Source organism: Pseudoalteromonas sp. AWH4_217, from assembly GCF_056161105.1.
In genome coordinates, this window is sequence record NZ_JBSWYM010000018.1 from 1 (window position 1) to 115343 (window position 115343).

Below are 115343 nucleotides of genomic sequence, written 5' to 3' on the forward strand. Positions count from 1 at the left end.
CTGCAGTTAGGGTAGTTTTACCGTGGTCAACGTGGCCGATAGTACCAACGTTAACGTGCGGTTTCGAACGTTCAAACTTTTCTTTTGCCATGACGGAACCTATAAGTTTTGTGTATCTAGATTACATATAAAAATAATCCACACGCCACAACGGCGGCAGACTAAAATTATTAAGTACAATTATAAATGTTTTTATGACAAATCAAAGGAAGTATTTAGGAAGATCCGAAGACTGGTGCTGATAGGCAGATTTGAACTGCCGACCTCACCCTTACCAAGGGTGCGCTCTACCAACTGAGCTATATCAGCACACCAGAAAACTGGAGCGGGCAGCGGGAATCGAACCCGCATCATCAGCTTGGAAGGCTGAGGTAATAGCCATTATACGATGCCCGCTTTAGGAACCTGTTCTTAACTACCTCTAACCGTCAAGAATAAAGTGGTGGAGGGGGCTGGATTCGAACCAGCGAAGGCAGTGCCGTCAGATTTACAGTCTGATCCCTTTGGCCGCTCGGGAACCCCTCCACGTCAAAAAATTCTTGTCTAAAGCGTTGCTGTTTAAAAACTGGTGCCGACTATCCGAGTCGAACGGATGACCTACTGATTACAAGTCAGTTGCTCTACCAACTGAGCTAAGTCGGCACTGCTTTAGTACGGGGCGAGATATTAGAGGAATGGCCGGGACTATGCAACACCCAAAGTAAAAAAAATCACAGATAATTGTTTAAATGGTCACATTTACAGCAAAAACTTGTATTGCAGGCAAATTATTATGCAAACTGCTGATATTTACGCCAGTACATCAGGCCCTGCAATACCAAAATATCATTATATGTACTTGGTCGGGCTAAGTGTTGTTGCATTAATTCGCCATATCCGCCAGCACAAATAATCACAGGCGTGTCGTCAGACTGGCCCAAATAGTATTCCAGCGCACCCAGGGTTGCGACCAGGGCACCATTTTTGACCGCGTTGGGTGTATTGGTACCCAGCTCAGGCAAAAACAAACTGGTGTCATCACTGAAAACTTTCTGAGTGTTACTGACCAGGCTGCTGATCATCATATCCAAACCGGGCAAGATCCAGCCGCCCAGATGTTGTCCGGCTTTATTAAGCACATCTATTTTGCTGGCGGTGCCACAATCGAGTATCACGCAGCTTTGTTGCGGATAAAGATGATAACAGGCCACCACCGTCAGCCAGCGATCGACTCCTAGGTTCTCAAATTGCGGATAAGCGCAAGTTAGCCCACCCAAAGTTGCACTGGTCTTAGCCTGATAATGTGGAATCGCCAGTTGCTGCGCACGTGCAATTAGCGGTGCGACCAGCTCCCCCTTACCCACCTGCGCAATCAGCACTTCTTCTATCTCTGACCAGGGAATGTCTGTCTCAGCCACTAAGGTGATAACTTCCCCTGCCAGCGTTGCCGTTTTCAGTGCCGTATTGCCCACATCTACCAGCAATTTCATGAGGCTTCCTTACGCACTGAGATTTCACCGCCATAATAGGTTTTTAGTTCACCATCCTGACGCAGCACTAGTCCACCTTGCAGATCTATGCCTTCACAAATACCCCGCCACTGTTTTTGACCTGTGGTTAGAGTCACGGCCTGCTCACGATGCACATTCAGTGCATTCCATTGCTCTGTCATCACGCTCAGCCCGTGGCGCTGATAGATCTCCAAGCGCTTTTGCAAACACAGAGTCAGCACAGCCACCAGCTGATTTTTATTCACTACACTGACGTGCTGGCTCAGATCCGTCCAGGCCTGGTCGATTTGTCCGGCGGCGCTGTCCGGCATCGCGACATTAAGACCAATGCCAATCACCAGATGGCAAGGGCCTTCAACCTGACCGTCCAGCTCAACCAAAATGCCCGCCAGCTTTTGCTCATTCAGATACACATCGTTTGGCCACTTCAACTGCACATCCAAATCAAACAAGGCTTTAAGCGCATCATGTACCGCCAGCCCGACGGCAATCGACAACCCCATGGCAGCCTGCATACCTTCATCCAGCTGCCAGTAACAGCTGTAATATAAGTTGGCACCAAATGGAGACTGCCACTGACGACCACGCCTGCCGCGCCCGGCCTGCTGCATTTCCGCAACCAGCACTTGCCCTTTTGGAATAGACTGGTGGGCCTGAATACGACGCATCAGCTCGCTGTTCGTCGAATCAATAATTGAATGCACTTCTATCTGACATGGCGTGTCACTGAGCTGCGCCCAGCTCTGACGGATCTCGGCTTCTGCTAATAGAGGTAAACTGTTATTAAGTCGATAGCCCTTACCCGTCACTTTAAAAATGTCGATGCCCATTTGCTGTAATGACTTAATGTGCTTAGACACCGCCGCCCGGCTGATCCCCAACTGTTCGCCCAGTGCCTGTCCGGAGACAAATTCGCCGCACTTCAGGGCATGTAAAATGGCCAGCTTATTGCCATCGGGTGCTTTAACCATAGTGCGCTTCCTGTATTGTAATTTCACCCTGCGGGCCTATCAGCCTGACCTCATGCTCCAGCACAATATCAAACTGGGTAAGTATAGTGTGCTGAATATGGCTGATCACCGCCTTAAGGTCCTCACCATTGCTGTGGCCTTCATTGACCAGCACCAGGGCCTGGCGCTCATAGACCCTGATCCCACCCTGCTGATAGCCTTTAAGCCCGGCGCGTTCAATGAGCCAGCCAGCGGCCAGCTTGCTATGCTGCGCATCGACCGGGTAACTGGGCAGGTCGGGATAACGACTGGCTAAGGCATCGGCTTGCGCTTTATCGACCACCGGATTTTTAAAAAAGCTCCCGGCGTTTGCCAGCACCTGAGGGTCGGGCAGTTTACTGCGTCGGGTTGCCATCACTTGTTCAGCGACCACCTGTGGGGTCACCGTTTCGTGGCAGAGTGTTTTTAGCGGGCCATAGCTCAGCACAGGCTGCCACTGCTTAGGTAGATGCAGTATCACTTCAGTGATAATAAATCGGTCTTTCAGCGCATGTTTAAACACAGAATCGCGATAGCCAAGCTCACAGGCTGCTTTATCTAAGGTTTGCATGGTTCGGCTGGCAATATCAAAGCCCTGTACCTGATACAACACATCGGCCAGCTCCACGCCATAAGCGCCGATATTCTGGATCGGGGCTGCACCCAGGGTGCCCGGGATCAAGACTAAGTTCTCCAGTCCGCCAATCCCTTGTGCCAGCAAATGCATCACCAGTGCATGCCAGGATTCGCCGGCTGCAGCGCGTACAACATAATGATTGGCTTGTGCTTCGATAGCCACGCCACGATTGGCCATTTGGATCACTGTGCCCGCATAATCGCTCAGGAACACACTGTTGCTGCCCTCACCTAAAATATAAAACGGCGTACTAAAGTCGTGGTCGTAAAGCTGCGCCGGATCGGTAATACGCAATAATGTGTGGCACGATGCCGGTAGCGAGAATGTGTGTAATGACTGCAAAGAATTCACACCCGAACCCTGTAACTAATGCAAAATTGCCGCTAGTGTAGCCTATCCTTGGCTCTGGCGCATCAAGGTGTCATTTTGGCACTTAAGTGGTATAACATCGGCTCTACTCACATCATGAGCAAGGATAATAATGAAACTTTCTGCCCTAACCTTTGGTCTTGCCTTAGCAGGCCTGTCACATACCGCGCTGAGTGCTCAGGCGGTGGACGAACACACCTATGCCAACCTCAACGACGTGATCAGTACACACCTTCACCTGGATCTGGATGTCGACTTTGCAGACAAACAGCTGGAAGGTTTTGTGGAACACACGCTGGCATGGCAAAACAAACAAGCCAGAACCCTGGTGCTGGACACCCGTGACCTTGAAATAGACAAGGTGATGTATCAGGGCAGTAACGGCAAATGGTACCCAGCTTCTTTCACCCTTGCTAAACGCGATGATGTGAAAGGCGCCAAACTGACTATCCGCTTTAAGCAACAAGCGAAAAAAGCGCGCATTTACTACAACAGCTTGCCACAGGCATCCGGTCTGCAATGGCTGACACCAGAGCAAACCGCCAGCAAGTCGCACCCATTTATGTACAGTCAGTCTCAGGCTATCCATGCCCGCAGCTGGATCCCCGTCCAGGACACTCCGGCGATGCGCGTTACTTATTCCGCTCGTGTTAATACACCCAAAGATGTGCGTGCAGTCATGAGTGCCGACAACAGTGGCGCGTTAATCAAAGATGGCGACTATTGGTTTGATATGCCGCAGGCCATCCCGCCTTATCTTATCGCCATCGGTGCCGGTAACCTCGAATATAAAGAGATGTCGCACCAAACCGCCATCTTTGCCGAACCACAGATATTAGATGCCTCTGTTGCTGAGTTTAATGACACCCAGGCGATGATAGATAAAACCAACGCCATGTACGGCGAATATGCCTGGGGACGCTATGATTTGCTAATGCTGCCGCCAAGCTTCCCGTTTGGTGGCATGGAAAACCCACGCTTATCCTTTATTACGCCTACCGTCGTTGCGGGTGACAAAAGTCTGGTTAACCTGATCGCCCACGAGCTGGCGCATTCCTGGTCGGGCAACCTGGTTACTAACGCCACCTGGGAAGACCTGTGGCTGAACGAAGGTTTTACCTCTTATGTCGAAAACCGCATTATGGAAGAAGTGTTCGGTCGTGAGCGCGCGGTCATGGAGCAAGCTTTGGATTCCGCCAGACTACGCACCGTTGTCAAGGAGTTGCCTGCACCAGATACCCGCCTGAACCTGCGCCTCAATGGTCGCGATCCGGACGATGCATTCAGCACAGTTCCTTACACTAAAGGTCAGCTGTTCCTGATCTACCTGGAAGAAAAGTTTGGTCGTAAAGTGTTTGATGCCTTTGTTAAAGGCTACTTTGATGCCTACGCGTTTAAATCGCTGACCACCGCCGAGTTTGTTCAGTATATCGAGAAGCACCTCATCAACAAACATCCTGGCATTGTCAGCATGGATAAGGTCAATGAGTGGATCCACCAACCGGGATTACCGGCCGATGCACCGAATCCGACCTCAGATGCATTTGACAAAGTAGATGCCGCGACAAAGGCCTGGTTAGCTGGAAACAGCACGCTTAGTGCCATTCCCACCACCAGCTGGACAGTGCACGAGTGGCTGCACTTTATTAATAACCTGCCGCGCGACCTGGCACAGGATAAAATGGCAGCGCTCGATCAGGCGTTTGGGCTGACCAACTCAACCAATGCCGAGCTGGCCTTTGCCTGGTTTATGCTGGCCGTTGGCAATGGCTATGACGCCATTTACCCGGCCCTCGACAAGCACCTCAGTGGCATTGGCCGCCGTAAGCTCATCGTGCGCTTGTACAAGTCACTGGTTGCCAATGGCAAACGCGACTGGGCCTATGAAGTGTATCAAAAAGCCCGCCCGGGCTATCACCCGTTAGCACAAGGCACCATAGATGCCATCTTTGCTAACTAATTGATACCGGTAATAGTACGGCCTCATTGAGGCTGTACTTTTTCTAAAAACGCCGCGCGCTGAGCCGGGCTAGCCTGTTGCCACCAGAACTCCAGCATCGCCGCTGCATCGGGCTTACCAGCCTGAGGCGCTGCGGGTAAAGCGTCAGACAAAGCAGGCTTACTAGCTTGAGGCGCCACAGGCGGTTCGACAGGTAAAGAGTCAGCGTAACCAGGCTTAGTCGCCGGGGTTTTAAGCCTTTCTGCCACCTGCGGGACAGAGCGGATCCGCAGTTGTTCAGTCAGCGTTTTGACTGGTGTGCGTGTCCCACCTGGCGCCTTCAGCCACAGCTGTGGCTGCTTTGCAAACTGCTTAGCGGCTTTAAGTGTATCGGCCCGTTCAAACTCCACGTGATAACTTCCCTGCTCACTCACCTCAATGGTGATCCAAAAAGGCTTAGACTCAATCACTTCATGGTCGTCATAGCCGATTTCATATAAGTCCGTATACTTGACCCGGATCTGATGCATCCCATTGGAAAGCGTCAGATCTCGCACTTTGTTAAAAAATGAATGCTCTATTTCCTGCTGCCCCACCTGTAACGGCAAAAGTTCTTCCGGAAAATGCAACTGCGCCGCCATAACACGCCCACATAACAGGCTGACGCACAGAAAGTAAAAAATGCGTATTTTCTTCATAATTCCTCTTTATTTTGTTGTTAATGTGGCTGACACTTAGCTGTGAACCTAAAATAGCCACAGAGTAATTAAGCGTCCTGTTCGGACTAAAACACTCATTCACCGGAGATTGGTATCCGCTTGTCGAGTGACTAAACTCTGAACAACACTTTTCGCTTGTATCTTACTCTTTGCACGCTATGCTGATCAGCTAAACTTTCGTATACAAGGAAAAATAATGAGCCAAGAAACAATTTTTACCAAGATAATTAATCGGGAAATTCCCGCCGATATCCTGTTTGAAGATGAGTTGGCCCTGGCGTTTAAGGACATCAATCCGCAAGCACCCTTTCATGTTCTGGTGATCCCTAAAACACCGATCGCCACCATGAATGACATTAATGAAGAAAATGCACACCTGGTTGGGCATTTGTATCTGGTAGCAGCTAAACTTGCTAAAGAACACGGTTTTGCAGACGACGGCTATCGTGCGGTTATGAACTGCAATAATGATGGCGGTCAAACGGTTTACCACATTCATTTACACGTACTTGCAGGAAAAGAAATGGGCTGGCCTCCATATCAAGATAAGAAAAAAGTAGTAGGCTAAATTATTCTTTGTTAATGAATGTAATTTACTAACATATTAGCAAACAAAAAAATAAGAACATAAATATCAAAGCCTTAAGGTTTTACCTGAGGCTTTAATTCGACAACAAGATCAGAAATGCCACAATATATAGCAGAACAATCTATTTATTGATGATATTTCTAATACAAAAGGTCTGAGTCCCGTGATAGCATTGCGTAATCAGACAGAATGAGAGTGTTTTCCACATGAGCAGTACTGCATTTTTATTGCTAGACAAAGAACCTATTAACACCATAGGCGTCAATGTATTACAACCATTGCTGAAAACTCAGGGGTTGGACGTAATCACCGGGACAGATATTTCAGAAGTACCAGAGAACACTCGTTTACTCTTCATTGAAACGGCTGTCAATGATGCCTGGGGCAAGTTAAAAGAGCAGCTTGTCAACCTCAAGGTCAGTTGCGACATTGTGTTGTTTAATCTTGATGAAAACCCTGAACTGGCTAATCGTGCCTTGCTCAGTGGTATCCGCGGCGTCTTCTATACCACGGATAATGCGGATGTACTGATGAAAGGGATCCGCCTGCTGATGGAAGATCAGCTCTGGTATCGTCGTGAGATTATGTGTAATGCACTGAACCGCATGCTGCAGTTTAACAAAGACGCACTACACAAGCTGACTGAAGGTGATATTGAGCCGGTTAAACTCACCAAGCGTGAAAAGGCCATCATTACCTTAATGAGTAAAGGGTCAAAGAACAAAGAAATTGCGGAAGATCTGAACATCAGCCCACACACAGTGAAAACTCACCTGTACAGTGCATTCAGAAAAACCAAATGCCGTAACAGGATTGAATTATTGTCCTGGGCGCAACAAAATATCCCGGACGAAATCCGCTAGTTTACGCCTCATTGTGAATGTGCCGATGTTAACTCGGCACATTTTACCTTTTAGCACCGCTTTACTGATCCTATTCTTCCTTTTATGCTAGCAAAGTTCATTTATTGCTAGAGCGCACCATGCTGGATCCTAAAACTCTATATGTTACCAGCGTCGTCATGACTGCCATGATGACCCTTCTTAACTACCTGACATGGCGTGCGAATAAAGACACTCCAGGCACACTGGTCTACATTTTCTATCCTATGGTGTTGTTTGCCGGTATCATCGGCTTTGCACTTCACAGCCACTTTCAGCAGTGGCAAACCATAGGCATCGCTAACGGTCTGCTCTTTGCCGCCTCGATACTTCATTGCTGGGCAATTAGTCAGTTTCTTGGAGTCCGTGATAAAGCCTTTCAATTTTATCTAATCGTCACCGGCGTTTTATTTTGTGCTCTGGTTTATTTCAGCGCCATAGCGCCGGGTCTCAGGCAACGTATTCTGATCTCCGATCTACAGCACATCGCCGAAGCACTGCTATTGCTGTACTACTTTGTCCGCTATGCCCACCCTTTATATCCTAACGGCAGCATTGTATATCTCATTGTGCTGAGCTTTATCCTTTGCGTTTTTACCGGTCGTACTGTGCTCATGGGGGAAATCCATCATGGCAACCTGCTCGACAGCCCCTGGTTTACCATTACCCTGTTTTTTAATGGCGTACTGGCACCCATCTTTTATGCCACCGGTATGGCTATTTTATGTAATGAACGGCGCGAACATAACCTTAACCGCCTGACCGAAAAAGCACAGCAAGACCTGGAAATCCGCGGTTTGTTTCTGTCCACGGTCAGCCATGAGATCCGCACCCCACTCAATGGCATACTCGGCAGTGCTCAGCTGGTACTCAATCGCATAGGGGATCAAGCCAGCAAGGCATACTGCGAAGCCATTATTAATTCAGCCGAGTCTCTCAACCTCCTCATAGATAAAGTACTTGATTACGCCAGCCTGGAGCAAAGCGACGAAGTACTGGCCGCCGAGGACATTGAGTTTAAAAGCTGGCTCAACAATCTGTGTCTGCTAATGACGCCTATGGCAGAGCAACGCGGGCTAACCTTTACCTTGGTATACGATATGCCTGAGCAGGTTTGCTACTACTGTGATCAGCAAAAACTTCGTCAGATCCTGTTAAATCTGGTAGGTAACGCCATCAAGTTTACCGATCAGGGTGAGGTAAAGGTCTGTGTTGAGATGATCAAAGAAGGCAATATGGCTCACAGGGTACGTTTCAGTGTGATCGATACCGGCCCCGGCATTGAAGAGGAAGACATCGAGAAGCTCACCGAGCCCTATGTGCAAAGCAGTGCTGGTAAAACAAAAGGAGGTACCGGGCTTGGACTGGCCATCACTGCGCGACTGCTGGATAAAATGGGCAGCCAACTGGAAATCCTCAGTGAGCTCGATAAAGGCAGTTCATTTAGCTTTGATTTAACGCTGACTGTCGGAGAGCTCAGCCTGGTCGAGAAGCGCCATCATAATGTCGACTATGCCACCGGCCTGGACATTTTGTTGGTCGAAGACTTGGATCTGAACCGTAAGATTGCCATTGAATTTATGGCCAGTGACGAACACAGGATAAAACTGGCCAACGATGGCGAGAGTGCCATCGAGCAGCTTACCGAACATGCATTTGATGTGGTATTACTGGATATGAATTTACCTGATTTAACCGGTCAGGAGGTACTCAAGCGACTTAAAAACATTGAACACAAGAATCGGCGCACCCCATTTTTGGCCTTTACCGCCAGCCTCAGTCCGGAAGAAATCAAAGAGTATCTGGCACTGGGGATCCGAGATGTAGTCGGTAAACCCATCAAACAAGATAAGCTGCGTCAGGCCATCAGTAATTCGCAAAAAGCGCAAAAACCAGATATCAGCGTCGAACTAAGCGATACCCTCTATGATGAAAGCGCGGTAGGCTCACTCAGCGGCTTCAGCGAAGATGAAGTCTCATCCATCTATAACGAATTTGTTTTGTCTGCCCGGACTAAATTACGCCACATTCAGCAATTGCTGGATGAAGATGATCAACAGTGTATTAAGCTCTTGCATCGCCAGGCCAGCACCGCGCTCCAGCTTGGTTTTAATCGCTATGGTTTAATGCTTAAAAAAATCGAGCGCAGGCTGCTGGATAAAAAGCGCTGTGATGAAGAGCTATCCGATGCCATGGTGTTATGGCAGCAAAGCCTGGAAGCCTACCTGCAGTATGTGCGTCATCACACGCTCAACTAGGCAGCTTCATGCAAACGCGCAAAGCATTACTTTTATCGCCAGAATGTCGACTTTATGGGAAAAGTTAGTCATTCTAGCTGACACAGGGTGCTGTGCTACCCAAATAACAAGAAATCTGAAGGAAATTTCATTATGACACTACTTAAATCACCGCTGGCCATTGCCATCGGTGCGGCCATGATCGGCCTCAGTACGCCCTCAGTGGCGGCAACCACAGATAAAGCTGAACAAGCCAGTACTAAAGAGTGGAACGTGCTGACTCCCCCGGGTGACAAGCAAACCATTACCATAGACACCAACGAGACAACCTGGAGTAACCTGGATGTCAGCCCGGATGGTAAATCCATTATTTTTGACATGTTAGGTGACATTTATGTGATGCCAATGAGCGGTGGTAAAGCCACAGCGATCACCAGTGACAGAGCCTGGAACTTCCAGCCTAAATTCTCTCCCGATGGCACAAAAATCGCCTTTATCTCGGACCGTGAAGGGGCAGAGAACCTGTGGGTGATGGACGTCAACGGCGACAACATGCGCAAAGTCTCTGATGAGTCTCATAACCTACTGCATAACCCCGCTTGGTCACCAGATGGTCAGTACATCGCGGTTAAGCAAGGTCAGGTAACGGGTCGTACGATTCCGGGTGGTTCAATCCGCATGTACCATATCTCAGGTGGTAAAGGTGTGGTGGTAAGAGATCGTTTACATGGTGCTAAGTCGCAGAAAAACATCGCTGAACCCGCTTTCTCAACCGATGGCAAGAAACTGTATTACTCAGTCGATGCCACACCTGGTGTCACCTGGGAATACAACAAAAATGCCCTGGGATCCGTGTTTGAGATCCGCTCATGGGATCTGGCCACTGGTGAAGAAGAAACCGTGATCCGTGGCTCCGGCGGCGCGATTCGCCCAACACCGAGCCCGGATGGTAAATCATTGGCGTTCGTTAAGCGTATTGAAAATGGCAAGGTCATGCAAAGCGCCTTGTATATTAAAGATCTGAAATCAGGTATCGAAACTGAGATCTTTGCCGGCCTGGACCGTGACCTGCAAGAAGCCAATGGTGCACAAGGTAACACCCCGGCATTTGCCTATACACCGGATGGCAAAGCCTTAGTTTTCTGGGCGGGCGGCGTATTCCATAAAGTCGACATTGCCAGTAAACAAGCCAAAGTGATCCCAACTCGTGTTGTTGCTGAGAAAGAAATCACACCTGCGCTTAAATTTGCTGTCGACGTGGCACCGGATACTTTCAAAGTCAAGCTGGCGCGCTGGTCACAGATTTCTCCGGATGGTAAAACGGCGCTGTTTCAGGCATTGGGTCATTTGTACACCAAAGACATCGCTTCAGGTAAAGTACGCCGTGTAACAAAGCAAAACGACCACTTTGAGTTCTACCCAAGCTTCTCACGTGATGGCAAATACATCGTATACACCAGCTGGGACGATCAGGACCTGGGTGCCGTACGCATAGTATCAGCCAGTGGCGGCACAGGCCGAGTGATCACCCAAGACCCAGGTCACTATATCAACCCGAGCTTTTCACCAGATGGTAAACATGTCTTGTATCGCAAAGTGACTGGGGGCTACCTGCTCAGCGGTGACTGGTCGATGGAACCGGGCATTTACCTGACCAGTGCCAAAGGTGGTGAAGCCAAGCGCATCATCAAACATGGTGACAACCCCCACTTCGGCGCAGAAAAAGACCGTATCTATTTCAGCGTCATGAGCGATGGTACACACCGTGAACTAAAATCTGTTGACCTCACTGGTGAAAAAGAGCGTTCACACTTCAAGGGCGACTACATTTTTGACTACCGTGTTTCTCCTGATGGTCACTATGTTGCCTTCATCGAAAACTTCAACACCTTTGTGGCGCCATTTACCAGCACAGGTAAAACCCTGTCAATTAACAAAGGGACTAAGTCGTTCCCGGTCCAGCAAGTCTCAAAATATTCTGGCGACTTCCTGAACTGGAAAGCAGACAGCAGTGCGTTAACCTGGGCTTTTGGTCCTACTTTGTATCAGCGTAAGCTCACAGATACCTTTGCGTTCTTAAAAGGCGCAGCAGCCGAGCCGGCAGAACTGACGGCGCAAGGCATTGATCTGAGCTTTGAGAAAAAGGCCGACAAGCCAGAAGGTATATTGGCCCTGGTTGGTGGTAAAGTTGTGACTATGCGTAACGCAGACGAGCAGCAAGAAATCATCGAAGATGGGGTGGTACTGATTGAAGAAAACCGCATTATTGCGGTGGGCACTCGAGCTGATATTGAGATCCCAAGTAAAGCCAAAGTAATGGATATCACTGGCAAAACTGTGATCCCAGGTCTGGTAGATGCACACGCCCACGGCAGCTACGGCAGCCATAACCTGCAACCGGAACAAAACTGGAATCAGCTATCCAACGTCAGTTTTGGTGTTACCACGATTCATGATCCATCCAATGACTCGAACGAAGTCTTCTCTATGGCTGAATTACAGCGTGCAGGTTTGACCGTCGCACCGCGTATTTACTCGGTAGGCCGTATTCTTTACGCAGGTAATGCTCCGGGATATAAAACCCCAATCAGTAATCTGGAAGACGCACAATTCCATGTTAAACGTCTTAAAGATGCGGGGGCTATCACAGTGAAGAGTTATAACCACCCACGTCGTGATACGCGTCAGCAAGTGCTCGAAGCTGCCAAGCAAATGGAAATCATGGTGGTACCGGAAGGCGGTTCTAAGTTCCAGCAGAACATGAATATGATCATCGATGGCCACACCGGTCTGGAGCATGCGCTGCCCATCCCGAACATCTATTCTGACGTTACGCAAATGTGGAGCCAGACCAAAGCCGGTTTCACCCCAACGTTTAACGTGGCCTACGGTGGTATCAAAGGGGAAGACTACTTCTACGACACCACAGATGTATGGAAGAACGAACGTCTGGCCAGTTTTGTTCCAGACTACATTCTGAACCCGCGTTCAGTGCGCCGTGAAAAGGCACCTGAACACCACTATAACCATATCAACGCTGCAAAATCCGCGAAACAACTGCGTGATAAGGGCGTAACGGTACACATTGGTGCGCACGGCCAGCGTGAAGGTCTGGGCGCTCACTGGGAGCTGTGGTCAATGGCGCAAGGTGGCTTTACGCCATGGGAAGCGCTGCGCAGTGGTACCATCGATGGTGCCAAATATCTGGCTATGGACCACGACATTGGTACCATTGAAAAAGGCAAGCTGGCAGACTTAGTGATCATTGACGGTGACGTACTGAACGACATCCGCGAATCAGAAAAAGTCGCTTATACCGTTTTGAATGGTCGTATCTATGATGCTGCGACGATGAACGAAACGGGTAACTATAATGTGCAGCGTCAGCCGCTGTTCTTCGAAAACGGCAGTAAAACGCCAATGCACCCGGCAACGGAAGCGTATATGGAAGAGAAAGCACATAAATATCACTGGAAACACTAAAACCAGATCATTTCATTGCTAAAGCAGCCGAAAGGCTGCTTTTTTTTCGCCTACCTCTCTATCTGCGCATTTATCTTCTGGCAGCAATGCCTTACACACCTCAACTTGTCCCGCTCTGTACGCTGGATATTGTCGAGAACTGTTCTAAACTGTGTCACTGAATAGGATACTCTGTCGTCAGGCTCATGCTATGATGGCGGCGCAGCGAGGCCGCGTTTACAGGCGCCACCAGCACGGCCTCACGGGTATATCAGCTAATACAAGGAGCAGGGAGCATGTCTGATCTCAGCCACTTCTTTAAGTCACTTAACCTGACACAAAAATTGATCTCGGCCTTTCTCTTGGTCGCCCTGATCCCAACCGCCATCATCATCACTATGGCCCTGATGCAAGCGTCCGATGCTATGACCCGACAGGTCTATGCCCAATTGGGGGCAGTCGGTGAAATTAAAGAAAGCGCCATTGAGCGTCATTTCAATGGCGTGCAGGATAAACTGGTATCGCTGGCTGTGAACCCCTATGTCAAGCAAGCGGCCAGGGACTTCATCCAGGCCTATGCCGAAGTCGATGATGCCGTTGCAACACCCGCCAGCCTGACGCGCTTTTATCGCGAGCAGTTTGCGCCACGCTTTAAATCACTCAATGAGCAAGCCGCACCGCCCGCAATATTACTAGACGACTTGTCCCCTCAGGGGGTCACTTTACAAACCCGTTACCTGGCCGAGAACCCGCATCCTCTGGGGGAAAAGCTTAACCTGCTCAGTAGTCCTGTTGACGACACATACGATCAAGTGCACAGGCAATACCATGAGTTTTTTACTAAAATTGCCGACGTTTACGAGTTTTACGATATTTTCATTGTCGATAATCTGAATGGCAATGTTATCTATTCGGTCTATAAAGAGAGCGACTTTGCCACCTCACTGCTCTACGGCCCTTACTCAAAGAGCAATATTGCCAAAGCGTTTCTCTCAGCCCGCGAGTTAAGCCAGGAAGGCGATATGGCGTTTGTTGATTATGAGCAGTATTTGCCTTCTTACAATGCCCCAGCCAGTTTTGTCGCGACCCCGTTGGTGATCGATGGTCAGGTATCAGCCACATTAATCTTCCAGCTCTCGATAGACGCCCTGAATACCATAATGACAGAACGTCAGGGGCTGGGAGAAAGCGGAGAAACCTATTTAGTTGGTCCGGAGGGCCTGATGCGCTCAGACTCTTATCTGGACCCGGTTCATCACTCAGTGACGGCCTCATTTCGTCATCCGGAAAAAGGCACTGTGAATACCGAAGCATTCAAACTGGCTATGCAGGGACAACAAGGGCAGAAAGTCGTACTCGACTATAACGGCAACCCCGTTTTGTCGGCCTATACCTCAGTAGAGGTGTTTAATGTGCGCTGGGCGCTGCTGGCTGAAATCGACGAAGCCGAAGCCTTTGCGCCAATCAATACCTTGCGCACCCAGTTACTTATGGTGCTGGCGGCCTGTATTATAATGATTATTCTGGCCGCGTTCTGGTTCGCTCGTACTCTGACTCGTCCGGTCCACGCGCTGGTAAATACCATTCGCAAAGTGGAGCAAGAGGGTGACTTTGCTTTACGCACTGAGATAAATACTTTGGATGAAATTGGCCGCTGCGGCGAGGCGTTTAACTCCCTTCTGGACGCGTTGCAGCTATCTATTTCAGAGACAAACCGAGTAATGAACCGCATGGCCGCAGGTAGATTTGACGACAGGATCAGTGTGCCGTGTAAAGGGGAGCTGGATACCCTGAAGCGTGCTACGAATGACTGCGCGCAAAGCCTGCAAGCGGCATTGAGTGATGTAGGGCAAGTGATCCATGCAATGTCAGAAGGCCAGTTTGACAAGCAGCTCCAGTCCGAAATGAGTGGCGACCTGGCAACCCTCAAACAGCATATCAACACCTCTATGCATTCTATCAATGCGACTATGACAGAAATTGTCAGCGTGATGTCGGAGATGGAGCAAGGTCACTTCCGGGGGCAAGTGCAGGTTGAGGCGCAAGGTAGCCTGCAACGGCTAAAAATAAGCGTAAATAACTCAGTAAGCAGTGTTGCCGGGGCCATTGACGGGCTCGCCGCTATGATGAGTGCACTACGTCAGGGCGACTTTAGCCAGCGTCTTGAGTTACCGCTACGTGGCCAGCTTGAGGAACTCAAAGACGACACTAACTCCAGCGTGGAGAATCTCGCCGCCATTATCGAAGACATCGGTCACACTATGGCTGCCGTCAGCGAGGGAGACTTCAAACAAACCGTATCAACGCCAGCTCAGGGGCAGCTCGGGGAGCTCAAGGAACACATTAATGTCTCGGTACGCAGTGTCGATGAGGCCATCAGTGAAATTTCATCGGTCATGATGGCAATCAGCCATGGTCGCTTCGACCGCACTATCAATTCTCCTATGTGCGGTCAGCTGGATACACTCAAAGGCGATATCAACCACTCGGTGAATAATCTCAGCCGCGTCATAGAAGAGCTGGCCAGCGTCATGTCGGCGATGAGCCAGGGAGATTTCACCGTCCAGATTGGATCCGACTTGCAGGGCCAGTTATTGCAGCTAAAAGAAGATGTCAACGCCTCCACAACCACTGTTTCTGACGCCATCAATGAAGTTACACGGGTATTGGGCGCGCTGGCTAAAGGACAGCTGAATGAACAGATCAATGGTCACTACGAGGGCGTATTTGAAACACTGCAACGCGATGTTAATGCCACCATCGCTAAGCTAACTGAAGTGATTGAAGGGATCCAATATGCGGCGGGTCAGGTGACCCAGAGTGCCGGCGAAATAGCAGCTAGCAACACAGAGATCAGCCAGCGTACCGAAGAGCAGGCGGCCAACCTGGAAGAAGCCAGCGCCAGTACCAGCCATATGCTCGAAGAACTGACTTTAGTCGCCAAACAATCGGGCACTGCAGTGGAGCTGGCAAGTAATGCGGAAACCATAGCCAAAGAAGGCGGCTCTCTGTCACAGGATACCGTGGCAGCCATCGGTGAAGTGAACCGGGCCAGCAAAGACATTAATGAAATTGTGTCAGTGATCGATGCGCTGGCTTTTCAAACCAACTTGCTGGCACTCAATGCCGCCGTAGAAGCAGCACGGGCAGGTGAAAATGGCCGGGGTTTTGCGGTGGTTGCAAACGAAGTGCGTGAGCTGGCGGGTCGCAGTGCCGCTTCTGCCAAGCAAATCAAAGAGATCATTGCGAATAGCAACGAGAAAGTGGAGCAAGGCACGCAGCTGGCTAATCATTCGGGTGAGAAGCTTGATCAAATAGTCGAAGCCGTCGCCGATGTGAGCCAAAACATAGTGAAAATCAATCTGTCGACCACCACACAGCAGCAATCGATCAAAGAAGTGGATATCGTTGTGCAACGCCTGACGGACTTAATTCAGGAGAACTCGGCTATCACGGAAGAGACGATGGCGGCAGCACGACAAATGTCAGAGCAGGCCAATGCGATGCGTGAGTTACTCGGTTACTTTGAAGTGAATGCGCGTCAACAGAGCGCCCTGGCGTCACCTGAACAGGAGCTGCTGATCCACAGCTATAACGCCTCTTAAATCTGCACGGAGGTCCATCAGTGTATGTACAGCGCGGTTTAGGTTTCCCCGCGCTGTATCTGGTTTCTTATTGCAGGGCAAATGAGTCCGCATCCAGGTGCGCAGGAAAGCCCAACTTGAAGGACTCCAGAGACGCCTTGTCCAGGCTGACCACCAGCACATCGGCTTTATCATCCGCGATACCCGCCAGTAGGGCGCCGGTGTAATCATATGCGGCTGTTCCGCCATTGTGTGCTGTGCCATAGCCATCCTCACCAACCCGGTTACAACCCAGCACATAACACTGGTTTTCAATCGCCCTGGCTTGCAATAACGTATCCCAGATGCGACGTCGGGCAGCAGGCCAGTTTGCCACATTGATCATCACATCATAGTCATTGCGATTACGCTGAAATACTGGAAAGCGCAGGTCATAACACACCTGAGGTAAGATCCTGAAGCCATTTACCTCGAATACCACACGCTCCTCTCCGGCAATGACATACTCCCCTTCTTTGCCCAGACAAAACAGGTGGCGTTTATCATAGTAACGCACTGTGCCATCCGGCCAGCACCAGTAAAAACGATTGGCTTTCTTGTTACCTTGCATCACCAGTACGCTGCCCGCCACAACTGCCTGCCAGCGCTGCGCCTGCTGTTGTAAAAAAGCCAGGGCCTTACCCTCCAGGGGAGGTTCTGCGCAGGGTTCGGCCAACGCAAAGCCTGTCGCGAAGGTTTCCGGCAAAATGATTAGATCACAGTTGTGTAATTGATCCTGTTGGGCTTGCAGCTGAGTATCCAGCTGAGCAAAGTTATTCTGAGGTGCCAGCCAGTCAATCGACTGCTGCACCAGTGCAACGGTTAAAGTTGACATAGGCGCTTCGCAGCCTCCTGTAAGGTGCTGTCTTCTTTGGCAAAGCACAAACGGATCACCTTATCTGTACTGCCGCCGGCATAGAATACACTGAGGGGGATCGCCGCAACGCCGACTTCCTCCGCAAGATATTCGCAAAAACGCACATCGTCCAGTGACGAAATGGCGCTGTAGTCCAGTAACAAGAAGTAGCTGCCTTCGCTTGGCAAAATGGTAAATCGGCCCGGCTGAAGTGCTTCAACCAGCAGATCACGCTTATGCTGATAGAAATCAGACAATGCATCGACATGCTCCGGCTCCTCTTTGAGCATATCAGCCAGCGCCAGCTGCGCCGGGGTAAAGCAAGAGAAGGTGACATACTGATGGATCTTACGAAACTCATCACTGAGCGCCTCAGGTGCAATACAATATCCCAGCTTCCAGCCGGTGCAATGAAAGGTCTTACCAAAACTGGCCACCACCATGGCTCTGGCTGCCAGATCAGGGTCCCGCAACGCACTCATATGCGGCTGAGCATCAAAGGTAATATGCTCATACACTTCATCGCTGATCAGAAACAGGTCGTGCTCATTCAACAATGCCTTTAACGCTGTCATATCTGCTGCTTTTAGCGTTTTTGCACTTGGGTTATGGGGTGTATTGACAATAATAGCACGTGTTTTTGCCGTCACAGCGGCTGCAACCTGTTGCCAGTCAACCCGATAATCCGGTGCCTGCAACGCGATATGTACACTGGTACCGCCGGCCAGCTCAATGGCTGGATGATAAGAATCATACGCGGGGTCGAACACTATCACTTCATCACCCGGGCGCACCAGCGTCTGAATGGCCACAAACAGTGCTTCCGTGGCGCCAGCTGTCACGGTAACCTGAGCCGCAGCCTGGACCTTAGCCCCGTATTTTCGCTCTACCAATGCGGCAATTTGCTGTTGTAAAGCAGGCATGCCGGGCGAAGGCGCATACTGATTCATACCCGCCTGAGCATACTGGGTCAGTCCGAGTTTGAGCCGCTCAGGCGCATCAAATTCAGGAAAGCCCTGAGACAGATTGAGTGCACCATGCTGATTGGCCAGCGCGGTCATTTTTGAAAAAATACTGGTACCTACATGAGGTAATTTACTTTCCACGGCCAAGTCCTCGTTTGCGTGTGGTGTAACGGCCCAAGCGATGCTATCATTGCTTCAAATAGAAGTATAGCCGTCTAAAATTATCCACGATATTACTCGTGAGAGGTAAGCGTATGCAATCAGCACAAGCAAAACATGCCCTGATAGAAGCCGGAGGCTGGCTCAGCGAACAGGGCTGGGTACCGGCAACCGGAGGCAATTTCTCCATTAGAACAGAGCAAGGCTTTGTTGTCACGGCCAGTGGTCATGACAAGGGCGCATTGCAACCTGAGCATTTTCTGGAGTTCGACACCAAGGGTACACAGACAGCCGGCACTGGTAACCCCTCGGCTGAAACCGAGCTACATCTTGCGCTTTATGCACTCAGCCCTCGCACCCACTGTATCTTACATACCCACTCTGTTGCCGCCACTGTCTTGTCACGCCTGACAGCACATCACAGCCTGGACATCACTGGGTATGAAATGCAAAAAGCCCTGCATGGCTATACCAGCCACCTGGAAACTCTGGCCATTCCGGTATTCGATAACGATCAGGATATTCCCGCCCTGGCTGGTCGGGTAGCTGAATATCATTCCCATACGCCTATCCAACACGGCGTGCTGATCCGCGGGCATGGGTTGTATGCCATGGGTGCCGATATCAACGAAACCCGTCGCCATATTGAAGCACTGGAATTTTTGTTTAACTGCGAACTGACGCGCCGACAACTGGAAAAAAACGGATGATCAAAGCAATTCTAACCGACATCGAAGGCACCATTACGCGCATCTCTTTCGTTAAAGAGATTTTGTTTCCCTATGCCGCGAACAACCTGACAGATTTCGTCACTCAGTATGCGCAACAACCCGAAGTCAGTGCGCAATTGGACGCCGTGCGCGCTGAACTGGGCGAGCCTCGCGCTTCGCTGGAGCAGGTTATTCAGGCGCTACTTAGCTGGATCGCCGAAGATAAAAAAATAACCCCGCTGAAGCAATTACAGGGCATGATCTGGCAGCATGGTTATCAGAATGGCGACTTTACTGGCCATATTTATCCGGATGCCTACCAGTTTTTGTGCACAGAGCATGACGCCGGCAAGGCACTTTATGTATATTCATCCGGCTCCGTTCAGGCTCAACAACTGCTGTTTGCGCATTCAGACTATGGCGATATGCGACCTATGTTCAGTGGCTATTTTGATACCCGGGTGGGTGCCAAACAACAGCCTGAAGCCTATCAAACCATTGTCAGTCAGTTATCTTTTGCGGCGCACGAAATTCTCTTTCTAAGTGATGTCGTGGCCGAACTGGATGCCGCCAAAGCAGCCGGATTGCAGACCTTACAGCTGTGGCGCGATGCACAGCCACGTGCACAACAGCACAAATATATTGAAGATTTCAGCCAATACCATGCACAGGAGTCGCTATGAGCCAGTTGACCGTTTTCCACGACCAGCACCCGAATAAAATAGAGTTCCAGAGTGAAGCACATCACCAGATAGCCGCCCAACTGAGTGAAGTAGGTGTACGTTTTGAACAATGGCAGGCCGCTTACGATGTCGCCCAGGCCACCTCTCATGACGATATTCTTTCGGCTTATCAAGCAGATATTGCGCGACTAACAGCACAAGATGGATATCAAACGGTAGATGTGATCTCCTTACCCAAAGGTCACCCCGACGCAGCCTCACTGCGCCAGAAGTTTCTCTTTGAGCATACGCATAGCGAAGATGAAGTCCGCTTCTTTGTGCAAGGACAGGGGCTATTCTGCCTGCATATTGGCGAGCGGGTGTACCAGGTGCTGTGTCAGCAGGGCGACCTGATCTCAGTCCCTGCCAATACACCTCACTGGTTTGATATGGGCAGCGATCCTGAGTTTACGGCGATCCGGCTATTCAACAATGAACAAGGCTGGGTAGCACAAAGTACCAGCAGCCCAATCGCAGAGCGCTTTCCGTTACTGGATTAAAACGCCCTTACGGCACGGGTCTTCTCATACCGTGCCTAATACGCCAGCTGCAACCTCTTGCGGATAATATACCCCGGTATCGAGTACCCAGGCCGTGACTAACGCGGCAGGCGTGACATCAAAGGCAGGATTGTACACTTTCGCCTGCTCCGGCGCCCACTGGCAACGACCAAAACTGCCACTCACTCCGGTGACTTCTGTCTCTGCACGCTGCTCAATAGGAATGTCCTGCCCGGATGCACAGCTGCTGTCCAACGTCGTCACTGGTGCAACAACATAGAAGGGGATCTGGTGATAATGCGCCAGTACAGCCAGGTTATAAGTCCCCACCTTATTTGCAAAATCGCCGTTAACCGCAATGCGATCTGCGCCGACGAAAATCTTATCGACTTTGCCCGCTGCCATCAGGCTGGCTGCCATATTGTCGCAGATCAGCGTGTATGGGATCTGCCACTGAGCCAGCTCATAGGCCGTCAGGCGTCCCCCTTGCAACAGAGGCCGGGTTTCATCAACCCAGATATGAATATTCGAATGTTGCCTGGCTGCATGATGGATAACTCCTAATGCCGTACCGACACCTGCGGTTGCCAATGCCCCGGTGTTGCAGTGAGTGAGAATATTATCTCCGGATTCAACCAACTCAGCTCCGAATGTAGCCATTCGGTCGCACAAGGCGCAGTCTTCCTCAAACAAACGCTCCGCCTCAGCAACCACGGCCTGCGCATACTCGGGTTGTTGCAGCGCCTCGCGTAGTCTGACCATACAATGCATCAGGTTTACTGCGGTTGGACGCGTCGCGGTCAATTCATCAATGGCGTCGCTCAATTGCGCTTTACTGCTGCCCAGCTCTGCCAGATAAGCCACCAGCAAGCTGGCCGCCAGGCCAATCAAAGGCGCCCCGCGTACTTTAAGTGCTAAGATCAGCGACTTCATCTGCTCCACATTTTCGCAGTGATGCCATAGTTGCTGATGTGGCAGCAGATACTGGTCCAGCACTTGAACCATGCCATTTTGATATTTAAGACTGCGTGCGATTAACTCTTTCAACCTTGCTTCCTCCGGCTTGCTCCTGAGTAATGCCAATCATCAACCAGACCTGCCCGTTCAGCGTGATCCCATAATGAAATGGCTGGCAACTATTCTACATCAAGATCTAAAGATGTATAGACTTCTAAACGTTTGCAGGTATAGAATGCTGATCTAATTTTATTCTATGTGGATGATCCGGATGAGTGCTTATCAGGCGTTTAACAATGAAATGGCCATTGAATACATCAATAACCTGGGGGGGATCTTCCCGCCAGACGCCCAGCTGAACTGCTATGAGTTTGGCGATGGCAACTTAAACCTGGTGTTCAGAGTCACGGATCAACACAACCACAGTGTTATCCTGAAACAGGCACTCCCGTATGCCCGCTGCGTTGGTGAAAGCTGGCCATTGACACTGGACAGGGCGCGTATTGAAGCCAACGCATTACTCCGCCATGGTAAGGTCTGCCCGACGCACACCGTTAAAGTGATACATCATGACAGTGTGCAGGCCGTCACCATACTCGAAGATTTAGGCCACCTGCGCATATTGCGTGGGGAGCTCAATGCCGGGCGTACCTTTGCAAATCTGGGGCGGGATGTTGCCCGGTACCTGGCCACAACCAGCTTTTATCACAGCGATTTCTACCTCAGCGCGACCAAAAAAAAATCCCTGGTACAGACTTTTACCAATCCGGAACTTTGCGCCATCACGGAAGAGTTATTTTTTGATGACCCTTATCAGGACTCTGAGCGCAACCACTATCCCGAAGCGCTGAGCCCTGAAGTCAGTAAACTTCGTCGCAATAAAACACTAAAACTGGCCATAGCGCAGCTCAAAACACGCTTTTTGTCTTCGCCCCAGGCACTGTTACATGGTGATGCCCACAGTGGCAGCCTGTTTGTTGATGACACAACAACCAAACTTATTGACCCGGAATTTGCCTTTTTCGGCCCCATTGGGTTCGATCTGGGGTCTTTCATCGGCAATTTGCTGTTGAACTTCTGCGCCCAGCATGGCCGCATCAGCGAGCCATCGAAACGCCGTGATATTCATACATATTTGCTGCGCACCATAGATAGTTGTCTCAACGAGTTTGAGCAGCAGTGGCTCAGTTTGTGTAAACAACAGGGTAAAGACAGCACTTTGCTGGTAGCAGGATATGCTGAACACTTTTTACATGAAGTCTTTCAGGATGCCATCGGTTACTGTGGTTGCGAAATGATCCGACGGACAATAGGTCTGGCCCATGTCAGCGATCTGGATGAAATTGAGGATGATCAGGCTCGTCTTCGCGCCCAGCGCCTGGCTCTGGAAGTGGGTGAACAGCTGATCCTGCACGCCCGTAGCTGTCACAGCAAAGAAGCTTGCTACCAGCTGATCATCAGTGTATTGCAGTAATTCAGAGCCGCAAGCAACGCAGATCAACCCTCATTTGCGGATTGTTCTGCGTGTGGTTTAGCGGGTTTGATCCGCTTGTTGCGCCGATGCAATATAATTATCGATCTGGGATTCCAGTACGCTTAATGGTACTGAACCATGACGCAGGATCTGATGGTGGAACTCACGAATATCGAAGGCATCACCTAATGCCGTCTCGGCTTTCGCACGTAGGCGCTTAATAGTCAGCTCTCCAACCTTGTAAGACAGGGCCTGCCCCGGCCAGGAAATATAGCGATCGGTCTCAGTTTTAACATTGTGCAGTGACAAGGCGGTATTATCGCGCATAAAGTTCATTGCCCGTTCGCGGCTCCAGCCGTACATATGCATGCCGGTATCCACAACCAAACGGGCCGCCCGCCACATTTCATAGGTCAGACGTCCAAAGTTACTGTACGGATCCTGATAGAACCCGGCTTCCAGGCCCAGGTACTCCGCGTACAATCCCCAACCTTCACCAAATGCCGAAATATAAGAATCGCGACGGTAGTCAGGTAAATAATCTAACTCCTGATTCAGTGAAATTTGCAAGTGATGCCCTGGCACAGCTTCATGCAAAGTCAGTGCTTCAAGTACATACAAGGGGCGTTTATCCAGAGCATAAGTATTCACCCAGTAGTAACCTGCATCTGTATCCTTATCCGCGCCCAGATAGCGACCTGTGGTGTACTTAGGTGCGATCGCATCTGGTACCGGGGCCACACCATACGGGCGGCGCGGCAGCGTATGGAAGAGTTTAGGTAGCTGAGCGTCCATTTGCTTCGCAATATACGCCGCTTCCTTCAGCAGCTCTTCGGCACTGTTGGCGTAGAATTGAGGGTCTGTTCTCAAAAACTGCACAAATTCGGCAAAGCTTCCTTCAAATTCGGTTTGCCTGATGATTTGCATCATTTCACCTTTGATCCTGGCAACCTCTTTGAGTCCCAGTTCGTGGATCTCTTTGGGTGTCATTTGCGTGGTAGTGAAATGTGCAGTGCGATTACGATAAAACTCGACACCATTTGGTGTACTGGAAATACCGATGTCATCCCGTGCACCCGGTCGATACTCTTCGACAAAAAACTTTAAATACTCGCGATACGCGGGAATAACCTGCTGTGCCAATACCGTTTTTGCCCGCGCCTGGATCGCGGCAAACTCCTGTTCAGGCAAGTTATGCTGATTGACAGCAAAAGGCCTGAAAAACTGCGATTGCGTTACATCATCGACAATAAACGCTTCAATAGACGATTCATATCCTGTCAGTACCGCTTTGGGCTGAGTCAGCCCCACTGCCAGCCCCTTGCGCATCCAGTCAATATTTTGCTGGAAATAACGCGGCACTTCAGCGAGCTTATTAAGATACACCTCATATCCCGCAGGCCTGCTCAAATCCACATCATTAAACAGCCAGGGCAGACTACTGTGAAATCCACTTTCAGACTTGAGCGGCATGTAGTGTGCGTTGAAACGGTAGCGATCGACCTGATCCTGGATTTGGGCGCGCAAAATCGTCAGATTAATACGGTTGTCTTCACTTAAATTTCCCGTGTTTAGTGCGTCTAATCGCTGAAGAAAGCGTTCACGCTCCGTATTTTGAGTCGCCAAAGCGGCCGCACTTAGATCGGGCAACTGAGTTTTAATCGTGTCTCGATTGTCGTTACGAAACGTCATAACTTGCTCAGCCAGACTGGTAAATTGCTGATCGGCACTGACCTGAGTCAGCTCACACCCCGTCAGTCCCAGTGCCAAAGTCACAGCGCACACAGTGCGAGATAGAGTGGTTTTCAGTGAAGCGTTCACGCGAGTGATCCTTTAACAATAATGTGAAATTTACGCAACACCTAAACATGCCAGTGAGAGGCTTGCAACTTAAAACGACCAGTCACTGATTGACGCCTGTCAGGGTTCAATCAAGCAGGCCCCAAGAGACCAAGGAAAAAGTGATTACTAATTCATCAGCCCTGAAGAAAAGCAATAAATTTGCCTCTGAACATTGAATTTTGCTTTGCAAAACCAGGAAGAGCGATTAATGTAGCCGCAGCGAAGCTGGCACCTCAGAGGTGCGATATCAGACGCTTCGGCAATTCGTACAACAGCAACTGATTATTGTGGTAAGTGAAATGATATTCCATGATTCCATGGCAATGGCACAAGAAAAAATGACTAAAGTTTGTCAGTTTCTGGAACAGAATCAGTTGCCCCCTACGCCATTGAATTACCATATAGGCTATGTCTATATCAGCCAGACCAATCGTGACCTGACCGAACGTCTGGATCGGGACATTCGTAACCGTGTTGCTATAGATAGCATTTACATTGAGCAGCTCTACTATGAGTACCTGCAAAAAGAACATCAGACTGAAGCCAACCTAATCCAGCAAGTCGGCGGTATGATCGATCAGCTCAATGACTCAGCGCAACAGTCACAGCAAAGTCTGATCGGCTTTGCCAAGCAAATCAATCACTGCCTTCATAATCTGGATGAACACAATGTCGTGAAAACCCGGGCTGCCCTGAAGGATTTTGGTGGGCATACCGAGCAACTACTGAAACAACACCAGCAGTTTAAAAATGCCTTGCGAAGAGCACGTGAAATTCATGAGAAGCAGCAACAGCAGTTACTGAAACTGCGTAAGCAGCGCATTTTAGACCCGCAAACTGGTCTTTATAAACGCCATTATCTGGGGCATAAAACGCAACTGTGGCTGACTCAGGATAAATCAATCTGTGCCATTTCAGTGCTGATCGAAAATCTGGATGCCTTCAGCCAGGACTTTGGTGAGCTGGTTGGCGAAACGGTGCTGCAACGTGTCGCTAAACGGATCCAGAAGTACGTGCTACAAAGTGGCCTGCCGGGCAGAACCGGTAAACAAGAGTTCACCATAGTACTGGCTGACTGTGAAGTCGACACTGCGGTGGTGGTGGCAGAAAAAATACGCCGCGGCGTGACCCGACTCAAGTTTGTCAGTGCCAAAGGTGATGTGTCGTTTCCGGATATCGATTTGGCCATTGGGATTGCACAACATCAACCGGAGCATGATTTCAACACCCTGTCACAACGTGCCGCCTTTGCCGCCAAGAAAGCCCAGTCTCTGGGTCAGAATTATTATATATCTGCGCCCAATTAGTAACGGCGAGCAGGCCACCAAAGTGCAATAGGACATCTACACCTGGGGTTATTGATTAATCTGGTTAAATTGCTGACACCGATTGCGCTCACTGAGTGCGATCAAGTACACTATTGACACCCAGATCCGGCACAAATAACGCACATGAAAGAAGCAAATCGCGACACCACACACTTTGGCTATAAAACAGTAGCAACGCAGGAAAAGGCCTCCATGGTGGCTGATGTTTTCCATTCCGTGGCTGCAAAGTATGATGTGATGAATGACTTGATGTCATTTGGGATCCATCGCTTATGGAAGCGCCAGACCATTGCGTGTTCAGGTGTCCGCCAGGGCCATAAAGTTCTGGACCTGGCCGGTGGTACCGGTGACCTGACCGCGAAGTTCAGTGAACTGGTTGGTGAATCAGGTCAGGTTATCCTGGGTGATATCAACGACTCAATGCTGCGCGTTGGACGAGACAAACTGCGTGACCTCGGTCGGGTCGGTAATATCGAATATGTGCAGATGAATGCCGAAGCCCTCCCCTTCCCGGACAATAGCCTGGATGTGATCACCATTGCTTTCGGACTACGTAATGTTACCGACAAAGACAAAGCACTACGCTCCATGTATCGCGTATTAAAGCCCGGAGGCCGACTACTTGTTCTTGAGTTTTCAAAAACAGACAACGAGGCACTGTCCAAGCTCTACGACTTTTATTCGTTCAACATTCTGCCAACCATGGGCAAACTGGTTGCCAACGACAGTGAGAGCTATCGCTACCTGGCTGAGTCCATTCGTATGCATCCGGATCAGGAAACACTCAAGTCAATGATGGAAGAAGCCGGTTTTGAACAGGCAAGCTATCAAAACCTCACAGGCGGTATCGTGGCGCTCCACCGAGGCTTTAAATTCTAACTCCGGGGAACAAAGGAAACTGTATGTGGATCACGCTGCTCACAGCCGTTGCCGAAAGCGCACTGGAAAAACTGCTGGACAAAGAGCCGTCTCTGGCCGTTCAGCTTTCCTCTGTAGAACATAAAACACTGGCCATTACCTTAACGGATCTGGGGTTGTGTTGTGCGCTACATTACGTAGGGGAACAGCAAGGTAAGCCGCGCTGTTTCGTCTACGGTCATTATCAGGATCAGGCTGACTGCCACATCACCACGACCTTATCGACCTTAGGTGAAATTTCCGATCCAAGCCAGCTAACGCGCCTGATCCGTGAAGAAAAGCTGGACCTGGATGGCGATCTGCAATTGGCACAAAGTTACAGTAAAGCTTTTTCTGGGTTACGTATAGACTGGGCTGAACACTTGTCCGCTCACCTTGGCGATGCGCCGGCACAACTGCTTGTAGAACGCTTTAATTTAGCCACCCAAACCGGGGCTGGCCACCTAACAACACTGCAACGAACCTTTGCTCAGTTATGTCAGGATGAGCTTAAAGTGGCCGTTCATCCACTTGAAGTTCGTCAGTTCAAATCCCATACGCGACAGTTGGCGCAACAGCTCGCAGCACTGGAACAACGTATTAACGCCTTAAGCGAATTATAAGGAGCTGGATTTGTCCATCGCTCGTCTGTATCAAATCGGTAAAACGTTTCTCAATTATGGCCTTGACGACTTGCTGCCAAGGCAAAAACAACCTTGGTATGCCCGGGCAATACGGCGCAGTCTGTTCTGGCTGCCAAACCAGCATCGCGACAAACCCCTCGGCGCGCGATTAAGACTGGCACTGCAAACTTTGGGGCCGGTGTGGATCAAGTTTGGCCAGATGCTATCCACACGCCGTGATTTGCTACCGCCGGATATTGCTGAAGAGCTCGCCCTGTTACAGGACAAAGTTGCTCCCTTCCCCGGCGATCAGGCACAGTCTTTAATAGAAAAAGCACTGGGGCTGGACACCATTAGCGACTGTTTTGTTGAGTTTGAGCAAACACCACTGGCATCTGCCTCCATTGCACAAGTTCATTGCGCCAAACTGGTGGTTGAGGACGAGCTCAGAGAAGTGGTGGTCAAAGTGATCCGGCCAAATATTGAAAAACAAATACTGGCAGACTTGTCGCTGATGGAACGTTTTGCCCGCTTACTGGCTAGCCTGATCAGCGCTGGACGCCGGTTGCGACCCGTGGAAGTGGTCAGAGAATATCGCAAAACCTTGCTGGATGAATTGGATCTGATGCGTGAAGCTGCCAACGCTATTCAGCTGCGCCGCAACTTTGAAGGATCTGACTCACTATATATTCCTGAGGTATACAGTGACTATTCCAGACGTAATGTGCTGGTGATGGAGCGCATTTACGGCATTCCAGTTTCAGATACTGAGTCGCTGCTGGCACAGGGCACCAATATGAAGGTACTCGCAGAGCGAGGCGTCGAAGTGTTCTTTACCCAGGTGTTCCGCGACAGTTTTTTCCATGCCGATATGCATCCGGGCAACATCTTTGTCTCTCGGGAAGACCCCCATAATCCGAAGTATATTGGCATTGACTGTGGCATCGTTGGCACTTTGAATCGCGAAGACAAACGTTATCTGGCAGAAAACTTCATTGCTTTTTTCAACCGCGACTATCGCCAGGTAGCACAATTGCATGTCGATTCTGGCTGGGTACCTGCGGATACGTGTGTTGAAGAATTCGAGTTTGCCATTCGCACAGTGTGTGAGCCAATCTTTAACAAGCCTCTGGCCGAAATCTCATTTGGTCATGTACTGGTCAATCTGTTCAATACAGCACGACGCTTTAATATGGAAGTACAACCACAGCTGGTACTGTTACAAAAAACCCTGTTGTACGTAGAAGGTTTGGGTCGCCAGCTATACCCACAATTGGATCTATGGAAAACCGCCAAGCCCTTTTTAGAAAAATGGGTGCAGGATCAGGTCGGTCCGCTGGCTGTTGCGAAAAAACTCTATACTAATTTGCCGTTCTGGGCAGAAAAAATGCCAGAACTGCCGGATCTCATTTATCAGAACCTGAAACGCAGCCAGCGCCAGAGCACGCCAATTGCACCCAGTCGCGGCAGCGATACGCGCGCACTGCTGCTTGGCATAGCCGCTGCTGCACTCACTATCGTAGCCGGTTTGTGTTTTATTGACGAACGCCAGCTCGCCAGCGGTGTCTGCTCAATACTGGCAATCGCAATATTTATCAAAGCTTGGCGTAAAACAGGGTGATATTTTACACACTCGGCGTATAATCTTTATTAATTCAATAACACAATAAACGGAGTAAACATGGGTTTTGGTGGTATCAGTATTTGGCAATTGCTTATCATTCTGGCCATTATTGTGCTTTTATTCGGCACTAAAAAACTACGTGGCATCGGCAGTGATTTAGGCAACGCAGTAAAGGGCTTTAAAAACGCAGTTGCAGAAGACGAAGAAGAAAAAAAGTCGGATAAAGCTGAAAATAAAGAGCAACTTACCGATCAAGCGGCACAAGCTAAAACAGCCAGCGAAAAAGAAAAAGACAAGGTGTGATCTGACATGGGGATGTGGGAACTCGTTGTAGTGATGATCGTTGGCCTGATAGTGCTTGGGCCTGAACGCTTACCTGTTGCAATCAGAACAGTGAGTCGCTGGATCAACACCGTCAAATCTGTCGCCAACTCTGTTAAAGCAGAGGTGAACGAAGAATTGCGCGTACACGAGTTGCATAGCAACCTTAAAAAAGCCGAAGAGCAAGGTCTGGATAACATCGCGCCGGGCCTGAAGCAATCGGTGGAGGAGCTACAACGCGCGGCAGAATCAGTGCGTCACAGCTATGGCAAGTCTCCAGATTCGTCAAAAAACGACAAAGATCCGTCCTCTCCAAACTAACTGTCTACGAGTTTTTGCATGTCAGATATGACAAACAGTGGCTTTATTGGCCACCTTATTGAGCTTCGAAATCGTCTGATCAAGGCGCTGCTCAGTGTCCTGATTATATTTGTGTCTTTGGTTTATTTCGCCAATGATATTTATGCCTTTGTGGCGGCTCCGCTGGTTGAAAGTTTACCCGCTAACAGCACCATGATTGCGACGGATGTTACAGCTCCTTTCTTTGCGCCATTTAAGCTGACGCTATTCGTGTCACTGTTTCTGGCGGTCCCCATGATACTGCATCAAATTTGGGGATTTCTGGCACCCGGTTTGTATCAGCATGAAAAGCGTATGTTGATGCCTATTTTACTGTCCAGTATCTTGTTATTTTACGCCGGCATCGCTTTTTGTTACTTCGTTGTGATGCCCATTATACTTGGCTTTTTTACGGCCGTCGGCCCGGATATGATGACCCTCTCTCCGGATATCAGCAGTTATCTTGGCTTCATTTTGAAACTGTTTTTTGCGTTTGGCGTCGCATTTGAAATCCCGGTAGCCATCATGTTGCTCTGCTGGAGTGGTGTCACAACCACCGATAGCCTGGCACAAAAGCGCCCCTACATCATTGTTGGTGTCTTTGTGATAGCGATGTTCTTAACGCCACCAGATGTGTTGTCGCAAACTCTGCTAGCCGTGCCCATGGCACTGCTTTTTGAAGTCGGTTTGCTGCTAGCAAGACTCTATAGTAAAAAACCAGCAACAGAGGAACAAAGCCATGAATAACCCCCAACTGATGCTGGCGATCACCTGCATACTATCCACTGTACTGAGTATATTTCCCGCACAGGCTAAAGGGCCATTACTGCATAAAGTGAAAGCATGTAGTCAGCTCGAAGCAGATACACAGCGTCTGGCCTGCTACGATAAACTTGCCGCGGATATTGCCGCCAGGCCACACCCTGCACCTCGCCATACTGAGACCAACAGTAAAGCCGCGTTTGGACTGGAACACAAAAAAGAAGGCGACCAAGAGATCAGTGCCACGCTTTCTGACGTCAGTAAGTCACCGAACGGGCAACGCCGCTTTACGCTGGACAATCAACAGCGTTGGCAACAAATTGGTACCCAGGCATTTTTTGCGAAAGAAGGCGATGCTGTGGTTATTCGCCGCGGGTCATTCAATTCTTTTATCATGCAGAAAGTGGGCTCAAACCGCACAATTAAAGTGAGAAGAGTCGACTAAATGCATACCTTAATAGACGCCGGTGTTAACTTAACCAGTACACAGTTTGATGCCGAGCGTGACACCATAATGACCCGGGCCGCCAACCAGGGTGTTGAGTCTATGTTGTTGATTGGCTGCGATTTACAAAGCAGTGAACACAGTCAAGCTCTGGCAATGCAATATGGTCAGTATGCCACTGCGGGGGTTCATCCTCATGACGCCAAAGACGTACCTGACGATTTTATTGTGCAATTACGCAATCTGCTCACGCAACAACGGGTCGTAGCCGTTGGCGAGTGTGGACTCGACTTTAACCGTGATTACTCCCCGCGTCCGGTTCAGCAACTGATCTGCGGGGTACAGCTGGAACTGGCTGAGACGCTGGATATGCCTGTCTATCTGCACGAACGCGACGCCTTTGACACATTCAGTGCAATGCTGGATGACTTTTCTTTGCGTGGAGTGCTGCATTGCTTTACCGGCGATAAACGTGCACTGCGTCATTACCTGGATTATGGCCTCATGATTGGTCTGACCGGCTGGTTATGTGACGAGCGCCGCGGTGAAACCTTACGGGAGCTGGTACGTTACATTCCCGAAGATCGGATCCTGCTGGAAACCGATGCGCCATTTTTGCTCCCCCGAACACTCAAGCCTAAGCCAAAATCGCGTCGCAATGAACCTGCGTATTTACCTGAAATCGCACATCATGTTGCCGCACTCAAAGACGTCTGTGTATCGGAACTGGCGCAACAAACCAGTAAGAATTTCAAAACGTTGTTTTTAGCTAACGGGATAGCTGGCTAATGCTGTGGCGCTTGGTATTACTCGTGATTCTGCTGTCAGGCGCCGCTCAGGCACTGGAGGTTTCAGCTGAGTTCAAGCAACACCAATCGCTTTCGTATCAATACACCTACAGCCAGGCAGAAAATATTCAGGCTTTACTGCTTAGTCAACCACAGTGGCTGGCAGGTCGAATCCAGCCCTTAAAGCCGCCAGCTAACACCCATGCCTGGATCCGAGTTGCTTTGCATAACCCAGGCTCCATAGAGGTGCCCCTGTTGCTGAGTATAGATAACAACTTACTGGACAAGATCACTGCGTATATCCGTCATGACGAGGCATCCTTTCTCACCCTTGCCTTGGGTGATGCGCTCCCGCTAATGCAACGCCCGATTAAACATGAAGCGCAGTTGATCCCCCTGGAACTGCCGGCCCACAGTCATAGTCAGGTGTACTTGCAGATCAGCCATCATGGCGCCCTGAACATGCCGCTGAGCCTTTGGCATCCTATTGAATATTTAAAGTATAAGAGCAAATTTAATCTGTTATACGGTATTCTGGCCGGATTTATCCTGGCTATGATTGCTATTAATTTCACCCTCTATAGCTTTACCCGCCGGCGATACTTTTTACATGGCACGGTAATTATCGGGCTGTTTTGGCTGCTTATTGTGCACCTTTATGGATTTAGCTATCGCTATCTGTACGGAGACAATGTCTGGTTGCAGCAATACGGGCAAAGCTTGCTGGTGATGCTTTCGACCCTGGCCCTGATCCCAATTCAACGCAGCAAAGCCTTGCCGAACCTGCTACAGGCAAAACACGACAGTAAACTGACCCGATTGCTGATCCTGGGTGTGATACTGACTTTACTCAGTCAACTACTGCCACTGCCTATGGCCACCTTTACCGCTTATGGTATGGCGCTTACTTTGGTGCTGGGCTACATCATTTGCACAGTACGAAGCCGGTATCGTCGCACAACCAAAATGACCGCGATACTAATTTACACCATTATGCTGGTCACGCTGAGTTATCAATTTGGCTTTGAGTTAGGAATCTTTGGCGGCGCACAGCTGGACCGCCCGGTGACCTATGTCTGCTACCTGGGACTGAGCCTCTATCTCAGTTTCGTTCTGACCCGCCAGTTCATATTAGAGCGCGAAAAGCACATAAAGACCCAACAACATAAACTGGCCCGCACTCAGGCTGAAGATGCCTTACTCAAAGAGAAGCTGAAACTACAAGAACAGGCACAGCAGGAGCTGGAAAACAGCATAGACGAGCGAACTTTTGAACTACAGGTCACACTTCGGGAACTCGAGGAAAAAAACCATGAGCTTGAAAAGCTCAACATGGAAGATCCGATGACCAAAGTGAAAAACCGCCGCTACTTTGATAAGCGCCTGATGATGGAAGTTCGTCGCTCACGCCGTGAGCAAACCACGCTGAGCCTGATCATCCTGGATATAGATTTCTTCAAGAAAGTGAACGACAACTATGGTCATTTGGCGGGGGACCACACCATTTGTGCCTTTGCGCGCCTGATTGAACAACACCTGAAAAGACCCCATGATGAAGTCTTTCGCTATGGTGGCGAAGAATTTGTGATCCTGCTGCCCAACACCTCACAGGACGGCGCCCTGGAACTGGCTGAGCAAATCCGACTGGCGACTGAAGCACATGAGCTAAAAGTGGCTGGCCACCATATTAAATTTACTACCAGTGCAGGGGTTTACAGTGCCATTGCACAGGACACCGGCAACCCCACTCTATTTACCGATTTGGCTGATAAAGGCTTATACATGGCCAAACAGCAAGGCCGCAATCGGATCTGTATTTACCAACCTAAGCAGGAGACTTAACGTGGCTCAGTCAGGACTGGATCTTTTTCCTTATACGCGCATGCGCCGTATGCGTAAAAACGACTTTTCTCGCCGTATGATGTGTGAAAACACACTAACGGTAAACGATCTGATCTATCCGGTATTCGTTCTGGAAGGCAAGAACCGCAAAGAAGCTATTCCTTCTATGCCAGGCATTGAGCGCCTGTCAATCGACCTACTGGTGGGAGAGGCAAAAGAACTGGTAGCATTAGGCGTACCAGCCATTGCGATTTTTCCGGTTACTCCGGCCGACAAAAAATCCTTGCACGCTGAAGAAGCCTATAACCCTGAGGGACTGGCTCAACGCACCGTACGCGCCCTGAAAAGTGAATGTCCCGAACTAGGTGTGATCACCGATGTGGCACTGGACCCGTTCACCACCCATGGCCAGGATGGCATCATCGATGATGAAGGCTATGTGATCAATGACATCACGACGGAGATACTGGTTAAGCAAGCGTTGTCTCATGCCGATGCAGGTGCGGATATTGTCGCCCCATCAGACATGATGGATGGACGCATTGGCGCCATTCGGGATGCACTGGAAGAAGCCGGACATATCCACACCCGTATTATGGCTTACTCCGCCAAATATGCCTCCAGCTATTACGGCCCGTTCCGTGATGCGGTCGGTTCAGCTGGGAACCTTAAAGGGGCAGATAAGAAAACCTATCAGATGGATCCAGCCAATTCAGATGAGGCACTGCGCGAAGTTGCACTCGATCTGCAAGAAGGTGCCGACATGGTCATGGTTAAACCGGGTATGCCCTACCTGGACGTCGTACGTCGCGTTAAAGATGAGTTTGGTGTACCCACTTTTGCCTACCAGGTCAGTGGCGAATATGCCATGCATAAAGCGGCCATAGATAATGGCTGGCTGGCAGAAAAACCGATCGTCATGGAATCATTACTCGCATTTAAGCGTGCTGGCGCTGATGGCATTTTAACCTACTTTGCGAAGCAAGCCGCTATCTGGTTGAATGACAAATAAATAATAGGTAATTATTAAAAAAGGAGCAATAAATTGCTCCTTTTTTGCATTTTTCTGATTAACATTGTGTCATTTTTGTGTAACATAGCCCCCGTAAGCTTATGTACCCATTTGGGTTTAAACTACACACGGGAAAAAACATGATAAAAACAAAATTCACTCCACTGGCACTTCTTGTGGCCGCAGCAACTGCCCCTGTGCAGGCTCAGGTCATCATGTCAGAGTACATTGAAGGTAGCTCAAACAACAAAGCAGTTGAGCTTTTCAATACTTCAGAAAACGCAATATCGCTCGATGGCTACACACTGAGTTATTATTCAAATGGTGGTACCGATCCATCTAATACGATTGAGCTAAGCGGTGAAATTGCTGCAGGCGGCACCTATGTTATTGCTAACAGCAGTGCAGTCGATACTGTGCTCAACGCTGCCCAGCTTACTATTGGCGGCAGCTGGTACAATGGCGACGATGCAATTGTACTGCGCAATGGCGACACCGTGTTAGACAGCTTTGGGCAGGTTGGCTTTGACCCTGGCAGCAAGTGGGAAAATAACGGCGTTGCAACCCAAGACAAAACACTGCGCCGCAATATCGAAGTAACAACAGGCCGAACAGCATTTGATGCCGAGTTTGATCCTAGCGCCGAGTGGGTACAGTTCGAAAAAGACGATTTCAGCGGCCTGGGTAGCCATAGTGGCGACACTGGCGGTGGTGACGGCGACGATGATAAGCCGGAGCCGTTGGTTTGTGGCGACGCAAGCACAAAAATTAATGAAATTCAGGGCAACACAGATGAAAGCCCGCTAAAAGATCAGGTTGTGACGATTGAAGCCGTTGTAACAGCTGATCTTCAGGAAGACAACCAGCTTAAAGGCTTCTTTGTCCAGTCACTGGCAGCGGATATGGACGAAGACAGCATGACCTCAGAAGGTCTGTTTGTATACTACAAAGATGTCGATGTTAAAGTAGGCGATCAGGTTCGCGTACAAGGTACCGTTCAGGAATTCTACAACGCAACGCAATTAGGCAATGTCACGCAACTTGAAGTATGCGGCAGCGCCGATGTTCAGGCACAGTTGCTGACCCTGCCTGTGAAAGAAGTAAGCGATCTGGAAGCGGTTGAAGGCATGCTGATTAGCCTGTCTCAGGATATGGTCGTAGCGGATACATACAACCTGGGCCGCTATGGTGAAGTTGGCCTGGCAACAGAGCGCCTTTACCAGGGCACACAGGTGGCAATGCCTGGCGATGCAGCCAACGCATTAGAAGCTGAAAACACCAAAAAATTCCTACTGATGGACGACGGCTCTACTGTTCAGAATCCAGAAGTGATCCCTTACCCAAGCACAGGTCTGGATGCCTATAAAACAATCCGCCTGGGTGACACAGTCACTAATCTGGAAGGGGTTATTGCCTATAGTTTTGGCAAGTATCGCTTAAACCCAACAAAAGCGCCGACTTTCAACAACACCAATGAGCGTACTGAGGCACCTGAGCTCAAGGGTGAAGGCGATCTGCGTATTGCCAGCTTCAACGTATTGAACTATTTCAATGGCGACGGTCAAGGTGGCGGCTTCCCAACTCCTCGTGGTGCAGACACAGCTGAAGAGCTGGTACGTCAGGAAGCGAAACTGGTCTCCGCAATTACCGCGCTGGACGCTGACGTGATAGGTCTGATGGAACTAGAAAACGACGGTTTCGGCGAGCATAGCGCAGTGGCAGACCTGGTGAAGGCCATTAATGCTGAATCTGAGTACACCTATGCCTATGTCGACTTTAACGCCTCTCAGATTGGTACAGACGACATTACAACTGGTATTATCTATCGTACTGACACGGTTGAAGAAGCGGGCACAGCCAGCTTTACCACTGCAGCGCCATTTGACTATAGCAACCGCCCACCAACAGCACAGAGCTTCCGTAAGTTAGACAACAACGAAGAGTTCACGGTTGCGGTTGCGCATCTGAAGTCTAAAGGATGTGGTAGTGCAGAAGGTGACAATGCAGACCAGGGCGACGGTCAGGGCTGTTGGAACGCTATCCGTACCGAAGGCGCCAATGCATTCGCAGATTGGCTTGCAACTAACCCAACCGGTAACGACGATGCTGATGTGATTCTGGTTGGCGACATGAATGCATACGCAATGGAAGATCCAATGCGTGCATTCGAAGACAAAGGCCTGAGCAATGTCATAACGCACCTCGATAGCAATACGCTCGGCTATTCTTACAACTACTCTGGTCGCCTGGGCAGCCTGGACCATGCCGTTGCTTCTCAGTCGTTACTGAGCAAAGTAACCGATGCAACAGATTGGCACATCAATGCCGATGAGCCGCGTATGCTGGATTACAACACGGAATACCGTACCGACGCACAAATCGCTGAGCTGTATGCCGACCACGCTTATCGCGCATCAGATCACGACCCTGTGATCATCGAAGTGAAAACCGTTGCGGGCGAACCGCCGGTCGATCCTCGCCCGGTCATTGCTGAAGGTCAGCACTTCACTGTTGATGAGAATACACAATTACAAACAATTATTGGCATGCTGGACTTCTCCGATGCAGATTCAGCAATCACGCCTGTAGAGCGCTTTATTGTCACTGGCACCAATGTCATCACCGTAAATGCATCAGGCCAGCTGCTTGTGGCGGGTGAGTTAGACTATGAGTACGATAATCGTATCGAATTCATGGTTCAGGCGCAGGACAGTGCAGGTAACCTGTCAGAGCCGGTTGAAGTGGTTGTCAATGTCAGAGACGTCAAACAAGGCGATGACAACGACGATGATGATTCAGGTAGTTTCGGCTGGCTGGCACTGTTTGCAGCGCCTCTGGCATTACTGCGTCGTCGCATTAAGTAACAAAGCTGCCTAAATAGACAGACTTAATCATCAGGTTAAGTCTGTACTTTAAAAATAGAAAAAATGCGCCAGAAGGCGCATTTTTTGTTTGCTCTCAGTTTTTACACCGGGTCACCTTGTGTGGTGATTTGGTATGTTCAAGCTTTTACTTGGTTGCTATTTTCCAATACCGGCACGGATAGCAGCTGAGCAGCTTTTTGCAGCTCAACATCATCAATAGACCAGTAGGGAAATGCTAATTTTCGGTTGTTACTTAGCACAACCCTTAAACAACGCAGCGGACCCAGCTTTTGTCGCTCGAGTGATACTATTTCATCTGCGTGCACATACTGTGTTTTCATCCATGTACGATAACAAATTCCTGCTTTATCGATATGTACAAAGCGCTTATTGGTGAGTGTCGTCAGTACAATCAATGCGACAATCAATAGCGCCAAAACCATCAAAGACGACGCAATCCCATTTAGGGCGACCAAAGTCATCATCCCATAACACAGTGAAATACCACACAAAGTGGCTAACACGGCAAACCAGCTGATATCCAAATCTATGGTTCTCATGAGTACCTCCCAATTTTACTCAATTACAGGCAGAATCAACAGAATCTGAGTTCTAATGATAAAGTTGCAAAGTTCCTAAATCAAGTCCGTTTGTATTATTTTTAGCAATAATTAGCGACTAATTTCCACGCAGGATGGGCAATATGATTTTATTTATATTCTTACCCGGATGGAATGCGAACTATTTAGATGAGTGATAAGGGAAGTTTTGGAGCCACTGGATTCAGCACGCCACATCTTGCTGTAACAGGCATTAAAAAAGGCCGCAAATGCGGCCTTTTTTCAGAAATCAGTCCACTAATTACTTAGCAGCTTTTTTCTCTTTCTCTGCTGCAATTACCGCGTCAGCAACGTTTGCCGGGCAAGGTGCATAGTGAGAGAATTCCATTGAGAACTGACCACGACCAGACGTGATAGTACGCAGGTGACCAATGTATCCGAACATTTCAGATAGTGGTACTTCACCTTTGATACGTACGCCAGTTGCGCCAGCTTCCTGGTCTTTGATCATACCACGACGACGGTTAAGGTCACCAATTACGTCACCTACGTTGTCTTCTGGAGTGAACACGTCAACCTTCATCACAGGCTCAAGAAGCTGAGGACCTGCTTTAGGGATTGACTGACGGAATGCGCCTTTCGCTGCGATTTCGAACGCGATTGCTGATGAGTCAACTGCGTGGAAACCACCGTCGAACAGCTCAACTTCAACGTCTAGTACTGGGAAGCCAGCCAGAACACCTTCGTCCATCATCATCTTGAAGCCTTTCTCAACTGCTGGCCAGAATTCCTTAGGAACGTTACCACCAACAACTGAAGATGAGAAAGTGTAGCCAGAGTTAGGCTCACCAGGCTTGATGCGGTAGTCGATCTTACCGAACTGACCAGAACCACCAGACTGTTTCTTGTGCGTGTAGCTATCTTCAACTTCTTGCGTGATAGTTTCACGGTAAGCAACCTGAGGCTGACCAACGATTAGTTCAACACCGTAAGTACGCTTAAGGATGTCAACTTTGATGTCAAGGTGAAGCTCACCCATACCTTTCAGGATGGTTTCGCCTGAATCTTCGTCAGTTTCAACCTGGAATGACGGATCTTCTGCAACCATCTTACCAATCGCGATACCCATCTTCTCGTTACCACCTTTATCTTTAGGTGCTACCGCGATAGAGATTACCGGATCAGGGAAGATCATCGCTTCAAGTGTACATTCGTGCTTAGGATCACACAGAGTGTGACCAGTTTGAACGTTCTTCATGCCCACAACCGCGATGATATCACCCGCTTGTGCTTCAGTCAGTTCGTTACGCTCGTCTGCCTGCATCTCAACCATACGGCCGATACGCTCTGTTTTACCAGTTGCAGAGTTAAGTACTGTGTCACCTTTTTTCATGCGACCAGAGTAGATACGGATAAAGGTCAGGGCGCCGAAACGGTCATCCATGATCTTAAACGCAAGCGCTTTAAGCGGCTCATCAGCAGAAACAGTTGCTACTTCACCAGTAGGCTCACCCGTTTCTTTGTCAGTCAGAGGCTGAGGGTCAACTTCTGTAGGCGCAGGCAGGTAATCTACAACCGCGTCTAGTACCAGCTGCATACCTTTGTTTTTGAACGCAGAACCACAGTAAGTTGGGAAGAACGCCAGCTCGCGAGTACCTTTACGGATACATGCTTTGATCTGCTCAAGAGAAGGCATTTCACCTTCCATGTACGCTTCCATCAGGTCGTCGTCTTGCTCAACCGCAGTTTCGATCAGCATTTCATGGTATTCTTCAACTTTGTCAACCATGTCTGCTGGAACGTCTTTGATTTCGTAGTTTTCTGGAAGACCAGTCTCGTCCCAAACGTACGCTTTCTTTTCAAGTACGTCTACAACACCACAGAACTCGTCTTCGATACCGATAGGCAGAGTCATAACCAGCGGGTTAGCGGCAAGTACTTTCTCAACCTGACCAACTACGCGGTAGAAGTCTGCACCCATACGGTCCAGTTTGTTTACGAAGATAACACGAGCAACTTCTGACTCGTTCGCATAACGCCAGTTAGTTTCTGACTGAGGCTCAACACCGCCAGATCCACAGAATACACCGATACCACCGTCTAGTACTTTCAGTGAACGATATACTTCAACTGTGAAGTCAACGTGTCCAGGAGTATCGATAACGTTTAAACGGTGGCCTTTCCACTCACAAGTTACCGCTGCTGATTGGATTGTAATACCACGCTCAGCTTCCTGCTCCATGAAGTCAGTAGTAGACTCACCGTCATGTACTTCACCCGTTTTGTGGATTTTACCAGTAAGCTTTAGAATACGCTCAGTGGTGGTAGTTTTACCCGCATCAACGTGCGCGAAAATACCAATGTTTCTGTATTTCGATAAATCTGCCATTGTTTTACTCTATTTAAAGTAGAAAAATTATTCGGCGGGAGTATATCACCTCTTTAGGCGAACATCATCCTTCAAGTCGTCTAAAATGCAATCAATTTGAGAAAAAAGTGGTTTATCGTGGAATGTATTTTGCTTATGGGGCTTCTGTATGCTCCAAAACACCGTCAGATAAAGGCTGCCTCTGTTTTAGTGGATAATAAAAGCCCCGCGAATGGCGTAAATAAGCGGCCATTTTCATGACTTAAATGACCTGCTTACTCTGCTTCTGCTTACCCAAATAAGGGGCTAAACGACTCAATACGGTTCAGGCAAAAACGCCTGCCTGCAAGTCATTTAAAACCAAATAAATAGCCCGAGAATAAGCCCCACACCTAATAATGGAACCAGCACCGTCAGTACCGCTAATGGCCAGTACGCATCCTGATGCTTCTCCCCGCAAATTGCCCGAACGGTCGTCACAACATAGCCATTGTGTGGCAAGGTATCGAGCGCCCCAGAGCTGATAGCCACCACCCGATGCAGCTGATTGGCATCGACGCCCAAATCCAGATAGTGCGGTGCAACTAAGGGCAACGCAATAGCCTGCCCGCCCGACGCCGATCCTGTCAGTGCCGCGATTACACTCACCGCAATGGCTGCGCCTAGCAATTCATTGCCGGGAATGCTGGTCATCAGAGCAACGGCTTCATTAAACGCCGGCGTGCCTTTGGCTACAGCACCAAAACCCACTACCGCAGCAGTATTGCCGATTGCCACCAAAGCGCCGGTAGTGCCCAGATTGACCGCCTGAGATAAATTGCGAAAGTGCTTAAAATTAATCGCTAAAATAGTAAGTACCCCACCCAGCAGAGCAACGATCAGCGCGTTTTGTTGCAGTGCACCATGCAAGGTAAAGGACAATATAAGTACGACCAGTAAAGGCAATAAACCCGTGATTGGATGCGGCAAGCGCCTCTGAACCTGCTCGGGATCATCCTGGCGGGCTACAAAACACTCACCATTCGCCACTGCGCGGCGGATCATCCAGCTCAGCAGCATATAACCTAATCCCGCCATAAAAATGGCTACCACCAGACTCTCCTGCCAGGCTGCATAGGGCGACGTACCGAGGTACTTAATGGGGATCCAGTTTTGAATTTCAGGTGAACCGGCTGAGGTCATCGTAAAGGTCACCGAACCAAATGCCAGCACCGCTGGGATAAAGCGCCGGGGCAGATTTGCATCTTTAAACAAACTCAAAGCCATGGGGTAAACAGAAAAAGCCACGATAAACACACTGACCCCCCCATAAGTCAGTAGCGCGCAAGCCAGTACCACGGCCAGTACCGCATACTTCATCCCGATTTTGCCTATCACGTAATGGGCAATGGCATCAGCCGCCCCGGTGTCTTCCATGAACTTGCCAAACAAAGAGCCCAGCAGGAACATCAAAAACCAGGCTTGCAAAAATCCGGCAAATCCGGCCATATAAAGAGACACAAAGGGTTGTCCCGAGGTGCCATTGAAAATGGCAATATCACTGGTCAGGGCCACTATCAATGCACACAAAGGCGCAGCGATAAACAAGTTGACCCCGCGCAGGGTAAGGCCTATCAGTAATGCCAAAGCACCAATTAAGCCAAACAAACTTAGCATAAATATCCTGTTTATTTTTTGTTATTTAAGGTTAGTTATACGGCAATTTGGCACTGGGATCGAGCACCCATCATGGAATATGTCTGACACATACTGTCGACGGTAAAACAATCAATAAGGAGTCTAACAATGTCTAAGCGCCACATCTTTCTTGGTTCGATACTGGCACTCATTACCAGTGTTTCCATTCAGGCATCTGAACGCGCAACCTGGCTGTGGAAAAAAGGGGGCGACCCGCTGGGTGCTTCCTCTATGATCACCGCACAATCTGAACAGCAGACCTTGATTGATTTACTGCAGCAACAGAATATTACTGTTGTCTATGGCTCCTACGGGCAATATACATCGACTCACCCTCAGGCCGTCGCACAGTGGAATCAAACACTTGCAACACAGGGAATTCAGTCACACTATCTGATGGCACAAAACACCTGGGTTTTTCCGAACAACCACAGCAAGATGCTGAGTAAGCTGCAGACCCGTTTTATCGACTATCAGCACCATGCTGCACCAGATGCCGAATTTACGGCGCTTCATCTGGATATTGAGCCCCATGCCCTCAGTGAATGGAAGCAAGGCACAGCCCTGTCACGTCAGGCTTTATTATGGCAACTCATTGATACATTTAAAGCAATCAGAGCGCAGCTGGATAATCAAGGGATGGCGCAGTTAAAGCTGTACGCCGATATTCCCACCTGGTATGACAGCTCAACCAATATCAACTGGCCAGATCGGGGAAGCGCTTTTTTTACGGAACTGGCCAATGTGCTGGATGGTATTTCAATTATGGCCTACGAGCGGGATAGCAGTGATTCAATCATGAATGCCACAGCTGATGAACGTGCACTGGCCTCGCCAGCATTTTCTGTGAGGCTTGGCGTGGATGTCAGTGAAACCTGGGAAAATCCGGCACATTTTCACCAGGTCATTAACCAGCTGGAAGCCGCGCAGCAGCGCGTCGATATTCACGATGCCACCGACTACTATTACTGGTTGCAGACTAACTAAAGCTGCGGTTTTTGCTCACCTTGATGATCGCATGTCAGTGTTACACGCACATACGATGCCCTGGTCTGTGCACGCTCTTTACAGTGGTAACCCGCTTTTTGGGTAAAGTGATGCAGTTCCTGCTCATCATCACGCTGATCCGCATCATTCCAATCTGCCTCATAGGTCACCGAGAATGAGGTGGGGCTGAGCGCGGAAAACTGAAAGTTGGTGTTCGTTAAACACGTGCTTGGAGATGTATCGTAATTACATGCACTCAAAGGCATACCGACACCAGATTCAGACATGTTCATGACGATGACTAAGTCAAATACATTTAAGTCGTGTGACGCTAGCTCTTCAGGCGTTACGTCTGTTTCAAGCACCAAAGTTGCAGCATTGTAATTAAACCGGCATCCTTTATCAGCATAGTCACAAGGCAACACGTGCGTCTTGGCTGATACCCCAAATGCACCTTTTGACATTGTCTGTTCAAAATCTCGCACTACCTGCCTCTGAAAGCGCTGACTTTTGCACGACGCATCAGCGCATTGCGCCCAAAAGCGCAAACGTATCTCTTGTTCTGTACGAGACACAGGTTCAGCATCCAAATAAATCGTGTAGCTCTGTGAGCCGAATGTAAGCAGCTCAGCTTCTATATCAAAGTGCTCTGTCGCAAACACCGGCAGACTAACTGCCGCAATTATGGCTCCCGGTAAGATAATGGTATTCAATTCATAAGTTCCTTTTAACTGTACTAACAAGAAGCAGAGTAACACCTCTCATCATGTTAAAAAAGTGTACATTATGAGTAAATTAATAAAACACATAGTAAGAACCAGCAAAAACACAAATGAGAATTATTTTCAAAAAGTAATTGACAGGCACACAAATCTAACTGATAATCAATCTCAACAAAGTGACGTGACGGTTCATTTTGTTACTCTAATTGTTTCTCGACCCTGAAACGCGTGTTGCGCACGATAACAGCACTGGTTGTTACTGAGTTACATTGACGCCCCTTGGTGTAACTCAACAACCGCCTTATATTTTACTTGCTACATTGCTCATATCGGTGACGGTAGATATGAACTCAAAAAGCCCTCCTCAGGGCTTTTTTCATTTCCGGATTAAAAACAGCTCACTCCAGAGTGCTTTTCTGCACACATCACCTAAAGCACAGCACTGAAAGATGGCATGACAACGAACTACGTTGCATTCACAGCCCAAACTAAATGAGAATTATTTTCAAAAAAGAATTGACAGGCACAAAGATCTAATTGATAATCAATCTCAACAAAGCGGGATTGACGGCTCACTTTGTTGCAGTACGTATTTTGTTTCTCGACCCTGAAACACGTGATGCACACGTTAACTGCGCAGGTTGCAGGTGAATAACATTAACGCCCCTTAATGTGGTTCACAGGCAACCAACTCACTATTTTACTTGCTACATTGCTCATATCGGTGACGGTAGATATGAACACAAAAAAAGCCCTGTACAGGGCTTTTTTTATGCCTGAAATTTACCAAATTAGCGATCTGCCAATAACGCAAATGAGAATTAATTTCAAATGAGTATTGACAACCGGAAAGATCTAACTGATAATCATTATCAACAAAGCGAGATTGACGGCTCATTTTGTTGTAGTACTTAATTTGTTTCTCGACTCAGAAGTACGTGTTGCTTACGCACAAAGCTCTGGTTGCAGGTGAAAAGCATTAACGCCCCTTGATGTGGCTCACAGGCAACCAACTCACTATTTTACTTGCTACATTGCTCATATCGGTGACGGTAGATATGAAATCAAAAAGCCCTGCCCCGGGCTTTTTTTATGCCTGATTTTTAATTCAACCCCACGAATTAACGACGATTTTTCCGTGCACGAGCACGACGCTGGCGCTTTTCTTCCTCTTTGGCCGCCTTTTTCGCTTCTGCCGCCTGACGCAGTTGCGCAACCATTTCTTCCTCTTCATCACGCATTTGCGGTGTTTCCATGGTGATGCGACCTATGATGGCATCACGTAGTTCGTTGATCAGGATCTCCGACATTTTGTGCGTATCCACCTGGTTGCCGCCACGAATACACCCCCGCTTTCGCCCGGCCATTTCAATAAAGGTCCAGTCGCACTCAGGCAACTCATCAATTTTATATCGAGCCTGTAAAAGCTGTGGATATGCCTGCAGCAGATATTCGGCGGTGTAACTGGCTACTTCTTCATAGTTGATTGCAGTATCACGAATGGCACCGGTTGCAGCCAGGCGATAGCCCGAGTTTTCGTTTTCAACTTTTGGCCATAACATACCCGGAGTATCGTACAACATAATGCCGTCTTCGAGCTTAATGCGCTGCTGGGCTTTCGTCACCGCGGGTTCATTGCCCGTTTTCGCGACGATACGCCCTGCCAGAATATTGATCAGTGTCGATTTGCCGACATTAGGAATGCCCATGATCATCGCCTTGAGCTGCTTATCCTGACCGACTTTATGCGGCGCCAGCTTTTTACATAACGCGTTAATACGCTGAACGTCATTGCCTTTGTCATGGCCAAATGCCAGGGTTTTCACCCCATCTTCACGTTCAAAATAGTCCATCCAGGCCTGTGTCAGTTCGGGATCGGCCAGATCGGCTTTGTTCAGGATTTTGATGACCGGCTTGTCGCCACGCAGCTGTGCGACCATAGGGTTTTCACTGCTATAAGGAATGCGGGCGTCCAGTACCTCAATAATCACATCCATCTGCGGCATGATCTCTTTGATCTCATTGCGCGCCTTGTTCATATGTCCGGGGAACCACTGGATACCTGTTCTGCTCATCGTTTTCTACCTTATTAAATCTGCTTGTGTCTGGTTCAATGGCTCGAAAAACACACTATTTAGTTTGCCCAGCCGCACGACACATGAATAACGCATAGTGTACTATAAACCGCGATATTGGGGATAGAATAAGCAGCCACACATCTCTGGCAGTAAGGAGTATGTATTTTGAAAGGTAACTGGGACAGTGCAGCGGTAAAAAGTGTTTTTTACACTGGCCTGCTGCTTTTGCTGGGTATGGCAACCCTGATGGTTGATGATTTACCCAGCCCAATGGAAATGGTGGGTTTGTTTACCAGTTTCGCTTTAGTATTCGCGTTTTACCTTACTTTTTCTTTGGTCGGCTGGCTTGTCATCGGTTTGCCGGTTCACTGGCTGTGCAGCCGCTATACCCAGGGTCACCTTATGTACTATGCGACTCTGCCAGGGGCTGTTTTACTTCTAACTCTTATCTACAACGGACCATGGCTATTGCCCGGCTGCGCGCTTGCTCAGGCCTGTCTGTTCCATTACCACCTGAATAGTCGCTAGCGGACATCCACATCACTTTCCCCGCACAAACTGGGCAATTACCGATATAATGGCATTTTTGCTTTATTGGACAGGCAATGGCACTCAAATCAACTATTTTAAAGGCCAATCTCTCGCTCAGCGATATGGACCGTCATGTATATCAGGACATCAGTGTTACCTTGGCACAACACCCATCGGAAAACGCCCAGCGTGTGATGGTGCGACTGCTGGCGTTTGCGCTGGAGTATCAGGACGGACTCAGTTTCAGTAAGGGCTTATGTGTCGAAGATGAGCCGGATATCTGGCTGAAAAATTACAGTGATGAAATTGAACTGTGGCTCAGTGTGGGTTTACCCGAAGAAAAGTGGCTTAAAAAAGCCAGCAATCGTTCTAAACAAGTGGTACTTTATACCTATGGTGAGAACAATCAGGGCCCATGGTGGCAAAAAAACCAGAACACACTGCGCCAGTACACGAACCTTAAGGTCATCAGCTTGCCTTACAGCGCCACCAGCGTAATGGCTGAGATGCTAACTCGCACAATGGCCTTGACAGTCACGGTACAGGACGGTGAAATCTGGTTCAGTGATGAACAACACAGTGTGCATCTGATCCCGGAAATATTGCAGGGATAATCTCACCCGGATGCACAAGAGGTAAGCACAATGGCAGTAACCAGAGTCGTCGTTTTACATGGATTGTATATGTCAGGATTTGTCATGCGCCCGCTGTGTGAGCGGCTGGAAAAGCTCGGCTTCGAGATCCTCAACCTCAGCTATAATACGCTGACGCCAGACAAACAGACTATCTTTGCGCAGATAGATGCCTTTGTGGCGGGCCATGATGCTGCGCTGGTTTGCCACTCAATGGGTGGACTGGTTGCCCGAGATTATCTCACCCACCAGTCTGAGGCCAGCCAGGCTATCAGCAAAGTCATCACGCTGGGCACCCCGCACAAGGGCAGCTATATCGCCAAGCATATGCATGACCATGGTTTTGATATGGTGCTCAGAAACAGTGTGGAATACTTGCTCAGTCAGCAGCATAACTGGCCATTCAAAGCCAAGTTATACAGCATCGCCGGAGATCTGCCAATTGGCCTGATGCCACTGCTGAAAAAAGGCAGTCGCTCAGATGGTACTGTGCTTTTGGATGAAACTAAACTACAAGGCATGGCCGAGCACAAAATCTTTCGTCTCAGCCATACCACCTTAATTTACTCTCGTACTGTGCTCAACTACATCGTTGAGATACTACAGCGATCTCAGTGATCGCCATTTGCTGCTATTTTGTAAGCCACCAATGCGATGATCCCGACAATCAGGGGGATCGGCGCAGCAATATAACCGAATGCGTCTGAATTCGCGTAACTTGCACCTGCCAGGTGGCCGACCAGACCAACCACAAACGTCAGTAGTGCAATAACAACCACAGCAATTTCGGATTTATGTTGAGAAGGGGTTTTACCTTGCATGATACGCTCCTTGGGTGTGGCACCTGTATACTGTGCTCTGACACGCCTAAAAAAACTTAGTGAATGGCACAGATGTGCGTTTCAGATAACCTCGGTTCAATCCACATCTTCTGCCTGTTGAAGCCATTATGCGCCCCTTAGCCGGGGAAATTTTGACCTGAATCAAGTTGCCACAGCGGTGAAAAAGCAACCTATTTTCTACTTGAGATAGATCAACTTAGTGGTTGTTGTTATGGCCTCAAGTATCAAAGTGGCAAACTTTAAGCATCATTAAGTGCAGATTAAGCAGCTGTTGTATAAGCTTTTGTCCAACAGTGTGGCGCAGTCAGTACGGTGTTGTCTTCAATAATGTTGATGCCTGCAATCGACTTTTCCCATTTGGCATCTGCCGTCTTTTTAGTCACACTAAGAATCACTCGGACGCAACCTGTTTGCGTCTTCTTTTTTAACCGCAATACAGGAGTAAACTATGAGCAACAGCATTGGATTAGACAGCCAGAAGAGTCAGGCGTTAGTAAGCAACCTCAATACCCTGTTAAGTAGTTATCAGATCCAATATATGAACGCCCGCAGTGTTCACTGGAACATTAAAGGCCGAAATTTCTTTGAGCTGCACGTCAAGTTTGAAGAGATATACAATCAACTTTTGCTTCAGGTAGATGAAATCGCGGAGCGTATTCTGACCATAGAAGGCACGCCGCTGCATGCTTTCAGTGATTATCTTGAGCACAGCCAGATCAACGAGGCCAAAGGGATCAGTGATGGCCAGGAAGCGGTGAAGTACCTGCTGGACGGGTTTACCACCCTGATAAAAATGCAGCGCGCCATTTTAGAACAAGCTGGCGATGCAAGTGATGAGGGTACGGCTGCAATGATGAGCGACTACATCAAAGAGCAAGAGAAACTGGTGTGGATGCTAAAAGCCTATTTAGCTTAACAGGCTCAAACAGTTTGCAAAATGGAGGGGCTGAGCCTCTCCATTTACTTTATCATTCAATTATCGATGCACTCAGCCAGGGGGCAGCATCACGATAATGAGGGTGCTGAATCAGATAAGCATCCGCATCAAGATAAAACAGCACTTTCACAGGTTGCTCCTGCCACAGCTGCGTCAGCAACTGACGAGACAAAGCATTCACACCAATAAAATCGATTTCCTGATAACCACGTTGCGCCACTTCTGAGAAATAGCTTTGCAGTGCCTCCATACTGTCCGACGTTGCCAGCTCACACTGAGCCAGGTTGATCACAACCCGCTGCAGCGACCCCGCAGGAAAGGATGACACTTCAGTCACTGCCTGTTGCTCGAACGCCCGAACCCCTTCTCGGTTAAAAGCGCCGATCAGATTTACAAAAATCACTGGCGGGGCAATATTAATTTGCCATTTTCCATGTGCTGCAAACATACCTGCTCTCCAAGTCTATTTTTCACATGATATGCCAGATGGCTGACACACAGACTGATCTGCATCAGTCTGCTTCATAACGCAGGATTAGCGAGTCAGCAAGCCAATGAAAAAGGCCATTTCCAGCGCCTTTTCATGCAAGCTTTTAAAGCGACCCGATGCGCCACCATGCCCGGCATCCATATCGGTTTTAAACAACAACAAATTGTTATCCGTTTTCAATTCGCGCAACTTGGCCACCCATTTCATTGGCTCCCAGTATTGCACTTGAGAATCATGCAGTCCTGTTGTTACCAGAATATTAGGATAGTCAGCGGCGCGCAGGTTGTCATAGGGTGAATACGCTAAGATAGTACGGTAGTCTGCCTCATCGTTCGGATTGCCCCACTCATCATATTCGTTGGTCGTCAGCGGGATGCTCTCGTCCAGCATAGTGGTTAGCACATCCAAAAAGGGCACATGACAACCAATACCACGATATAACTCTGGCGCCTGATTCACCACGGCCCCCATCAGCAGACCGCCGGCACTGCCGCCAGAGGCAAACACTTTGTCCGCAGCACCATATCCTTGCTCAACCAAAGCCCGGGTGACGTCTTCAAAGTCGTTAAAGCTATTTTGCTTATGCGCTTTTTTACCTTGCTCATACCAGTTACGGCCAAGCATTTCTGAACCACGAATATGCGCAATGGCATACACAAAACCGCGGTCCAGCAGGCTCAATGTGTTAGTCGAGAAATTCGGATCTATGGTGATGCCGTAAGCACCATACCCATATTGCAGCAGCGGGTTAGTGCCATCTTTACTGAACTTATCTTTGCGATAAACCAGTGACACCGGTACCTCGACCCCATCACGCACAGGGATATGTAATCGCTCAGAAGCATAATAGTCTGGGTTAAAGTCGCCCAGTACTTTTTGTTGTTTCTTCAGGGTCTTTTTACCCCCGACAAGCGCAAAGTCATAAACACTGCTAGGAGTTGTCAGGCTTGAGTAATAGATCCTGACAGTTTCGGCCTCTGGCTCGGGGTTATATCCCAGCCCGGCAAAAAAGCAGGCATCGTCAAACTTAAGCTGATAACTATTACCCGCGTAATCATGCACAACAAAACGGATCTGGCCAAGCTCTCGCTCTGTCACCACATAGTGACTGTGGAACAACTCCATGCCTTCAAGCAGCACGTGTTCACGATGCGCAATCAACTCTTCCCACAAGTCAGGGTTGGCCAGCGTCTCTTTGGTCGCACGTAACAGACGGAAATTTTTGGCTTCCCGGTTAGAGACCAGGTAGTAATGCTCCCCCAGTTTATCAAGACCATATTCATGACCTGTGGTTCGGGTCAGTAAGCGCTCAAACTGACCTTGCGGCTCATCGGCCGACAACGCCAGAATATCTGTGGTTTCGGTGGCGGCCAGATGAATATAGATTTCGCTTTCATCGCGACTCTTACCCAGACCCATATAAAACTGACGGTCCTGTTCTTCATAAACCAGCTGGTCATCGCTTTGCGGTGTGCCTAATACATGGCGATAAACCTGATAGCCCAGCAGGGTTTGCAGGTCTTTACGTACATAGAATACGGTCTTGTTGTCGTTGGCCCAGACTACTTCCCCTTCGGTTTCAGTCAGTACGTCACTCAGCATCTCACCGCTTTGTAAGTCTTTAAAGCGCACGGTATAAATGCGCCGGCCGTCCGTATCTTCACTGTAAGCCAGCACATTGTCATTTGGGCTAACGGCGATATCACCCAGTTCATAAAACTCGTAAGCCTTGGCGAGCGCATTGACATCCAGTAATAATTGCTTGTCAGTCATGGCTTCATCGCTGCCACGGTAATGACGTGAATATTCATCGTCGCCACTGACCTCACTCATATACCAAAAGCGCCCGTCTTTGACGGGCACCGTATTGTCGTCTTTTACAATGCGGCCTTTCATTTCTTCAAACAACTGGTCCTGCAATGCTTTGTGATCGCCCATCACTGCCTCACAGTAGGCATTTTCGGCATGCAAATGGTCCAATATCTGCTGGTCCTGACGATTATCGTCACGCATCCAGTAGTAGTTGTCTGTCCTTTGATCCTGGTGGTGGGTCATGGTGTGTGGCACTTTTTTAGCCACGGGCGGGGTCAGCGTTTTGGTCACTCACTTGTTCCTAATTTGTTAAAAACCATTGTGACCCTAACATAGCAAATAAACGCCTGAGATGTCATTTAATTCACTTCGAGCCGCAAGATTCTAGCTGTAAAAAAAGGCCAGCAAATGCTGGCCTCTGAACAGTCTGTCACAACGCGTGCAATTAGCTCGGGCGCTTATCCACGTTAAGGTTAAGCAATTGCTTTAGCCTGTTTAACATTAAAATGAAGACTTCTAAGATGAAAGCAAACACCTTAATCAGCAGGGCTCTTACATCAAGCAAAATGATATACAGGCAAGGAACCAGAATAAGTGTGATTAACGTTGCAAACAGCACTGCAAAGCCCAGTGATACCGCCATAGGTATAACAAACTTCGCTTGCAGGCTGGTTTCAAAGATAATCGGCACAACCCCCGCAAAGGTGGTGATTGAAGTCAGAGTAATAGCACGGAATCGTGCACAACCTGCTTCAACAACCGCATCTTTAAGTTTTACGCCTTCTTTGCGCACCTGATTCACATAATCCGTCATAACCAGCGAGTCATTGATAACAACACCCGCTGCCGCAATCAGACCGTAGGTCGACATCATGCTCATATCCAAACCAAAGAACCAGTGTCCCCAGATAGCGCCGACCAGGCTGAACGGGATTACAGACATTATGATTAACGGCTGACCATAGCTTTTAAGCGGGACTGCCAGCAAGATATATACAATGAACATACCGGCAATAAAGAACATCATCTGCTCATTAGCCTGTGCCTGATCTTCTTCAATATCACCACCCAGTTCGGTCTTCACCTCAGGGAACTGCTCCATCAGTTTAGGCAGCAGATTTTTATCGATGTTTTCAACGACCTGGTTTGGCTCAATGACCTGTTCGTCAATATTGCCGTAGATATAGACCGTACGATAGCCATTTTCACGACGGATATAGCTCACCCCCGGGCGTTCAACAAATTCAACCACATCACCCAGCATAACGTCTTTGCCCTCAGGTGTTGTGATGACCGTGTGCTTCAGTGACGAGAAGGCCTCCCGGTCCAGCCGTGGATAACGTACCATAACCTTGATTTCTTCGCCGTCACGGATCACCCGCTGGGCTTCGCCACCATAGAAGCTCATGCCCACCTGGTTTGCAATGTCCGACAGGCTCAGTCCTAAATCATATGCAACCTGCTTCAATGCCAGCTGTACCTCTTTACTTTCAGGGTCAATACTGGAACTCACATCAAACAGACCTTTTTCCTGCTGTAGCATTGCAATGAACTGACGGCCCGCAGCGTTGAGCATATCGATGTCTGGACCATACAGCAGATAACCGAACTCACCCTGTCCCTGACCTTCATCATTTACATCATCAATGACGAGCAAAGACTTTACACCCGCGATAGCAGGCATATTTTCGCGCCAGCGACGAGATAGTTCAAAGGCATCAAAGGGGCGGTCTTCCTCTTCAACCAGAACAGCCAGTACGTTACCCTCGGTACGCCCTTCGTTCCATACCATGATGTCCTTGATCATACCCTGACCAAACTCTCGCTCCACCTCTTGTTCAACATCCAGCATCATTTTTTCGATGGTGCTGAGCGCTTGTAGTGTTTGTGAGTCCGACGCATTGTCGTTTAGCGTCAGTTTCACCATAGGATAATCGTGTGGCACTTTAGGCATAGCAACAAAGCGAACCTGATTCGAGGTGATCAGCGACACACTCAATACCAGCATACCGATAAACCCACACAGCACGGTCCAGCGCCATTGCACACATTTTTCGACCAGGTTGCGGTAAGGTCCATTAACGAATGCGAAGAAGCGTTTGTTAAATTTGGCACGCCAGCTGCCTTCACGCAAAGGCTTGAATTTAGTATGACCAATATGCGCGGGTAAGATCCATTTAGACTCGATCAGGCTGAATGCCAGACACAACATGACAACGATGGCGATAGACTTAAAGAATGCCGCTTCGGGTCCACTTGAGAGCACCATAGGCGCAAATACCGCCATGGTGGTCAGTACGCCGAAGGTGGCCGGCGTGGCAACCCGCTTAGCCCCGATCACTACATTATTCACGCCCGGTCCTTTACGTTCTATCTCCGTATAGGCCGCTTCCCCTATGACGATGGCATCATCGACCACGATCCCCAGAACCATAATGAACGCAAACAGGGAGACGATATTCATACTGATCCCAAACACTGGCATCATCATGATTGCACCCAGGAAACACACAGGTAGACCGACCATCACCCAGAACGCCAGTTTAAAGCGCAAAAAGATGGTCAGCATAATCGCAACCAGGATAGCCCCCTGGAACATGTTCTTTTTCATCATGTCCAGACGCGCTTCAAGATAGTAGGTCATATCAACAAAGGCTTTCAGTTCAACCCCTTCTGGCAGGGTCTTGTTCTTTGCTTCAATATAAGAGTGGATGGTATTGGCAATTGGCACCATGTTTTGATCATTGGTTGCCCTGACCGACAGATACGCGGCATTGATCCCGTTGAGTCTGAAGTAAAACTCACCTTCAACAAAAGCGTCTTTGATTTCAGCCACATCCTGCAACAGCACTTTCGCGCCGTTCGCGCCGACCTTGACCGGAATGCGGCGGAACTCATTACCGTGGTACTTCTGATTCTCGACCCGCACTGAGATCAGGCCAGCATTGGTGCGGATCTGACCTGCCGATACGTTGGTTGAGTAACGGCTAATTGCAGCCGCCACTTCTTGCATCGACATGTTGTAACGACGCAATGCATCCGGGTCGACTTCAATGGCGATTTCGTACTCAGGGGTATTGCGGTCAACCAGAGAAATATTAGACAACTGCAACAGTTCATCTTCAACTTCTTTAGCCAGCGGCTTGAGCTGCGTTAACGGCAGATCAGCAACCAGTGCCATCTGCACAACATCTTGCGTAAACTCAATTTGCTGTACTCGGATCGGTTCCATCGACGCCGGGAAGGTGGCAATACCATCGACCCGCGAGCGCACTTTATCGGCCACATCGGCCAGCTCGGCGCTGGTGTCTATTTCCAGCTGAACGCTTCCTCCGTTACGGAACGAACGATAAACGGCCTTGTCTATCTCCGTCACGTCCTTAAGCGCTTCTTCGACTTTAATCAGGATACTCTCTTCGATTTCCTGTGGTGAAGCACCTGGGTAAGTTGCATTAACTGAGATCAGATTCAGTTCAATGCTCGGAAACATTTGCCGCTGGATCGTAAAGTAACTGATGATCCCCATGATGAGGATAAAAGCCATCATCAGATTGGCAGCGACCGAGTTATGTGCAAAATAGGCGATTAGCCCTGTTTGCCTGGGTGTGTGTTGTTCACTCATTGTCCGTCCCTGCCGTTATAGCTTTTCCAGGCTGGTGCCCTGTGTGTTTGACTGATCGGCCCCTGCCACTTTTACAGCCATACCGCGCTGTGGATATTCAGGTAAAGTCACGACCACTTTATCACTGTTATTAAGCCCTTCTGCAACCAGGAAATATTCCCCTTCTTCACGGACAACTTGTACTTGTCTGGGTTCCAGTTCAGCATTGTCATTTAACAACCACACGGTTTGGTTATTCACCAGCTCCTGAGGCAGTCGGTAAATCTGCTTGAGGGTTTTGCCCAGGAAGCTCACCTGAACATAAGTACCAAACTTCACTTTAGGCTGATCGCTGTTCAGACCATATGGGTCGTCAATGCGAACCACCAGGTTGCTCATTCGGGTCTGGGTGTCTACCGTCCCCAAATCCCGGTCAATGTATGCCTCGCGAGAAAAGCCACTCACCCCTTTGTTGAATATGGTCGCTTTTGTCCCGCTGACTGTTTCTGGCAAAAATACAGAGTCGAACCCGGCAATCGGGATCACCACTTCTGCTTGCTCAATGTTATTCAGCTGCGCCACAACGCTGCCTGTTGAAACAAACTGACCCAGACCTACGTCACGAGACACAATTAACCCATTGAATGGAGCGACAACGTCACAATTGTCCAGGTCACGCTGTGCACGCATCAGCGCCGCTTTGGCCGATTTAACCGCGGCCTTCGCGCTCATTACCTGGGGCTTACGTAAAAACAGATCGGTATGCTTTTTGTTGGGGAAGCGTTTGGCTTCATCTGCCGCTACCTCAGCCTGTGCCTGCTCTTCGATCAACGCAGCCTGTGCACTGGCCAACTGGGCTTCCGCTTGCAGTACCGCGGCTTCGTAGTTGTCTTTCTCAATGCTAAGCAACACATCGCCCTTCGCTACTACGCCACCTGCCACAAAGCTGGGGTGCCAGTAAACGACCTCTCCTGCTACCTGAACAGACAATTGCGTTGTTTCCAACGGCATGACTTCGCCATAGCTTTGGATCAGCACCTGATGATCCTGTGCCTGAACCGACTCAACCTGTACCACCGGGCGCGTATCTACGACCTGTTGTTCTTCTTCGCTTTTCGCCACCGCATTCACGGCTGCGAAACCTGCCCCCCCAAGGCCTAACGCAACAAAGGGAAAGATCCATTTTAGTGCTTGTGCTTTCATGACTTTACCTATTGATATTTTCCTACCCACTATCTTACCAACATACTGACGTTCAATAACGTGACATTTGTAAGAATCTGTTACTAATTCAGAGAAAACTTTTCAGTTGACTTTTAGTGTGGTGGTAGTCCAAGAATAAAACCATTAAAAACATAAAAGTAACTGCAATTACAAAGCTTGCAACCACTCCGGGCAATGCCATACCGAATAACCAGCACAACGAACAAAGTAACAAAAAAGACACAAAAGCAACTGGTATGACCTTGCAGACACGACCAATAAGCTGCTCTGTCATTAATGTGCCCGCCTTTGCACCCAGTTGCCACTTTATTTGCCATACCGGTTTATGCAGCAATGCCAGATAGCCCAGCAAGCCATACAGGCCTACCCCAACCAGCAAAATCATGAGTGCACTCAATGCACTGCCGGTGTAGGCACTTAACCTGGCAGATTTGCTCATAGCACGAGTCTGTCGGGTCATATCGACGACCTGGAACACGCTTTGTGTATTGTCTTGTACGCGTAACAACGCATTCAGATCAGATTTTGCCAGCTTTTGCCCGGGCACCATCCTGACCACCAGATTGGTGACAAAGAAATTATGTGGCAAATAAACAATGTCCGGGGTACCCAGCGTGGGAGAGTAAATATCCGCAACAATGGCCTGTAGCCTTACCGGGCGCTGATTGCGTGAATACAAGGTGGTGCCAACGTCTTCGAGCGTTAGTCCCAGCCTGGTTGCCAAACTCAGGGAGAGGATCACGGCCTCAGCAGGCGCGTCCAGGGTGAGCTGCTGTGCGCTGAACTCACTGCCCGCCAGTATATTTTGTCCGACAGTGGCAAAATAACCCTCACCACTCCACTGCCCAAAAGCAGTCAACTGCTGCGCAGAGTCGGGGCTAGTCCCTATGGGCTCAACCCAGGACATCTCCAGCGGATGATTCGCAGCAAGACTCACAGCTGCTATCTGAGGCTGAGTTAGCAGTGCCTCAATATTAGCCTCACTAAGCTGACGTCTGGCCCGAGCTTTTTGTTCACTACGCTCAAAGTCCAGCTGTTGTAACTGTAGGTGCACCAGGCCATGGTCATCAAACCCCTGGGCGGTATTCATTTGTGTTCCATAATGACTTAACAGCCAGATACTAAAGCACAAGACCACAGTCCCTACCGTCAGCTGGCCATTAACCAGCAACACGCTGAGCCAGCCAGGCAACTGCCTGACCTGACCTTTGCCTGAGCCGCTGAGCTGCTGCCTCAGGCCTCGCAAATCGACAAAGAGAAATACACTGCGGACAAACCCCCAGGCCAGGCCTAAAGCCACCAGCCACATAGCCAGATACGCTGACCATGACACATTCAACCAGGTAATGCTCCCTAATACGGCATGACCCCAGTATTGCACCAGTGCCAACAATACCGGCGCTAACGCTGTCGCCACCAGGGCAGACAGCGCAAATAAGACTATGGCATGCATCAGCACCTGACGAAATAAACGAGACTGGCGGGCACCTAGCGCCAAATGCAGCGCCAGTTGTGACTGACGGCTTTTAAAGTCTAATAGATATAGAGCGAACAAATTACACAGCGTCACTACAATGACACCGATCGCAGCGCCGAGCAGCCAGCGTCCTGTTTCCTGAAGCGCCCCTTTGAGCTTAATCGTGAGCGGACGAAGCGCCAGCGTCAGCTTTGTCTCCCCAAAACCATATTGCTTTGCCAGTTCATTGACCTGAGCGCTGAGTATCTGAGCCTGCGCCTGCAATGCTGCACTGGCCTGTGGCAAGGTCCGGCCAACCAGCATCACATTATTGCGGATAGCCATGTGTGCAAAGGGCGTCATATCCGTTGCGGTATGACTGAAAAAAGGTAAGAACACATCGCTTTGTTGCGCCGCCCGAAAGAGCTCAGGCTCCTGATTGGTTTCAGCGAGGATCCCCACCACCTGAAAACGCCGGTCATCGAATTGAAGAATCTGCCCCGTATCTTGTTGCGTTGACAAATACTCGCGGGCAAAGCGAGCACTGACAACAGCTTGAGTAACACTCTGAGGCTGCTGGCCTTGTATGGTCGAGGCTGAAAAGTAGTGTCCGCTTTGCAGCGGCATCGTAAATAATGAAAAGTAACCGGGCTCAACCAAAGCCGCTGAAACACGAGGCTGCTCTGCATGATTAAGGTACAACATATCGGTGTAAAATACCGGGGAAGACACCTCGAATAAATCCGGCGCCTGGTGCAAGGCCCAGGCTGCGGGCGCCGACAAAGACGCACTCAACGTGATTTCACCCTGCTCGTTAAACAGCGTCCCTTCTACCCAGGCTAGTCGCTCAGGCTCATCATAAGGTAAAGGGCCATGGGCCTGCCAGGCGACAACTCCGGCGACCAGCAAAGCCGTCATCGCACTGGACAGTAAGGTGACAAAGATCAGAGTCATTCGCCAGCGGTTATACAGTGCCTGCAGTGCATCCTGAAGATCTAACAACATCTCGCCGCGCTCCCTCAGGCAGTCGCAATATGTGCTGACTCGCGCGTATGGCTGCCACCCACGATTTCACCGTCCAGCAAACGGATCTGCCGGGGCGCCATGTCGGCATATCTGGGATCATGCGTCACCATGCAAATGGTGGTGCCCTGTTGATGTAACTGCGCAATCAGCTGCATCACCGCATCACCACTTTTTGAGTCCAGGTTGCCCGTGGGTTCATCGACCAACAAAATACTGGGGTTGGCCACCAATGCACGGGCAATGGCCACCCGCTGCTGCTGACCACCAGAGAGCTGATCGGGCTTGTGAGAAGCACGATGAGACAATCCGACTTTTTCCAGACAAGTGTGCACTGCGTGCTGCACCGCCTCACGCGACCTTTTCTCGCTGCTATAACGCAGTGGCAATGCAACATTATCGAATACCGACAACTCATCTATCAGATTAAAAGACTGAAAAATAAACCCGATATGACGGTTTCTTAACTCTGCGCCCTGATCTGCGGTCAAGGTACTCACTTCGGTGCCCTGGATCAGGTATTGCCCGTCACTGGCTTCATCCAGCAAGCCCATGATAGACAATAAAGTGGATTTACCACACCCCGAAGGGCCTGATATTGAAACGAACTCTCCTTCATCTATCGTCAGGCTCACCTGTCTTAGCGCATGGGTTTGCAATTCTTCGGTTTCAAACACTTTGCTGATGTGCTTCATTTCTATTATATGTGTCATATTTTCCCCGCTGACAAACCGGCACCCCATTGTGCCATATTTGACCCTTAAAACCTTAATCCAGTGCGACTTGCACACCCTGCTGCGCCAGATTACTCAGATCGGAAATTATCAGACGTTCATCTTTTCCGACCCCCTGTTCAATCACCACAAAACGACCAGCCGTTGCGCCAAAACGCACGGTTTTCAGCTCGGTCGAACCATCCTGCGATAATCTGTACATCTGAGCTGTTTGTTGTTCTCGCACATTTGCCGGACGGCGGATATACAGCGCCTGCTCGAGCTGCGCCACAGTAATGCTTGCATCTATGCTCAGCATCGGCCGGGCTGCTTTCGGCAGTACCTGGGGCAACACCACTTCCACCTTGACACTGTTATCAACCACCACAGGATCGATACGACCTACCGTACCATTCACCTGCTGGTCGCGGATCCGCACCGTCACAGCCTGACCTGGTGCGACTTTTTGTACCTGGGATTGCGGCACTTGCAGCTCAGCGAGTAAATGCGTCTGGCTGCCGATCAACGCGGTTTCGTCGCCTATACTCAATCGCTGACCCACAGCCAGGGGCATACGCTCCAAAATACCTGCAACGGGCGCCGTGATCGTCAGTGCAGCTAACCTAGCACGGCTGCGCGCCAGCTCCTGGCGTCGGATAACAATGCGCTGCGATGCCAACTGCTGCGCACTGGCATGAAGCTTTTTTAGCTGCTCCAGACGCTGTTGGGCGCTGCGCATTTGACGGGCGAGATTGGCAACTCGCGACTGAGTCTGGGCAAACGCCAGTTGTGAAATGATCCCTTTTTCAGCCAGTCCCTGCTCGGCCTGCTGCCTTAGCTGAGCAGTTGCCAGATCCCCGGTTAGTTTATCCAGTAATGTCTGTTCACTGAGAAATTCCCGCTGCTGATTGAGTGTCAGCTGTTGCAGCGCCATATCACTGTCCTGCAAAGCCTGTTGTGCCTGCGCCACCGCCAGTGACAGATCCGGGTTGTCGAGCGTTGCAATAACCTCTCCGACGGATACCGACGCCCCCGCTTTAAGGTGGATCCGTTTTACCACGGCATCACTGTCGGCAGTGATCAAGTGCTGCTCTGCACTGCGAAGCACACCAAAGCTGTCGACGCCAATCGCCAGCGGTCCATATTCCACTGTCGCTATCAGTACTTCGTGACGTCCCAGTCGGGTGATCTGATCGCTGGGGCCGACCAGCCACACACTCACTGCAAAAAAAACGCTCACCAGAGCCCACTTCCAGCGACGCCAGCGGCTGGTAGGTTTAGGCGGTTTAATTAGATCCATATTTCGCTCCGGATATCTTGATTCTATCCCCCTGGAGCCAATTTCATGCCAGAAATTTATCCATTAAATATCAGTATCTTAATATTTATAAGAGACATATTTTGGCAGAACCGGACGGATTTTCCGGAATTGAAACGCAAATCGGCCAGATGTGGCACAATGAACTGAAATAAGTTGGGCGGGGCGGGAAAGTAAATAGGGAAATCACGCTGACTCCCTAGGTCTCGGGCTTAGATGGCCTTGTCACGGGCCATAAATGATTAAAACCGCTACCTGACGCCTACCCTCAGGTAAGTGTCAGGTAGTGGTGGATTTACTGTAAGTCGTACACACTCTTGCTGCGGTTGTTCAGCCAGGCTTCAAAGGTCGTTTTATCTACCAGATCGGCAATTTGACCCTTAAAGGTGCTATAGCCACGCCGTTCATTGAAGTACCTTAATCTGAGTACTTCTTCATGGCGCGATGACATGCCACTGGCCGCTTTGCGTACTGCGGTATCAAAATAGCCCGATTTATGATCCGCACTCGACAGATAACCACTGATATCTCGGTCGCTCCACTCGTTGTACGCAAAATCTTTGCCGCTGCCGCCACCACCCGACGGAATTTCATCGCCGCGAACAAACAGAATATCACCACCGCCGCCACCATTGACGCTGATATCCGAAAAAGTAGAAATGGCCGCTAAAAAGTCTTTGCTACCGCCGCCATTGAGTTCACAATGGCCCCACTCACAGACAATGATATCCTGGCCGCTGCCACCCCAGGCTTTGGCCCGGTTGCCCCACGACCTGCCGCCGGAATCAACCAGCAGATCGGCCCCTGAGTTACCGTACAAACGATCTTTATTACCATCGTTACCAAAAATAATATCGTCGCCGTTGCCGCCGCTCAGGTTATCACCATCTTTGTTGCCAAACAGCACATCGTTGCCATTACCGCCTTCGATTCTGTCCGCACCATCGCCATTGGTCCCACTGAGGTTTACTCTGTGTACCACGCCGTCATGATCGGTCTCAATCTCTGAGCCACCGGCAATCCAGTCGTTGCCATCGCCTGCTTTAATGGTATCTTTACCATCACCGCCAAAGATCAGATCATTGCCGCGTCCGGTATAAATCTTGTCATTACCATTGAGGCCATAGACGGTCATATCGCTACCAACCCCCGTCGCCAGCAGTGTATCGTTACCATTTGACAACTCAACCTCAACTTCTTCTACGGCGTTACTGAATGCGCAGTGCTGATAGCCTGCAGTGTAAGCAAACACATACTCATCGTGCTCTTCCACAAATAAAGCAAGATTGCTGTCCATTGCACGTACTTTCCACACGCCATTAATCAGTTCACTGTCAAAGCTGCCAGTTTGCATATGGCAGTGCTGGTAGGCCGCAGTCAGGCTGGCTGGCATATCGCCAGTCGGCGTACACGAGTATTGCTCTATACCACTGATATTACTTTGAATACTGCCACTGGAGCCTTCGGTCAGGCAATCCATACCTGTGCCACCATCTACTTTCTCGAAGTCGCCATACGTATAAATGGTGTCATCGCCTTTGCCGGCATAGACATAATCCACTTTATTACCTGTTAAGATGGTGTCGTTACCATCGCCGCCATACACCAACTGATGCCAGTTCAGCGCTGTACCGTCGTATTCTTCACCGCTATCTGCCAGGTTAACCTGAAAACCATTGTGGTTGCTGACATCAAAGGTTTCACAGCTGCCGGCATAATATACGGTTACCAGAGCATCATCCCCTTCGGCCGTGAGCTTCTCACCGCTCACATTGGGTGACACCGCCAGGTAAGTCATATACGGATTAGCAGAGTTATCATCCGCGATGCCGATCTTGCTGCGGTCCAGGCCTTCACAGCTTGCTGGTGCATAGTTAGTACAGCTGATTGCTTCAACATTATTAAGGACGCTTTGGATCGCGCCTTCGCTGCCCTGCTCTGCACAGTCTGCCCCTGCACCACCGTCTATACGCTCAAAGTCGCCAAACGAGAAGATCTGATCGTTACCGCCATTGCCGTAAATGTAGTCTACTTTGTTACCGGTGCGGATCTCGTCGTTCCCTTCACCACCGAATACCTGTTGGTGGAAGTCCAAGTTCATGCCATTGTAGGACTCACCGCTGTCCGGCAAATTAACGTGTAGTCCGTTGTAGTCGCTACCATCTAGCACCTCACAGCGGCCATTGTACGACACCACAACCGACGATTGGCTGCCGGATACGCTCAGCGCGGTATCGGCTAGTTTGGGGCTCAAAGCCAGATACGTCATAAATTCATTTTCGACATGCTCACCAACCTCTATTTGAGTCCGGTCCAAACCATTACAGAAGCTGCCAGGGGCAGCCAGACGTAGCGCCTGAGCATTGTTTGGCATCAGAGTCAGCGACAGTGCCGCTGCCAGGAGTGCCTTTTGATAAACCACCATGTTAGTCTCCATGAGTTAGGCAAAGATTTGCGCAAAGAAATCTGGATCATGGAATTTATACGCCACAATTGTGCAATGACTATGGACTCAGACTGAGTAATAAGGATGAGTTTTACTGCCAACAAAGCAGGTAAGAGCACAGACCAGCATACCGTATTGGCTAGATGAAACTGCCTGAATAATAAAAACAAGCAAGCCAAAAGTGAAAAGCCAAATCCAAAAAATGTGACGTTTAATTCACACTCAGCCCCGACATACGGGGAGTTGAAAAAGCTTCATCGTAAAATAACGCACAACAAAAATCTGAATCTGTTTACATAATAATATCTATGCACTATGAATGCATTCATAAAGTTTCAATAATGTACCGGCTAATCTGGTAAGGCATTTATCCAGCAAAGCCTTTATAATTCATGATTTTTACCTATTAACATGCCACTTATACACACTTTCGTTGCGTCGCGATAAAAATTTTCGGGTACAAATCAACCCTTTAACACTTTACATTTTTTAAACAGCTGTTAAATTACACTGGGTAAAATAATAAGCAACAAAATGTAACTTCACTGTTTTAATATTCATATACGGATGTACAATGAATACACGTCAACGATTGAACTGGCTAAACAGCGCCCGACGGGACATTCAGGCGTCACTGCGTAGTCTGCGAATACAACAAAAAATGTCGCAAGCCGAGCTGGCCAAAAAAATGTCCGTTCCGGTAGACCAATCCACTATCTCAAACTGGGAAAGTGGTAAAACCATTATGGACCTGGAACAGCTGCTGGATATTCTGATGATCTTCGGCAAAGACTGGAAAAGCTTTTTTGGTTTTTTAGCCGATAACGCCGAAAAAAGAACAACAAAAAAACCGCAACAGAAAGAAACACATATGGAACCAAAAGCAGAAGACAAGGGAGAAGACTGATGCATTTTATTGAGATGATGCTTTCCTCTGTCGTTTTTATCGGCTTAATTCTCACTTGGAAAGATTATAACGCCAGATGGTTGTTTTCCTTAATGCTTCTCTTACAGCTCGTCGATATGACAGTTAATCCTATAACGATTAATTGGACTAGGCATTATTACCTATGGTGTTTGGTATTAAATGTTTGTTTCCTAGCGCTCTTTCTCACCAGAGGAGTTCAGGCAGAAGCGTTATACAAACTTACTAAAATCGAATTTTTTAAGAAGGCAAGAGAACGTTATGTACTCACTATTCCAGAGTGCTGTATTTGCTTGTTGTTATTTGTCGCGTCAATGCTCTGCCTTGCTACATGGGTTGAAATCCAACTCTATTTTTATAAAGTTCTGAGCTACCCATTTATTTATCATCATGTATGGTCGCCAACTCAGTATACCCTTCACATTCTAGAATCTCTTACACTGATAACATTTATAGTGCATGTTAGGCGCTCCAAAGGAGAATTAATTTATGAGAACAATTAACTATAGATTGTTAAAAAAAATCTTAGGGGGTAGCACAGCCGGTAATCCAAAGTTACCTGAACTACCTAGGGCAGCCCCCATAGATCCTACCTTGGGGAAACAAGCAAAAAAACCTCATGAAGGTTGAACAAGCAAGTTTATTAATTGATTCATAAACTAAACTGGGCTTTATGAGCCAAAGATAATAAGGCATTACTAGGTTTTAAACCCTGAGACTATAGCGTCAGTTTAAAAGCAGATAGAGTGCTGTAAATGAGGAATATAGGACGTAACTTGCTAAATAATAAGCGACGCAGTCGTTAGCAGAGGCAACGCACCAAAATTACCAAGTTGCTCCACTAGCCTCTGCTAAAGTTAATAGCACAACACAGGCGCATTGCGATTTAAATGAGTAGTAAATCAGGTGATGTCAGAAATACATTAAAATAACTAAGTGCACTTTTTAGTTGTTTTAAATTATGAATTGATTCATAGATAAGATATTTCACAGCTCAGTGTTGCCGCTAAGTAGATCCCGTATCAAGTACGGGATGACGGCTCAGTGTTGTCGTCGGGCTATGCTTGAATAACGGCTCGATGTAGACGCTGGGCTAAGCTCGTATCAAATGCGGGATATTCACTCAGCGCAGACATCGGGCTATGTTCGTATCAATGCGGATAACGGCTCGATGTTGTCGCCGGACTGTGCTCGTATCAAATGCGGGATATTAACTCAGCGCTGACATCGGGCTATGCTCGTATCAATGCGGATAACGACTCTATGTTGTCGCTGGGCTAAGCTCGTATCAAATGCGGGATATTATCTCGGTGCTGGCGTCGGGCTATGCTCGTATCAATGCGGATAACAGCTCGATGTTGTCGCCGGACTGTGCTCGTATCAAATGCGGGATATTATCTCGGTGCTGGCGTCGGGCTATGCTCGTATCAAATGCGGCATGTCGGTCTGGCATGCTTGCTATATAAACTTCCCTGCCGGACGGTGCGGGAGACTAGGTGGAACGAATTCAAAAGCACGCCCCGGCGTTATCGTAAACGTATCCAACGTCACTGACAGCCACATCACAACAATCAGCATTAATGCGCTTTTTCTCACTCATCTACCCAACAGCCAGGCTGGTGCCAGACGTGCAACCCTGGCAGATCTACTCTCTTACGTTATTACCTCAGCATTACACCCTAATTGGTCATCCACTGATGCACATGTAAATTAACCGTTAAACTTTATGCTTTGCACCTATGAGGCCCAGCTGACAGTGTGACTGAACGTTCAGAGCAGTAAAACTGCCAGCATAATGTAGAAATTGACGGAAAATCAGTCCCTTTTTTAGCTAAAAGAGGGATAAATACGAAAAATACAGCCACCTGGAATAAAAATTTTCGCCTTCAATTGTACGAGATAACAGTGTTTAGCACCGCAGTGGAGACTCACTTGATTAAATTTCTATTATCACTTTCTTTACAAAAATAATATTTATGATTACCTTTGTACCTGTGCGAAATTTATTCAATAACTTTTTATTCTAAAAAATCATTCAACAACAAGTGAAAAGGAACAGCAATGAAACTAACCTATCTTGTCTCTGCGCTAGGCTTACTCTCAACCGCAGCACTGGCACAAAACACCGCGCCACTCACAGAAGCACAAATGCTGCAATATACCAGTAAGGCTAACAAAACCATCATTGGTGCACGTGCCGACGCAAACCTGTCTCTCTCTCAGGAATTTGCGACAATGAGCAGCACGGGCAGTGCGGTGATCACCCGTACCATTACGCACCCGGATGCCAGCTACATCAAACTACACTTTAAAAATGTGAACCTGGCAAATGGTGGTAAGCTGGTTGTACGTTCAAAAGACGGCAGCGAGCGTTACGAGTATACCGAAGCGAATATGCGTGCCGCGACGGTCAATGCCAAACTGGGCGATGACGGCGTTAGCAGCTTCTCTGCAATGTCAATTTCTGCAGACACCGCAGTCGTTGAATACACACCGGGTACAGCGTCAAACTCCGCCCTGATGTCTGCACAAACCATTGCACCTGCTGTGATTGATTTTTATGACCACGGCATTGAAAACACGCCAATGCTGGAAACCATGAACGCATCAACAGATGTGGGCATTGAGTCAACTTGTGGTGTGAATGAGCGCCGCGACGTACAGTGCTGGGCAGGTTCAAACCCAACTGAGTTTGAGCGTTCACGCCCGGTTGCCCGCCTGCTGATGAATGGTAGCGGCCTGTGTACTGGCTGGCGTGTTGGCCCGGACAACCGCATGTTCACCAACGAACACTGTGTGGGTTCTGCCTCTGAGCTGGCCAACACTGAGGTGTGGTTTAACTACCAGCACACCAGCTGTAATGGCTCAAACCTTGAGACAGTGGTCAAAGTAACCGGTAAAGACTTCCTGTCTTCTGACTACACGCTGGACTACACCCTGTTCACCATCAACGAATTCAACAAAGCACAGCCATTTGGCTACTTTGGTCTGGACGTACGTGACGCAACACAAGGCGAGCGTATCTACATTCCTCAGCACGGTGCAGGTAACCCGAAAGAGCTGGCTATCGAATCAGATCAGAACAGCAATGGCCTGTGTCAGGCAGATGTTGTTACAGCAAATGGTCGCGGCACAGGGACCGACATGGGCTACTACTGTGACACCATAGGTGGTTCTTCAGGTTCACCGGTTCTGGCAGCTGCCAGCAACAAAGTCATTGCCTTGCACCACTTTGGTGGCTGTACTAACCAGGGCGTCAAGATCAGCAAGATCTGGCCTGAGGTATCAAGCCACTTCAATGGCATCCCGGATGGCGACAATAACAGCGATCCAATGCCTACTGCTGACTTCACGTCCAGCTGTACAGAACTGGCTTGTAGCTTTGACGGCAGCGCCTCAAGCTCACCAAATGGGTCAATTTCTCAGTACGAGTGGAGCTATGGTGACAACGGCACTGGTTTCGGTGCGACCGCCAGCCACACCTATGCGGCTGCGGGTAACTACAGTGTTTCACTGACTGTCACCGACAACTCGGGTGCAACTGCAACCGTGACTAAGCAAGTGCCTGTATACGGCCCGGGTGGTGAAGATCAGCTGCAAAAAGGCGTTGCCAGAACAGACCTCTCTGGTGCTCGTGGCGAAATGACTTACTTCTACTTCGACGTACCAGCGGGTGCAACCAACATCACCTTCGATATTTCAGGTGGCAGCGGTGATGCGGATCTGTATGTACGTAAAGGTGAGCAACCAACCACCTCGACCTATGACTGTCGCCCTTACCGTTGGGGTAACACTGAAAACTGTACCCGTAATGATGGTGCAGGCCGCTACTGGGTTGGCATTCGTGCCTACAACGCCTACTCAGGTCTGAGTCTGGTTGCGGATTACCAGTAATCCCAGTTACTATTTTTCTCCCTAAAAAGGCAGCGCAAGCTGCCTTTTTGTTTATCCGCGAGCAGCGCCTCAATGCCGCGCACCTCGTCAGTCAGCCCATGCAATATATCCGCTTACAACGCATACCACAGTCCCAGCCAGGCTCGCAGATCATCCTCTGCCAAATCACTCTCAACCCGGGCAACACCCAAATCAAAGCGCAGATCAGTGACACCAGCTGGTGCAAACCAGTTTGCCCATCCCAGTGCCTGCTGGCTCAAATCAATTTGCCACTTTAACCCATAACTGGTCGCGCTGCGCTGACCATCAAAACGGTGTTGTTTCATAAAAAATCTGGGCTGATTCAGCGCCCAGCTCGTCGCCAGCTCATAGCCGTAATAATGTCGGCCAGAGGCAAACTGGAACGGCAACTCAGGGCTAAGTACCAGATCGCTGCGTGTGCGCCCGCTCAGAATATTGTTATCGAATCCGCCCAAGCGCAGTAACTGTGACTCACGGTACTGAGACTGTACGCCAGCAAACCAGGGCCAGTTCCATACCTTACCAAACCCTTGCCAGTCATAGCCATGGCCCTTGGCATCGCCACTGAGTATGCCGGCTTTGACGCGATAACCAAGCGCAAAATCCTGTCGGTAGCTGTGCCACCCTTGTTCCAGTCCACTCCATTGCGTGGTTATGGCATCCCGGCCCTGATCATCGTAATGGATAAGGGCCACAAACGGCGACACCGACCAGGTATCGGAGCGCCATTCATAGGCCAAACGGCCACTCACCGCGCTACCTGTTAGTTTTGCCTGCTCTGCCTGCTCTGCCTGCGCATACTGTCGGCGACTGTCAAAGCGATAGTCGCTCAGATGGGCATCAAAGCGCCAGTCACCAGCACGAAAACGTAACGCAGCATAGCTGCCATCCAGCACGTTGTCGCCGCTTTGAGCCAGCCCCAATTGCCAGGATAAGTGCTGGAGCAGATCGCTGCCTTTGACCCCGACACTTAGCAACTCGCTGACCGCACTGCTGGCCTGCAGCGATAATGCCGCGGAGGCATCTTGCGCCAGCCATTGGTACTCGCTCTGCGTAATGTCCGCGCCCTCGGCCATATAAATTTGTGCATCAGGTAGCACAAAGGTATCGGTTTTACCCAGTGGCACAGCCGCATTACTGCTGAGTTTAGCCACGCGCTGCTCACTGATCTGGTCATCCAGTTCATGCAACCGGGTACCTGAAGGTGTGCTGTGCAAGTACAGCAGCGGTGCATTTTCACGCGGTAGTAGCTGCTCGAATACGGCCTGGCCGTGTGCAACCTGATATAAAGCATTGCGCTGCAAGTCGTAACGATACACGCCCACCTCACCGTGCAGACCGGCGATAAAATAAAGCCCCTGGCCTTGATGCTGCCAGGTAGGCGCAGTCAGATACTGATAACCCTCAGGCATAGGAACTGTGCGCACTTCAGCGCTTTGCATATCTTGTATATACAACTGCCAATTACCATTTAGCGTGGTTTTAAGGTACGCCAGCTGACGTTTATCGGGCGCCAGCTGCGGATAGTCATAGACAGTACCCAGGTCGCGGGCAAACAGCGGCGTTACCGTATTGCTGCTGATCTCCACCCGTACCAGTTCAGAAAACCCACTGCGCACTTGCTCTGCATACAGGGTGTCAGCATCCAGCAGTGTAAAACGCCTTATCCCAAGTGACTGGGTTAACCGGGTAACCGCGCCACTTGGCATATGCCAGCGATACAGATCGTTAACCCGGTTATCCCGGGTTTCATCGACCCGGGCGCGTGCCACAAAGTATAAGGTGTCTTTATCGGCCCATTGCGGATACAGAGTGCCGGAAAAATCGCTGGCTGCCAGCTGTGCTACCTGCTCACGGTTAAATACCTCTGGCGGTTTATCGGCAATGTCTGCCGGATCAGCCGCCAGTATCGCCTGCTGAGCTTTCTCAAAGGCCTTTTTTGCTTCTTCATTGTCTTCTGTTTTATAGACTCTGAGCCAGGTCTCTCCCTCCCGATCGCGTTCAGTCATGGCAATTTGCTGTCCATCTGGCGACAGCACCGCATTACTCGCCGCAAAGTCAGGCTCAAACCACAACGGGCTGTTTAACAGGGCCAGGTCGCGCTCCTGCGTCATCGCCTGGTATGTGAACTCAGCAATAAAGCGCCGATACAGCTGACCTGCACTTTGTCCGAAAGCCCCTTTAAACGCCGATTCAAAATTGCGTTTTTGAACCCCGTGTACGCGGGTCCAGACGGCATCCAGCGTTTCTTTGCCGTGGTTGTCTTCAAGCCAGGCCAGAAACCGTACACCCAACAAATAAGCCATGGCACCGGAACGATAGCTGCCGTCGCCATTGCTCAGTGCGCCATACGACAGCAATGCGCCCTGACGGGCAAAAGCGCGCAGCAGTGCTTCGCTGTAGTTGTCATAGAGCCGCCCCCGGCCGGTCAGTCGTGACTCCAGCAACGTGGCATACCCTTCGGCGACCCAGCGCGGCAACACCGCACTGGACAGATCATAGATATCAAACCAGTCACGCAGATGCTGACGCCACCGGCTGCGACTGGGCTGGGATAGGTGCACCAGGTGAATGTATTCATGGAGGATAAGCAACTGCTGCCAGCCCGGGCTGTTTGCAATCACAGAATCGGATTGGGGCGGTGTGGTAAATAACGCCATCAAAGGCGTGTCTGTACTCGGCAGTGCAAAACCATTGGCACCATTGATGGGATCAAACACCACAACATCGGCTATGCTGTCCAGTGCCCGGCCCTGTTGCTGCAAAACCAGCGTTCTGACCAGCTCTAACTCGACAGCGGCTGAGCGCGCCCAATCCTGTTGTGCAGGCGTATAGTGCACCCTGAAATGTTCAGTATGCAGGGTCTGCCAGTCCCCGGCACGTACCAGTGTGGTATAAAAAAGCAGTAAAAACGCGCCGCACAGTAACGCAGCGGGTGAGTTCATCAATCGCACAGCCATTCTCATCCTCGATGAAGTGATCCGAATCAGGACCTAGTATGGCAAATAATGTGCTTGAAAATCAGCGGGTATTTATCTTTTGAAACACTTTTAAACAACAAGGTTCAGGTATCGTGAGTGGGATCCAGAGCACTCACCAAATGCAAAATGCCTCCGGCCACAATGAACACCGCCAGTGCTGAAGCCAGGCTCAGACCTGCATGAACTTTTGCCAGTGCCAGTATACCTGCGCTACCCCAGGCCAGCACTATCCTGAGCCGGGCCGTCATCAGGCTTGCCAGTTTGAGTTGGCTGACGCACGCAGCCGCAATGATAAATACGATTAAGGGGATTAACACCAACATAGTCCACTCCCGGGTCACTGTTTGCCAGAAAAGATATACGGCCCCAGTGCCATTAGAGATCACGGTAATGAAGATTATACGCAAATGATAATTATTATCAACTAGGGAGAGTTACCTTAATCACCGCACCCATTCGCTCCCCAGACTCAGCATTGCTCACTTCAAGCTGGCCATCGTGACTCTCGATCACATGCTGACTCAGTGTCAGCCCAATCCCCTGTCCGTCTGGCTTGGTAGAATAAAAGGGCGTTAGCACATTATCGAGGTTGGCAAACCCGCCACCTTCGTCGGCAACTTCAATCACCACCGCGGGACTAAGGTAGTAGCTACGCAGCTCTACTCGCTGACCAGGTGGATCCGCCGCCTGATTGGCCTCAATGGCATTCTTAATCAGGTTGATCAATACCTGCTCAAGCAACTCGGGATCGCAATGGCATTGATGCGCCTGACAGTGCAATTCAATGTGTTGTGCCGGATGCTGTGATGCAAACAATTCCCGGACAGAGTCAAACAGCGCTAGCAATTGTGTGGGTTGGATCTGAGGCTCAATGGCCTTGCTGAGCTGACCATAACGTGCCACAAAATGCTGCAAATGCTGACAGCGCTGCTCTATCACCCCCAAAGCCTGACGTTCCCTGCTACTGGCCGCACGCTCGCCAAGACTCTGAGCAAGGGAGCTAACCGGTGTGAGCGAATTACGTATTTCATGGCTGATCACCCGGATCAGTTGTTGCCAGGCAGCCAGTTCTTTTTGCCGCAATGCTTTAGTGATATCCAGCGCGACCAGCAAACTGTGTCGCTGACCCTGTTCAAAAAAATAGCTGCTGTGGAGCTGCCAGCGTGCTGACTGTGCATTGCTGATAAACCGCCAGCCATGCTGTGTCTCTTCCAGCCCAAGTGAGGTTGCCAAGGCACCTTTGTAATGCTGCCAAGGTTGTCTATACAAGATTTCAAACGCCTGATTTGCATAACTTAAACGTGTATCTTCGGTAAAGACCAGAATCGGTGTATTGAGTTTATCTATCAGCTGATAGATTACAAAAATTTGCGAATTGTAGCGCGATTTCTGACGATGAAGCTGCTCGCCCAGCGCTATCAGTTGCTGCTCAAAAGCGGCCACCTGACCCGAGGAAAAATGTGGCCGGATCTGCTGACTAAAATCAGCCTGCAACATGGCTTCAAGCTGCCAGTGAGCACGGGAAAAAATGCTATTTAGCTGGGCCAGTCGCTGCTTTTGCAATCGCCACAGTACCCAGCTGACGGCGCCACAGATCAGCCCTATCTGCCACCAGGGCAGAGCGAGTTGCCACAATACCCCCACCAGCAAAGCAATCACCAGACCAGCCAGCAGAGTAAAGTGGCAGCGTACCGTCCACTCAAAGTTAGTCTTCACTTCGCAGCCCGTACTTATCCAGCCGACGATATAATGAAGATTTAGTCAGCCCCAGCGCTTTAGCTGCCTCACTGACCTGGCCCTGATGTAAAGCCAACGTCTGTTCAATCAGGTTTTTCTCCACTTCAGCGAGCGTCGTTCCCGCAGGCTGTGGTTTAGTGCCCGGTTGCTGCTGCGGAGCAGGGGCTGCCAGGCGTAATTGACAATCGGAAGCTGTGATCTGTGCTCCTTCGCTCAGTAATAGTGCTCGCTCCATCACATGACTGAGCTCACGAATATTGCCGGGCCAGCGGTATGCCAGTAAGGCAGCTTGTGCTTCACTATCCAAAGACTTAGCGGCCAGCTTGTAACGTGCAGCATGACGCACCAGCAAGTGATTTGCCAGCGGCACAATGTCATCCAGTCGTGCACGCAGTGGAGGCAATTCAAACGTAAAAGTATTGATGCGATAAAACAAATCACTGCGGAAACGACCTGCCGTCACATCCTGCTCTAAATCACTGTTGGTGGCACAGATAAGGCGGATATCAGCATGCTCAGTTCGGCTACTGCCAACTCGCTCATACTCACCGCTTTCCAGCACCCGCAGCAGTTTTGCTTGCTGCGTCAAAGGTATGGTTGCCACTTCGTCGAGAAACAAGGTGCCACCGCCGGCCAGCTCAAAGCGCCCACTGCGCTGAGATTTGGCATCGGTAAACGCGCCTTTGGTATGGCCAAACATTTCACTTTCAAACAAACTTTCAGGAATGGCACCCATATTGACGCTGACAAGGGGGCCTGTGCGCCTTGACGACTGTCTGTGCAATGCTTCAACCAAATGGCTTTTACCACAGCCACTTTCCCCACACAGCAGTACGCTGGCATCTGTGCTGGCAATGCGCGACAGCTTGCTCAGCAAGGTTTTCATGGCCGAGGAACGCCAGGTATAGCAAGGGATTTCAGTTTCTGTGCTCTGTACATCCCCCTGCTTTGACTGCAACAGGTTGAGCTTACTTTGCTTGCGAATAGCATCCAGTAGTTGCGCATTTTGCCAGGGCTTTTCGATGAAGTCTGCCGCTCCGAGACGCATCGCCTCAACGGCCAGCGACACACTCCCCCAGCCGGTCAGGCAGATCACCGCAGGGGAACTGGACTGAGACTGCAACCAGTGCAGAAAAGTCAGCCCCTCGCTACCTGAGGTTGTATCCCGGGTAAAATTCATATCCAGTAAGATCAGGTCAATAGATTTACAACTCAAAAATTGTTTTGCGACCTCAGGGTGTTCCGCTTCATACACTTCAAAGCCATGATCTTCTAGCAAAAAAGCGGCGCTTAACCGCACCTCTGGATTATCATCTACAACGAGTACTGCCATTTTGTTCCCTGTTCGTTTATCACTGCACTCAGAATACGGGAATTTGACGAAGACGAAAAGCGCGAGCGCGACGGTCATTCAAGCTAAGCAGCGGAGTTCACGTCACGTAAAAGATACAGAAGCACCAGCTCATCGAGCTCCGCATAGCGTTCGGTATGAGATGAGGTATGAGTTGGCACGCATCTATGTGGAGGGCATCCGTGCCCTCACTGCAATAAGCTGCGAAGCGTTGCTTCGGTCTTGCTAAATCCAACGGATTTTGGTGGTAAGGGTGTGGGATTCGCCTGGTGCCAGTGTGACGGCGTCGTCCATCACATTGGCAGCTTCCAGGCACAGCATCACGTGATACTCATCATCGCGGAAATTGCTCAGACGTTTGGATTTTTCTATCCAGGGGTTCCACAGGACGCATGAAGCAGAGTGTTCACGGCCAACCTCAATTTTGCCATCTGGTGTATCAATGATTTGCACTTCAGGCGCCCGGGTATACACCATGTCCGTTTCACGGGCGAAAGAGACGACCTCATCCTGCGTAAATGGCCCTTCGCCAAACTCAATATATTGCGCGCCTTGCAGACCATCCACTCGGGTCTGTTCAATTTCTGGCGTTGGAAAGTACGTATGCAGCGCCTGGGTGAGCGAGAAAGTTTCTTTGCCGGTATTCACATTGGTCAGCCTGACTTCTAGCTGATCACTCAATATAAACTCCACAGTCAGACCTGACTCATGTGGCCAGAAGGTGCGGTCAATGCTGGTCATCGGCAAAGACAATACAATCCGGATTGCGGTCTCATCTTCCTCAACACGCTCCGCGCGCCAGACCAGTTTGCGCGCAAATCCGTGGGCTGGCCAATCCGCTTCGGCATGAACACCAAACCAGGGCCAGCAAATTGGAATGCCACCACGGATAGACTGGCCTTCGAGATAGGTTTCGTCCTGAGATACCCACAGCAGGTTCTTCTTGCCTGTGGGAATGAATTCGGTGATCTGAGCACCCTGAAGATAAATTTTAGCCTGACACTGTGGGCCGTTAACGTCAAAATACTCCAGGCCGGACTCGGTACGTGCCAATTTTACTGAGGCAGAAAGTTCCATATAACACCTATTTTTAAACTAAACTGGCACTACCTTACCTAAAATGCACTGACGGTGTAAGAGCCACCCACCGAATATGAGTGATCTTCATCAAGAGTGCGTTAATCACACTCTGAACTGACCCACTAATTTTGTCAGCTGCTCAGACAATCGCTGCATCTTATCGCCATTTTCGCTGGTGTTGTTTGCCACATCACTAACAGTGTCTGCCGCATGCTTTATTTCTATGACATTGCGGTTAATATCCTCTGCGACATGCTGCTGTTCTTCTGCGGCGGTTGCTATTTGCGTATTCAAGTCACTGATGGTCTGAATAGACTGAGTGATTTCGCTAAACTGACTTTGCGCAGATCCCGTAAGTTCTACCGTTTTGTCGGTACGGGTTAAGCTACTGCGCATATCCTGAGATACGCCTTCCGTCATTTTTCTCAACTTATCGAGCTGCGATGCTATCTCTTCGGTCGATTCCGAGGTGCGCTGCGACAGTGCCCTTACTTCGTCTGCCACCACCGCAAACCCCCGCCCATGTTCGCCTGCTCGGGCCGCTTCAATGGCCGCGTTCAGTGCCAGCAAATTGGTTTGCTCGGCGATCCCTCTGATCACACTGAGGATCGACATAATATTTTCACTTTCACTGTCGAGTTGATTGATATCTGAGGTCGCCCGCTTAATCACATCCGACAAGGCAGCCACACTGTCAACCGCCTCGGTCATAACAGACTGACCCAGCTCAGACGCCTGCTGGGTCTGAGTGGCTAAGTCGGCGGCATTGGCACAGCTGGACGCCACCTCATTCGCCGTGGCGGCCATTTCATTGATAGCCGTTGCGGCCATTTCAAGCGCCTGCTGCTGTTGTGCCGTCGAGCTGGTCAGCTCCTCAGACTCCGTGGCGGTTGCACAGGCCGTTTGATTTAGTTGCTGAGCGCAGGCATTAATGTCCATCACCAGTTGGGCAATGAGGTCTAAAAAGCTGTTAAAACTGTCCGCCAGTTTGCCCGTTTCGTCTTTGCTGTCGACCTCCAGCCGCTGGGTCAGGTCGCCTCCCCCCTGAGAGATGACTGTCAGCCCATCGCTCACCTCAACAATCGGCCCAGACAGTACATTGGCAATGTAATTCGCCAACACAACAAACAGCGCAACCAGTACCACGCTCAGGATCACCAGCGTCCAGGTCATGGCATTCGCCGCCGCCATCACCTCTCCCTGCTCCACAAAAGCAATGAATTTCCAGCCCAGTTTCTTCGACGTGTAGATACTGGCAAAGTAGTCCGTGTCATCAATCCGGATTTCATATAAGCCGGACTGATTACTGGCTACAGTACGATACAGGCCGCTGTCGACCTGGTTCACATCCTTAAACCGATAATCACTGTGCTTGGCATCGACCAAAATTTTACCTGTGTCTTCCACCAGCATCAGATAGCCGGTTTCACCGAGCTTAACCTCACGGATTATCTTGGTCAGGCCCTGTAAAGACACATCCATGCCTGTTACACCTATCTCTCGGCCATTCGACCTGACCGAGCGTACCGTGGAGACAATGGCCATATCATCCGGGGCCCAGTAATAAGCATCGGTCATCACAGTTTTGCCATTGGCTGCTTGTCCACTGCGATACCAGGGTCGGGGCCGTGGGTCATAATTGGCACTGACCTCACCCTGAGGCCATTGAATATAACCCCCTTCGGTATTGCCAAAGTAGATATAGGCAATTCCCGGGTGGGTATCACCAAAGCGTTCAAACAAATCGTATACTGCCTGCTCAGTCTCACTGCCTGAGCGTGAATTCAGCTGTGTGGCGGTGCCTTTATCGGTGTAAATCTTGACTTCGCTCTGGGCGCGGGTCAGTTTGGGGTTAGTGGCCAGAAACTCAACATTCTTGGCTATTTCATCGAAAAACATGCCAATCCCGTTGTCGACCTGTAACGCCTCCCGACCACTCATCTCGACAAATTTATCCAGTGCCAGCTGCCGGGTCTGGGACACTATCAGAACGGCAATGATCAAAATAGGCGAGACGATAGCAACGATAAAAGCCAGCCTGAGCTTTTGCGAAATAGTCATAGAGTGGATTCCTCACTGGACTGATTGACTGCGCCAACACGCTAAGACATCGGCTGCCTAGCGTTAGTATTCAAATTGCACGATACTGCTCAAAAATATAGTTGATAGTTGCGCAACTATCCAAAGGATCAAGAGAAATTACTGTTGTTCATGGCTGATTACTTGGAACCTGAGAATGGATGGTCTAGGCTATTTAGAGATAATTTATTCTTACTAACTCAAACAAACGGGTGTTCTCCCATGCTAAAACTCTCTCGACTCATGACGGCTCTGTGCGGCGCTATGATGTTGTCTTCTGGCCCCGCAATTGCCAGTGAAGATGAACTGGCACAGCTGAAGAAGCAGCTTGAACTGCTCCAGCAGAAGGTTCATAAAATGGAACGTGAACAGGCACGTGAAAAAGCACAAGCCAAGGCCGATAAAAAGGCCAAACAAGCGGCGCCTGCCAAACCCAGCATTAAGGTCGGCGGGGCGGTACGGACCAACCTCAGCCATACTTCCTACGATGACGACAACAAAAATCGCGGCGGCGACTTTGACTTTGACATTTTCCGTCTGAATTTCTCCGGCAACGTTGGCGGTTTTGGCCTCAATGCCGAAATCCGCTTTTTTGACTACATGACCGCCGTGAAATACGCGTATTTACACTACGACTTTGCCAAAGACTGGCAGGCACAGCTGGGCATGACCAAAGTGCCATTTGGCAACTGGCCATACAATTCACACAATTACTTTTTTAACACGACTTATTACATCGGGTTAGAAGACGATCACGACATGGGCGTGTTGTTTAAACGCAAAGTCGCGGATAACTGGCAGCTAGACCTGGGCTTTTTCAAAAACGATGAACTCGGTGGCGTAGACGGCTATGTGGAAGATCGCAGCGACCGCTATTCCTACGATATCGTCGGCTTTCGTAAGGCCTCAGATGGGGTATACGATGATCCGGCTCAGCCCCTCGGTGAATATAACACCTTTGCCGGTCGCTATGCTTACCACTTTAAACACAAAGGCGGCACCACTGAGGTTGGGGTATCTGGCTTGAGTGGCGGTCTGCACGATGGCGTTGATAAAGCGGGTGATTACATGGCCTGGGCCATCCATCTGAATGGCAACTATGGTCCGTGGAACCTGCAACTACAGCATGGCGAATATGAATATGACGTCGATACCCCGGCAACACGAATGGCCGTTGGTGCTTATGCATTTTTCGACTCCATTGCAGCGGAAGCAACCATGAGCAACGCCAATATTGCCTACAGTTTACCCGTAGAATTTGGCCCAATCACGGGCTTACAATTCTACAATGACTACGGCATTATCTACGACAAATCGGATGATACCGAAGACACCTGGATGAATGTGACCGGCGTCTCGCTATCCGCGGGTGCTTTCTTTACGTACATCGATTATGTGCTCGCAAAAAACCAGCCTTTTGTGGGTGGCTCCATTGCGGGGAATAGTGATGAGACGGAGCGCCGCTTCAATATCAACATCGGCTACTATTTTTAACACTGAGTCACGGGAGCGGCCAGTGCGCCGCTTACCGTCTATGAACAGCCCGGTTCAAGCCCCCTTTAAACAGTAATTAAAACACCGAATGAAAGTAAGTACGCACTTACAAATGATGTTAGTTATCTTCCGCAAAGAAATATTACAGATCACACAAAAATATTACGCCTGCTATTCGTCCGTCGGTTTTTGGCTATAATGAAAAAGTTAGCCAATGCAAAAACGATGACATTGGATATTTCCGGGAAGGATAGCGATGAAAAAACACGCTCAAAAACTATTTAACCGCTGCTTCTGGCTGCACGTTGCAGGAATACTGTGTGTTGCACTGGGGTTTATCGGAATGGCACTTCCGGTCATGCCGACGACGATCTTTTTTATCCTGGCACTGGCTTGTTTTACCCGCTCTAATCCCAAACTCGCAAACTGGTTGCTGTCTCACCCGAAATTTGGCCCGTCATTGCACGCCTGGCAAACACACCAAGTTGTGCCAGTTAAAGGGAAATGGGGCGCTGGCTTGGGTATGCTACTTGGCTTTGTGATCCTTTGTATGACATCTGCCCCCTGGTATGTGCTGATAGGTGTCGCCCTCACCGAGCTACTGGTTATGGCCTATTTACTCAGTAAACCCTCACACCTGCCTGCCAGCTAAGCACCTTCTCAGCAGGAGGAACGTCTCGCATCAGGTTTTCTGCGGCGCAGTAGCCTGATTATGGGTGGTATACACTATCAACATCACCGCCCCCAGCATAATCGCAACATCTGCAATATTAAATACACCCGTCCTAATCTCACCAATACCCAGATTTAGAAAGTCGATCACCGCACCATTATTGAGGATCCGGTCAATCAGGTTACTTACCCCACCTGAGAGCACCAGGGACAAACCCGTGACCTGATGGCGATTGAGATCCTCACTTTTCAGTGTGTACAGCAATATTGCAATCAACAACAGCGCAATGACACCGATAAACAGCACACTCCTCAGCGGCGCAGGCAGCTCGCTGCCCAGGCTTAAGAAGGCGCCCGCGTTTTCCCGGTAGCCAATACGCACAAGATCATGCCAGTAACTGGTCATCTGCCAGCCGTGAAGATAGTTACCAGCAAACCACTTTGAGAGCTGATCCAGGCACATACCCACCACACAGATCATCAGGACCCAGTGTATACGTTGTTTTGTTGTCATAACTTGTCGTCGTTTCAGTTGGCCGTATATCACTATAAAACTGTCATTGTGACACCTGCATGACACTTTACTGAAAATGACATTGTTTAGCACAAACACGACAAAAGAGCACATTTGCGCAGCAGTGCGACCCTGGCATACCAATTCGGGTTTTCTAAACTAGACTTAAGCATGGTCGGTCATAAAGAGGGGGTGAGTTTTGCGCAAGTTGATGCCTGTAATCTTACTTTATTGCCTGATGGTCACCCTGCCTCTGATGGCAAAACCCATGCTGCTTGGTAGCCACAGCGTCTGGCCGCCTTACGTACAGAATGACGATAGTGGCCTCAGCTATGATATTGTCGCTGCAGCATTTGCGCGCAGTGGCGAAACATTTGCATTGCAGACCGCACCATTTAGCAGAGCCATGCGCCTGGCACACAATGGCAATATCGATATGATCCCCGCACTGTGGTTTACTCAGGCACGTGCAGAGCACTTTTTGTTTAGCCAGCCCTATCTGCACAATGAACTCATTTTCATCTCTCAGGCAACTCAGTCGGTCTCTTTTTCTGGACTCGCATCACTGGCTGGAAAAAACGTCTGTATGATCCGTGGGTTCGCTTATCAAAACCTGCTGAGCGGGCACCCCACAGTCAACGTAATCACCCAACTGCATTTAAGTGAATGCCTGCGACAGCTGGCACGAGGCCGGGTCGATGGCATGATCGCAGACAGGTTTGCAGCTGCGTACACTATCACCCATCATTTTCAGGCACAGACATTTACCCTGCATCCACAGGTCGTGGCCTCCTGGCCTCTGCACATCGGTATCATCAAAACCCATCCTCGCGCTCAGCAGCTTATTCAGCTATTTAATCAAGGGCTGGCTGAGATTATCGAGGACGGCACCTACAACCACTTACTCTCACACTATCCTATGATTAGCTCTGACCTGAGCACAATTCAGTCTCAGTAATCATTTGTACCCGTAACTTAGAGTGAAATATTGAAAGTGCTGACTATAATTTAATCACACTCTCTTGGTCCGTTAACTTAAAACTGATAGAGATTAGTCTGTTAGGCTGTTATCAGTGATATCACAGCGCCTTGAACTGCGCTCGTACCCATGCTGTATGAGCGCCCTGTAAAGGTGTCTGGGTATGAAATAATGCTTACAAACAAAGTTGACTGGCAGTACCAGAGAATAATCGAACTTTGGGTGATCTGTTATGCAGCTATTACTTCAACGCGCGTTTATTCCGGTCGTTTTGCTCCTGGGCCTACACACCAGTACCGCCCTGGCATCAACGTCGCTTACACAACTCAAATCAGCACTGGATCAGGGCCAGTTTGAACAAGCTTATGCATTGGCACAGTCGCAGTTCGAAGATGCGGCAGGCGACCCCGAATTTGACTTTTTATATGCCAGAGCCGCATTGGAGACCAACCGCTTTAATGAAGCCGTTTTTGCGCTTGAACGCGTCCTCGCTGCAAAGCCAAACCACCAGCCCAGTTTGTTCTTATTGGGCCTGACCTATAACAAGCAAAAGAACTACCCTCAGGCCGCCAGCACCCTCAATAATCTGCTAGCCACACCGCTCAGTGATGAGTTTCGTCAACGAGTAGAGCGCGCGCTTGACGCGATTGAAGAAAACCTGGCCAGTTTGAAACAACAACTTAAGCACAGGGTATCACTGGCGCTGGGCCATGACAGCAATGTAAACAGTGGCACCACAGACGATCGCATTGTTATTGGCGGCTTGCCTCTGTTTATCGACGAGACCAGTCGCGAAACATCCGATGGCTTTGCCCGTACCAGTTACCGCTTTGATGGTCGCTGGCAGCAAACTCAGCATCAGGCTTGGCGGGCAAATATTCAGTTGTCGAACCAGGTTCACCAGGACAGTGATGAGTTCGACAGAACGCAGCTCAGCGCCAACATCAGTTATATTCGGGATATAGACGCATTCCAGCTCCACCTGGGGACCCAGCTTGGCGTTATGTCTCTGGATTCAGGCACCTATCAACAAGATGCCGGCGTGTTTGGCGCGCTCCGTTACACCATCAGCTCGCACTGGTCCGCTACATTTAATATCAGTGCATTTAACCTCAATAACGTGCGTGACAGCGCACTGGACAGCCGGCTATATACATCCGGATTGGCACTCAGCAGAACCAGCCGCAACTGGCTAGTCCGCTTTACTGCAGGTTACACCTGGCAGCCTGCACAGGAGGCGTCGGGGGAGCACTATGCGCGCGATTACAGCCACTTTGGAGCTGCGCTGATTTATCGGCTGAACGACGCCCACCGACTCAGCGCCAGAGTACAATATCGAGATATAGCACACCGCGCTGCCCACCCCTTTTTCTTGCAGATACGTGACGAAACACTCCACATCGCCCAGTTAGGCTGGCTCTATCAGATATCACCCGCCTGGGGCGTGGAAGCAAAACTGGCTTATTACGACAAAGACAGCTCGCTGCAGCTGTACAGCTATGATCGCACTGAGTGGTCCTTAGGAGTACATTATGATTTCTAAATCCCGTACTGTTTGGCAGCTTTTCGGGCCACTCAGACAATCCGCACTTTCAGCTGTGTTACTGCCCTGTTTATTCGCAGGCCAGTCGAGCCTGGCCGCGCCGGCAGGCAAAACCCTGATGTCACGGGGACAAGTGGTTGCGACGGCTAGTGATAGTGAGGCCCAGCGCGCGTTAAAACGGCGCAGCCCAGTCTTTGATGTTGATGTAGTGAACACAGGTCAACAAAGTAATGCGCAGCTGCGCATGCAAGATGGTGCACTTATCGCGTTGAAAGAAAATACTCAACTCATTATCAGTGAATACTCAGGCTCTTCTGAACAGGATGGTTCAGTTGTTATGGAGTTGGTTACAGGTGGTTTGCGTACCATTACCGGTAAAATCAAAGGCAATAAAGACAATTACCAGCTAAAAACACCTGTGGGCAGTATCGGGATCCGTGGCACCCACTACGAGGTGGAATGGCAAGGTGATACGCTGTTATTAGCGGTCTGGGATGGCACCATTGAAGTCAGTGTCAATGACCAGCCACTGTTACTCGGCCAGGAAGGTAACTATTCGTTTGCCAGTGTTAGCCAAAGCGGCGAAGTGACAACTTTACTTGCCCCACCACAACAACTGTCGCGACTTACCCCCCAAAACCAGGCTTCCGGCAGCGATTCAGAGCCAGATACACAGGCTGATCAAGGCGACACATCATCCGAGTCCGGCGAAATAACCTCCGAATCGACATCTCTGGCCATCGCGCAAGCCCCCGTTGCAACAGCTCCCGCTTCTCAGGCAGCCTTTGAAACAGCTTTGCCAGATGTTGGCCGTGATATCTCAGACAACGACTTTATTAGCGAGGAGAGTCTCGACACCTTTGGAGTGGAGCCAATTGAAGACCTGATCGCAGAGCGCACTGGTACCGCGCTTTACACCGTCCTTGAGCGCGCAGAATTTAGCGCTTCTGCAGGGGCCGTGAGTGATATTCAGATGCAGATCAGTGTCGATTTTGATAACGGTACAGTCCCTCAGGGGGTGCTGTCATTCAACGACCCACAAGGTGAATGGTTTGCAGCCTTTAACGGCTTGATAGACGCCAATGGCATGACCCTGGGCGTGAATTTTGCCTCTCATGGACAGAACCTGGCAGAGGGGACCATAGAAACACTGTTTAGCGATGAGCTGAGCAAGTTACGTGGCAGCTTTAATTTGAATGAAATTGACGAGCCAGATGTAACCGCCTCGGGCTTGTTTACTTTGAGCCAACCTTAAGGGGGATGCGGGATGAAGCGCTCGCAATTACACCAACTGGGCTTACTGACGCTGATCTGTGGCGCGCTGATAACGGGTTGCTCAGGCGATGGTGACAACGCAACAACACCGAACAATGACAACATAGGTGTACCACCCACGCAGGACCAAAACACGGATCTGCCTGACACGCCGTCAGGACAAGCAACTCTGATCCCCTTTGACTATCAGCCCAAACTCGCCAGCCGCAACCTGGCCGCCCGACAGGTGGTGAATACAGAATTTGTAAACGGGACAGGTACCGTGCTGTTCCCCGATACACAGCGTACTTATCGGGGAAACATCACCGTGTCACTGGGATCCATTACCGATCCGGATGGGGTTAGCCGGGTCTTGCTGGGCTTTGAGAATGCCGAGCTGGCACAGGTGCTGTGCGATGGGAATTGCAGCGACCCCTTTGCCTTTACCGAAACCGGTATTAATCCAATGAATTTCGGACAGCAACCCGGAAGTGTGCAACTGCAAGTCTGGGTCGAAGACAACGGGGGCAATCTGAGTACAGTTGCCACCCAACAAATCACCTGGCTCCCACGCAGTGTCGTATTTAATAGTACACAGCGCAGCGACGGTACCGCTTCTCTCGATTGGCAGCCTCTGTCAAACTTTTTACGGTATAACGCCTACCTTGCCGAGTCGCCTATAGATGATGTACGAACCGTCACCACCTTACCAGGGGGTCAGCGGGCGATCGCCTTAACGGACTCAACTCATGTGTTTAACGGGCTCGACCCACAAAAGCACTATTACACCCGGATCTCAGCCATTGATGGCAGCGGTGAGAGTGCCTTCAGTGAGTCTCGCATGCTGGCGGCCTCGAACCTGGTCACACCGACAGCCATCTCGGACAGCTTTAGTGGTATCCAGTTTGAATCTGTCTCTGGTAATCTGCTGACCAATGACGACGCCAATGGCCTACCCCCGTTGACTTTGGTTACTACGCCAGTCAGAACACCACAAAATGGGACCCTGACGCTCTTTGCGGATGGTCGCTTTACCTATGTCCCCAGAGACACCTTCTTTGGCTCAGACAGTTTTCGCTATCGGATAGTCAACAGCCAGGGCGCGACCGCCGAAGCCGAGGTTTCCCTGCTAATTGAGCAAGTCAATCAGGATCCCATTGCCTTTGATAACCGCTATGCGCTTGAACAAAATAGCGAATTAACCATCAGTGGGGCCGGGCTTCTGGTCAATGATATTGATCTTGATGGCGATCCATTGACCGTCGACACAACCCCGGTAACCGACGTGCAGCACGGCATACTGACTCTCAGTTCAGACGGCAGCTTTAACTATCAGCCCGATACCGACTTTATTGGAACCGATAGCTTCGAATACCGGGTTGAAGATGGTAAGGGCGGCTCAAATACCGCCACCATCACCCTGAGCATTGAAGTTGAAGTCAGCAACTTTCCTCCTGTCGCCGTCAATGACAGTTACCAGACCAATGAAGATGAGCAGTTGTTTGTTGACATCCCGGGGGTACTGAGCAACGACAGTGACGCCGATGAAGACCCGCTTGCGCTTTCAATCATTGAGCAACCTAGCATGGGCACGTTAGAGCTCAGTGATACAGGCAGTTTCCGCTACACCCCTCAACAGAACAGTTATGGGCAGGATTATTTTGTTTATCAGGTGGACGACGGGGCAGCCAGTGTACAAGCCTTTGTTGTAATAGACGTTATAGAAGTGAATGATGCACCTCTGGCCAATGATGACAGTATAGAGGCCGCGCAGGGACAAGCTGTTAGCATCTTGGTGGCCGCCAATGATCAGGACATTGATGGCAGTTTGAATCCGACCAGTCTGGCCCTGGTCGAGGGGCCCAGCCATGGCACCGTAAACCTGAGTAATGACAATACGCACTTTATTTACCAAAGTGATGCGGATTATCGTGGCAGCGACAGCTTCACCTATCAAATAAAAGATGACAGGGGCGCCCTGTCCAATATCGCAAATGTGTTTATTGAAGTTACCGGAGACAATATCCCGCCGGTCGCGACCAATGACAGCGCAACAACACAGCAGAATGTGCCAGTCACCATTGATGTCCTGGCCAATGACAGTGACGTCGACGGTAGTCTGAATTACAACAGCTTAACCGTAGTGACGGCACCAACCAATGGCAGTGTCACGCTCGATCTCGTCGGTCTGGGTGGCTTTATCTATACGCCGCAAAGCAGCTTCTTTGGCGTCGATACTTTTTCCTATCAGGTGCAAGATACAGAAGGTGGTATTTCCAATACAGCGACAGTCAGCATCACCGTTGAACGGCTCAATCAGGCTCCCGTGGCTGACAACGACACGGCCACGCTGGAAATTGGTCAGTCCGTTGCCATTGCGGTCCTTGAGAACGATAGCGATAGCGACGGAACATTACAAACTGACAGCATAGAGATAGTAGAGCCCGCTGTGATGGGCTCCACAGAAGTAAACAGTGATGGTTCGATCAGCTATTTCCATACCGGCACTTCTGAAGGAGAAGACACTTTTACTTATCGCGTCAAAGACAACGACGGCGCCTTCTCCAATACCGCGACTGTGACAGTCACAATTACCGCTCCCGACACCACGCCGGTGGCCATTGATGACAGTGCTGAAACCGACAAAAATGTGGCCGTGAACATCGCCATTTTAAACAACGATCAGGCGAAAGGCCGAAGCCTGATCATCAGCAGTATCACTTTTGCAACGCCACCAAGTCATGGCAGCGTCTCGATTGACAGTGTGAGCGGTTCAGTCCAGTACACCCCGCAGTTTAATTTCGTTGGCGGCGATAGCTTTAGTTACACCGTGAACAACGACTTGGCCGAAACGTCGAATGTCGCGACGGTCACACTGACCGTAAACGACAAAAACTACGCGCCGACTGTGGAGCCTGGCTCAGCAGAAATCGACACAAATGTCAGCAATGGGACTGAGATAGTGCAGATCAGCGCTTCAGACCCCGATGGCGACACGCTGGCCTATGCGCTGTCCGGCACAAACTCAACCCTGTTTTCCGTTGACAGTAACGGCAAAGTGACCGTAGCAAATGCCGATCAGATTGCCAGCAATGGCGCGCAAACCTATACCCTGACCATCACGGTCTGTGATTCTGGCACCCCACCCTTGTGTGCTGAAAATGAGCTTAGTATTGTTGTTACACAAGCAACTCCGAGCTATGTGGCCAGTAAACGCAGTAACTTTGGTAACGACGGCAGCTTAATGGTGGCACTCAATGCCAGCCTGGAATTTCACAGCCCGGGGCAAACCGTCCTGCAAAGCGATGGCAAGCTGATAAGTGTAGGGGCCGTTGGCCATTTTAATGACGCCGCTGGTCGCAACATCCACCGGGCCTATGTGAGCAGGCAACTCAGTGATGGTCGCCCGGATAATGGGTTTGCCGAGGCAGGGAACTTCCAAAGTGGCTTTGGTATAGAGATTGAAAGCATTCCACAGGATGTCTGGGCTAAGGTCGCTGCTGTTGATACACAAGGGCGCATTTATGTAGCCGGGTACGTTAATTTCACCAGTTCACAGCAATTGCTGGTTTTCCGCCTGCTGGGCGATGGCTCTTTGGACACCAGCTATGCCAATGGCAATGGGTATATGACCTTGCCCTTGGGCAGCAACGTCTTTGTGACGCCCGTCGCCATGGCATTGGAAGACAATGAGACGGTGATCGTACTGAGCAATATCAGGGCCACAAGCAGCGCAACCACGGGCACTGTCACCCTGTCCAGGATCACAGCGCAGGGAGAAGTCTCCATTACTCAGGCGCTCGCAGACACCCCCACTAAAAATGCTCGGGGCATGGTCACTTTGCCTTCCGGTGACTACCTTGTGTACGGAGAGATCACTTCCAGCGAAACCGGTGAAGATATCATGTTGATGCGCCTCACACGAAGCTCGCTGGCTCCGGATAGTGGCTTCCAGAATAATGGCCTCTTGCAAATCAATATTACTCCGGTGCCGGATGGTGCCAACGGTAACCAATTCAATGACACAACGCGTCATGTGCAGATCAAAGACAGCAACACTCTCTTGGTTACTGGACTGACAACATTGGATGAGTCTGGGGAAGAGCGCTCGGCATACTTGCTGCAAATGACGATGGATGGTGTATTAGACACCGCATTTGCAGGCACAGGTAAGCGCACTTATATGCTCAGTGAACTGCCGACTGATTCAGCCAATGATATATCCGACTACTCTGCGACGGGTATCGGCATCGTCGCAGATAGTGATACCTACTATCTGGCTTTACAGCGTAGCTTTTTTGGCAGTGAGCAGGTCGTACAGATAATAAAAGTAGGTCTCAATGGCGATGTAGACACCAACTGGTTGCCGGGCAACAATGGCTTCAGTATTTATCATGGCTCGGGGCTCAAGGTATTCGGCTTGCTTGAAACGCAAGGCGGGCTGCTGCTCAGTGGTCAGAAGTTTAATTATCTTGGCAATAACTATCTGTCTGAGCATTGGCTGGGCGAAGTAACCACAACCGCTGAGTTTAACCAGAACTTTGGTTCATTTGGCCAACGCACAGTCAGTGTCGGCCGTCGAGATGAAACATTTACCGCTGGGCACACTTCCAGCTTTAGCGCATCGGCGGGGCATGTGCTGCTCAGTGGCCAGGCTAACAACTGGCAAAGCACTCCGCAGGCGGTGCCGTATGTACTGAAACTGGATGGCGTTGGCCAGCGGACCAGTGCTTTTGCTAACCTGGGTTTAGTCTCCACAGTCCCTGTAACAACGATGGGGACTATGTCCAGTGCCACTGTAGGGGCCATTACTGAAGACAGTACCGGTGCTGTTTTGCTGAGCGCCTCGGGCACGGTATCCGTGTCTGCAGGTGATGAGCAAGCCATGGCAACGATTAGCAAACTGAGTAATTTGGGAACTCTGGATACCAGCTTTGCCAACAGTGGCGTATTCAGTCTGACCGCCAGTGAGTACAAAGCAGAGGCCTCAGCTCTGGATTTAACACAGCTTACGGTGCTGCCCTCAGGGGATATTCTCGCTCTGGGGCAAGCGACAGCCAGCTGCTATACCCACAGTATGGCCTTCATCGTGTCCAGCTCAGGTACTTTGTCGAGTTTCTTCGAATACACGATTCCAGGTGAACCCAGTTGTAGCCCTAATGCACATAGAGTATCTATGATCCATACTGTAGGTACTAGTCTGGTTGGCATTGGTCAAAGTCAACCAGGCCCGGTTGCCCCTCAGTTACTACTGGCCAAAGCCAGTGCAACCGGCGTCCCGGATACCAGCTTTGGAACAGGTGGTTTGGCATTACTGGACATTGGGCTGAGTGCAGGCGACGACATCACCATTAAAGGGTCTATGGTTGATGCCAGTCAGGGCTTTATTGTCTTTGGCTACGCTGGCACCAATAACTTTGTCGTTCGGGTGACCAGTTCTGGTGCACTGGATACCAGCTTTGCAGACGGCGGTGTTTTGAAGTTTGCACAGCTCGAAGGCGAAGCCGTGCTGGTAAATCAGGCCTGGATTGAAAGCAATGGTAAGTTACTGCTATTTGCACAGGCAAGCAGCTCGAAATCCTTGTATGTCGGCCAGCTGTTGCTCAGCGAATCTCCCGGAAGCTGGGATAGTAGCTTTAATGACACCGGTGCACAGCTTTTCAGTAGTGCAGTGACAGGCAATTTGGTCACCGTACTAGAACAAAGCAGCAGTACTGAATTTGTCTTTGTGTTGCAGCAGTCAGCGCCAGCCAGAGTGAGTTTACAAGCCGGCCAGGTCGTTCAACAGTGATGGTAATCCGTATCCATCACCAAAGGGTTAGGTATGAAAATAAAGTTTTACGGTGTGCGGGGGTCAACCCCCACACCCGGTCCAACCACCGTGCACTATGGCGGCAATACGGTATGTGTAACCCTTGAGAGTGACGAAGGAAAGCGCTTGATTCTGGATGCGGGGACTGGACTTAGAATACTAGGCCAGGAACTGATGCATACCCGTCAGCCCTTCTATATATTACTGAGTCACAATCATTGGGATCATATTCAGGGCTTTCCCTTTTTCATTCCCGCCTACATCGCCAAACGCCAGATAACCATAGTGCCGGGCGTAACAGAAGAACACGCCCCTGATGCCATCCTAAAACAAATGCTGGGCAGCTATTTTCCTGTGCCACATACGACCTTAGCTGCAGATATTCGAGTGGAGCCGCAAACCCAGGATCAGTGGCAGTACGAAGACTTTGACATTCAACGCTGCGCCATGAACCACCCGGGTGGTGGCAGCGCTTATCGCATAAGTGCAGATGGTATAGACATTGTCTATGCCACAGACAATGAGCTTAACCCACCAGGTTTGCCTGTTACCTCGTTTCAGCAATGGGTGGACTTTGTCAAAGGGGCAGATTATCTGATCCATGATGGCCAGTTTATTCCGGATGATTATCCATTAAAACATGGCTGGGGACATTCACTTATTAAAGACGCTTTGCTGCTGGCAGATCAAGGAGCTGTGAAGCATCTGGTGCTGATAAGCCATGATCCGGATCGCAGCGATGCAGAACTTGACCAGATAGCCGCTGATATCAAAAGCCAAAACTGGTCATTTGCGACTATTTTGGCCAGAGAAGGGCTGACACTCCCATGAACCTCCCGCAACTATGGCGCAAATACTATCAACAGTGGGTGTGCGGTTGCTTCTTGGTTGTTCTGTTTATGGCTTTACAGCTGTTAACCCTGTCCCCCGCCTCTCCCTACGGCGATGCATTTAAACGACTCGAAGGCTTGGGCTATGACCTGCGCCTTAAATCAACACTTTCATTGCAATCACGCTCTTTTCTGCCCATTGTGATTGTCGATATCGATGAGCCCAGTCTGAAGCAAGTAGGCCGCTTTCCCTGGAGTCGCCATGTTATGGCACGTTTACAGTCTCAACTGGCAGATGCCGGCGTGGCGGTTATCGCCTACGATATCTTGTTTTCAGAGCCAGAACTCAACCCCGCACAGCAAGTGCTCAGTCACCTCACTGACACTTTACCGGCCGTGTCTCAGACACTACAAACGCTGGCACCCACCATAGATGCCGATAGCGCATTCTCTGCCCGCTTGCAGGATACAGATACCGTGCTGGGTCTGTTATTTGAGCATCAGCCGGATATCCGGGTCGGGACCTTGCCGGAAACGATTTTTTTCAGCACAGTGCCAGCCTCTTCATTACCAGTTCCGGCCTTTGCCGGACACGTTGCCAACGTGCCTGAACTGCAGCAGCAAAGCCCGGGAAGCGGCTTTATCAACAGTGCCCCGGACAGCGACGGCTTTATTCGCAATTCCATGTTACTGGCTAAACACCAGGGTCAGCTTTATCCGGCGCTGGCGCTGGAAGCGGCCCGACTCTACACCATGGCCGAACAAGTAGAAGTGGTCACCAAACCGTTTGGTGAGGGGCACAGTGTAGAGGGGATCCGCCTCGGAACCCAGCTGATCCCAACGGATGATTACGGCCGGGTTAATGTTCCCTACAGGGGCCCCGCTTTTAGCTTTCCCTATGTTTCTGCTGGCGACGTATTGAGCGGCAATATCGATACTCAGCTGTTTGATCAGGCGATTGTTTTTGTTGGTACATCGGCGGTTGGTCATGCCGACTTGCGAACCACGCCTGTCGGCGTCCAGTACCCGGGTGTGGAAGTGCACGCCAATGTACTCGAGGGACTGGTATTCCCCGAATTGCTACCCAGCCGACCAAACTGGATGGATGGGGCGGTTATAATGCTATTGCTGATCTCAGGGTTACTCTGTGTGATTATTTTGCCTCGGCTTGAAGTCCTGGGGATCGCGGTATTTACACTGTGTCTGAGTGGGTTATTTATCACATTCAGTGTCTATTTGTGGGTCAAATTACGGCTGGATTTGCCACAGGTTGCGGTGCTATCCATGTTGATCAGCCAGGCTATGATCCTGGGCAGCCTTGGCTTTGTTCGCGAGCATAAAGAGCGACTGCAAATAAAGTCGATTTTCGACCAATATGTACCGCCGGCCCATATCCAGGCAATGCTGGACAACCCGGATAGTGTATCCATGGAGGGTGAAAAACGTGATATTACAGTGTTGTTTGCAGATATTCGCTCTTTTACCACTATCTCTGAGTCATTGGATGCAGGACGACTCAAGTCCTACCTCAACCAATATTTCTCACCCATTACACGCATTATTTTTGAACACCAGGGCACCATAGACAAATACGTTGGGGACATGGTGATGGCGTTCTGGAACGCTCCCTTACCCGTTGAGCAACATCCGGAGCTGGCAGTACGGTGTGCCATGGCCATGCAGGATCAGGTGGATGCACTGCAAGAACCAATGCGCCAACAATCATTACCGCCTTTTAAAATTGGTATTGGGCTCAATACCGGAGACATGAACGTGGGCGACATGGGCTCAGAGTATCGCCGCGCTTATACCGTGCTGGGTGATGCCGTGAATCTGGGCTCACGTCTTGAAGGCCTGACAAAATACTATGGGGTCGGGATATTGATTAATGAAACCACACAGGCACAGTGCCCCGGGCTCGTTTGTCGCCCTATCGACAAGGTGAAAGTAAAAGGTAAAAACCAGGCCGTCACTGTGTATGAGCCCATATGTAGCAGTGATGCACTGACCCCGGCGCTGCGCAATGAATTAGAGTCACATCAACAAGCCTGGACGCTTTATTTATCACAACAATGGCAGCAGGCACTGGCAGCTTTTACTAAACTTAAAGAGCTGTCACCAGAGCGAAAAATCTATGCGCTAATGTACGAGCGCATCCTGACATTGCAGGCGCAACCGCCCGGTGAAGAGTGGGATGGCAGCTACACCCATACATCGAAATAGCAGGTAAGTTATGGAACAGCATATTCGAAACATTGCAAATAAGTTTGAGCAGGCAGGCTCACAGGTGGCGTTACAACACTTGCTTAAGCTGGCCATTGAACTGGCGTCAGAACACGACACCAACAGGCTACTTGAAAACATCCTGCTATCCGCCATGGAATTAAACGCCACAGACGGTGGCACGATATACTCAGTGTCTGAAGATATGCAGCTGCACTTTGCCACGCTCATCAATGGGCCCTTGGATCTTCATATGGGCGGCACATCAAATCAACCTATCCCGTTTGCACCAATCCCCATTTATCTCGAGAATGGTCAATGCAATGAAAGTGCTTTGGTAGCACTGGCAGCAGCAAAACGAGAGGTGATCCGGATTGATGATGTCTATCAATGCAGTGAGTACGACTTATCCGCGGCGCGAGCCATGGATGCAAAAACGGGTTACCACACACAGTCGGTGCTCACGATCCCATTACTCAATCACGAAAATGAACTCAATGGTGTGCTGCAGCTGATCAACCCGCATAGCAAAGGAGAAATTGTGCCTTTCTCAGCCCAGCAGACAGATATGATCTGCTCGATCGGTGCACTCGCAGCCGTTGCATTAACTAACCGGCAGCTGATTGATGGCATGGAAATGCTGTTTCAGGCCTTTACCCGCTTGATTGCAAAAGCCATTGATGAAAAGTCTCCCTATACCGGCGGGCATTGTCGACGAGTTCCGGAACTTACCATGATGATTGCAGAAGCTGTTCATGACGCAAAGTCGGGCCCAATGGCTGATTTTTCGATGACTGAAGCCGATCGAGCTGAGCTGTCATTGGCTGGGTGGCTGCATGACTGTGGCAAAATCGCCATCCCAGAATATGTTATGGATAAAGCCACAAAGCTAGAATCCGTTAATGATCGTATTGCACTCATTGATGCCAGGATAGAAATCGCAAAGCGTGATCTCGAACTGGATTACACCAAGCGTATTTTACGCTTTGAACGAGATGGTGATAAGGCACAGGTGTGTCACCTGAGCGCGGAACTGGACGAAAAACTGGCGCAATTGGAGCAAGATCGTCAATTTTTGCGCCACGCCAATATCGGCGGAGAGTTTATGCGCGAAGAGGATCAACAGCGTGTGAAACAAATTTCTGAGCAAACCACAGTCAGGATTGGCACCGACATACACCCCTTACTCAGCGAAAATGAGGTGTATAACCTCAGTATTGCACGCGGCACTTTGACTACAGAAGAAAGACAGATCATTAATCGTCATATGGACATCACGCTGGAAATGTTAGAAGCACTGCCCTTTCCTAAGCACTTGCGTCGTGTTCCGGAATTTGCCGGGGGTCATCATGAAAAAATGGATGGCACAGGCTACCCAAGGGGACTGACCCGTGAGCAAATGTCCGTTCCAGCTCGTATCATGGCGATTGCAGATATTTTTGAAGCGCTGACGGCAGCAGATCGCCCCTACAAAGATGCTAAAAAACTCAGTGAATGCTTGTTTATCATGGGGAAAATGAAGCTCGGAGATCATATAGACCCCGATTTATTCGATGTGTTTGTCAACTCTAAGGTGTATTTAAAGTACGCACAGCAATTCTTAAAGCCAGAACAAATCGATGAAGTGGTGCACGAAAAGATCCCTGGATATGAGAAAAAATAGGGCCGAAAAATAACTGCCAATAATGGTGTGCATTGACAATGTAGCTGTGACGACTTGTTATCTCTGCGGCCCTATATCTAGGGGTAACATATTTGTTGTTATTATTATTTAGTACGGAATACGATCATCCTGTTACAGCACGGGTATCCTGTGAATGGCATTGATGAATCTAACCAGCGATGCAGCAGCAGTAGGACCACTGCATCGCTGGAACTCAGTCCTTGATAATCATCGACCTTTCCTTGTGAACGTCTGGGACACATAACTGCGGGTGGCAGGTGCTCACCCTATGCTTCCAACACTATTCCTGTTGCTCTCCTTGTGTTGGTCCAGACCTGTTTATTATTATTGTTATTATGCCACCTGCTTGTTGCAAAATAAGCAACTAACGTACCCGAATCAACAACGAAATAATTCCGCAGTACATTCTGAGCTAACACCAGACATTCCTTTCTCGCTCCTTCGGGGCCTGGTACCTACTCCTTCCTTTCCTTGCAAGCAGTATTGTCCGTCAATCACTTACCTCCCTTGGTTGTGCTGGCAAACTGCGCCAGATTACAGACTAAGTTACAACCATTCATCAATCCTTGTCCGGTTGTTGTTAACTCGGTTAAAACTATAAAAATTTATCTCAAGTTTCGAAACAACTGTTACATCTCTTTTTTATAACCAATTAAATAAGCTTTTTATTCAATAGGTTAAGAAGTGAATCTTTTTAATCTTTTTTACCGTTACCATCGGAGTAGATCGGCACCTCACACACAGGGGTATAGCATGTCTTGACGGGACCCACGCCGTTATTAGACAAGGCAACAGGAGAGGCGAACGTAATGGCTAAAGTAAACACTATAAGGCTAAAATTTATGACTTTTTTCACACTGATGGTCCTTCTATTATTTTATTAGTAGGGCTTGAAAGATGAAAAATAGACAAGCGTGTCACCCACCCCGGTCCTTTTTCAGGTATTATCTTAGTGGTTTGTTGAGGTTGTAGCAATAGAAGTGTTGTTAATCTGAACAGATAAGCCAAGCGCCTTGTTGCCCTTAGGATCGGCAGATATTGTTGGAAATAGGGTAAACAGGCGGTGCTCAGACTGGCTGTATTCAGCAGTTCGCCAGTTAAGCTTATGAAGGTAGGTTTTTCTGGAGTCGAAGGTTGTCCACACGACATTGTCACCACGAACATACCAGCGACAGATATATCTGAAATCAATCTTGTGCTGCAATGGCTTGCCCGGACTTGTCAAATCTGAGAAGTAATAGAGCTCCTCTTTAACCGGGAGTGCAGCAATAAAGCCAGACCCGGCAGGGCGTATCGAGCGATAACCGGGCAACAATAGGCGGCTGATCTTCGACTGAATGTTATAACTCTGAGTTTCCCATTCACCAACAACATTGACGCCGTAATAGATATCTTTGCCATCGGCACTGAATGCAGCATCACTGCTCGTTTCCATTGAAGACGTAATATAGTCAATGCGCTGCTGGTCAAATGAATAATATGCCAATTGGGGACCTTCCTTAAACAGGATGCCGCCACCTTGGTATGACACATCAAACAACCAGAGCTCTTCCGACGTCGTGTGATAAGGCGTCATTTCCTGTGTTTCCAGTGTCAGACGCCCCAGCGTATAGACACCATCATGTAGCGTAACGGCCCATTTGTGTTGTTCAGACCGCTCATCATATGCCATTGCTATCACCTGAGGGGCGGCGTCTATGATCTGCTCAATTTTTGGTTCAGAAGCCAGCCCGTGCTCAATATAGAGTCGGTTGGCGCGACTTTGTTCTTTTTGCGCTACAACAATATCAATACCATTGTGAGTATCGAAGCTACGCAGCAACATATCGCTGTCATCGATCAACAAAAATTGACTACCTGTGCCTATATCCACCTGATGTAATCCGCCGGTACCTATACCCAGCACCAGTAAGGTAGTCATGTCCTTCCACTCAACACTCCTAAGCCTGTGCTTTTCGCTATATACCAGGGTTTCTTCCTTAGTTTCCAGATCAAATACCATAATATGGTGCCGACCCTTACCCTCTCTCACCAACGCCAGTTTCTTTTTGTCCGGAGATATACTCACATCATGCAAAACCTCACTGGCATCACTAGAGGCCAGTATTCGCGTATGCTCAAGAGTACGTAGATCCAGCGCATAGAGCGCCACCTCAGTATCCCCTTTAAGCATCATAGGCAACAATACTTCAGATGAGTGCCTCCCTACAGAAGGCCCGGTTACGGAGGTAATGCCATCGATCAGCGTAATTTTCCCATATTCTGGCTCGGCCAGCGTCATAGGCAATAACTCAACTGACATCTGTCCGTCCACTATCTCGGAGTAGATCAGAACCTTATCATTTTGAGCAAACAGAACAGAAATTGCATTGGTGGCGTTATGGGTTAACTGTCGTATTTTGCTCGTATGCCTGTCTAAAAGGTACACTTGCCGGTCTTCCTCAGCCGAAGAGCGGCCGGTAAAAGCCACATAGCGGCCATCCCTCGAGACGGAAACCTCAAGCTTTTCACCACTGAACGCTGTAAGCTGATTTAACTCCGATACCTCAATCACCTGGCTGGCTTTGATATACTCTACTACCGTGTCATACTTGACCCAACCAATCACCATAGCCATGAATATAACAAGCAAAATCAATACATTAAATCGTTTACTGTATTGATTGGGATCAGCTTCTGGCCGAGTAGGTTTCACCTTTTCGGGCGTTAAGTTGGGGTTAGGAGAATAACTTGAAGTGACAGCAGGTTGTTCGTTTGGGGGGGGAGCAAGGTCCTGCTCATCCGCAGTCGCTGCCTTTGTCTCATACGTATCTGTGGGAGCCACCTCACAGATCAGTTTGTAACCGCGCTTGGAAACCGACTTTACATAACGCGCGTTGGCAATATCCGTATCACCCAGTATCAGCCTGAGCTTTTTAACAGCACTGCGAACTGCAGTGTCAGATACCACACGATCAGACCACACTTCCTGATGGAGTTCTTCAATACTGACATACCTGTCTCTATTTTCGTACAGATATAACAGCAAAGTCATCACCTTGGGCTCAATGGCAACCTCGTCGGCATCGCAATACAAAACCTGATCGTCCAAGTCCAGAACGAACGAGCCAAGTTTAGTCAGTTTAATATCCGTTAACGAAGACATGTCACCCAATTAAAATGGTCAAATTTCATGAAATTGATAGACGACGAGACAACTAATCGGTGCAAGGACAACGTAACAGTTGCCAGTAAGCCAGCATCAGTGCAGCATTATTCAATAATAAGAGTATATTACAGTTTCAAATCGTCACAATTGACAAGATTAGCAGGGAAGAGAAACCAAGTTCAACTAAAACCTGCCAAACACATTTCAGTGAACGTTAAAACTTGTTGAAAGTGTGTCTAATTATTTCAAAATATACAATTCTATAGGAAAAAACCAACTTACACGCATAAATAATTCAACGTTCAACATTCTTTTCCCCTGTTTGTATTAACCTCTAATCAGTCAATTTCCCAACCCCAAGCTTCTCAGGAAAGTCAGTTAAAAGGCAATACGGTGAGGTAAACCCAACTGCGCAATAAATATCACTATATACTCTGTGCGAAACACAGTGTGATGATCAACCACAAATATTCGCATAAATATATATTGCATCACTGCGGGCAAAGCTCAGTGCAACCTTGCCAGATGAGATAAACGCAGCAGAGGTGGGAGCCTGTCCATTCTGTACATCAATCTGAGATAGAAACTGCCATTGATCACCCTTTACCCGGGAAAAGGTATAAACCTGACTGGAGGACTCCGACAAAGCCAGCATACATTGCCCTGTGGGATCAAAATCCAGACGAGAAATGGCAGCCAGTGACAGGCCTTCAGGCCCTCTTAGTTCAACAGAGTGTTTATAATGACCCTGTGGATCAGGGCTATAAACCAATACCCCGTGTTTTTGTGCCACCAGCAACTCCTCGCTCTGTGGCACAAACGCCACGAACATAGGCGCTGTCAGCGCCACTTGATGGGCTAACGGCAATGTTTGTTGCAACACCAGCGACTGTGTATCAGAGCCATCAAAGATAGCCACCTGATTAGCCTGCATACCCGCAACCGCCACTTTGCGACCACTGCCGGAAAGCGCGACAGAAACGGCTCCGCCCAGTGCGCCCACCTGCTCAGCCCGAACGGTGTGACTGATCCGTAACAGCCCCTGTGAACTCAGCCGCACTAAAGCCTGCGACACATTAGCAGCAACGTAACTGATCCCATCGGTACCACCTGCAATCGCATATGGACCCAACAGAGCCAGCCGGTCTTCAGCGGCTGTGATTGGCTCGCCCTGTCTGAATACCCGTTTCGCATCTATCCGATCGGATAAATAAGAAAGCAAAACCAGTTTATCATCATGCTGCAGGCGGAACTGCGCGACGGCACCGCTGTAGAAGCTGACCACCTGAATGTCCCGATTCATACCGGTAAACGTCATATCCGACGCCCCCACCAACATTCCCTCAGCCTCGCTGCCTGAGATTATGTCCAGCATAGTCAGTGATCCGTCATCAGCCACACGATACGCAGCCAGAGCATCATCATCCGCACTGACCGCATATAGCACTTTTCGGGACTCATCGAATAGCAGGCGTCGTACATTATCCAGCCCGTCGATGCCATTTTGGTTGTCTACATAGCGATGTACCAAAGCAGTACCGGGCGAGCGCTCTTTGACTGCGGCGCACCCGGCTAACGCACAGCTCAAACCAGCGAACATAAAGAAGTGGTGCAGCCAGAGCCTTACTGCGACAGAGTTAAATATCATCGTCCCTCCTGCGGACAATTGGTTATTCCGTTACTTTGCGATAGCACCATTGAAGACCTGCCCACATACATGATTGCGAATCGAATCACCCGGCATTAAACCCCGACAATCAGCATTTTTCCCTGAGCCATACCCTCGCGCTCACAGCTCAAGTCCAGGCGACTATCGAGTGGGTACTGATACAAACGCTCCAGCTTGGGGTGACGCTGGTACAAAAATGTGCAACTTCGGACAAACAGGCTCATTTTGCTCTGTTTATCCAAAAATGCATAGGCCGTTTTAGACAATGCCTCTTTACAGGCCGTCATGATTTCCGGATTTACCTGATTTAAATGAATGGCATTGTGTGCCTCTGCTTCGGGGATCACTTGCAAACTACTGGCTAATACACAGGCTGCGTACACATCCAGCACCCCAATTACCCTGGGTTTCTGGCTGCCACGCTCTGCATACACCACCATCACACAGGGGACTTTGCTTTCATCCAACTGTTGCGCCTTGATGGGTTTTAAAATCAAAGAGTCGCTGATATTTTTCTGCATCAGGCGCTCCAGCATATCGGTTTTTGGTAATGCCAGCTCTTCTCGAAGTGGCACTGCCTCATCCTCAGCAATCACTTCATTGGCCTCTAGTTCCAGCACCAGTGGCATAATCGCACTACGCAGCGCGTCGTCACTAAAGGGTTTGGACAGAAAAAACGCACAGCCCAAAGAGTTCGCGTATTCTATCTGTGCTGTGTCATCAACGGTAGAAATCATCGCTACCGGCAGCTCTGGGTGACTAACGCGCAGAGTTTCAAGCAACTCGATGCCTGTTTTGTCCGGCATATGCCAGTCAGTCAGGATGATCTGCGGTTGCCAGCTATCAATCTGTTCCAGTGCATCATCCACACGACTGGCACAGCGCAAAAACAGCTTTCGGTATTCAAACTGTTGTAGAGCACGCCGGATGATTTCACAGGTCGCATGGCTATCGTCAACGATCAGAACTTTCACTCTTTACCCTAACGCAATTATTCTTGTTAAGTATAGGCAGAATTTTCAACGAAAACTAAACTTATCTTATTGATAAACAAAAGCGGCGTATCACAGCTTATGGTTCCTCTCGAAGTTTACCAATACGTAGCGCTGAATGTCGGGCTGCTGATCCTGGCAGCCTGGTTCTATATTTTATTATTGATTTTAAGAGAGTTTCGTCAGTTTGCCGGGACTTTTTTAAACCACAAACAAGCCGCACCAGACAACGACGAACTGCTTGCACAGTGCCGCGAATCGGTGACCCGGGCCAGTCAGTTTACACAGCAGCACAGTAAAACCATTGCGGAACTTTTGCAGGTACAAATGACACTCGAAAATCAGCTCTCCCAGATCCGAGCATCAACTGCGGATCACATCACCAAAGAAGAACAGGGCTCAATCAATGAACTGAATAAAAAGCTCATCCGCTCTCATAAGTTAATTAAGCGGCTGAAAGGCGAGCTGGATAGCAGCGGTAAAAAACTGCGCCATGTCAGCTCAAAACTGGAGCACCAATTCCAGTCTGCCGACACACTGCGCCAGGCAAATACGCAGTTACAGGAAGAGCTGGAACAGCTAAAACAAAACAAAGCCGGCTCCTCCGCTAACGTTATGAGCGACCAGCAAACCCAAACTTTGCTTAATCAGTACAAACGGCAAATCGAGGAACAAAATCAACTGATAGATCAACTCTCTGTAGAACATGAGGGTGACGGCAGCAGCGCAGAAGTCGTGGCCCTCAAAGCGGAGCTGGAACAGACCCGACAAAAACTAGCCCACCTGAGCAAAGAGAAAAACTTTGTTGAGAGCCGCTACCTTGAAGCCATCAAGCAAAATAAGCCGTAATAAACCCGGCGCATACCGGGTCGGGTTATCTATACTGGATAGGCATATACCGGTATTACCTCAGCGCACTCAATCTGGGGGAGCACAAGTGATTAGATTACCTGGCCTGCAGCGCGTAGCGGCTTTATTTTTAGTGTTATGTACTTATCTGATGCCTGCTCATAGCTATGCAGCGGTTGCAGTAACTGAGATAAACGCACATCAGAGGCAACAACCACCGACTGGCGGCGCGTTTTTCGATCTCGGCGAATTGATTTTTCAGACCATAGGCGACAACGAGCAAATTCCTCAGGGGGTAGTCACCGCACTGGCGCAGGACCGGGACGGGTTTATCTGGATCGGCACCCAGTTTGGGCTACTGCGCTTTGATGGTTATCGCTTTGTGTCATTTCTGCATAACCCGAAGGATGATACCAGCCTGTCCGGCAGCTTTATCAGGTCACTATGGGTGGCAGCGGATGGCCGTATCTGGATAGGCACTTTTGCTGACGGAATATCCGTCTACAACCCTGCAACAGCGCGCTTTAAACGTTTTGAACATAACCCCTCTGATAACAACAGCCTATACAATAATACAGTACGTGCGTTAACCGGGGATAACCTGGGTAACATTTACGCCGCAACGGATAGCGGCCTGAATCACATCGAGACCACAACAGGTCGGGTCTCACGGCTCAAAATTACCGGCTGCGACCAGCCACTTGTACAACCACGCCTGCGCTCACTGTTACTCAGGGGTGCAAACACACTGTGGGTGGGCAGTAAAACGGGCCTCTGCCGCGTCACCTTACCAAACGGACACGCCTCCGGGGAGGCCGATTGGCAACAACCACTGAGTGGTGAAACCCTGGCAGCATTTAATCAGCAAAATGTGTTTCGCCTGTTTCAGGACGCCAATCACGCTATCTGGGTTGGTACCACAGATCATGGGGCTGCTTTTTTCATGCCGGGTTCTGATCAGGTGACCCGTATCCACCATCGCCCTGGCGATCCAACCAGCCTCAGCCATCACTGGGTGAATGGCATTATACAGCCAGATCCCGATCATATCTGGCTCAGCACCTCCGGAGGCGGGATCACTGTGGTAAATGCCAACAGCGGTGCGGTGATCCGACATATTCGCCATGATCCGCTTAACCCCTATAGTATCAACCTCGACTCTATGGGTGCCCTGCTTGTTGATGCCTCCGGGTTGATCTGGGCGGGCACCTGGGGCAACGGGCTGAATCGCCACAACCCGCACAACGGTGCGTTCAGAACGTTTGTCCGGCGATTGTCCTACCCCCACTCGCTCAGTCATGAAGATGTTCGCAGCATCACGGAGCTGGACAATGGCCAGATCTGGGTTGGTAATGCGCAAACAGGGATCGACATCATAGATCCCAGCATAGGTGTGATAGCCGGTCACCGGCCTGATCCTGGCGATCCAGGCAAGCTCGCCGACGGCTATGTCCGGGTGATCCGGCAAACCTTTGATGGCAGCATCTGGACCGGCTCGGCCAATACCGGATTGCACCACTTCAATCCTCAGAGTCAGCAGTTCACACGTTACAGCAAAGCCGATGGTCTGCCCGGTTATCAGGTTGTGATGTTACAGGAAACCGCCAATGGACAGCTATGGGTTGGCACCGATGAAGGGTTAGCGCTGATGGACATTCAAACCCGTCAGCTACAGCCACTGAACGCCTTTAAAAATCATACCCTGCTATCAGGCAAGCCCGTCCTGACCATGGCCTATATGACACCGGACCTTCTGTGGGTCGGCACCCGCATTGGTTTATTTGTGCTTGATCTGACGGGGAAAACCGTGACCGAGATCAGTACTCAGGCACTGACCACTGACACACTGTCAGACAATTACATCAAAAGCTTACTGATTGATAACCAGGGCCGCCTGCTGGTCGCCACCCCGCATGGGCTCGACAGGCTGGTTCATTTCGATGGCCATCACGCACAGTTCGAGTCACTTGATCAACTGGCGGGCAGACCCACTGGTACCGCGGGGAACCTGATGGAAGATGCGCAGGGACGGATCTGGAATGGCTATGGCTGGCTGGACCCGTCAGCGCAAAGCTTTGAAGATCTCGGCGTTGCTGATGACTGGGACACGGGGACCATGTGGACGGGTTCCTATACTAAACTACGTGATGGCACCCTGGTGTTTGGTGGCACAAAAGGGATCCTGTTGCTGCGCCCTGAACGCTGGACGCATTGGACCTATCACCCGCCACTGGTGATAAGCGAACTAGCTGTCAATAATCAGCCCGTCACAGTACCCAAACAACTGGTGCTGCCTCCGAGCACCCGCAGCTTTTCGGTCGAATTTGCCGCACTGGACTTTACTGCCCCACACAGCAATCGTTACGCCTATCAGCTGGCCGGTTATGACGAGCAGTGGATCCCGGTCGATGCCAGTAAACGCCATATTACCTACACCCGATTGCCGCCCGGTCATTATCAACTCAAGATCAAAGGCAGCAATCGCAAGGGACAATGGAGCCAGCACCAGTTAAACCTGGCAGTGATCCAGTTACCGGCCTGGTATGAGACCTGGTGGTTTCGCCTGGGGCTAGTACTGCTGGTCACCACTTTGTTATATCTGGCGTATTTATGGCGAATTAAAGAACTCAAACAGCAACAAGTCGCGCTCGACAACCTCGTGCAATCGCGCACCGCCAATATCTCGATGCTGGGCACCATAGGCAAAGACATCACCTCCACGTTAGATCTGTCATCGGTCCTGGAGCGTGTCTACAAGCACGTCAATGAGTTAATGGGCGCAGATGTCTTTGTGGTTGGGATATTGGATACCGAAAAGCAGCGTATCTCCTGTCGACTGGCGATTGAAAAAGGGCAAAAACTCCCGGAGTTTGAGTATGCTTTGTCCGACACTCAGCGCCCTGCCGTCTGGTGTGTCACCCACCAAAAAGAGCTCAGGGTCAATCAAATCAGCGAGCTGACGCACTATGTCGGCCACATTGCACCGCCGGTCAGCGGTGCCGAAAGTGAGTCGCTGGTCTATCTGCCATTGATTATTGATACCCGGATAATAGGCTGCTTAACAGTGCAAAGTTTTCAGCCGCATGCCTTCAGCGACAACGACGTACAGATGTTACGCACCATAGCCAACTACACAGCCATCGCACTGGCCAACGCCGACTCCGTTGCCCAGCTGGAAAGCACCTTTAAGCAACTACAAACCGCCCATGAAGATCTCAAAGTAACTCAACAACAGTTAGTCCAGCAGGAGAAAATGGCGGGACTCGGCCGGCTGGTCTCTGGCGTTGCTCATGAGATTAACACGCCGCTGGGCATTGGCATTACCGCAGGTTCTTATGCCAGCAAGGCGCTCTCGGAATGCGAGCAAAAGCTGGCCACCGGTAAACTGACCAAAGACAACCTTGAGCAGTTTATGGCTTTGCTGAAAGAAAGTCTGCAACTGCTTGAGTCCAACTTGAATCGTGCGGCTCAGTTAGTAAAGAACTTCAAACAGGTGGCAGTCGACCAGTCCATTGAAGAACTAAGTACCATTAACCTGCCAGACTACCTGAACGACGTACTCACCAGTTTGCACCCTAAGTGGAAGCATACTCAGGTCTCAGTGCAAACCGACTTTCCCGGTGAAGCCAGGATGTCGACCTACCCGGGCGCGATTGCTCAGATCCTGACAAATCTGGTGGATAATGCCATTAAACATGGCTTTGATGAGGGCAGCCAACCCGGTACGGTCACGATTTCGCTCAGTACCAGTGACGAACATATCACCTGGAGTGTGTCTGATGATGGCGCAGGCATGAGTGAAGACACCCTCAGCAAAGTCTTCGAGCCTTTTTATACCACCCGGCGCAGCAACGGTGGCACTGGACTTGGGATGCACATAGTCTTTAATATAATCACTCAAAAGCTCAAAGGCACCATAGAGTGCCACAGTGAGGCAGGTCAAGGATGTCGCTACACCATAGTGCTCCCACACACCCTTGAAAGAGCCGAATGACACCGTTTAAACCAGCTTGACCACAAAAACGGCACGTTAAAAAGTAACAACCTACTTATCCGGATAAAAGGACTCAACAATGAATACCAAATTGATATTAGCACTTTCGCTGTTACTGCCACTTGCACCATCGGCAATGGCAGCAAAGGGAGTAGGCATGATTGAACGTATCTACCCCACCGAGACAAGAGTTAACTTTCGACTGAAAGGAGATGAATGCAAGAGAGACGCAAACAATGGTAACACCTACTGGTACTACGAACTGTCTGATGGTGCCGCTGACATTAATACTGCCATGCTGCTGTCAGCTGCTGCAACCGGGACAATAATCAAGATTGGCTATTCTTCCTGCGAGCCAGACAAAAGTCAGAAGATCCATTATTTGTATCAAGACTATTAACCTTACCGGGCCTGGCATCATTACAGCTTGTTTGGCCCTCCTTTAAGCAGTTCAGACTCCGAACAAACGCCCCAAAAAACTACTTGTAAGTATCTATTTAAATTAAATTTTTCTTACAAAACACAAAACCACTCACACTTCAAAAAACACAATAATAAAAATATTGCAACATTAAGAATATTTTATTTCATTTCTGGGTAATTATTGTTTCACTTTGGTTCTATTCAGGGTACATTCTCCCGCAAAAAAACAGCAAAGATCATCAACCTCAGCGAAATAAAGCCGTTCAGTCATGATCGTGGTCCGCTTAGGTTGTTACATTCATAAACAAGTTAGGTAGACACCATGAGCACGGAGCGAACGATGAGTACACAGCCAGCCAGATCACTCAGGCTGGCCGCATTTTTTGATATTCTACCCCTGTCTATTGCCGTGATCCCCTGGGGCATTTTATGTGGCTCACTGGCAATACAAGTGGGGCTGAGTCCTTTACAATCCCAATTAATGTCACTGCTGGTGTTTGCCGGTGCGGCACAACTTTCCTCTCTGACCATAGTCGGTGCCAGCGGTGGGGTCGCCACTATTTTGGGCAGTACAGCAGTGATCAGTTCGCGCCACCTGCTGTATTCCGCCACCTTTCGTAACAGCGCCATTGCGCTACCACTGCATCATAAGATGCTTATGGCCTTTTTACTCACCGATGAAATGTTTGCGGTCACGGAAAACAAACGCAAAGAGCTGGGGCGCTTTCCACTGGATTACGCGCTGATTTCAGGGGCCACTTTCTATGTTATCTGGAATTTGTCTACGCTGGCGGGCATTGTGGCCGGCACCAGTATTCCCAACCTCGAAAGTCTGGGACTGGAATTTGCCATTGCCGCAACCTTTATCGCCATGATAGTTCCCAACATCAAATCATCCACGGTGTTAGTCGCAGTCCTGGTATCGACGTTTTGCGCGGTGCTATTTCACAAACTCGAAGTACCCAATGACCTGCTGCTCTCAGCACTGATCGGTATGGTTGTGGGATATAGCCTGGACAAAGAAGCACTGTAGGAGCGCAACAATGAGTTATGACCTGATCCTGTTAATGGCTTTAATCACCTTTTTCATGCGTTACGCCTTTTTTATGGAAAAGCTGCCCATCAAGCTCGACCTGCGAGTGCAACGCTTTTTGAGTTTTACAGCGCCCTGCATTTTAACCGCTATGGCAGCACCCATTGTATTTGGCGAGGTAGCCTTGTCGAGCGAGGACATCACCAACCCCTTTTTACTGGCCGGTATTATCGCTGTCGTGTTAAGCCTGCTGGTAAAAAATACCTTATTCGTTGTACTGGCCAGTATGGGGGTGTTCTTTTCTCTAAAAACCATGCTCTGACAACAACTTATTGAAGCAACTTTAAAACACAGCATTAAGCTAAAGGAGATAGTATGTTTTTTAAAAGAAGCAAAAAGTTCAGCATAAAAGTGAACAACTCACAGGTGCAAGGAAAGGAAAGTAAGACCATCCTGGATACCACCTTGCGCTCCAATGAAATCAATTTCAAATACAGCTGCGGCTCGGGCGAATGTGGCCAGTGTCGCTATCACCTGGTATCAGGTGAAGTTGAAAGCAATCCCAATGCCGGTGGCTATCTGGCATGCCAAAGCTACCCAAAATCAGACATTGAAATTATTCAGTAGAGTGAACTAAGACAATGAAACTAAATAAAGAGCAGAGTGCGTTAATCAGAGAATCATACAACCGTACTCTTATCCCAAAAGCGGTCGCCACCTGGCTTACCGGCAAACCATGTGCCGGGCAGAAACCACTATTTAAACTACACTGGACACTGTACGTTGCGTTTGTGCTGGCTGTTTTCTTTCTTTCCTATATCGGTGGCTTTTACAATCAGGTTGCCGATCAGAGCATTGGCATCATGGTGCTTGGCTGGTCTGGTGTTATCTACCCGCAGAATGGCGGCGGTTATTCTCCACCAGAGCATTCACGAGAGACTCAGTGGTAACGGCCTGTTTGATAAGTTATTAGGCGACTTTGTGACGCTGCTCATGCTGACTCAGGATTATGAAACCTATAAGGTCGACCACAGTAAGATCCATCATGGTCCGCAGACCTTTGCGACAAAGTATGACCCTATCGTGCAGTTTTTCTCAGTATTTGGTATAGATTTAGGTGCGAAAAAGCAGAACCTGTATCTGAATTTCTTTATCAGTATTTTCTCGCCAATTTTCCACCTGTCGTTATTTATTACTCGCCTGGGCTACAATATCAGCGCTGAGCGCAGCATCCGAAGCCTGCTGTCTATCGCCTACATTGCCGCCTTGCTGGCCGTACCTTATTATCTGACCGGTGGCTTTAGCGCCCTGTTCTTCGCCTTTATCGTGCCTGTGGTGTTCTTATATCAGATCAGTGCTTTCATAGAGATTTGCAGCGAGCACGCCTGGTTTGAAAATAACATTAAGAGCACTGAAGACCTGCTGGAAGACCCTTACTTCTACAGCGATATTTCGTGGGGACGCTTTTGTGGTTCAAAATATCCGGAAAAAGGCTTCATCAGCAAACTGAAATGGTATTTTGCGCAGCTGTTTTACCATCTGCCTGTGCGCCTGTTCATTCTGGTGGGTGACTTACCTCAGCACGATTACCATCACCGCAAGCCACTGTGTTTTGACTGGGTAAATGCGCGATATAATCGCGAAAAAGCGCTGTATAACCTCGCTGAGGGTGAGCCTGAATAAATAGATATCTGGGGGATCCATAACGCCATTGAGCACGTGTTCGGAGTTGTGTCAGAAAAAGACCCTAATTACATTTCCGACTTCAATAGCTATTCAAAAGAAGCTCGGGGATCTTAACCTCTGGCTATCCGGAACCAGTGCAGCGGCTCTCTTCACCACGGCACTGGTTCCGTTTTAAACCATCTCACATTGCGGCAATATCATCCCGGGCTTTACGGGTATCGCGATGACAACTGCGGATATGTGCTCCAACTATCGTCAGTTTCTTTTCCAACCCGGGTACTGTCAGCCAGTCGGCAAAAGTGCGCTTGAGCAGGGCATGGTCTTGTTCTGAGCACCCCGTGATAAAGTTATACGGGAACCACTGTAGCTGGTCATCGGGGATCCGCGCCTGGATCTGTGCCTTGTGCTGTTGCATATACCGGGCAGCAACTGGCCTCAGTGCACTCTGAAATGCCGGAAACTGAAAGCGATAATCGATCACAAAACTACGTGTGGCCTCACTGAGCAAAAAGTCATAAAACAGTGATACTTGCTGTGCATTGGCTACATATCCCAGCGAATCCAGCAGATCTTCCTGAACCAGTCGACTATCCGTTTTGAACAGCTTTAATAAGGCCTGATATTCGTCGTTGGTGCTATTTCTGGCCAGTACCCGCAGCACACTGGCGCGATGCCGGAGCTGAGCAAGCGGTTTGCTGGCGACATATTCACGGGCAAATCGGATCGCCTCGGGTGCGGCAAGATACATCCCATAGAGTTCAAGCCAGCTGCCACCTGTCCTTAGCGTGATCAGCTTCTGCCACGGACGCTGTACAGGCAAACGCTGCGCCAGAAAACCCGCAAACTGAGGCTGCAAATGCGCGGGGATCTGTGCCACAAACGCATCTTTGAGTATATCCAGCGCTTTACCGGCCTCCAGACTGTCGGCCGGCTGAGTGCGCAACAGCTCGGTCAGCCCCTGAATATATCGGGTATAGCCCAGCTGACCCATTTTGGTCAGCGCTTCCTGGTTGTCCATATCAGCGAGTCTGTCAGCCATTGTGCGCCGCTCTATGGGAAAACGGGGGTTGGCGGAGCGGTCGATATAACGAAAGTATCCCACGCCTGCCGGGTCGATCAGCACGGCATCTTGGACGCCCACCTGTGGCAATAGCTGCGACGCTTCAAACAAGATAAGTCGCTGGGTCCTGACTTTATGGCCATCCCAGATCTTAAGCTGCAAGGGGATCGCCCAGCGTCTGTCTGCATCGTCATGAAAGCTTTGCTGTGACAGTACTAACTTGTCATTTTGTTTGCTTAGCGTGATCAGCGGATAGCCCGGCTGAGTCAGAAAAGAGTTGACTATCTCATCCACTCGCAGCGCTTTGGGAAACAACCCGGTAAAATCGGCCGTCGTCGCATGACCGCCCTGATGCGCATCGATATACTGGCGCATCACCTGTTTAAGCATGGCGTCACCTACATGCGCTTCCAGCATGTGCAGCAGCGCCCGGCCTTTGGTGTAATACAGCCCACCGATGCCTTCATTATCTGCCCGGTCCCTGATAATTCGTTTCAGAGCCGGGGCACTGTGATTATCACCGTCAAATGCGCTGATCTGAGGTGTATAGGTACAGGTATCGTTGTCCGGGTAATAATGCGTCACCACTTTCGCAGCAAAGAACTCACTAAACGATTCATTCAACCAGTAATCGTCGTACCATTGCATCGTGACATTATGGCCAAACCAGGTATGTGCCACTTCATGGGCAATCAACTTACGAAAACGACATAACGCCTCTGAGCTGGCATCTGTGCCGGGCAGCTGATTGGTATTCAGCGCGATCAGGCTGACATTTTCCATCCCTGCCAGCGTGCCTACTGGCGCGATAAAAAAATCGAGCCTGTCATAGGGAAACGGTGCATCCAGGTGCTCAGACAGGTAATTGATTGATTGGCGGATCAGGGTACCCAGCTCAGCCGGCACGCTCTGACGTACATTTTTTGGCATATACGCCGTGGCCGGCACGCCCGCCCCTCCAAGCTCAGTGGCATTAAACTCGCCAACCGCCAGTGCCAGCACATCGGTGTTGATCTTCGGCGTTGGCGCAAACCGGATCAGCTGCCTGCTGCCCTGTTGCTGCATTTCAATCGGGCGCGTATTGTGCAATGCCTGCAACCCGGCCGGGATATCTACAGTCAGGGTGAACTCAGTTTTGATACCCGGATCATCTACAGCCGGAAACACTCTGCGTGCTTCCATCTCCTGAAACTGGGTAAACAAAGTGGGTGGACCATCGCCCCCACCGACTTCATATAATCCCTGTACACTGTCCTGCTCCCCAACCAAGCCAGTGAAGCGTATGGTCAGCTCAGCGCTTTCTTCGAGCTTAAACGGTAAATCATGGCGCACAATATCAAACTCATCCGCGGCGATCACAGGCAGTAAAACCTGCTTGTCCTGATACGTCAGCTCAACCTGCTCAAGCGTTAGCCCAAGGGAATGATAAGCAATATAATCAATAGGTTGAGAAATTTTATACGTTAATTTTGTTTCTCCGCTAAAGGTGCGCTCGCCCGGTGTAATGGTGAGTGTTATCTGCTGTTGAGGGACTGAAAGTGCCTTTGCGATACGATAGTCCGCAGCCAGTACAGAATGCGCAAACAGCACCATCAATAGCACAAGAGATGCCACGCCTGATTTATAAGTCATTGTTATTATTTGATCCTTCCATTGTGATGTATTGATACTACGCCAAACCATATCGTCATAAAAGCACCTGAGCATGAGCATGTACCCGAATTGTTCATCATTTTTACGTATTTGTGTCATTTACATTAACAATGGGTTGCAAATGAAAACACCAAGGGGTAATTTGATCCTTATTGGGGTACAAAATAAACAACAAGCAGGAAACCATTGCAACGGATGCAGCAAAAATAACAAGTAGCAACAACAAGAATCAGTAGGAAGTAACATGACCAAGACATTCAGACTCACCTCGTTAGCCCTTGCCTTATCGGCCCTGTCGTCAACCGCCGTCACCGCACAGGAAACCAAGCAGTACATTCTTAAACAAAGTGATTTAGCCATTTTTGCACCGCAAACAAGCCGCTTTGCCCGCGCAGCTATTGCGCATGACTTTGCCGCTGAGCCTGCAGCAGAAGTACTGTCAAACGATGACAATGGCACAGTAGTCACCATGGAGCTGACTGCTGAGCAGGTTGCGAAACTGAAAGCATCTGGCCAGTATGCCTACATTGAAGAAGATTATGAGTATGTACCTTTCTCTTCCACCAGCGGCTCGGAAGTATCACCATATGGCCTTGCTGAAGTTCAGGCACCGCTCCTGCAAGACACCAACGCAGATCTGTTTAAGGTCTGTGTGATTGACTCTGGCTATGATCTGGGTCACCCGGACCTGCCGCAAAACGCCACCGGCTTTACCGATCTGCCAGGCGGTCTGACCTGGTATCAGGATGGCTCCGGCCATGGTACGCACGTTGCTGGTACCATAGTGGCACTGAAAAATGGCCAGGGTGTGGTTGGTGTGTTGCCCAATGACAAAATTGGCGTACACAACGTGCGCGTATTCGACAATGACGGCAAGCAAGGTTTAACTTCACGTATTGCTCGTGCCGTCGATAACTGTGTTGAAAATGGCGCTAAAGTCATCAATATGAGCTTAGGTGGTGGCAGCCCCAGCCAATATTTTCAGGAGCGTTTGCAGGCAGCCTACGACAAAGGCGTATTACTGGTTGCAGCAGCCGGTAACGGCGGCGACGCGACCCTCAGCTACCCTGCCAGCTATGATACCGTGGTATCGGTGGCCAACATTGATGAAAACCGCGTTAAAAACAGCTCATCTCAGTACAATGCACAGGTCGAGATTGCCGCACCTGGCACCAACATTTTATCAACAGTACCGCGTGGCACCGGGGTTGCAGCAGGCGTCACCGCGAATGGGGTGTTTGTTAAAGGTGGCGGTATGACCAACTCGGTAGAAGGTAAGGTCAGTGCCGAACTCGTCGACTGTGGCCAGGGTCTGAGCGCCTGTGCGGCCACGCAAAGTGTGTGTTTAATTGAACGTGGTGGTGCATCCTTCAAAGACAAGGCGGCAAACTGCCAGGCCGGTGGTGGTGTGGCAGCCATAGTCTATAACAATGCCCCGGGTTCCTTTGGCGGTACGCTGGGTGACGGGGTACACGGTGTGACTATTCCGGTGATTTCTCTGTCTCAGGAAGACGGCACAGCCCTTCTGGCATCTGTGGGCAGCACGGTCGAAGTGCAGCTAGAAGCCATACTGGATTACGATGAAAAGTCGGGTACGTCTATGGCCAGCCCGCACGTAGCCGGTGTTGCCGCGCTGGTCTGGAGCCAGCACCCCAGCTGTAGCAATGTCGATATCCGGAATGCCCTGAATGCCACCGCCATCGACTTAGGCTCAGCAGGTCGCGACCATGAATACGGCCATGGCTTAGTGCAGGCCAAAGCTGCATCTGATTATATTGCAGTCAATGGCTGTAGTGGCGCGCAGGACAATCAGCTTCCTGTTGCCAGCTTTACCGCCAGCTGTACCGACCTTGCATGTGGATTTAACGCCAGTGCCAGCCGCGATCCGGATGGACAGGTTGTTGCTTATGACTGGAATATTGACGGCTTCGCAACCACAGGTGTAAACGTGAACCACGCTTTTGCTAACGCCGGCAGCTACCAGGTATCACTGACGGTAACAGACGATGCAGGTGCTACACACACAGTGACTCAGTCGGTTTCCGTTACGGATGGCAATAATAATAGCGGCTGTACGGGCCTGGAAACCTGGTCTGCCAGCAAGATTTACCGCTCAGGTAATGAAGTTGCCTACAATGGTCGTAAATACCACAGCAACTGGTGGCACCGTGGCAAAAACCCGGCACAAAACTCCAATGTGGGTAATGCCTGGAAAGTCTGGACAGATCTGGGGGCCTGTAACTAAGCACCCCATGATTTACTATTGAGAGCAAGCAGTCAGGCGGTACTTAGGTATCGCCTTTTTTATGAGCCAAATCTTGTTGCCGCTGGCCCCATTCGCACAGCATATCCAGAATTGGCCTAAGCTCATCTGACAACCCTGTACTGGTGTATTCCACCCTGGGCGGCACCTCGGCATACACCTCACGAGAGACCAATCCGTCGGCCTCCAGCTCTCTCAACTGTTGGGTCAGCATCTTTTGTGTGATCTTTGGAATGCGCTTTTTCAGCTCACCAAAACGCAGTGTATTATCGCGCAGGTGAAACAGAATGATCACCTTCCACTTGCCGCCGATCACATTCATGACCGACGTCATCGGACAGCCACCTAAATTAATTTCATTTTCTTCTGTACGTAACGCGTTGTTTTCCGCCATTGGTTACACCGGCCCTGCTATACTCTTGATTAGTGCTTATTATGCTGACTATATCCGAACATTATAGTTTACTAAAGATACTATGGGTATTATTTATACTATTAATCCTGTTGCTGAGTACACCCAAGCAGACTAGAGAAGGTCAATACAGCATGAGTAATGATATCTGGGATAGAAGCAAGACAGACAAAGCGAACGCAGCCTTGTTTGGTAATTTCGTTTGGATGACCATCAACAGCTCGGATCTTAAAGGCATTCTCCAGTTTATGTGCGAAAACATTGAAGTAGAGGACGTACACAAAACGGATGCTAAATTTGATACATTTGCGGTGTACAACGCACATCGCCTTATACTCGCCAAACTAGACCAACATATTTATCTGGGTGGTTTTGGGTTACCAAGCTTTCACGAGTCCGCCCGCCCGGATAATTTGCCTTATTACGTTGCGCACTGCGAAAAACAGGCCGTAAAAAATAATATGAACCTTCTGGGCGCGCTGGCAAATGCACTTAGTTCACAGTTTGGCGAGACACACTACTATGCAATGACCAACCAGAATCAGTTTTACTTTTGGCTAAAGTCGATAAGAGGAAAACTGGACAGGTTATATGCTTTTGAGCTCAACAACAGTGACGAATATCTTTCTCCAGGTCAGACACTTGAGAACACCGTTGTTTCTTTCGGCTCACCGACAGAAATTGAGCTGGCACTGTCAAAAGAATATTTCATTGAAGGGCTCAGCGAGCCCTGCGCAGAAACACAACTCCCCGAGATAAATTTATATGATGTACTGCGGAGGATCCCTGAAAACTGGGACGTGCACCCTTACAAAATACTTCCTCAGTTTCAGGATGCTTACCTGATTGAGTTATCTGTTCCCGCATTTTCCGGATATAGAAAGTTCATTGGCATTGACTCACTCTGCTCATAAGATCTGTATACCTGAGCAGACCTGGTGCAGAAGGCGTTATACAGTTACTAAAAAAGAGTGTTTGATAAACTTCATCGGACAGCCACCTAAATTAATGTCATTTTCTTCTGTACGTAACGCGTTGTTTTTTGACATTGGTTACCTTGGCCATACTAGCTTACAAATTGGTGCTTACTTGATATGAGTATATCTGAACTCTATAGTTTCAAAAAGATACCAAGGGCCATTTTGATACTTTTATTAGTTTTAAAGGCACATATTATGCTGGCTGGCCCTGAGAAACGTAACACGACTGGATCAGGAAACCCCCATGAACACACCAAAATATGCTTTATTCGGCACACTGGCGATGCTTTCAACCTTCACAACTCAGGCTGGTGAATTTATTTACAAGCCCGCCTCTGCCACTGAGATAGCAGTACACCATCAGAAAGTGGCAGGCAGCCACCGCGAGCGTTTTGTGAAACCTTATGAAGTGCAACGCCTGAGTCAGAACGTCTACTGGATATCGGTTGCCAACTACAACGTCACCGCAGTGGTTGGTCAGCGCAGTGTATTGCTGATCGACGCCCCGCATGGCACAGGCAAACAACTGCTGGCAGCCATCAAGTCTTTCACCAACAAACCGCTGTATGGCATCGTCTATTCTCATGCCCATGCTGATCACGTGGGCGACTCACGGCTTATCCAAAAAGCACTGGCCGATACTCCCATTGAGATTTACGCCACCGCAGAGGTGCGCGATGCACTGCACTCGCACAACGTCACGGCGCCCGCGCCGATCACTCAGGT

At 49.5% G+C, this 115343-nt stretch carries 85 protein-coding genes and 4 tRNA genes (1 of these 89 running past the window's edge); 49 read left to right on the top strand and 40 right to left on the bottom strand.

Annotation, left to right across the window (positions count from 1 at the left end; all coding sequences use genetic code 11):
- From ACXAH1_RS19500 to murB, 8 genes are all read right to left on the bottom strand, one after another.
- On the bottom strand, positions 1 to 91 hold a 91-nt coding region (locus tag ACXAH1_RS19500; protein ID WP_021438671.1), incomplete at its 3' end, for a GTP-binding protein.
- A gap of 142 nt (positions 92 to 233) precedes the next feature.
- Positions 234 to 309: transfer RNA gene (locus ACXAH1_RS19505), tRNA-Thr, on the bottom strand.
- Positions 310 to 321: 12 nt separating this feature from the next.
- A tRNA-Gly gene (locus ACXAH1_RS19510) sits at positions 322 to 396 on the bottom strand.
- Between the two features lie 44 nt (positions 397 to 440).
- A tRNA-Tyr gene (locus ACXAH1_RS19515) sits at positions 441 to 525 on the bottom strand.
- Between the two features lie 41 nt (positions 526 to 566).
- Positions 567 to 642, bottom strand: a tRNA-Thr gene (locus tag ACXAH1_RS19520).
- Positions 643 to 770: 128 nt separating this feature from the next.
- A complete protein-coding gene (locus tag ACXAH1_RS19525) occupies positions 771 to 1469 on the bottom strand; it encodes a type III pantothenate kinase (protein ID WP_475198894.1) in 699 nt (232 codons plus the stop codon).
- Positions 1466 to 2461 (bottom strand): bifunctional biotin--[acetyl-CoA-carboxylase] ligase/biotin operon repressor BirA, encoded by a 996-nt coding sequence (birA, locus tag ACXAH1_RS19530; RefSeq protein ID WP_475198895.1) that lies wholly within the window; start codon positions 2459 to 2461, stop codon positions 1466 to 1468. The genes ACXAH1_RS19525 and birA overlap by 4 nt, the downstream gene beginning before the upstream one ends.
- The gene (gene murB, locus ACXAH1_RS19535) at positions 2454 to 3467 is read right to left on the bottom strand and encodes a UDP-N-acetylmuramate dehydrogenase (protein ID WP_475198897.1); all 1014 of its coding nucleotides are present in this window, start codon (positions 3465 to 3467) and stop codon (positions 2454 to 2456) included. The genes birA and murB overlap by 8 nt, the downstream gene beginning before the upstream one ends.
- Positions 3468 to 3597: 130 nt before the next feature.
- On the opposite strand from murB, the gene ACXAH1_RS19540 reads away from it, so the two are divergent.
- Complete coding sequence (locus ACXAH1_RS19540; protein WP_475198899.1) at positions 3598 to 5445, top strand: M1 family metallopeptidase; 1848 nt, start codon at positions 3598 to 3600, stop codon at positions 5443 to 5445.
- 23 nt (positions 5446 to 5468) lie between these two features.
- Here ACXAH1_RS19540 and ACXAH1_RS19545 read toward each other — a convergent pair whose 3' ends face one another.
- Complete coding sequence (locus ACXAH1_RS19545; protein ID WP_475198900.1) at positions 5469 to 6122, bottom strand: DUF2057 domain-containing protein; 654 nt, start codon at positions 6120 to 6122, stop codon at positions 5469 to 5471.
- Positions 6123 to 6339: 217 nt separating this feature from the next.
- Here ACXAH1_RS19545 and ACXAH1_RS19550 point away from each other — a divergent pair, with 217 nt between their 5' ends.
- The 5 genes from ACXAH1_RS19550 (at position 6340) to ACXAH1_RS19570 (ending at position 16917) form a co-directional block, all read left to right on the top strand.
- Positions 6340 to 6711: a histidine triad nucleotide-binding protein gene (locus tag ACXAH1_RS19550; protein ID WP_253049089.1), complete on the top strand. Its 372-nt coding sequence runs from the start codon at positions 6340 to 6342 to the stop codon at positions 6709 to 6711.
- A gap of 227 nt (positions 6712 to 6938) precedes the next feature.
- Positions 6939 to 7595: a helix-turn-helix transcriptional regulator gene (locus ACXAH1_RS19555; RefSeq protein WP_054016069.1), complete on the top strand. Its 657-nt coding sequence runs from the start codon at positions 6939 to 6941 to the stop codon at positions 7593 to 7595.
- 119 nt (positions 7596 to 7714) lie between these two features.
- Entirely contained in the window at positions 7715 to 9871 is a 2157-nt protein-coding gene (locus ACXAH1_RS19560) for an ATP-binding protein (protein WP_475198903.1), read from the top strand.
- Positions 9872 to 10003: 132 nt separating this feature from the next.
- The gene (locus ACXAH1_RS19565; RefSeq protein WP_475198904.1) at positions 10004 to 13333 is read left to right on the top strand and encodes an amidohydrolase family protein; all 3330 of its coding nucleotides are present in this window, start codon (positions 10004 to 10006) and stop codon (positions 13331 to 13333) included.
- Positions 13334 to 13608: 275 nt separating this feature from the next.
- Entirely contained in the window at positions 13609 to 16917 is a 3309-nt protein-coding gene (locus ACXAH1_RS19570; protein WP_475198905.1) for a methyl-accepting chemotaxis protein, read from the top strand.
- Between the two features lie 67 nt (positions 16918 to 16984).
- Here the strand turns inward: ACXAH1_RS19570 and ACXAH1_RS19575 are convergent, their stop codons facing one another.
- Together ACXAH1_RS19575 and ACXAH1_RS19580 are read right to left on the bottom strand one after the other, a co-directional pair.
- Positions 16985 to 17770: an amidohydrolase gene (locus ACXAH1_RS19575; protein ID WP_475198906.1), complete on the bottom strand. Its 786-nt coding sequence runs from the start codon at positions 17768 to 17770 to the stop codon at positions 16985 to 16987.
- Complete coding sequence (locus ACXAH1_RS19580; RefSeq protein ID WP_475198908.1) at positions 17758 to 18897, bottom strand: methionine aminotransferase; 1140 nt, start codon at positions 18895 to 18897, stop codon at positions 17758 to 17760. Before ACXAH1_RS19580 ends, ACXAH1_RS19575 begins: the two co-directional genes overlap by 13 nt.
- A 113-nt stretch (positions 18898 to 19010) precedes the next feature.
- Here ACXAH1_RS19580 and ACXAH1_RS19585 point away from each other — a divergent pair, with 113 nt between their 5' ends.
- The 3 genes from ACXAH1_RS19585 to ACXAH1_RS19595 are packed head-to-tail and all read left to right on the top strand — an operon-like array spanning position 19011 to position 20847.
- Positions 19011 to 19625, top strand: coding sequence for a methylthioribulose 1-phosphate dehydratase (locus tag ACXAH1_RS19585; RefSeq protein WP_475198909.1), 615 nt, complete (start codon positions 19011 to 19013; stop codon positions 19623 to 19625).
- Positions 19622 to 20308 carry an acireductone synthase gene (gene mtnC, locus ACXAH1_RS19590; protein ID WP_475198911.1) on the top strand — a complete coding sequence of 229 codons (687 nt, stop codon included), beginning with the start codon at positions 19622 to 19624 and terminating at the stop codon, positions 20306 to 20308. The genes ACXAH1_RS19585 and mtnC overlap by 4 nt, the downstream gene beginning before the upstream one ends.
- Positions 20305 to 20847 (top strand): 1,2-dihydroxy-3-keto-5-methylthiopentene dioxygenase, encoded by a 543-nt coding sequence (locus tag ACXAH1_RS19595; protein WP_475198912.1) that lies wholly within the window; start codon positions 20305 to 20307, stop codon positions 20845 to 20847. The genes mtnC and ACXAH1_RS19595 overlap by 4 nt, the downstream gene beginning before the upstream one ends.
- 24 nt (positions 20848 to 20871) lie before the next feature.
- On the opposite strand, the gene mtnA is transcribed toward ACXAH1_RS19595, so the two are convergent.
- Entirely contained in the window at positions 20872 to 21894 is a 1023-nt protein-coding gene (gene mtnA / locus ACXAH1_RS19600; protein WP_475198914.1) for an S-methyl-5-thioribose-1-phosphate isomerase, read from the bottom strand.
- Between the two features lie 181 nt (positions 21895 to 22075).
- Between mtnA and mtnK the strand changes: the two genes are divergently transcribed.
- Entirely contained in the window at positions 22076 to 23278 is a 1203-nt protein-coding gene (gene mtnK, locus ACXAH1_RS19605; protein WP_475198915.1) for an S-methyl-5-thioribose kinase, read from the top strand.
- Between the two features lie 57 nt (positions 23279 to 23335).
- Here the strand turns inward: mtnK and ACXAH1_RS19610 are convergent, their stop codons facing one another.
- Positions 23336 to 25099, bottom strand: a complete 1764-nt coding sequence (locus tag ACXAH1_RS19610; RefSeq protein ID WP_475198916.1) for a DUF885 domain-containing protein — start codon at positions 25097 to 25099, stop codon at positions 23336 to 23338.
- Positions 25100 to 25419: 320 nt separating this feature from the next.
- Between ACXAH1_RS19610 and ACXAH1_RS19615 the strand changes: the two genes are divergently transcribed.
- The 12 genes from ACXAH1_RS19615 to ACXAH1_RS19670 all read left to right on the top strand — a co-directional run bounded on the left by ACXAH1_RS19615 (position 25420) and on the right by ACXAH1_RS19670 (position 37965).
- Positions 25420 to 26427, top strand: a complete 1008-nt coding sequence (locus tag ACXAH1_RS19615; RefSeq protein ID WP_475198919.1) for a GGDEF domain-containing protein — start codon at positions 25420 to 25422, stop codon at positions 26425 to 26427.
- 144 nt (positions 26428 to 26571) lie between these two features.
- Positions 26572 to 27327, top strand: a complete 756-nt coding sequence (gene ubiE, locus ACXAH1_RS19620; RefSeq protein ID WP_046005834.1) for a bifunctional demethylmenaquinone methyltransferase/2-methoxy-6-polyprenyl-1,4-benzoquinol methylase UbiE — start codon at positions 26572 to 26574, stop codon at positions 27325 to 27327.
- A 23-nt stretch (positions 27328 to 27350) separates the two neighbouring features.
- The gene (locus ACXAH1_RS19625) at positions 27351 to 27968 is read left to right on the top strand and encodes a ubiquinone biosynthesis accessory factor UbiJ (RefSeq protein WP_475198921.1); all 618 of its coding nucleotides are present in this window, start codon (positions 27351 to 27353) and stop codon (positions 27966 to 27968) included.
- A 10-nt stretch (positions 27969 to 27978) separates the two neighbouring features.
- Positions 27979 to 29589 (top strand): ubiquinone biosynthesis regulatory protein kinase UbiB, encoded by a 1611-nt coding sequence (ubiB, locus tag ACXAH1_RS19630; protein ID WP_475198922.1) that lies wholly within the window; start codon positions 27979 to 27981, stop codon positions 29587 to 29589.
- A gap of 60 nt (positions 29590 to 29649) precedes the next feature.
- Positions 29650 to 29895: a Sec-independent protein translocase subunit TatA gene (tatA, locus tag ACXAH1_RS19635; RefSeq protein ID WP_054016084.1), complete on the top strand. Its 246-nt coding sequence runs from the start codon at positions 29650 to 29652 to the stop codon at positions 29893 to 29895.
- Positions 29896 to 29901: 6 nt separating this feature from the next.
- Positions 29902 to 30234, top strand: coding sequence for a Sec-independent protein translocase protein TatB (tatB, locus tag ACXAH1_RS19640; protein ID WP_253049127.1), 333 nt, complete (start codon positions 29902 to 29904; stop codon positions 30232 to 30234).
- An 18-nt stretch (positions 30235 to 30252) separates the two neighbouring features.
- Positions 30253 to 30999, top strand: a complete 747-nt coding sequence (tatC, locus tag ACXAH1_RS19645; protein WP_054016086.1) for a twin-arginine translocase subunit TatC — start codon at positions 30253 to 30255, stop codon at positions 30997 to 30999.
- Positions 30992 to 31459 (top strand): hypothetical protein, encoded by a 468-nt coding sequence (locus tag ACXAH1_RS19650; protein WP_475198926.1) that lies wholly within the window; start codon positions 30992 to 30994, stop codon positions 31457 to 31459. The genes tatC and ACXAH1_RS19650 overlap by 8 nt, the downstream gene beginning before the upstream one ends.
- A complete protein-coding gene (locus tag ACXAH1_RS19655; protein ID WP_475198928.1) occupies positions 31460 to 32248 on the top strand; it encodes a TatD family hydrolase in 789 nt (262 codons plus the stop codon). It abuts the gene before it with no gap.
- A complete protein-coding gene (locus tag ACXAH1_RS19660) occupies positions 32248 to 34089 on the top strand; it encodes a diguanylate cyclase (RefSeq protein WP_475198929.1) in 1842 nt (613 codons plus the stop codon). The genes ACXAH1_RS19655 and ACXAH1_RS19660 overlap by 1 nt, the downstream gene beginning before the upstream one ends.
- Before the next feature lies 1 nt (position 34090).
- Positions 34091 to 35101 carry a porphobilinogen synthase gene (gene hemB, locus ACXAH1_RS19665; protein ID WP_475198931.1) on the top strand — a complete coding sequence of 337 codons (1011 nt, stop codon included), beginning with the start codon at positions 34091 to 34093 and terminating at the stop codon, positions 35099 to 35101.
- A 140-nt stretch (positions 35102 to 35241) separates the two neighbouring features.
- A complete protein-coding gene (locus tag ACXAH1_RS19670) occupies positions 35242 to 37965 on the top strand; it encodes an ExeM/NucH family extracellular endonuclease (RefSeq protein ID WP_475198932.1) in 2724 nt (907 codons plus the stop codon).
- 137 nt (positions 37966 to 38102) lie between these two features.
- Here ACXAH1_RS19670 and ACXAH1_RS19675 read toward each other — a convergent pair whose 3' ends face one another.
- The 3 genes from ACXAH1_RS19675 to ACXAH1_RS19685 form a co-directional block, all read right to left on the bottom strand.
- A complete protein-coding gene (locus ACXAH1_RS19675) occupies positions 38103 to 38525 on the bottom strand; it encodes a hypothetical protein (RefSeq protein WP_475198933.1) in 423 nt (140 codons plus the stop codon).
- Between the two features lie 301 nt (positions 38526 to 38826).
- On the bottom strand, positions 38827 to 40914 hold the full coding sequence (gene fusA / locus ACXAH1_RS19680) for an elongation factor G (protein WP_138552300.1): 2088 nt from the start codon (positions 40912 to 40914) through the stop codon (positions 38827 to 38829).
- Positions 40915 to 41247: 333 nt separating this feature from the next.
- On the bottom strand, positions 41248 to 42549 hold the full coding sequence (locus ACXAH1_RS19685; protein WP_475198935.1) for a GntP family permease: 1302 nt from the start codon (positions 42547 to 42549) through the stop codon (positions 41248 to 41250).
- Positions 42550 to 42678: 129 nt separating this feature from the next.
- Between ACXAH1_RS19685 and ACXAH1_RS19690 the strand changes: the two genes are divergently transcribed.
- Complete coding sequence (locus tag ACXAH1_RS19690; protein WP_475198936.1) at positions 42679 to 43557, top strand: hypothetical protein; 879 nt, start codon at positions 42679 to 42681, stop codon at positions 43555 to 43557.
- Here the strand turns inward: ACXAH1_RS19690 and ACXAH1_RS19695 are convergent.
- A complete protein-coding gene (locus tag ACXAH1_RS19695) occupies positions 43554 to 44270 on the bottom strand; it encodes a hypothetical protein (RefSeq protein WP_475198938.1) in 717 nt (238 codons plus the stop codon). The genes ACXAH1_RS19690 and ACXAH1_RS19695 overlap by 4 nt on opposite strands.
- Positions 44271 to 45400: 1130 nt before the next feature.
- The gene (ylqF, locus tag ACXAH1_RS19700) at positions 45401 to 46354 is read right to left on the bottom strand and encodes a ribosome biogenesis GTPase YlqF (protein ID WP_138546011.1); all 954 of its coding nucleotides are present in this window, start codon (positions 46352 to 46354) and stop codon (positions 45401 to 45403) included.
- Positions 46355 to 46522: 168 nt separating this feature from the next.
- Between ylqF and ACXAH1_RS19705 the strand changes: the two genes are divergently transcribed.
- From ACXAH1_RS19705 to ACXAH1_RS19715, 3 genes are all read left to right on the top strand, one after another.
- Entirely contained in the window at positions 46523 to 46885 is a 363-nt protein-coding gene (locus ACXAH1_RS19705) for a hypothetical protein (RefSeq protein WP_475198939.1), read from the top strand.
- 77 nt (positions 46886 to 46962) lie between these two features.
- Positions 46963 to 47502 carry a YaeQ family protein gene (locus ACXAH1_RS19710; protein WP_475198941.1) on the top strand — a complete coding sequence of 180 codons (540 nt, stop codon included), beginning with the start codon at positions 46963 to 46965 and terminating at the stop codon, positions 47500 to 47502.
- A gap of 30 nt (positions 47503 to 47532) precedes the next feature.
- Complete coding sequence (locus ACXAH1_RS19715) at positions 47533 to 48138, top strand: PGAP1-like alpha/beta domain-containing protein (RefSeq protein WP_054016099.1); 606 nt, start codon at positions 47533 to 47535, stop codon at positions 48136 to 48138.
- Here the strand turns inward: ACXAH1_RS19715 and ACXAH1_RS19720 are convergent.
- Both ACXAH1_RS19720 and ACXAH1_RS19725 read right to left on the bottom strand, forming a co-directional pair.
- Positions 48132 to 48341 (bottom strand): hypothetical protein, encoded by a 210-nt coding sequence (locus tag ACXAH1_RS19720; protein WP_010384994.1) that lies wholly within the window; start codon positions 48339 to 48341, stop codon positions 48132 to 48134. The two genes, ACXAH1_RS19715 and ACXAH1_RS19720, sit on opposite strands and share 7 nt — an antisense overlap.
- Before the next feature lie 281 nt (positions 48342 to 48622).
- Entirely contained in the window at positions 48623 to 48745 is a 123-nt protein-coding gene (locus ACXAH1_RS19725; protein ID WP_475198944.1) for a hypothetical protein, read from the bottom strand.
- Positions 48746 to 48810: 65 nt separating this feature from the next.
- Between ACXAH1_RS19725 and ACXAH1_RS19730 the strand changes: the two genes are divergently transcribed.
- On the top strand, positions 48811 to 49278 hold the full coding sequence (locus tag ACXAH1_RS19730; protein WP_253049161.1) for a Dps family protein: 468 nt from the start codon (positions 48811 to 48813) through the stop codon (positions 49276 to 49278).
- 52 nt (positions 49279 to 49330) lie between these two features.
- Here the strand turns inward: ACXAH1_RS19730 and ACXAH1_RS19735 are convergent, their stop codons facing one another.
- From ACXAH1_RS19735 to ACXAH1_RS19770, 8 genes are all read right to left on the bottom strand, one after another.
- On the bottom strand, positions 49331 to 49747 hold the full coding sequence (locus ACXAH1_RS19735) for a hypothetical protein (protein WP_475198947.1): 417 nt from the start codon (positions 49745 to 49747) through the stop codon (positions 49331 to 49333).
- Positions 49748 to 49834: 87 nt separating this feature from the next.
- Positions 49835 to 51892 carry a S9 family peptidase gene (locus tag ACXAH1_RS19740; RefSeq protein WP_475198948.1) on the bottom strand — a complete coding sequence of 686 codons (2058 nt, stop codon included), beginning with the start codon at positions 51890 to 51892 and terminating at the stop codon, positions 49835 to 49837.
- Between the two features lie 154 nt (positions 51893 to 52046).
- Positions 52047 to 55223 (bottom strand): efflux RND transporter permease subunit, encoded by a 3177-nt coding sequence (locus ACXAH1_RS19745; protein ID WP_475198949.1) that lies wholly within the window; start codon positions 55221 to 55223, stop codon positions 52047 to 52049.
- 15 nt (positions 55224 to 55238) lie between these two features.
- Complete coding sequence (locus ACXAH1_RS19750; protein ID WP_253049170.1) at positions 55239 to 56405, bottom strand: efflux RND transporter periplasmic adaptor subunit; 1167 nt, start codon at positions 56403 to 56405, stop codon at positions 55239 to 55241.
- A gap of 88 nt (positions 56406 to 56493) precedes the next feature.
- Positions 56494 to 58887, bottom strand: coding sequence for an ABC transporter permease (locus tag ACXAH1_RS19755; protein WP_475198952.1), 2394 nt, complete (start codon positions 58885 to 58887; stop codon positions 56494 to 56496).
- A 14-nt stretch (positions 58888 to 58901) separates the two neighbouring features.
- Positions 58902 to 59618: an ABC transporter ATP-binding protein gene (locus ACXAH1_RS19760; protein ID WP_253049177.1), complete on the bottom strand. Its 717-nt coding sequence runs from the start codon at positions 59616 to 59618 to the stop codon at positions 58902 to 58904.
- Positions 59619 to 59673: 55 nt separating this feature from the next.
- Complete coding sequence (locus tag ACXAH1_RS19765; protein WP_475198955.1) at positions 59674 to 60918, bottom strand: efflux RND transporter periplasmic adaptor subunit; 1245 nt, start codon at positions 60916 to 60918, stop codon at positions 59674 to 59676.
- Positions 60919 to 61231: 313 nt separating this feature from the next.
- A complete protein-coding gene (locus tag ACXAH1_RS19770; protein ID WP_475198957.1) occupies positions 61232 to 63361 on the bottom strand; it encodes a calcium-binding protein in 2130 nt (709 codons plus the stop codon).
- A 595-nt stretch (positions 63362 to 63956) separates the two neighbouring features.
- On the opposite strand from ACXAH1_RS19770, the gene ACXAH1_RS19775 reads away from it, so the two are divergent.
- Both ACXAH1_RS19775 and ACXAH1_RS19780 read left to right on the top strand, forming a co-directional pair.
- A complete protein-coding gene (locus tag ACXAH1_RS19775) occupies positions 63957 to 64289 on the top strand; it encodes a helix-turn-helix transcriptional regulator (RefSeq protein WP_475198958.1) in 333 nt (110 codons plus the stop codon).
- Positions 64290 to 66368: 2079 nt separating this feature from the next.
- Positions 66369 to 68201: a PKD domain-containing protein gene (locus tag ACXAH1_RS19780; protein ID WP_475198960.1), complete on the top strand. Its 1833-nt coding sequence runs from the start codon at positions 66369 to 66371 to the stop codon at positions 68199 to 68201.
- 113 nt (positions 68202 to 68314) lie between these two features.
- Here ACXAH1_RS19780 and ACXAH1_RS19785 read toward each other — a convergent pair whose 3' ends face one another.
- The 6 genes from ACXAH1_RS19785 to ACXAH1_RS19810 all read right to left on the bottom strand — a co-directional run bounded on the left by ACXAH1_RS19785 (position 68315) and on the right by ACXAH1_RS19810 (position 77432).
- Positions 68315 to 71182 carry a TolB family protein gene (locus tag ACXAH1_RS19785; protein ID WP_475198961.1) on the bottom strand — a complete coding sequence of 956 codons (2868 nt, stop codon included), beginning with the start codon at positions 71180 to 71182 and terminating at the stop codon, positions 68315 to 68317.
- Positions 71183 to 71286: 104 nt separating this feature from the next.
- The gene (locus tag ACXAH1_RS19790) at positions 71287 to 71526 is read right to left on the bottom strand and encodes a hypothetical protein (protein WP_475198963.1); all 240 of its coding nucleotides are present in this window, start codon (positions 71524 to 71526) and stop codon (positions 71287 to 71289) included.
- 97 nt (positions 71527 to 71623) lie between these two features.
- Complete coding sequence (locus ACXAH1_RS19795) at positions 71624 to 72919, bottom strand: sensor histidine kinase (RefSeq protein ID WP_475198964.1); 1296 nt, start codon at positions 72917 to 72919, stop codon at positions 71624 to 71626.
- Positions 72909 to 74273, bottom strand: a complete 1365-nt coding sequence (locus tag ACXAH1_RS19800) for a sigma-54-dependent transcriptional regulator (RefSeq protein ID WP_475198966.1) — start codon at positions 74271 to 74273, stop codon at positions 72909 to 72911. The genes ACXAH1_RS19795 and ACXAH1_RS19800 overlap by 11 nt, the downstream gene beginning before the upstream one ends.
- Positions 74274 to 74516: 243 nt before the next feature.
- Entirely contained in the window at positions 74517 to 75368 is an 852-nt protein-coding gene (locus ACXAH1_RS19805; protein ID WP_475198968.1) for a D-hexose-6-phosphate mutarotase, read from the bottom strand.
- 105 nt (positions 75369 to 75473) lie between these two features.
- A complete protein-coding gene (locus ACXAH1_RS19810) occupies positions 75474 to 77432 on the bottom strand; it encodes a methyl-accepting chemotaxis protein (RefSeq protein WP_475198970.1) in 1959 nt (652 codons plus the stop codon).
- 240 nt (positions 77433 to 77672) lie between these two features.
- Between ACXAH1_RS19810 and ACXAH1_RS19815 the strand changes: the two genes are divergently transcribed.
- Positions 77673 to 78944 (top strand): carbohydrate porin, encoded by a 1272-nt coding sequence (locus ACXAH1_RS19815; protein WP_475198971.1) that lies wholly within the window; start codon positions 77673 to 77675, stop codon positions 78942 to 78944.
- 256 nt (positions 78945 to 79200) lie between these two features.
- Positions 79201 to 79596, top strand: a complete 396-nt coding sequence (locus tag ACXAH1_RS19820) for a YbaN family protein (RefSeq protein ID WP_475198972.1) — start codon at positions 79201 to 79203, stop codon at positions 79594 to 79596.
- A gap of 30 nt (positions 79597 to 79626) precedes the next feature.
- Here the strand turns inward: ACXAH1_RS19820 and lspA are convergent, their stop codons facing one another.
- On the bottom strand, positions 79627 to 80130 hold the full coding sequence (gene lspA / locus ACXAH1_RS19825) for a signal peptidase II (protein WP_475198975.1): 504 nt from the start codon (positions 80128 to 80130) through the stop codon (positions 79627 to 79629).
- A 199-nt stretch (positions 80131 to 80329) separates the two neighbouring features.
- On the opposite strand from lspA, the gene ACXAH1_RS19830 reads away from it, so the two are divergent.
- The 7 genes from ACXAH1_RS19830 to ACXAH1_RS19860 all read left to right on the top strand — a co-directional run bounded on the left by ACXAH1_RS19830 (position 80330) and on the right by ACXAH1_RS19860 (position 94434).
- Positions 80330 to 81088, top strand: coding sequence for a substrate-binding periplasmic protein (locus tag ACXAH1_RS19830; protein WP_475198976.1), 759 nt, complete (start codon positions 80330 to 80332; stop codon positions 81086 to 81088).
- Between the two features lie 253 nt (positions 81089 to 81341).
- Positions 81342 to 82652 (top strand): tetratricopeptide repeat protein, encoded by a 1311-nt coding sequence (locus tag ACXAH1_RS19835; RefSeq protein WP_475198977.1) that lies wholly within the window; start codon positions 81342 to 81344, stop codon positions 82650 to 82652.
- On the top strand, positions 82642 to 83907 hold the full coding sequence (locus ACXAH1_RS19840) for a FecR family protein (RefSeq protein WP_475198979.1): 1266 nt from the start codon (positions 82642 to 82644) through the stop codon (positions 83905 to 83907). The genes ACXAH1_RS19835 and ACXAH1_RS19840 overlap by 11 nt, the downstream gene beginning before the upstream one ends.
- A gap of 12 nt (positions 83908 to 83919) precedes the next feature.
- Positions 83920 to 89697 (top strand): Ig-like domain-containing protein, encoded by a 5778-nt coding sequence (locus ACXAH1_RS19845; RefSeq protein WP_475198980.1) that lies wholly within the window; start codon positions 83920 to 83922, stop codon positions 89695 to 89697.
- 33 nt (positions 89698 to 89730) lie between these two features.
- On the top strand, positions 89731 to 90549 hold the full coding sequence (locus ACXAH1_RS19850; protein WP_253049219.1) for an MBL fold metallo-hydrolase: 819 nt from the start codon (positions 89731 to 89733) through the stop codon (positions 90547 to 90549).
- The gene (locus tag ACXAH1_RS19855) at positions 90546 to 92771 is read left to right on the top strand and encodes a CHASE2 domain-containing protein (RefSeq protein ID WP_475198981.1); all 2226 of its coding nucleotides are present in this window, start codon (positions 90546 to 90548) and stop codon (positions 92769 to 92771) included. Before ACXAH1_RS19850 ends, ACXAH1_RS19855 begins: the two co-directional genes overlap by 4 nt.
- Positions 92772 to 92781: 10 nt before the next feature.
- A complete protein-coding gene (locus ACXAH1_RS19860; RefSeq protein ID WP_475198982.1) occupies positions 92782 to 94434 on the top strand; it encodes an HD domain-containing phosphohydrolase in 1653 nt (550 codons plus the stop codon).
- A gap of 970 nt (positions 94435 to 95404) precedes the next feature.
- Here the strand turns inward: ACXAH1_RS19860 and ACXAH1_RS19865 are convergent.
- From ACXAH1_RS19865 to ACXAH1_RS19875, 3 genes are all read right to left on the bottom strand, one after another.
- Positions 95405 to 97600, bottom strand: coding sequence for a winged helix-turn-helix domain-containing protein (locus tag ACXAH1_RS19865; RefSeq protein ID WP_475198983.1), 2196 nt, complete (start codon positions 97598 to 97600; stop codon positions 95405 to 95407).
- 460 nt (positions 97601 to 98060) lie between these two features.
- Positions 98061 to 99251, bottom strand: coding sequence for a hypothetical protein (locus tag ACXAH1_RS19870; protein ID WP_475198985.1), 1191 nt, complete (start codon positions 99249 to 99251; stop codon positions 98061 to 98063).
- A gap of 95 nt (positions 99252 to 99346) precedes the next feature.
- Positions 99347 to 100246, bottom strand: a complete 900-nt coding sequence (locus tag ACXAH1_RS19875) for a response regulator (protein WP_475198986.1) — start codon at positions 100244 to 100246, stop codon at positions 99347 to 99349.
- 99 nt (positions 100247 to 100345) lie between these two features.
- Between ACXAH1_RS19875 and ACXAH1_RS19880 the strand changes: the two genes are divergently transcribed.
- From ACXAH1_RS19880 to ACXAH1_RS19915, 8 genes are all read left to right on the top strand, one after another.
- The gene (locus ACXAH1_RS19880; protein ID WP_475198987.1) at positions 100346 to 101113 is read left to right on the top strand and encodes a chromosome partitioning protein ParA; all 768 of its coding nucleotides are present in this window, start codon (positions 100346 to 100348) and stop codon (positions 101111 to 101113) included.
- 88 nt (positions 101114 to 101201) lie between these two features.
- A complete protein-coding gene (locus ACXAH1_RS19885; protein WP_475198989.1) occupies positions 101202 to 105107 on the top strand; it encodes a two-component regulator propeller domain-containing protein in 3906 nt (1301 codons plus the stop codon).
- Positions 105108 to 105186: 79 nt separating this feature from the next.
- Positions 105187 to 105507, top strand: a complete 321-nt coding sequence (locus ACXAH1_RS19890; RefSeq protein ID WP_054016132.1) for a hypothetical protein — start codon at positions 105187 to 105189, stop codon at positions 105505 to 105507.
- Between the two features lie 363 nt (positions 105508 to 105870).
- A complete protein-coding gene (locus ACXAH1_RS19895) occupies positions 105871 to 106563 on the top strand; it encodes an AzlC family ABC transporter permease (RefSeq protein ID WP_475198990.1) in 693 nt (230 codons plus the stop codon).
- 10 nt (positions 106564 to 106573) lie between these two features.
- Positions 106574 to 106885, top strand: a complete 312-nt coding sequence (locus tag ACXAH1_RS19900) for an AzlD domain-containing protein (protein WP_054016134.1) — start codon at positions 106574 to 106576, stop codon at positions 106883 to 106885.
- Between the two features lie 53 nt (positions 106886 to 106938).
- Entirely contained in the window at positions 106939 to 107190 is a 252-nt protein-coding gene (locus ACXAH1_RS19905) for a 2Fe-2S iron-sulfur cluster-binding protein (RefSeq protein ID WP_475198991.1), read from the top strand.
- A gap of 14 nt (positions 107191 to 107204) precedes the next feature.
- Positions 107205 to 107513, top strand: coding sequence for a hypothetical protein (locus tag ACXAH1_RS19910; protein ID WP_475198993.1), 309 nt, complete (start codon positions 107205 to 107207; stop codon positions 107511 to 107513).
- Positions 107464 to 108246: a fatty acid desaturase gene (locus ACXAH1_RS19915; RefSeq protein ID WP_475198995.1), complete on the top strand. Its 783-nt coding sequence runs from the start codon at positions 107464 to 107466 to the stop codon at positions 108244 to 108246. The genes ACXAH1_RS19910 and ACXAH1_RS19915 overlap by 50 nt, the downstream gene beginning before the upstream one ends.
- Positions 108247 to 108430: 184 nt before the next feature.
- Here ACXAH1_RS19915 and ACXAH1_RS19920 read toward each other — a convergent pair whose 3' ends face one another.
- Complete coding sequence (locus tag ACXAH1_RS19920) at positions 108431 to 110941, bottom strand: M1 family aminopeptidase (protein ID WP_475198999.1); 2511 nt, start codon at positions 110939 to 110941, stop codon at positions 108431 to 108433.
- A gap of 265 nt (positions 110942 to 111206) precedes the next feature.
- On the opposite strand from ACXAH1_RS19920, the gene ACXAH1_RS19925 reads away from it, so the two are divergent.
- Positions 111207 to 113207 (top strand): S8 family serine peptidase, encoded by a 2001-nt coding sequence (locus tag ACXAH1_RS19925; protein ID WP_475199000.1) that lies wholly within the window; start codon positions 111207 to 111209, stop codon positions 113205 to 113207.
- Between the two features lie 43 nt (positions 113208 to 113250).
- Here the strand turns inward: ACXAH1_RS19925 and ACXAH1_RS19930 are convergent, their stop codons facing one another.
- The gene (locus ACXAH1_RS19930; RefSeq protein WP_475199002.1) at positions 113251 to 113619 is read right to left on the bottom strand and encodes a winged helix-turn-helix transcriptional regulator; all 369 of its coding nucleotides are present in this window, start codon (positions 113617 to 113619) and stop codon (positions 113251 to 113253) included.
- 152 nt (positions 113620 to 113771) lie between these two features.
- Between ACXAH1_RS19930 and ACXAH1_RS19935 the strand changes: the two genes are divergently transcribed.
- Together ACXAH1_RS19935 and ACXAH1_RS19940 are read left to right on the top strand one after the other, a co-directional pair.
- Entirely contained in the window at positions 113772 to 114551 is a 780-nt protein-coding gene (locus ACXAH1_RS19935) for a hypothetical protein (protein ID WP_475199005.1), read from the top strand.
- Between the two features lie 310 nt (positions 114552 to 114861).
- Positions 114862 to 115343, top strand: partial view of an MBL fold metallo-hydrolase gene (locus ACXAH1_RS19940; protein ID WP_475199007.1) — the 5' end (the start) only. Its footprint extends 526 nt past the window's final position; 482 of the gene's 1008 nt are visible here — the first part of the coding sequence; the start codon lies at positions 114862 to 114864; its stop codon lies beyond the right edge, outside the window.

Excerpts from the sequence above, each read along its gene's own strand:
- ACXAH1_RS19855 (WP_475198981.1), top strand. The coding sequence starts at position 90,546 with ATGAACCTCCCGCAACTATGGCGCAAATACTATCAACAGTGGGTGTGC.
- ACXAH1_RS19615 (WP_475198919.1), top strand. The coding sequence starts at position 25,420 with ATGATATTCCATGATTCCATGGCAATGGCACAAGAAAAAATGACTAAA.
- ACXAH1_RS19655 (WP_475198928.1), top strand. The coding sequence starts at position 31,460 with ATGCATACCTTAATAGACGCCGGTGTTAACTTAACCAGTACACAGTTT.
- ACXAH1_RS19835 (WP_475198977.1), top strand. The coding sequence starts at position 81,342 with ATGCAGCTATTACTTCAACGCGCGTTTATTCCGGTCGTTTTGCTCCTG.
- ACXAH1_RS19890 (WP_054016132.1), top strand. The coding sequence starts at position 105,187 with ATGAATACCAAATTGATATTAGCACTTTCGCTGTTACTGCCACTTGCA.
- ACXAH1_RS19570 (WP_475198905.1), top strand. The coding sequence starts at position 13,609 with ATGTCTGATCTCAGCCACTTCTTTAAGTCACTTAACCTGACACAAAAA.
- ACXAH1_RS19780 (WP_475198960.1), top strand. The coding sequence starts at position 66,369 with ATGAAACTAACCTATCTTGTCTCTGCGCTAGGCTTACTCTCAACCGCA.
- ACXAH1_RS19805 (WP_475198968.1), bottom strand. The coding sequence starts at position 75,368 with ATGGAACTTTCTGCCTCAGTAAAATTGGCACGTACCGAGTCCGGCCTG.
- ACXAH1_RS19745 (WP_475198949.1), bottom strand. The coding sequence starts at position 55,223 with ATGAGTGAACAACACACACCCAGGCAAACAGGGCTAATCGCCTATTTT.
- ACXAH1_RS19770 (WP_475198957.1), bottom strand. The coding sequence starts at position 63,361 with ATGGTGGTTTATCAAAAGGCACTCCTGGCAGCGGCACTGTCGCTGACT.
- ACXAH1_RS19550 (WP_253049089.1), top strand. The coding sequence starts at position 6,340 with ATGAGCCAAGAAACAATTTTTACCAAGATAATTAATCGGGAAATTCCC.
- ACXAH1_RS19555 (WP_054016069.1), top strand. The coding sequence starts at position 6,939 with ATGAGCAGTACTGCATTTTTATTGCTAGACAAAGAACCTATTAACACC.
- ACXAH1_RS19840 (WP_475198979.1), top strand. The coding sequence starts at position 82,642 with ATGATTTCTAAATCCCGTACTGTTTGGCAGCTTTTCGGGCCACTCAGA.
- ACXAH1_RS19650 (WP_475198926.1), top strand. The coding sequence starts at position 30,992 with ATGAATAACCCCCAACTGATGCTGGCGATCACCTGCATACTATCCACT.
- mtnK (WP_475198915.1), top strand. The coding sequence starts at position 22,076 with ATGAGTGCTTATCAGGCGTTTAACAATGAAATGGCCATTGAATACATC.
- fusA (WP_138552300.1), bottom strand. The coding sequence starts at position 40,914 with ATGGCAGATTTATCGAAATACAGAAACATTGGTATTTTCGCGCACGTT.
- tatA (WP_054016084.1), top strand. The coding sequence starts at position 29,650 with ATGGGTTTTGGTGGTATCAGTATTTGGCAATTGCTTATCATTCTGGCC.
- ACXAH1_RS19800 (WP_475198966.1), bottom strand. The coding sequence starts at position 74,273 with ATGGCAGTACTCGTTGTAGATGATAATCCAGAGGTGCGGTTAAGCGCC.
- ACXAH1_RS19820 (WP_475198972.1), top strand. The coding sequence starts at position 79,201 with ATGAAAAAACACGCTCAAAAACTATTTAACCGCTGCTTCTGGCTGCAC.
- ACXAH1_RS19915 (WP_475198995.1), top strand. The coding sequence starts at position 107,464 with ATGGCGGCGGTTATTCTCCACCAGAGCATTCACGAGAGACTCAGTGGT.
- ACXAH1_RS19730 (WP_253049161.1), top strand. The coding sequence starts at position 48,811 with ATGAGCAACAGCATTGGATTAGACAGCCAGAAGAGTCAGGCGTTAGTA.
- ACXAH1_RS19595 (WP_475198912.1), top strand. The coding sequence starts at position 20,305 with ATGAGCCAGTTGACCGTTTTCCACGACCAGCACCCGAATAAAATAGAG.
- ACXAH1_RS19715 (WP_054016099.1), top strand. The coding sequence starts at position 47,533 with ATGGCAGTAACCAGAGTCGTCGTTTTACATGGATTGTATATGTCAGGA.
- lspA (WP_475198975.1), bottom strand. The coding sequence starts at position 80,130 with ATGACAACAAAACAACGTATACACTGGGTCCTGATGATCTGTGTGGTG.
- ACXAH1_RS19790 (WP_475198963.1), bottom strand. The coding sequence starts at position 71,526 with ATGTTGGTGTTAATCCCCTTAATCGTATTTATCATTGCGGCTGCGTGC.
- tatC (WP_054016086.1), top strand. The coding sequence starts at position 30,253 with ATGTCAGATATGACAAACAGTGGCTTTATTGGCCACCTTATTGAGCTT.
- ACXAH1_RS19675 (WP_475198933.1), bottom strand. The coding sequence starts at position 38,525 with ATGAGAACCATAGATTTGGATATCAGCTGGTTTGCCGTGTTAGCCACT.
- ACXAH1_RS19895 (WP_475198990.1), top strand. The coding sequence starts at position 105,871 with ATGAGTACACAGCCAGCCAGATCACTCAGGCTGGCCGCATTTTTTGAT.
- ACXAH1_RS19760 (WP_253049177.1), bottom strand. The coding sequence starts at position 59,618 with ATGACACATATAATAGAAATGAAGCACATCAGCAAAGTGTTTGAAACC.
- ylqF (WP_138546011.1), bottom strand. The coding sequence starts at position 46,354 with ATGAGCAGAACAGGTATCCAGTGGTTCCCCGGACATATGAACAAGGCG.
- tatB (WP_253049127.1), top strand. The coding sequence starts at position 29,902 with ATGGGGATGTGGGAACTCGTTGTAGTGATGATCGTTGGCCTGATAGTG.
- mtnC (WP_475198911.1), top strand. The coding sequence starts at position 19,622 with ATGATCAAAGCAATTCTAACCGACATCGAAGGCACCATTACGCGCATC.
- ACXAH1_RS19930 (WP_475199002.1), bottom strand. The coding sequence starts at position 113,619 with ATGGCGGAAAACAACGCGTTACGTACAGAAGAAAATGAAATTAATTTA.
- ACXAH1_RS19775 (WP_475198958.1), top strand. The coding sequence starts at position 63,957 with ATGAATACACGTCAACGATTGAACTGGCTAAACAGCGCCCGACGGGAC.
- ACXAH1_RS19560 (WP_475198903.1), top strand. The coding sequence starts at position 7,715 with ATGCTGGATCCTAAAACTCTATATGTTACCAGCGTCGTCATGACTGCC.
- birA (WP_475198895.1), bottom strand. The coding sequence starts at position 2,461 with ATGGTTAAAGCACCCGATGGCAATAAGCTGGCCATTTTACATGCCCTG.
- ACXAH1_RS19860 (WP_475198982.1), top strand. The coding sequence starts at position 92,782 with ATGGAACAGCATATTCGAAACATTGCAAATAAGTTTGAGCAGGCAGGC.
- ACXAH1_RS19565 (WP_475198904.1), top strand. The coding sequence starts at position 10,004 with ATGACACTACTTAAATCACCGCTGGCCATTGCCATCGGTGCGGCCATG.
- ACXAH1_RS19845 (WP_475198980.1), top strand. The coding sequence starts at position 83,920 with ATGAAGCGCTCGCAATTACACCAACTGGGCTTACTGACGCTGATCTGT.
- ACXAH1_RS19585 (WP_475198909.1), top strand. The coding sequence starts at position 19,011 with ATGCAATCAGCACAAGCAAAACATGCCCTGATAGAAGCCGGAGGCTGG.
- ACXAH1_RS19625 (WP_475198921.1), top strand. The coding sequence starts at position 27,351 with ATGTGGATCACGCTGCTCACAGCCGTTGCCGAAAGCGCACTGGAAAAA.
- ACXAH1_RS19660 (WP_475198929.1), top strand. The coding sequence starts at position 32,248 with ATGCTGTGGCGCTTGGTATTACTCGTGATTCTGCTGTCAGGCGCCGCT.
- ACXAH1_RS19815 (WP_475198971.1), top strand. The coding sequence starts at position 77,673 with ATGCTAAAACTCTCTCGACTCATGACGGCTCTGTGCGGCGCTATGATG.
- ACXAH1_RS19765 (WP_475198955.1), bottom strand. The coding sequence starts at position 60,918 with ATGGATCTAATTAAACCGCCTAAACCTACCAGCCGCTGGCGTCGCTGG.
- ACXAH1_RS19870 (WP_475198985.1), bottom strand. The coding sequence starts at position 99,251 with ATGATATTTAACTCTGTCGCAGTAAGGCTCTGGCTGCACCACTTCTTT.
- ACXAH1_RS19865 (WP_475198983.1), bottom strand. The coding sequence starts at position 97,600 with ATGTCTTCGTTAACGGATATTAAACTGACTAAACTTGGCTCGTTCGTT.
- ACXAH1_RS19545 (WP_475198900.1), bottom strand. The coding sequence starts at position 6,122 with ATGAAGAAAATACGCATTTTTTACTTTCTGTGCGTCAGCCTGTTATGT.
- ACXAH1_RS19880 (WP_475198987.1), top strand. The coding sequence starts at position 100,346 with ATGGTTCCTCTCGAAGTTTACCAATACGTAGCGCTGAATGTCGGGCTG.
- ACXAH1_RS19735 (WP_475198947.1), bottom strand. The coding sequence starts at position 49,747 with ATGTTTGCAGCACATGGAAAATGGCAAATTAATATTGCCCCGCCAGTG.
- ACXAH1_RS19900 (WP_054016134.1), top strand. The coding sequence starts at position 106,574 with ATGAGTTATGACCTGATCCTGTTAATGGCTTTAATCACCTTTTTCATG.
- ACXAH1_RS19810 (WP_475198970.1), bottom strand. The coding sequence starts at position 77,432 with ATGACTATTTCGCAAAAGCTCAGGCTGGCTTTTATCGTTGCTATCGTC.
- ACXAH1_RS19750 (WP_253049170.1), bottom strand. The coding sequence starts at position 56,405 with ATGAAAGCACAAGCACTAAAATGGATCTTTCCCTTTGTTGCGTTAGGC.
- ACXAH1_RS19905 (WP_475198991.1), top strand. The coding sequence starts at position 106,939 with ATGTTTTTTAAAAGAAGCAAAAAGTTCAGCATAAAAGTGAACAACTCA.
- ACXAH1_RS19785 (WP_475198961.1), bottom strand. The coding sequence starts at position 71,182 with ATGGCTGTGCGATTGATGAACTCACCCGCTGCGTTACTGTGCGGCGCG.
- ACXAH1_RS19525 (WP_475198894.1), bottom strand. The coding sequence starts at position 1,469 with ATGAAATTGCTGGTAGATGTGGGCAATACGGCACTGAAAACGGCAACG.
- ACXAH1_RS19575 (WP_475198906.1), bottom strand. The coding sequence starts at position 17,770 with ATGTCAACTTTAACCGTTGCACTGGTGCAGCAGTCGATTGACTGGCTG.
- ACXAH1_RS19690 (WP_475198936.1), top strand. The coding sequence starts at position 42,679 with ATGTCTAAGCGCCACATCTTTCTTGGTTCGATACTGGCACTCATTACC.
- ACXAH1_RS19755 (WP_475198952.1), bottom strand. The coding sequence starts at position 58,887 with ATGTTGTTAGATCTTCAGGATGCACTGCAGGCACTGTATAACCGCTGG.
- ACXAH1_RS19910 (WP_475198993.1), top strand. The coding sequence starts at position 107,205 with ATGAAACTAAATAAAGAGCAGAGTGCGTTAATCAGAGAATCATACAAC.
- ACXAH1_RS19935 (WP_475199005.1), top strand. The coding sequence starts at position 113,772 with ATGAGTAATGATATCTGGGATAGAAGCAAGACAGACAAAGCGAACGCA.
- ACXAH1_RS19670 (WP_475198932.1), top strand. The coding sequence starts at position 35,242 with ATGATAAAAACAAAATTCACTCCACTGGCACTTCTTGTGGCCGCAGCA.
- ACXAH1_RS19710 (WP_475198941.1), top strand. The coding sequence starts at position 46,963 with ATGGCACTCAAATCAACTATTTTAAAGGCCAATCTCTCGCTCAGCGAT.
- ACXAH1_RS19925 (WP_475199000.1), top strand. The coding sequence starts at position 111,207 with ATGACCAAGACATTCAGACTCACCTCGTTAGCCCTTGCCTTATCGGCC.
- ubiE (WP_046005834.1), top strand. The coding sequence starts at position 26,572 with ATGAAAGAAGCAAATCGCGACACCACACACTTTGGCTATAAAACAGTA.
- ACXAH1_RS19920 (WP_475198999.1), bottom strand. The coding sequence starts at position 110,941 with ATGACTTATAAATCAGGCGTGGCATCTCTTGTGCTATTGATGGTGCTG.
- ACXAH1_RS19720 (WP_010384994.1), bottom strand. The coding sequence starts at position 48,341 with ATGCAAGGTAAAACCCCTTCTCAACATAAATCCGAAATTGCTGTGGTT.
- ACXAH1_RS19685 (WP_475198935.1), bottom strand. The coding sequence starts at position 42,549 with ATGCTAAGTTTGTTTGGCTTAATTGGTGCTTTGGCATTACTGATAGGC.
- ACXAH1_RS19540 (WP_475198899.1), top strand. The coding sequence starts at position 3,598 with ATGAAACTTTCTGCCCTAACCTTTGGTCTTGCCTTAGCAGGCCTGTCA.
- ACXAH1_RS19850 (WP_253049219.1), top strand. The coding sequence starts at position 89,731 with ATGAAAATAAAGTTTTACGGTGTGCGGGGGTCAACCCCCACACCCGGT.